Genomic DNA, 114721 nt, shown 5'->3' on the forward strand with positions numbered 1-114721 from the left:
CCGACGTTGGACTTCTTCTTGGCCGGCGGCAGGCTCGGGTCGCCGTACGGCTGGCCGCCCTGGGCCGGGAAGGCACCCGGCTGCTGCGGCGGCGGGTAGCCCCCGGGCTGCTGCTGCGGCGGGGGATAGCCGCCGGGCTGCTGCGGTGCCGGGTAACCGCCCGGCTGCTGCGGCGGCGGGTACGAGCCGTAGGGCGCGCCGCTTCCCGGCTGCGGAGGGTAGGGATCGGACGGCGGCTGCGACATGAGGTCAGCTCCAGATCGTCAGGTGAGGACGCGTGATATTAGCCAGCCCACCCGACACGCGCTGCCCCGTCCGCACCGGGCACGACCGGTCGGTCCGGGATGGACGGTCACGGTGGCCGGTACCGCCCGGACGGGGCGTCCGACCACCGTGACCTGCGCTTTCCGCTTCAGGAGCGCTTCTCGACCTGACCCCGGATGGTGGCGAACTCGGCCTTGGCCTTGGCCGCCGAAGAGAAGAACATCACGATCAGGCCGACGCTGCCCTCGTCGGCCCAGGTGCACACCCCGAGCGCGATGCCGGAGCTCTTGCCGGCACCGCACTTGGCCACACCGCCGAGCGGGCCGGGGTTGACCGTGGACATCTTCTTGACCGCCAGCGACGAGGACAGCCCGGCGACGGCGTCGTCCAGCTCCTTCTCGGGGAAGAGCACCGGGCCGGAGGCGCCGGCCACCATGACCAGGTTGCGCTTGCCGGCGCTGCCGTAGAAGGCGCCCACCGCGCCGGTCTCGTTGCGTACCCCGGACTTCATGTCCCGGACCATCTCGTCGGCGATCCGGCGCAGCTGCGGCTCGGTGTTCCTCGGCCGGCCGGCCAGCGTCTTCGGCGTGACCAGCCGGATGTCCGGGGCCGGCTCGACCTCCTCCTCCGACGGGCTCGGCTCGGGGGCCGCCGTGGTCGGGGCGGCGGAGACGCCGGGGCTGGAGCTGGCCTTCGGGTCCGGGTCGTCGTCGGAGAGCGCGACGTAGGCCAGGCCCCCGCCGCCCGCGCAGAGCACCAGCAACCCGGCGAGGACCAGCGACAGGATCAGGCCGAGCCGGGACTTCTTCGCCGGCGGCGGCGCCGGCGGCAGGCCGTACGCCGGGGCGCCGGCGAAGCCGTCCGGCTGCACGCCCGGGTACCCGCCCGGCTGCGCCGGCGGGTGGACCCCCGCCTGCCCCGACTGGTACGCCGGGTACGGCTGGGTGGGCTGCGGGTCGGCCGGCCGGCCGTACGGCTGGGTGGCGTCGGGCTGGCCGCCCTGCTGCGGCACGTGCGGCCAGGCCTGGGTCGGCCCGGTGCCCGAGGGCGGTGGTGGCTGGTGCGGAGGCGGGTACGAGCCGGGCTCCGGCTGCGTGGACCAGGGGTCGACCGGCGGTGTGGACATGCATCAGCTCCAGGCGAGGGTGAGAACGCGTGATGTTAGCGAGTCGTGGACCGGCCGCGCTGCCCCGTCCGAGTCTGACCGGGCGGGGCAAGTGGCGTCCGGGCGGGCCCGCGCCGGTGCCCCAGACGCGATCGCGGTGGCCGGCGACGCCCTGTGACGGGCGTGCCGACCACCGCGATCGCGGTGCAGCGGGAGGGGTCAGCCGCGCAGGCTGGCGACCCCGCGCGGCAGGAACCGCTTGCCGGTGACCTTCTCGGAGGTGCCGGTCCGGTCCAGGTACGGCGTGACGCCACCCAGGTGGAACGGCCAGCCGGCGCCGAGGATCATGCACAGGTCGATGTCCTGTGCCTCGGCGACGACGCCCTCGTCGAGCATCAGCCGGATCTCCTGCGCCAGCGCGTCCAGCGCGTTCTGGCGCACCTGCTCGGCGGTCAGCGGCTGGTCGCCGACCACGAGCAGCTTGGCGACCTCGTCGTTGATCTGGTCGTCGACCACGATCGGCTGGCCGGAGTCGGCGATCCGCTTGAGGTTCTCGCTGACGCCGAACCGGTCCGGGAAGGCGGCGTGCAGGGTGCCGCCCACGTGGTACGCCACGGCCGGCCCGACGAGCTGGAGCAGGGCGAGCGGGCGCATCGGCAGACCCAGCGGGTCCAGCGCGCTGTTCGCCACGTCCAGCGGGGTGCCCGCGTCGACGGCGGCGAAGACCGTGCCGAGGAAGCGGGTGAGCAGCCGGTTGACCACGAACGCCGGGGCGTCGGAGACCAGCACGGAGGACTTCCGGAGCTGCTTGCCGACCGCGAACGCGGTGGCCAGCGTGGCGTCGTCGGTGCGCTCGCCGCGGACGATCTCCAGCAGCGGCAGCACCGCGACGGGGTTGAAGAAGTGGAAGCCGACGACCCGCTCGGGGTGCTCCAGCTCCTCGGCCATTGCGGTGATCGACAGCGACGAGGTGTTGGTGGCGAGCACCGCCTCCGGCTTGACGATCTTCTCCAGCTCGGCCCAGACCTGCTTCTTGACGTTCAGGTCCTCGAAGACCGCCTCGATGACGAAGTCGGCGTCGGCGAAGACGCCCTTGTCGACCGAGCCGCTGACCAGGCCGTACAGCTTGGCGGCGGTGCCCTTGTCCATCCGGCCCTTGCTGACGGCCTTCTCGATCTGGGTGTGCACGTAGCCGACGCCCTTGTCCACCCGGGCCTGGTCCAGGTCGGTCATGACGACCGGGACCTGGAGGCGACGGGCGAAGAGCAGGGCGAGCTGGCTGGCCATCAGGCCGGCGCCGACGATGCCCACCTTGGTGACCGGCCGGGCCAGGCCCTTGTCCGGCGCGCCGGCCGGCCGCTTGGCCCGCCGCTGCACCAGGTCGAAGGCGTACAGGCCGCTGCGCAGCTCCTCGGAGAAGACCAGGTCCGCCAGGGCCTCGTCCTCGGCGGCGGTGCCGGTGGCGAAGTCGGCGTCCTTCGCCGTCTCCAGCAGGTCCAGCGCCTTGTACGCGGCCGGGACCGCGCCGTGCAGCCGCTGGTCCAGGGTCTGCCGGGCGAAGTAGAGCACGCCCGCCCACATGTCCTTGTCGACCTCGGGCCGGGTCACGGTGACCTCGCCCCGCACGACGCCGGCGGCCCACTCCAGGGACCGCTCCAGGAAGTCGGCCGGCTCCAGCAGCACGTCCGCGATGCCCATCTCGGCAGCCTGCTTCGGCTTGAGCATCTTGTTCTGCATCAGCGGGTTCTGGATGATCACCTGGGTCGCCGCCGGGATGCCGATCAGGTTCGGCAGCAGCTGGGTGCCGCCCCAGCCGGGCACCAGGCCGAGCGAGACCTCGGGCAGCGCCAGCGCCGCCGCGCCGCCGGAGAGGGTCCGGTAGTGGCAGTGCAGGGCCAGCTCCAGGCCGCCGCCCATCGCCGCGCCGTTGACGAAGGCGAAGGTCGGGATCGGGCTGTCCTTGAGCCGGGCGAAGACCCGGTGGCCGAGCCGGCCGATCTCCAGCGCCTGCTCGCGGTCGGCCAGCGCCGGCAGGCCGACGATGTCGGCGCCGACGCAGAAGATGTACGGCTTGCCGGTGACCGCGATGAACGCCGGGTCGGCGGCCAGCGCGGCGGTGATCGCCTCGTCCAGGCTGGTCAGACCGGCCGGGCCGAAGGTGTTCGGCTTGGTGTGGTCGAAGCCGTTGTCGAGAGTGATCAGGGCGGCCGGCTTGTCCAGCCCCGGTACCCGTACCGCGCGCAGCAGCGCCTTGGTGACGACCTCGTTCGGTGCGGCGAGCGCGCTCACTTGTTGCCCTCCCAGTGCGGGTTCTCCCAGATCACGGTGCCGCCCATGCCGATGCCGATGCACATGGCGGTGAGGCCGTAGCGGACCTCGGGGTGCTCGGCGAACTGGCGGGCCAGCTGGGTCATCAGCCGTACGCCCGAGGACGCGAGCGGGTGGCCGATGGCGATCGCCCCGCCCCACGGGTTGACCCGCGGGTCGTCGTCGGCGATGCCGAAGTGGTCGAGGAAGGCGAGCACCTGCACGGCGAACGCCTCGTTCAGCTCGAACAGGCCGATGTCGTCGATGGTGAGGCCGGCGATGCGCAGCGCCTTCTCCGTCGAGGGGATCGGGCCGACGCCCATCACCTCGGGCTCGACGCCCACGAAGCCGTACGACACCAGGCGCATGGCGATCGGCAGGCCCAGCTCGCGGGCGGTGGCCTCGTCGGCGAGCAGGCTGGCGGTGGCGCCGTCGTTCAGGCCGGCCGCGTTGCCCGCGGTGACCTTGCCGTGCGGGCGGAACGGGGTCTTCAGGGTGGCGAGCTTTTCCAGCGAGGTCTCCCGCGGAGCCTCGTCGGTGGTGGCCAGGCCCCAGCCGCCGTCGGCGTCGCGGATCGCGACCGGCACCAGGTCGTCCTGGAGCTTGCCGTTGGCGTACGCCTTGGCGGTCTTCTGCTGCGAGGCGAGCCCGAACGCGTCGGTGCGCTCCTTGGTGATGTGCGGGACCCGGTCGTGCAGGTTCTCCGCGGTGGCGCCCATGACCAGCGCGGACGGGTCGACCAGCTTCTCCGCGATGATCCGCGGGTTGGGGTCGACGCCCTCGCCCATCGGGTGCCGGCCCATGTGCTCGACGCCGCCGGCGATGGCGATGTCGTACGCGCCCATGGCGATGCCGCCGGCGACGGCGGTGACGGCGGTCATCGCGCCGGCGCACATCCGGTCGATGGCGAAGCCGGGCACGGTCTTGGGCAGCCCGGCCAGCAGGGCGGCGGTGCGGCCGATGGTCAGGCCCTGGTCGCCGATCTGGGTCGTGGCGGCGATGGCGACTTCCTCGACCCGCTCCGGCGGCAGCTGCGGGTTCCGGCGCAGCAGCTCACGGATGCAGCGGATCACCAGGTCGTCGGCGCGGGTGTTGGCGTACATGCCACCCGCCTTGCCGAACGGGGTACGGACGCCGTCGACGAAGACGACATCCCGAACTTCACGGGGCACTTGGAGCCTCCTTTTCGACCATGATTCGGCTCCGCGCCGAGTGGCGGGGCTGGACCGAACGAAGGTCGCCGGCACGGGCGTGTTCCCCCGGATGCTACTCGCCAGTAACCAACCCCGACAGCACCCCCCGTGTGGCCCACCCCACACCCGGCCGACCCCGCCCGACTGCCGTCGATCATGAAGTTATCGCCCCTGCACTCGGCGTGTCGGGGCGATAACTTCATGATCAACGAAGCGGAGCGGTGGGTCAGGAGGTGGGGAGGGCCTCGGTGAGGGCGGGGACCAAGAGGGTGAGCTGCCACTCGCGGGCGCCGTAGCCGCGCAGGGTCTCGGCGACGGTGGCCTCGGTGATCTCGTCCGGGGGCAGCCAGGCCAGGCGGCGTACGGAGTCGGGGGCGATCAGGTTCTCCGCGGGCAGGTTGTGCTCCGCGGCCACCCGGACGACCACCTCGCGGCAGCGGGCCAGCCGGCCGGCGGCCACCGGGTCCCGCTCCGCCCAGCGGTGCGGCGGCGGCGGACCCTCGACCGTCGGGGTGACCGGCAGCGCGTCGTCCGGCAGCTGCCGGGCGTCGTCCAACGCCGCCAGCCAGGTGCGGGCCAGCCGGCGCACCGAACGGCCGCCGAACCCGGGCAGGGTCAGCAGCGTCTTCTCGTCCTTCGGGTCCAGCTCGGCGGCGGCGACGATCGCCGAGTCCGGCAGCACCCGCCCCGGGGCGGCGTCCCGCCGGGCGGCGATCTGGTCCCGGGCGTACCACAGGGAGCGGACCCGGGCCTGGGCGCGCGCTCCCCGTACCCGGTGGATGCCGGAGGTGCGCCGCCACGGCTCGGCGCGGACCCGGGGCGGGCGGGCGCCGTTGCGGATCAGCGCGGCGAACTCCTCCGCCGCCCACTCCGACTTGCCCTGCCGGGTCAGCTCCTCGTCGAGGGCGTCGCGCAGGTCGACCAGCATCTCGACGTCCAGGGCGGCGTAGGTCAGCCAGGACTCGGGCAGCGGCCGGCTGGACCAGTCGGCCGCCGAGTGGTGCTTCTCCAGCGTGTAGCCGAGCAGCTGCTCGGTGAGGGCGGCCAGGCCGACCCGCTCGAAGTTGGCCAGCCGGGCGGCCAGCTCGGTGTCGAAGAGCCGGCGCGGGCGCAGCCCCACCTCGGCGAGGCAGGCCAGGTCCTGGCTGGCGGCGTGCAGCACCCACTCCGCCCCGCCGATCGCCTCGTCGAGCGCGGTCAGGTCGGGCAGCGGCAGCGGGTCGATCAACGCCGTCCCGGCGCCCTCCCGGCGCAGCTGCACCAGGTAGGCGCGCTGGCTGTAGCGGTAGCCGGAGGCGCGTTCGGCGTCCAGGGCCACCGGGCCGTCGCCCGCGGCGAAGCGGGCCACGATCTCGTCGAGTTCGCTCGGGGTGGCCACCGGCTGGGGCGTGCCGTCGCGGGGAGCGGTCAGCGGAACGGGGCCGCCGTCGGGCTGGTCGGTCCCCACGTCCTCCGGCTCCGGCGCGGCCGAGGGCTGGTCGTCTCCCGTACGGCTTTCGGCGGCCCGACGGCGCAGGGGTGGTTCGTCGGTCACCTGACAACCCTAGTGCGCCGCGCGATCCGGTGTGTGCAGCCGGTCCGGCGTGTGTCGGTGAAGCGGCCGGCAGGTGTCACGGCGCAGTCGGACAACGGGGGAGAGAGAGCCCGTTCGCGCAGGTACGTCCGGCGAGCGGCGCGCCGGAGGCGACGAGTGACGCCGCCGCGCTGCGCGCCCCGGTTCAGGCCGCGCCGGCCGAGCGGCGCTCGGAGAGCGCGGTCACCCCGGGCGGCGGCAGCCCCGCCGTCGAGGCGAGCAGCGCGCACCACGCCTCCAGGTGCGGGGCCAGGTCGTCGCCGAGCGGCGTCCAGGAGGCGCGGATCTCGACGTCGCCGGCGGCGGGCGGGCCGGCCAGCTCGCCGAACCGGGTCGACATGGTCTGGGTGACGGTGCCGCCGGCCGCCCGGTAGCGCGCGTCGTGCGCCTCCAGGGCGTCGACCAGCCAGGTCCAGCCCACCCCGGGCAGCAGCGGATCGGCGGCCAGGTCGACCTCCAGCTCCGCGGTGACGTAGGTGACCAGCCGCAGGGTGCCCTGCCACGCCTCGTGGCCGGCCGGGTCGTGCAGCAGGATCAGCCGCCCGGTGGCCACCTCGTCCTCCTCGCGCAGCACGGCGGCGGAGAGCGCGAAGGCGTACGGGGCGAGCCGCTGGGGAGCGCCGACCTCCTCCAGCGCGATCTCCGCCCGAGGTGTCACCGACCGCAGTCCGGCGACCGCGCGGGCGAAGGTCTCCGGGAGCGCGATCGGGGGGGCCATGACCGGCAGCCTATGCCGCGCTCCGCCCGCCCGCGCGGACGGCGCGCCGAACGCCGGGGCCGCGGTGGAGGGCCGCAGCCGTGCGGCGCGGCGGACCGGCGGCACGATTCCGCCCGTCCGCACCAGGGCCGGACGGCCCGGTGGGCGCGGGTCACAAAAGCCGGCGCTGCCCGCTGGGGCCCTCCCTGCGCGTGGCACGATTGCCGCGATGACCACCGACACCACGGGCACTGCCGCCCGAGACGGAGAACCCCGCCCCGGCGGACCGGCCGACTCGCCCTTCGTCCGGGCCTGCCGCCGCGAGCCCGTCCCGCACACCCCGGTCTGGTTCATGCGCCAGGCCGGCCGGTCGCTGCCGGAGTACCGGGAGATCCGGGCCAACGTGGGGATGCTGGAGTCCTGCCGCCGCCCGGACCTGGTCGCCGAGATCACCCTCCAGCCGGTGCGCCGGCACGGGGTCGACGCGGCGATCCTGTTCAGCGACATCGTGGTGCCGGTCGCCGCGGCCGGGGTCGACCTGGACATCGTTCCGGGCACCGGGCCGGTGGTGGCCGAGCCGGTACGCACCGCCGAGGACGTCGAGCGGATCCGCCCGATCGGCCGCGACGACGTGTCCTACGTGGACGAGGCGGTCCGGCTGCTCGTGGCCGAGCTGGGCGCCACCCCGCTGATCGGGTTCGCCGGCGCGCCGTTCACCCTCGCCAGCTACCTGGTCGAGGGCGGCCCGTCGCGGACCCACGCGAAGACCAAGGCCCTGATGTACGGCCAGCCGGAGCTCTGGCACGCGCTCTGCGCCCGCCTCGCCGAGGTGACCCTCTCCTTCCTGCGGGTGCAGATCGAGGCCGGGGTCTCCGCGGTGCAGCTCTTCGACTCCTGGGCCGGCGCGCTCTCCGAGGCCGACTACCGCCGCTACGTGCTGCCGCACTCGGCGACCGTGCTCTCCGGGCTGGCCGACGCCGGCGTGCCCCGGATCCACTTCGGGGTGGGCACCGCCGAACTGCTCGGCGCGATGGGCGAGGCCGGCGCCGACGTGGTCGGCGTGGACTGGCGTACCCCGCTGGACGTCGCCACCCGCCGGATCGGCCCGGACCGGGCGGTGCAGGGCAACCTCGACCCCACCGTGCTGCTCGCCCCCTGGTCGGTGGTGGAGACCGAGGTCCGGCGGATCGTGGCGCAGGGCCGCGCGGCCCCCGGCCACGTGTTCAACCTCGGCCACGGCGTCCTGCCGGAGACCGACCCCGAGGTGCTGACCCGGGTGGTCACGCTGGTGCACGAGGTGTCCGCGCGCCGGGCCGAGCAGGGCTGAGGCGTCGTGTCGCGGCCGTGGCGGGTGGCGGTGGTCGGCGGCGGGATCGCCGGGCTGGCCGCCGCCGTCCGGTTGCGCGACCGCGCCCCCGCCGGCACCGAGATCACCGTGTACGAGCAGTCCGGCGCGCTCGGCGGCAAGCTGCGCACCGGTGAACTGGCCGGGCAGCCCGTCGAGTTCGGCGCCGAGTCGTTCCTGATGCGCGACCCGGCCGGCGGGGAGTCCGCCGCCGTCACGCTGATCCGCCGGCTCGGCCTGGCCGAGAAGATCGTCCACCCGACCGTCGGGCAGGCCGCGCTCGCCGTCGACGGCGGGCTGCGCCCGGTGCCGGGCGGCACGCTGGTGGGCGTACCCGGGGATCTGGAGCGGGTGGCGACGGTCGCCCGGCCGGCGGCGGACGCCGACCGCGACGGCGGCCGGCCGCTGCTCGGGCCGGACGAGGACGTCGCGGTCGGGACGCTGGTCCGGGCCCGCCTCGGGGACCAGGTGGTGGACCGGCTGGTCGACCCGATGCTCGGCGGCGTCTACGCCGGCCGGGCCGACAACCTGTCGCTGGTCACCACGATGCCGGCGCTGGCCCGCGCGGCCCGCGTCGAGCACACCCTCACCGGGGCGGTCCGCGCCGCCCAGGCCGCCGCGCCGCGCGCCCCGGGCGCGCCGGTCTTCGGCACCCTGGCCGGCGGGCTCTCCACGCTGGTCGAGGCCGCGGCGACGGCCAGCGGCGCGACCATCCGACTCCATGCCGCGGTCCGCGAGCTGGCGCCCACCGCGGAGGGCTGGCGGCTGACCGTCGGCCCGACCCGCGACCCGGAGCTGGTCGAGGCGGACGCGGTGGTGCTCGCCCTGCCGGCCCGGCCCGCCGCCCGGCTGCTCGCCCCGGTCACCCCCGAGGTGGCCACGACGATCGGCGGGCTCGACTACGCCAGCGTCGCGCTGGTCACCCTGGCCCTGCCCCACCCGGAGCTGCCGGCGCTCTCCGGCTTCCTGGTGCCGGCCACCGAGGGCCTGCTGATCAAGGCGTCCACGTTCTTCACCACCAAGTGGGGGCACCTGGCCCGGCCGGACGGAATCGCCCTGGTCCGCGCCTCCGTCGGCCGGTACGGCGACGAGACGTCCCTGCACCTGGCGGACCCCGACCTGGTGGCCACCGTGCACCGGGAGCTGTCCGGCGTGCTCGGGGTGGCGCTGCCCGCGCCGCTCGCCAGCCACGTACAGCGCTGGGGCGGGGCGCTGCCGCAGTACGCCCCGGGTCACGGCGACCGGGTCGCCGCCGCCCGGACGGCGCTGCGCGCGGCCCACCCGACGCTGGTCCTGGCCGGCGCCGGCCTCGACGGGGTCGGCATTCCGGTCTGCGTCCGCTCCGGCGAGACGGCGGCCGGAGAGATCATCGAAGCACTGGGAGGATCGGGTTCATGACCGAGCAGACCAACGCGGCGCGGCTCAGGGAGCTCAACGCGAGCATCCGCTACACCATGTGGTCGGTGTTCCGGGCCACCAGCCCGCTGCCGTCTCTGCGGGAGAACGTCACCGGCGAGGTCGAGGCGCTCTTCGAGGAGCTGGCCGGCAAGGACGTCGTGGTCCGCGGCGTGTACGACGTGGCCGGCCTGCGCGCCGACGCCGACCTGATGATCTGGTGGCACTCCTCCTCCAGCGACGCCCTGCAGGACGCCTACCTGCGGTTCCGCCGGACCACCCTGGGTCGGGCGCTCACCCCGGTCTGGTCGCAGATGGCCCTGCACCGGCCGGCGGAGTTCAACAAGAGCCACATCCCGGCGTTCCTCGCCAACGAGGAGCCCCGCCCCTACCTCTGCGTCTACCCGTTCGTCCGCTCGTACGAGTGGTACCTGCTGCCCGACGCCGAGCGGCGCGAGATGCTGGCCGAGCACGGCAAGATGGCGCGCGGCTACCCGGACGTCCGGGCCAACACGGTCGCCTCGTTCGCCCTCGGCGACTACGAGTGGATGCTCGCCTTCGAGGCCGACGAGCTGCACCGGATCGTCGACCTGATGCGCGACCTGCGCGGCTCCGGCGCCCGTCGGCACGTCCGCGAGGAGGTCCCGTTCTACACCGGTCGGCGCCGCTCGGTCGCCGACATCGTCAACTGCCTGGTGTGACGGGCTCGCCGGGATTGCGTACCCCCGGTAACGTGTCAGATCCATCACGGTAACTGTCGCTGCCGTGCGGATCCGTCTGGAGGCCCGGTGTCGCAGCTCGTCGAGTTCCCGCTGGACGGCGGTGGCGCGGTCCGGGTCGAGATCGCCGACGAGGAGGGCGTGGTCCCGGTCGGCCGGGCCGGCGAGGTGGTGGCGCGGGCGCACCAGACGCTGGAGTCCGCCCTGACCCAGCTGCGGCCGGTGACCGACGCCGTGCTGCGCAACCTGCGCGACGCCGCCGAGCCGCCGGACCGGGTCTGCGTGGAGTTCGGCGTGAAGCTGGCGGCCAAGGGTGGGCTCGTCGTGGCCAGCGGCACCTCGGAAGCCAACCTCAAGGTGCAGCTCGAATGGAACCGCGCCGACCCCGCCGCCTGAGCCGGCGGCGCCGGACCACCGCGTGATGCCCGGCGCGACGGGGCGTCCACCGCAGCGGCCCGCGCGCCCCGTGCCCGGCGAGGCGACGCTGGCGGTGGCGGCCGTGCACGACCGGGCCGGGAACGTCGTCGGCGCGGCCTTCCTGATCGACTCCGCCCGCCTGCTGACCTGCGCCCACGTCGTGCAGGCGGCACTGGGCCCGGAGGCGGTGGCGCCCGGGCCGGCCGACGCCGTCGTGGTGTCGGTGAGCTTCCCCCTCGTGGCGCCGGGGCGCCGCCTCGCCGCGCTGGTCCTGCCGCAGCACTGGCAGCCGGGGCGGCCGGACGGCTCGGGCGACTACGCCGTCCTTCAGCTCGTCGCGCCGGCGCCGGTCGGGGCCCGGCCGGTCCGGCTGGCCCGCCCCGGCCAGGCCGGCACCCGGGACCGGGTCTGCCGGGTCTTCGGCTTCCCCCGCGCGCTGCCCGAGGGCCGCTGGTTCGAGGGGTGGGTGGTCGGGCCGATCGGCGGCGGCTGGATCCAGCTCGCCAACCGCAGCGACTCCGGCTACCAGATCGAGCCCGGATTCTCCGGCGCGCCGGTGTGGGACAGCCGGCTGCGCTGCGTCATCGGCATGATCGTCGCGGTCGACCAGGTGGTCCGGCCGCAGCCGGCCCGCCCGGCCGCATTCATGATCCCGATCCGCCGGCTGCCGGTGGCCGACCAGTACGGCCGGCCCCGGGTGCTGCCCCGCTGGCGGCAGCCGTTCAGCCGGTGGCGCACCGGCCCCGCGCCGGCCGCCGCCCGGTGGTCGACTCGGGTCCGGGCCCGGGTGGCGGCGCTCCTGGTGGCGCTGCTGGCGGTCGGCCTCGTCGCCGTGCCCGAGCCGCTGGGCGGCTGCGCCGGGCCGGTCGAGCTGCGGGTCGCCGCCGCCCCGGACGACCTGGTGACCTACCAGGCGGTGGCCGCCGCGTACGAGTCGTGGACCGCGGCCCGTGCCGGCGGCTGCCGGACGACGAACGTCTTCGTCTACCCCGCCGCGCCGCGCGAGGTGGCCCAGGGTCTCCAGCTCGGCTGGTCGGAGTCCGCCGGCCGGCCGGCGACCGAGGGGGACCCGGGCACGCCCGGCTGGTACCCGGCCGACGTCGGCCCGCGCCCGGACGTGTGGTTGTCGGGCGCCGAGATGCCGTCGCAGCAGGTGCTGAACCTGACCACCGTCCGGGACTACCTGACGGTGGCCCGCTCGCCGCTGGTGCTGGCGGTGCCGCGCGCCCTCGTCGACCCCGCCCGCGACGACGCCGACCGGCAGCGTTCGCTGTCCTGGCCCGAGCTGTTCGCCAAGGCCAGCCGGGGCCCGGGGGAGGCCCCGACGGTCACCGCCTCGGGCCGGCGGGTGACCGGCACCGGGTGGCAGGTCGTCCGCCCCGATCCGGCGGTGTCCCCCGAGGCCCGGATGGTCGACGTGGCGTTGTACGACGGTGCACCCGACACGGCGTGGATCCGCCAGCAGGTGGAGCAGCGCCTGGAGGCCGCCCAGGACGAGCGCGGCTTCCCGCTGGGCAGCCTCGCCGCCGTGCTGTGCCGGCAGCGGCAGCTCGCCGCCGACCCGGCCGCCCCGGCGCCGCCCGCGATGGTCACCACCGAGCAGGCGCTGGTCCAGTTCAACCTCGGTGAGCGGCTCGGCGACGGCTGCGTCGAGCGTGGCCGTCCCGCGCCGGGCCGGGCGCTGGTGGCCTTCTATCCGGAGCTGACCCCGGGGGTGGACCACCGCCTGGTCCTGCTGCGCTGGCCGGACTTCGTGCAGAGCCCCGCCGCCCGGGCGGCCGCGGACGACCTGCGCCGCTGGTTGACCGGGCCGGGGCGGGACGAGCTGCTGGCCCGGGGCTTCCGGGTGCCCGGCCGGGACGGGACCGGCCCGGCGCTGACCGAGGAGAACGGCGTGCTGCCGGGCTGGCTGCTGGACAACCCGCAGTGGGAACTCGTCGACGGCTCCGACGCGCTCGCCCTGAACACCGCCGACCAGCGCTACCGGGAGGCCCGGCGGCCGGCCCGGGTGCTGCTGGCGCTGGACACGTCCGGCTCGATGCTGGCGCAGGCGGGCCGGGGCACCCGGTTCGACGTGGCGGTGGACGGCATCGCCGCCTCGCTGCGCCGCCTCGGCGGCCGGGACGAGGTCGGGGTGTGGGCGTTCTCCACCGCCTACCGCGGTAACGCCGGGCGGCTGCGGGAGGTCGGGCGGGCCGACCGGACGCGGGACGAGGCGCTGGTCGCCCGCCTGCGGCGGACCGTGCCGGCGGGGGACACGCCGCTGTACCGGACCATCGACGCCGCGATCGGCGAGGTGCGCCGGCGGGGCGGCGGGGACGACCACCTGCGGGCCGTCGTGGTCCTCACCGACGGGCGGGACACCGCCAGCGGCGGCCTGGTGCCCCGGGTCGAGGGCGACCCCCCGGTACGCCTCTACGTGATCGCCGTCGGCGAGGCGAGCTGCGACGACCGGGTGCGGACCCGCACCCTGCGGCAGACCGCCCGGGCCAGCGGCGGGCAGTGCCTGCAGGCCGAGGCGAGCACCGTGGACCGGGCGCTGACCGGGCTGTTCCGTCAACTCTGGGAGAAGGGGGCCGGCCAGTGACCGACCGGAAGCCGCACGGTGCGGCCGGGGCTCCTCGTCGCCGGCGCCGGGTGCCGGCGTCGTTCCTGCTCGGGGTGGCCGTCGGCACGGTGGTCGGTGTCGTCGCCACGCTGGGCTGGCACGTCGCCACCCGGGAGGAGCCGCTGGAGCGCGGCGAGCTGGTGATCCTCAGCGGCAAGGACACCAGCTCCGGCGGGCAGCGGGAGGAACTGGTCAAGCTCTGGAACGTGCTGCACCCGCAGAGCCCGGCCCGGATCCGGGAGGCGCCGGTCACCACCGACCAGCAGCACAGCGAGATGGTGGGGATCGCCCAGGCGCAGGCGGCGGGCGGCGGCGACGACCCGGACGACGCCGTGGACATCTACAACCTCGACGTCACCTTCACCGCGGAGTTCGCCGCCGCCGGTCACCTGCGCCCGATCGACGAGGCGCGGCTGGCCCCCGGGCACCTCGACGCGTTCGTGCCGGAGGTGCTGGACAGCTGCCGCTACCGGGGCTCGCTCTGGGCGCTGCCCTTCAACACCGACGCCGGCCTGCTCTTCTACCGGTCGGACCTGGTCACCGGCGGGACGCCGGCCGCCCCGGGCGAAGCGCCCCGCTTCGACTGGGACGCCATCATCGACCGGAGCGCGGCGCTGACCGGCGCGGGCGGCGCGACACAACGGCCCGCCGCCGGGTACGTCGGGCAGTTCGGCCCGTACGAGGGGCTGACCGTCAACGGGATGGAACTGCTCTGGGCCGGCGGCGTCGACCGGCTCGTCGACGAGACCGAGAACCGGGTGGTCTTCCAGCGGGAGCGATGGGAGCGCCGGCTGCGCGACGTCGCCGCGGCCCGGCGCGACGGCCTGCTGGTGGGCGACGCTTTCACCGTCCCCGGCGACGAGGCGCGCAGCCTGCGGGACTTCCAGGAGGGCCGGGCGCTGTTCATGCGCAACTGGCCGGTCAACTACCGGTCGCTGGCCGACACCGACGCGCCGGGGCTCCGGGTGCCGTTCGAGGTGGCCCGCCTCCCCGGCCCGTCGGCGCTGGGCGGCCAGAACCTCGCCATCGCCAAGCAGAGCCGGCAGCCGCGCGCCGCTCAGGCGCTGATCGAGTTCCTGACCCGGGAGGAGGCCCAGCGCACCCTGTTCACGGTGGGCGGCTTCGCCCCGACCCGTACGGACGTCTACGCCGACGCGGCGCTGCGGCAGCGGTTCCCGTATCTCGCGCTGCTCGGCGAGGTGGTCCGGGAGGCCCGGGTACGGCCCCGGGTGCCGCACTACTTCCAGTTCAGCCGGGTGTTCCGGGAGGGCGTCCGGACCGCCCTGGAGGGGGACGGCACGCTGCCGGAGGACTTCGAGGCCCGGCTCAACCGGGCGCTGCGGGGTGGCTGACGCCGGCCGGGTTCCCCGGCGCTCGCCGTCGACGCGGTCGGGGACGGCCGTGACCCGGCTGGCTGCCGGGTCACGGCCGTTGGCGGATCAGAGCGTCGCGGTGCAGGTCGGGGTCGGGTTCGCCCCGCTGCCGGAGCCGAGGAAGCCGAAGGACGTCTTCGCCCCGGCGGTCAGTGACCCGTTGTAGCTGACGTTCCGGGCGGTGACGGCGGGCCCGCTGCTCGTCACCGTCGCGTTCCACGCCTGGCTGACCTGCTGGCCGCCCGCGAACGTCCAGGTCACGGTCCAGCCCTTGACCGCGGTGGCGCCGGCGGTCACCTCCACCTCACCCTGGAAGCCGCCGGACCACTGCGCGGTGACCCGGTAGGTGGCGGTGCAGGCCCCGGCCGGCGGCGGCGTCGTCGGTGGCGGGGTGGTGGGCGGCGGGGTGGTGGGCGGCGGCGTGGTGGTGGGCGGCGGCGTGGTGGTGGGCGGCGTGCCGGGCCCGCCGCCGAAGTCGACGTCGCTGCACAGGTAGTACGACTGGTCCAGGTGGCTGGCCTGCCAGATCGTGTAGACGATGTGCCGGCCGGTGCGCCCCGGCGCGTTCGCCGGCACCTGGATCGACACCCCCTGGGCCTCCGGGGTCCACTGGGCCGCCGGGGTGTTGCCGATCTGGCCGACCAGTTCCAGGTCGCTCCAGGCCAGCGGCTTGGTCAGGGCGTTGAAGCCCTGCTTCGTCACGTACACCCGGATGTAGTCGGCGCCGTGGCTGGCCTGGTCGTACAGCTTGATCCTGAAGTTGGTCGTGGTCGGCACGGTCTTCCAGGCGCCGACCGTGTCGAGCGCGTTGTAGCGGCCGCTGGCGGTGTGCCCGGCGCTGCACAACTGGCCGTCCGGGATGGCGCCCTGGTGGTTGCCGGCGACGCCCTCGCGGAACAGGCCGTTCCAGTTCCACATGGCGTTCGGGTCGGCCTGCCAGGCCTGCCAGCACATCGGGTCCTCGGTGGCCATCTTCGGGTTCTGGAAGTCGCTGCCCCAGCGTTGCCAGCAGCCGTAGTTGCGCGACGCCGGGTCCACCACCGATCCGTGGGCGGAGGCGGACCGGGCCAGGGCGGTGGTGAGCAGCAGCGCGACGATCGCGCCGACGGTGAGCAGCGCCGCCACCAGTGGGGTGGGGCGTCTGCGCAGCAGGACGGACATGGAGCCTCCGGGGTCTGGAGTGTCGGTCGACGACGCCCGGACGGCCGGGAGTTGCCCCCTCCCGAACCCCTGCGTGGCTCCCGCGACGGCTCTGCCCCGCAGGCTCCCACGGGAAAACGCTATCCGTCAATGTCTCCCGGGTGGCCGGGTCAGCTCTGGCGGCGCATCGGGACGTGCGGGATGCCGTCCTCGACGTACTCCGGGCCGGTCACCGCGAACCCGTGCCGGGCGTAGAAGTCGACCAGGTAGGACTGCGCCTCCAGCACGCACGGCCGGTCGCCGACCAGCCGCAGCGCCTCGGCCATCAGCCGGCCGGCGTGCCCGCCGCCGCGCGCCGCCGGCGCCACCACCACCCGGCCGATCCGCGCCGAGCCGTCCGGGTCGGCCAGGATCCGCAGGTACGCCAGCACGGCGCCGTCGCGCTCCAGCCAGAGGTGCCGGGTGCCGGGCTCGACGTCCCGGCCGTCCAGCTCCGGGTACGGGCAGTGCTGCTCGACCACGAACACGTCGATGCGCAGCCGGAGCAGGTCGTGGAAGGTGCGGGCGTCCAGGTCGGCGAAGGCGGCGACCCGGACCTGGATGGTCTGCGGCGGCATCCCGCGATGGTAGGCCGCGCGGTGGCGCGTACCCCGGAGAGCCCCGGCCCGGTGCGGGGCCGGGGCGCGCGGTCAGGCCGGGCGGGCGCCGACCGCGTCGCGGATCTCGGCGCCCTGGGCCTCCTCGGCGCGGGCGCAGTGCGCGCAGCAGAAGAACCGGCCGCCGACCTCCACGCCGTGGCCGAGGATCTTGACGTCGCAGTGCTCGCAGATCGGCGCCAGCTTCTGCGCCGCGCACTCGAAGCAGTCGAAGGTGTGCGTGTCACCGCTGACCGTGCGCACCTCGAACGCCATCCAGTACTCGTTGCCGCAGACCTCACAGGTAGCCACGATCGAAAACCCCCCGAATTAGGACATGTGACATCAGGGTGCGCCAGGGCGGGGCCGTTGGGGGCGAAATGCCGCGAGTGGATCCGGCCGGACGGCGTTTCGCCCCCGGCGTGTCGCGCGTTGGGCCTGGTGAACCGCCTCGACCCCGGAGGATCACGTGATCAAACGCAACAAGCTCTTCGGCAACCAGACCCGGGTCACCTTCTGCCTGCCCCGGGACACCCCGCCCGGCCCGGTCAGCGTCGTCGGCTGCTTCAACGGCTGGGAGCCGGGCCGGCACGAGCTGGTCGCCCGCCGCGACGGCACCCGGACGGTGACCGTGAAGCTCGGCCCCGGCGAGTACCGCTTCCGGTACCTCGCCAGCGGGGGCGTCTGGCTGGACGACGACTCCGCCGACCGGGTCGACGAGAAGGGCAGCCTGCTGCTGCTCTGAGCGGAGGCTGGAGGCTCACAACCGTCGATGGTTTTATCGACAGGAGTCTTTACTGTTAACAAGGTTTAAATTATGTTGGTGGCACCTTCAGCAGGCCGAAGCCGAGGAGTTGTCATCATGCGTCGAAGAGTCACCGTCCCGGTCCTGGCGGCGGGCGCCGTCGTGTCCTCGCTCGCCGTCGCCGCCCCCGCCCAAGCGCACGGCTACGTCTCCGGACCGCCCAGCCGCCAGGCGCTCTGCGCGCAGAACCGGGTGCCCGACTGCGGTCAGATCAAGTACGAGCCGCAGAGCGTGGAGGGCCCGAAGGGGCTGCGCAACTGCCACGCCAACATCGCCCACTTCGCCGTCCTGAACGACGACAGCCGGGGTTGGCCGGCCACCTCGGTCGGCAGCTCGGTCACGTTCACCTGGACCAACACCGCCCGGCACGCCACCAGCAACTGGGAGTACTTCATCGGCGGCACCCGGGTGGGCGTCTTCAGCGGGGGCGGCCAGCAGCCCGGTGCCACCGTGTCGCACACCGTGAACCTCGGCGGCTTCTCCGGCCGGCAGAAGATCCTCGCGGTGTGGAACATCGCGGACACCGCCAACGCGTTCTACTCCTGCGTGGACGTGCAGATCGGTGGCGGCGGCGGTCCGGGCCCCAGCCCGACGCCGACCCCCACCAGCTCGCCCACCCCGACGCCGCCGGCTCCTACCACGCCGCCCGCCCCGAGCGGCAGCTGGACCGCAGGTCGCGCCTACCAGGTGGGTGACCAGGTCACCTACAACGGGCTGAGCTACCGGTGCCGGCAGGCGCACACCGCGATCCCGGGCTGGGAGCCGCCGAACGTGCCGGCGCTGTGGTCGCAGGTCTGACCGGACGGGTACGGCCCGTGCCGGTGCGGGCCGCATCCGCCCCTCGGCGCGACCGGGCCAGGGGTGGCGTGGCGCGGGCGGTGGTGCTCGTCGCGCTCGCCGCCCTGCTGCCGGCCGCCGGCTGCGCCGACGCCCCGACCCCGCGGGCGACCCGCCCCGCGACCGCGAGCCCGACGGACACCGCGCTCGGCACCCTCGACGTGATCTACCTGACCATGATGGTGGCCCACACCGAGCAGACGATGGAGATCGTCCGGCTGGGGCGCGACCGGGTGACCGACCCCGAGCTGCGCACCCTGGTCGCCGCCATCGAGGTGACCGAGGCCGACGAGCTGACCACCATGCGCGCCTGGCTGCGCGACGCCGGTCCGGCCGCGACCGCCGGGCGGCACGACCACAGCGGGCACCTGGCCGCCCCGGGGGACCTCGCCCGCCTGCGGAACGCCCCAGCCGGGCAGGCGGACGCCGTGTTGCGCCGACTGCTCGGCAGCCACCAGCAGGAGGCGGCCGACCTGGCCCGGGCGCACGTGGCCACCGCGACCAGCCCCCGGGTACGCGAGCTGGCCGGGCGGGTCGAGCAGTCCCGTACCGCCGAGGTGCGGCTGCTGACGGGACCGGCCGGCCGGTAGCCACGCCACCCACACGACCGCGGTCACGCGGCCGGCTGATCGACTCCATGTCGCCGGAACGGCGGTATGAGCGCGACCGGGACACCGCCACATCGCCGACACGGAGTCGATCAGCCGGCCCGGGCGGCCGACACGGTTTCGCCGGTGCCCGGCGGGTCAGGCCTCGGTGCGCGGTTCCAGCCGGATCGACAGCGAGTTGACGCAGTGCCGGGTGTCCTTCGGGGTGAAGCCCTCGCCGTGGAAGACGTGCCCGAGGTGGCTGTCGCAGCGCGCGCAGCGGATCTCGGTGCGGCTCATGCCCAGGGTGCGGTCCTCGATCTCCTTGACCCGGCCGGGGATGGCATCGTCGAAGCTCGGCCAGCCGCAGTGCGAGTCGAACTTGGTGTCACTGGAGAAGAGTTCCAGGCCACAGGCCCGGCAGTGGTAGACGCCGGGGGTCTTGGTGTCGACGTACTCGCCCGTCCACGGTGGCTCGGTGCCGGCCTCGCGCAGCACCCGGAACTCCTGCGGGCTCAACCGGACCCGCCACTCTTCCTCGGTGCGGGGCAGCTCGTTCTTGTCAAGACTCACCCGCCAACGGTACGTCGGATGTCGGGGGCGTCGCATATGGTCGCGGAATGGGCGGCTCCTCGAAGGCGACGGTGACCGAGATCGAGGTCGCCGGGCACACCGTCCGGCTGAGCAGCCCCGACCGGGTGATCTTCCCCGGCCGCGGCTTCACCAAGGCGGACGTCTTCCACTACTACCTGGCGGTCGGCGACGGGATCATGCGCGCCCTGCGGGACCGCCCCACCACGCTCCAGCGCTTCCCCGAGGGCATCGAGGGGGAGATGTTCTTCCAGAAGCGGGTGCCGACCCGGGGCGTCCCGCCGTGGGTGCGCACGGCGAAGATCAGCTTCCCCAGTGGGCGCAGCGCCGACGAGCTCTGCCCGGCCGACCTCGCCCACGTGGCCTGGGCCGCCCAGATGGGCACCATCGTCTTCCACCCCTGGCCGGTGCGGGCAGCCGACGTCGACCGCCCCGACGAGCTGCGCGTCGACCTCGACCCGCAGCCCGGCACCGACTTCGCCGACGCGGCGACCGCGGCCGGCGAGCTGCGCGTGCTCCTGGCCGAGCTGGGTGCGACCGGCTGGCCGAAGACCTCGGGCGGCCGGGGCGTGCACGTCTACCTGCGGATCGAGCCCCGCTGGACGTTCACCGAGGTGCGCCGGGCCACCATCGCGCTCGGCCGCGAGCTGGAGCGCCGCCGTCCCGACCTGGTCACCACCGCGTGGTGGAAGGAGGAGCGGGGCCGGCGGGTGTTCGTCGACTACAACCAGATGGCCCGGGACCGCACCATCGCCTGCGCCTACTCGCTGCGCGCCAACGCCCGCGCCACCGTCTCCACCCCGGTCACCTGGAACGAGCTGCCCGACGTCGAACCGGATGACTTCGACCTACGCAGCGTGCCGGCCCGGCTCACCGAGCGGGGCGACCCGCACGCTGGCATCGACGACGCCCCGTTCGACATCACCCCGCTGCTGGAGTGGGCCGAGCGGGACGCGTCCGCCGGCCAGGGCGACATGCCGTACCCGCCGGACCACCCGAAAATGCCGGGGGAGCCGAAGCGGGTGCAGCCGAGCCGGGCGAAGCGCGAAGCCGGCGAGCCCGCCTGACCGGCCGCCGGCCCGGGCCTCCACTAGGTCCGCCGCCGGGCCGTCCACGCCAAAAATCGGTCGAACAGGTCCGCCGGGGACGGGGCCGGGCTCGGGTTGAGGTTGATCAGGTCGGCGGTGGCGTCGAAGAGGCAGCCCGCCATGTAGACGGAGAGCGCCACCGGGTCCCGGCGGTACTCCATGCCCAGCAGCAGCCGTGCCGGCGGGCACGGCCAGGCGGCGGCACACACCCGACACAGCCACAGCGGTCGCATCGGCACGTGCGGGCGGACCGCCCGCCGCTGACGATCGGGTACGGGCGAGACGTTCGGTGCAGGCATACCCCTAACGGTGACCGGGGAGTTGACCCGAGTCAAGTAGCCGGGTCAACTGTCTAGCGTCCGCCGTATGGAGCTGGTAGGAGCGCACGAGATCCGCGTGATGCTGGGCAACATCAGTAAGCAGCGCGTCTACGTGATCACCAGTCACCGGAACTTCCCCGAGCCGGTTGCCGACCTGATGCAGGGCAAGGTCTGGCGGAAGTCCGACGTCGAGCAGTGGATCAAGCAACACCGGCCGGACCTGGCCGCCGACTGAGCGCCCGCCGACAACTCGTCAGCGGCGGGGATCGACGTCCGGCACACTGGCCGGCATGACCTCCACCTCGGGCGTGATCCGGCGACTGGTCGGCGTCTACCACGCCGACGGCGGACTGCGCGGCGAACTGGCGTACCTGGTCGGCAAGGTCCGGGGGACCGCCTCGTGCGCGCTGTGTGACGTCACCCACCACGGTCTGGGCCGCAAGCGGGAGTGGCGCGACCTCCAGCCCGAGCTGGGTGTGCCGATGGAACTGGTGCACCTCAACGAGCGCAGCCCGGCGGTCCGGGCGGCCAGCGAGGACCGTACCCCCTGTGTGCTGGCGGTGACCGACGGCGGCCTGGTGGTGCTGCTCGGCCCGGACGAGCTGGCCGCCCTCAACGGCAGCGTGGCCCGCTTCGCCGAGGCGCTGCGCGCGGCCGCTACGCTGGCCGGTCTGCGTTGGGACGACGTCGGATAACGATCATGTAAAGGGCGCGAACCTTTTCCGGCCCGTACCCGCTCTACCTGGTCACCGGCCCAGCGAGGGCCCCGGGGGAGGCGTACGGATGAAGCTGGTGTGGAGGCGGGCCTACGAAGCGCGGGGCCTGCTGGCGGCGGCGGCGGTCGCCGCGGTGGTCGCCGTCGCGCTGGTCACCGGGTTGTCCGACTACAACCAGCGGGCCATCGACGCCGGGCAGCGGGCGATGCTGGCGGCGGCGCCCGCCGCCGAGCGCAGCCTGCTGATCAGCGGGTCCGGTGGCCGGGACGCGGCCGAGGCCGCCGTCCGGGACCGGGCCGTCCGGGACAGCGTCGCCGGCGGGTTGGGCGGGGCGAGGGTCGTCGTCTCCGCTGCCCGCCACGGCACCGGCCGGGAACTGACCGGCGACCTCGGCGCCGCCCGCACCGACGACGACCCGGTCTTCGCCGACCTGGCCACCCTCGACGACCTCGCCGCGCACGCCGAGCTGGTCGGCGGATCCTGGCCCGCCGCCGGGGCGAACCCCACCCAGGTCACCGTCCCCGAACGGGTCGCCGGCGCGCTGCGGCTCACCCCCGGCACCCGGGTGCCGATGACCGACCGCAGCTCCGGACGGGCCACCGACGTGGTGGTCGCCGGGATCTTCCGGCCCCGCGACCCGGCCGCGGCGTACTGGCAGCTCGCCCCCGGTGTGAGCGGCGGCGGTGACACCGGCGACTCGTACGGCCCGTTCGCCCTCGACCCGGCCGACTTCGCCCGCACCTTCCCCGGCTCCACCTCGATCTCCTGGGTGGTCGAGCCGGACCTGCGCAGCGTCGCGTCGAGCCGGCTGCCGGAGGTCAAGGAGGCCGTCGCGACCGCCGCCGTCGAGGTGCCCGAGAAGGCCGGTCTCGGCTCGTCCGCGCAGAGCGTCACCGGCCTGGACCGGCTGATCGACCGGCTCGGCCGGGCCGACCTGGTGGGCCGTTCGGCGCTGCTCACCCCGCTGCTGCTGATCGTGGTGCTCGGCGGTTACGCGTTGGTGCTGGTCGCCGCGCTGCTGAACGAGGACCGCCGGGCGCAGACCGCGCTGCTGCGCGCCCGGGGAGCGGCCCGTAACCAGCTCGCCGGCCTCGCCGTACGGGAGGCGACGCTGGTGGTGCTGCCGGCCGCGCTGCTCGCGCCGCCGCTAGCCGGCGTGGCGCTGCGCGGGATCAGCGGCGGCGAGGGCCCGGCCAACCTCCGGCTGGACGCCGGCGGTGCCGGGGCGGTCTGGGCGGTCGCCCTCGCCGCGGCGGTGGGCTGTCTGCTCGCCATGGTGCTGCCGGCCCTGCGTCGCGCCGGCAGCTACGTCGCCGACATGGCCGCCCGGTCCCGCCCGACCCGGGCCGCCACCGTGCAGCGGGCCGGGGTGGACCTGGCCCTGGTGCTGCTCGCCCTGCTCGCCTGGACGCAGCTCCGGCAGTACTCCTCGCCGCTGGCCGGCGCGGGCGGCCGGCTCGGCATCGACCCGCTGCTCGCCGTCGCGCCCACCCTCGGCGTCCTGGCCGGGGCGGTGCTCGCCCTGCGGCTGCTGCCCCCGGCCACCCGGTTCGCGGAACGGTTCGTCGACCGGCGACCGTGGACGGCCACCATGTTCGGCATGTGGCAGGCGGGCCGCCGTCCGCACGCCGGGCCGGTGCTGCTGCTCACGCTCGCCGTCGGCGGCAGCACCCTGGCCTGGTCGCTGGTCAGCACCTGGGAGCGGTCGCACACCGACCAGGCCGACCACACCGTCGGGGCCGACCTGCGGGTCGTCGAGCGTGGCGGCGCCGCGCCGATGGACCGGTCCGCCGGGCTGGCCGCCGTGCCGGGGGCCGAGCAGGTGCTGCCGGCCTGGCGGGACGAGGTGCGCCTGGGCCGCGGCGACCTGCCGACCACCGTGCTCGCCCTGGACGCGGCCGCCGCCCCGGACGTGGCACTGATCGCCGACCGGCTCGCCGACCAGCCCCCGAACGAGCTGCTCGGCCGGTTGGCCCGGGACCGCGGCGCGCCGGCCGGTGTCCCGCTGCCCGCCGGCGCCCGGCAGCTCACCGGCACCCTCCGCACCCCGGTCCGCGAGCCGGTGACCGGCCAGCGGATCCAGGTGTCGGTGCTGCTCACCCGGGCCGACGGGCTGGCCCTGCAGCTGCCGCTGGCCACCACCGACTCCCTGGTCGACCGGCCGGTGCCGTTCGCGGTCGACCTGCCCGCCGGCGCCGCCTGGCGGCTGGCCGGTTTCCAGGCCGAGGCCGGCGACGCGGCGGCCCGCGGTTACGGCCTGCGGATCGACGGGCTGCGGGTGACCGATGGGGCGGGCACCGCCCAGCCGGTCGCGCTGACCGGCGAGTGGTCGATGGTCGACGCGGTCGGCGAGGCGCCGGTGCCGACGAGCGCCGTCACCCCCGGCGGGGTGGACGCCGACTACGACATCGCGCTGACCGAGGGCGGCCGCTTCGCCCGGCAGCCGACGGTCCGCTTCGCCGTCGTACCGGCGGGGCCGAACACGCCGGTGCCGGCGCTGGTCACCCCGCAGGTGCTGGCCGCGCTGAACGTCCGGCCCGGTGACGTCGTCCCGCTCGCCCTCTCCGGGGCGTCCGTGCCGGTGCGGGTGGTCGGCGAACTGGACGCGGTGCCGGGCGTCGTCGAGGCCGGCGCGATGCTGATCGACCTGCCCGCCGCCACGGACTGGCTGGTCCGGCAGCGGGCCACGGTCCGGCCGGTGCCGGAGTGGTGGCTGCGCACCGACGCCGGTGAGCACGCCGCCGCGGCGGCGGCGATCCGGGAGCTGCCCGGCGTGACCGTCCTCGACCGGCGGGCGGCGGCCGAGGAAGCCGCCCGCGACCCGTACTGGCGGGGCGCGCGGACCGGGCTGCTCGCCGCGGCCCTCGGGTCGATGCTGCTCGCCCTGGTCGGCCTCGCCGTGGACGTGTGGGCCACCGCCCGGCACCGGCTCGCCGAGTTCGCCGTCCTGCACACCCTCGGCGCCGGACCGCCCCTGCTGGCCCGCGCGATGCTGGCCGAACAGACCTTCCTGGCCGGCATCGGGGTCGCCGTCGGCCTGCTGGTGGGCGCGGGGGTGGGCGCCACCATGGCCCCACTGGTGATCCTCACCCCGAGCGCCGGCCGGCCCGTGCCGGAGGCGGCCTTCACCCTGCCCTGGACGCCGATCGGCCTGACCGCGCTCGGGCTGCTGCTGGCCGCGCTCGCGTGCAGCGCCGTCCTGGCCACCGGCATTCGGCAACGTGTCGCGGCGGCCCAGCTGCGGATCGGGGGAGAACGATGAGCGTGCTGGCCGTGCTGCGCAGGGTGCGCGCGTACGGGGGGCACTTCCTGCTCCTCGCGGTGCTCACACTGGTCACCGCGCTGCTGGTCACCGGGCTGCCGCGGGTGGCGGACCGGCTGTCCGGCCAGGGGCTGCGCGAGCAGCTGGCCGACCTGCCGGGTCTCCGCCGCGACGTGCTCTACCAACGGCCGGCGGAGCCGCAGACCGGCACGAGCAGGGTGGCCGCCACCCACCGGGCCAACCTGGACTCGCTGCTGGCGGGGATGCCCGCGCCGGTACGCGAGGTGGTGGGCGAGCGCTGGTACGTCGCCGACACCGAGTTCGGTCGGCTGAAGGGACCGGAGCTCACGGCCGACAAGGGGCTGTTCGACCTGAGCCTGCGCACCATGACCGGGCTGCGGGAGTCGGCCACCCTGGTCGACGGCCGCTGGCCGGGGGAGGGGGCGGACCGGGCCGCGCCGGTCGAGACCGTGCTCGCCGAACCGGTCGCCCGGCAACTCGGCCTGCGCGCCGGCAGCCGGCTGCGCCTGGCGCTGCTCGATTCCGACGGTCGGGAGTTCTCCGCCACCACCGTCGCGGTGGTCGGCCTGTTCCGCCCGGTCGACGCCGGCGGCGGTGCGTGGGACGCGCTCCCCTCGGCGCTGCGGCTCACCCCGCCGGTCGGCGACGGCCAGCCCTTCCAGATGGTGGGGCTGACCGACGACGCCGGCTTCGACGACCGGGCGGCGGCCGGCTGGGCGGTCAGCTTCGGCTGGCGCTACCGGGTCGACCCCGGGCGACTCACCCCGGGTCGCCTCGACGCGGTGCTCGACGGCATCGCCCAACTGGACCGGGAGCGCCCCGCCGGGCTGCTGCTCGCCCAGGGCGTCGACATTCCGCTGCGGCAGTACGCGGATTCGCTCGCCGCCGCCCGTACGCTGCTGACCATCATCGCCGCCGGGGTGCTCGCCACCCTCGCCGGCCTGACCGTGCTCGCGGCCCGGCTGGCGGTGCGCCGCCGCCGCGACGAGTACGTGCTGCTGCGGGCCCGGGGCGGTTCGAGAACCGCCGTGGTGCGGCGCGGCCTGGCCGAGTCGGTGCTGGTGGTGCCGGCCGCCGCGGTGGCCGGCTGGTTGCTCGGCGGTCTGCTCCCCGCCGACCCGTTGGGCGCCGGCACACCCGACGCGGCGAGCCGGCTGACCGTGCTGGCGGCGGTGCTGGCCACCCTGGCGTTGCCGGTGGCGGTGCTGACCGGCCAGCGCGACGGCGGGGGCCGGCGGGACCTGCTGCGCGCCCGGGGCGGCGCGGGCCGGCTCACCGTTGAGGTCACCTTCATCGGCCTGGCCGCGCTCGCCGCGTTCCTGCTGCGCCGAAGGGGACTCGCCCTCGGCGACGAGGTGGACCCGCTGCTGGTGTCGGTGCCGGTGCTGCTCGCGGTCGCCGCCGCGCTGCTGGCGCTGCGCGCGTACCCGTGGCCGTTGCGGCTGTTCAGCCGGCTGGCCGCCCGGGCGCGCGGCGCGGTCGCCTTCCTCGGCACCGCCCGCGCCGGTCGGGTCGGAGTGGCCGCGCCGCTGGTGGTGGTCGTGCTGGCGATCGCCACGGCGGCTTTCTGCGGGGTGGTCGCCGTCGGTATCGAGGACGGGCGGGACCGGGCGGCGACCCGGACGGTGCCGGCCGACGCGCTGGTCAGCGGCGACCGGTTCGCCCCGGACACGGCGACCGAGCTGGCCGGGCTGCCCGGGATCAGGGCGGTCACCCCCGTGCTGGCCACCCCCGGACAGCGGCTCTACGCCGACGCCGACGGCAGCCCCGGCGGGGCCGGCGAGGCGTACGTGCTGCTGGTGGAGCCCGCCGGTTTCGCGGAGGTGGCCCGGCGCTCCGGGCTCGACCCGGCGGTGCCCGCCGCGCTGCGGGCCGGCGGGGACGCCGCGACGGCGCTGCCCGCGCTGGTGTCGCCGGACTTCGCCGCCGCCCTCGCCGACGCGGGGCTCGCCGACGGCGCGGGCCGCCGGCCCGGCTGGGTGGACGTGCAGGGCAACCGGCTGCCGTTCCGGATCGCCGGCACGGCGGAGGAGTTCCCGCTGATTCCGGGCGGGACGGGACGGTTCCTGGTGCTGCCCTGGCCGGGGTTGCCCGCCAACGCCCCGCACCCGCTCGCGCCGACCGGGTTCCTGCTCGCCGCGGGGGACGCCCCGGTCGACCCGGCGGCGCTGGGGCGGGTCGCCGAGGAGGGGCAGACCCGCTACCAGACCAGCGGTGCGGTGACCGGCGGGAAGCGACCGCTGCCCCCGCAGGTGACGACCTGGGCGGCCGAGCGGGAGCGGCTGGGCGGCAGCGGGGTCAACGGGCTGCTCGTCTTCGGCTTCGCCACCGGCGCGGCCGGCGGCGGCGTCCTGGGCCTGCTCGCGCTGGCGTTCGCGGTGCTCGCGGGCGCCCGCGGCCGGGCGCAGGTGCTGTCCCGGCTGCGCACGATGGGGCTGTCCCGCCGGCAGTGGCGGGGCCTGCTGCTGGTGGAGCTCGCCCCGCTGGTGGTGGTCTCGGTGTTGACCGGCGCCGTGGTGGGCGCCCTGCTGCCGCTGCTGCTGAACCCGGTGCTGGGGCTGTCCGCGTTCACCGGCGGGGCGCCGGTGACGGTGCGTTTCGAACCCGGCCTGGTGGTCGGGGTGCTCGGGCTGGCCCTGCTGGCGCTGGCCTTCGCCGTCGCGGTCGAGGCCGTGAACAACCGTCGGATGCGCCTCGGCGAGGTGCTCCGGCTCGGAGAGGAGAGCTGAGATGACGGCTACCGCCGAGACGTCCGCCGTACCGGATCTCGCCGCGTTGCAGCGGCGGGCCGCGCAGCGCGCGGCCGAGCGGGCCGGCGGGCAGGACCGCCTGCGCGGGCACATCGTCTGCGACGGCCTGGTCCGCATCTTCAAGACCGAGGGGGTGGAGGTGGTCGCCCTGCAGGGGCTCGACCTGGTCATCGACCGGGGCGAGCTGGTGGCGATCGTCGGCGCGTCCGGCTCCGGTAAGTCGACGCTGCTCAACATCCTGTCCGGGCTGGACACCCCGACCGCCGGGATCGCCCGGGTCGCCGACTACGACCTGCTCGCCCTCTCCAACCGGCGCCGGTTGAGCTACCGGCGGGACGTGGTCGGCTTCGTCTGGCAGCAGACCGGCCGGAACCTGCTGCCGTACCTGACCGCGCGGGAGAACGTCGAGCTGCCGATGAAGCTGGCCGGCCGGCCCGGCGGCGGGCGGGCCCGGCGGCGGCGGGCCGAGGAGCTGCTGGACCTGGTCGGGGTGGGCTACTGCGCCGACCGGCGTCCCGGCCAGCTCAGCGGCGGCGAGCAGCAGCGCTGCGCGGTGGCGGTGGCGGTGGCGAACGACCCGGAGGTGCTCTTCGCCGACGAGCCGACCGGTGAACTGGACGAGGCCACCGGTGCGGAGGTCTTCGCCGCGCTGCGCACCATCAACGCCGAGTTGGGCGTGACGATCGTGGTGGTCACCCACGACCAGGCCGTGGCCACCCAGGTCCGCCGGACCGTCGCGATCCGCGACGGCCGGACCGCCTCGGAGGTACGCCGGACGGCGCGGATCGGCGCCGACGGCAGCACCGAGCTGGTCAGCGAGGAGTACGCCGTGCTCGACCGGGCCGGCCGGATGCAGCTGCCGGCGTCCTTCGTCGACGCGCTGGCGCTGCGCGACCGGGTCCGCCTCAACCTCGAACCGGACCACGTCGAGGTCCGCCCCGGCGACCGCACGCCGGATGTGAACGGGAGTGACGCATGAGCGAGCAGGTTTCCGCCGGCCGGGCCGGTGCCGCGGCCGTCGTCGACGAGGTGGTCCGGGTGGAGGGGGTGAGCCGGACCTTCGGCCGGGGTGAGCACGCCGTGCACGCGGTGCGCGACGTCTCCTTCTCGGCCGGCCGGGGTGAGCTGGTGGCCGTCCGGGGTCGCTCGGGCGCCGGCAAGACCACCCTGCTGAACCTGGTCGGCGGGCTGGACCGGCCGGACAGTGGCCGGGTACGGGTGGCCGGGCACGACGTGACCGCCGCCGGTGAGGCCGAGCTGCTGCGGCTGCGCCGGGGCACGGTGGGCTTCGTGTTCCAGACCTTCGGGCTGGTGCCGATCCTCTCCGCCGCGGAGAACGTCGGCGTGCCGCTGCGGCTGGCCCGGGTGCCGGCCGCGGAACGGGAGGAGCGGGTGGCCGTGCTGCTGGAGCTGGTCGGGCTGGGCGGGCACGCCGCGCAGCGGCCGTACGAGCTCTCCGGCGGGCAGCAGCAGCGGGTGGCGGTGGCCCGGGCCCTGGCCAACGAGCCGGCCCTGCTGATCGCCGACGAGCCGACCGGCCAGCTCGACTCGGAGACGGGGCGCTCGATCATGGACCTGCTGCGCGCGGTGGTGCACGCCCGGGGCATGACGGCCCTGGTCGCCACGCACGACCCGGCCCTGATCGAGCTGGCCGACCGCACCCTCACCCTGCGCGACGGCCACCTCGTCGACACCTGACCCCCACCGCGCCTCCGCACCCCGCCGGGCCGGCGCGCCCCACCGCGCCTCCGCGCCCCGCTCGGCTGGCGCGCCCCACCGGACCCGCGCCCCGCTGGGCCGGCCGCCCACCGCCCGGCCGTGCTCCGGCTCGGTGTGCGCCGGCCGCTGTGGAGGGTGGGACGACCAGCACCCCGTCGGCGGACGCTATCGACCTGATGACGTAAACGAATCACCCGCCGGACGAGCGTCCGCAGGCCTCACCGGCCCGCACTCACCCCGGTGATCAAGAAGTTTGCGTCGACGTAAGGGCGGATTCTGACGCAAACCTCTTGATCACCGAGGCGGGGGAGCGGGGGTCAGAGGGGGAGTTTCATGCCTTCGTGGCTGGCGATGAAGCCCAGGCTGCGGTAGAAGCGGTGGGCGTCGGCGCGGGTCTTGTCGGTGGTGAGCTGGACCAGGGCGCAGCCCCGCTGCCGGGCCTGGTCGACGGCCCACTCCATCATCCGCCGGCCCAACCCCCGCCCGCGCAGGTCGGAGCGGACCCGTACCGACTCGATCAGGGAGCGCTCGGCGCCGTGTCGGCCCAGCCCCGGGATGTACGTGATCTGCATGCAGCCGACCAGCTCGCCCGCCTCGTCGGCGACGATCAGGTGGTTGCGCGGGTCCGCGGTGATGTCGGCGAAGGCCCGCTCGTACGCCTCGTCGACCTCGGTGAAGTCCCGCGCCTTGCCGAGCACGTCGTCGGCGAGCAGGGCGATGACGGCGGGCAGGTCCGCCCGGACCGCCTCCCGGAAGATCACATCGGTCATGGCCGCAGCCTGCCACAGCGACACTCGACGATGTGCGGGCGTGGGTTGCCCGGAGCGGGCAGCATGGTGCGGCATGGAGCCCCTGCTGCTGCCCTTCCGGTGGATCTACCGGGGACTGGTCTGGTTCGCGAACTCGCCGCGCACCCTGATCATCTCGTACCTGCTGATGATCGTGGTGGCCGGCGTCATCTACGGCCAGGTGGAGGACGCCAGCGCTGCCGACGCGGTCTGGTGGGCGGTGGTCACCGCCTCCACCGTCGGGTACGGCGACATCTCGCCGACCACCTGGGCGGGGCGCTTCCTCGCCGCGCTGCTCATCTCGACGATGGTGCTGCTGGTCATCCCGCTGATCACCGCGCACTTCGCCAGCCGGCTCATCGTCGACGACGACGCCTTCGAGCACGACGAGCAGGAGGAGCTGAAGCACGACGTCCGCCGGATGCGGGCGCTGCTGGAGGAGCTGGCCGCGCGGCACGACATCGACCTGCCCGAGCCGGAGCGGCGTCAGCCGCTCAACGCGCCGGACAGCGGAGTCCCTCTCTGGGAACGGTCAAAGAAATCAGGTAAGCGTCCACCGCGTTCGTGACGCAGGTCGTCTGCGGGTAGGCGGTGTGCCCCTCACCCTCCCAGGTCAGCACCCGCCCCACGCCCAGCATCGAGGCCAGCCGCGGAGTCTGCTCGTACGGGGTGGCCGGGTCGCCGGTGGTGCCGACCACCAGGATCGGCGGCGCGCCGACGGCCTTGCCGGTCGGGTACGGATCCCGCTGCCCCGGCCACTGGGCGCAGCCCAGCATTCCGACCGCCAGGGCCGGCCCGAACAGCGGGTACTTCTGCCGCCACTGCGACTGCAACTGCCGGATCTGCGCCAGGCTCGGCTTCTCCGTCTCGTCCGCGCAGTTGATGGTCAGGTTGGCGTCGAAGAGGTTCGAGTAGTGCCCGTCCTCCTCCCGGCCGGCGTACTGGTCGGCGAGCCGGAACACGTCGGCCGGATCGCCGCCCTCCAGCTTGTCGATCGCCCGGCCCAGCTCCTCCCAGCCCGACTCGGTGTAGAGCGAGGAGATGACCGCGTAGAAGACCCAGCCCGAGGTGGCCTCGCGGCCGCCGGCGCCGCGCACCGGCGAGACCTTCGCCTTGTCGATCGCGGCGGTCACCGCCGCCCGGGCGTCCGGGGCGATCGGGCAGCGGCCGGCGTTGGCCGCGCACCAGCGGGTGAAGTTGCCGAACGCCCGCTCGAACCCCTTGGCCTGGCTCTCCGAGCCGGCCATCAGCTTCTGCTGCGGGTCGACCGCGCCGTCGAGCACCAGCGCGCGCACCCGCTGCGGGTAGAGCTGGGCGTACGTGGCGCCGAGCAGGGTGCCGTACGAGTAGCCCAGGTAGGTCAGCTTCTCGTCGCCGACCGCCGCGCGTACCGCGTCCACGTCCCGGGCGGCCTGCTCGGTGCCGTAGAGCGGCAACTGGTCGCCGTACTTGTCGCCGCAGCCGGTGCCGATCTTCCGGTTCAGCGCGACGTAGTCGTCGAACAGCTCCTGGCTGGCCGGGTCGGGGTCGAAGCCGAAGCTGGTGTCCAGGTCGGCGTCGGAGATGCACTTGACCGGGCTGGACCGGGCCACCCCGCGCGGGTCGAACCCGACGATGTCGAACCGGTCGGTGATCGAGGCGGGCAGCCCGCCGAACGCCTCCCCGAAGGAGAGGTAGACGGCGGTGTCCACGCCGGACCCGCCCGGCCCGCCCGGGTTGATCACGAGGGAACCGATCCGGTTCCGCTGCTTCGACGAGCGGGCCCGCAGCAGCGAGATCTCGAAGGTCTCCCCGCCGCCCGGGCCGGCGGTCGCGCCGCCGCCGGTGCCCCAGTTGCGCGGTACGGCGATCTTCGCGCACTCGTACCGCATCCCCGGCGCGCCGCGTCCCACCAGGTCCTCCGCGACGTCCGGGCAGTCCCGCCAGGTCGGGGTGCTGCCCGGTGCCGCGGCCCCGCCCTGCGTCTCGGTGCGCGGCGCGAGGGCGGGCAGCGTGCACCCGGCGGCGAGCAGCGCCGCCGCAGTGAGCCCGGCGAGGGTGAGCCGGACCCGGCGGACGAGGTGGGGAGTGCGGATCACCAGCGAGCCTCCATGATCGTGTCGACGGCCAGGCTACGCGGGGCCGACGGCGGCCGGCTCCACGGTGGCCGTCGGGTCGCCGCGCAGGACCTGGTCCACGTCGAAGCGGACCGGCCGGTCGAGCTGCTCGTAGCGGCAGGACCGGGGGTCGCGGTCGGGTCGCCAGCGGACGAACCGGGCGGTGTGCCGGAACCGGTCGCCCTCCATCGCGTCGTAGCCCACCTCGACCACCAGCTCGGGGCGCAGCGGCTCCCATTCGAGGTTCTTGGTGCCGGTCCAGCGGCTCACCCCGCCCGGGATGCGCTGGCCACGCTCGTGGTCGCCGTGCACCCACGGGTGCTCGTCGCCGATGTCCCGGTAGGGGGCCAGCTCCTCCAGCAGCTCCGCGCGCCGGGCCATGGTGAACGAGGCGCTCACCCCGACATGGTGCAGCACCCCGGCGTCGTCGTAGAGGCCGAGCAGGAGCGACCCGACCACCGGGCCGGACTTGTGCCAGCGGAAGCCGGCCACCACCACGTCGGCCGTCCGGGCGTGCTTGACCTTGAACATCGACCGCTTGCCCGGCTCGTACGGCAGCTCCGCCGGCTTGACGATCAACCCGTCCAGCCCGGCGCCCTCGAAGACGTCGAACCAGCGGCGGGCCGTCTCCGGGTCGGTGGTCACCTGGGTGACGTGCACCGGCGGGCGGACGCCGGCCAGCGCCTGCTCCAGCCGGGCCCGGCGGGTCGGGTACGGCTCGTCGAGCAGCAGCTCGTCGCCGAGGGCGAGCAGGTCGAAGGCGACGAAGTCGGCCGGGGTCGTCTCGGCCAGCAGCTTCACCCGGGAGGCGGCCGGGTGGATGCGCTGGGCGAGCAGCTCGAAGTCGAGCCGGGGCTGGCCGCCCGGGCCGTCCCGGCGGATCACGATCAGCTCACCGTCGACGGCGCACCGCTCGGGCAGCTGCCGGCGGGCCTGTTCGACCACCTCGGGGAAGTATCGCGTCATCAGCTTGCCGCCCCGGCTGGCCAGCTCGACCTCGTCGCCGTCGCGGAACACGATGCACCGGAAACCGTCCCACTTCGGCTCGTACGTCAGACCGGGCTCGGTAGGCAGTTTCGCCACGCTCTTGGCCAGCATCGGTTCCACCGGCGGATTGATCGGCAGGTCCACGGCGACCAGTCAATCAGACGGTGCCGACAGTCGTGAGGCAGATCACCGGCGGTGGCGGTGCGGCGTGTCCGGAGTCCGTCCCGTCCGTCCCTCCCGTACGAATCACGTTTGCGCAGCTCAGAGCTACCGTCGCCGGGTGGAGTGGGTGTGCTGCTGCTGCGGGCGGTGGCGGGTCAGCGTGGAGCTGATCCGGGGCCGGCAGCGCTATCGGCTGGTCCGCCGCTACCCGGCCGAGTTCGGCGGCGGCAAGGACGTGCTCGGCGAGGTCGGCACCGTGACCGAGCTGGAGGAACTGCTGCGCCGGCGTACCCCGCTCGACCTGGCCGACCTCCGCGAAGCCGCCTGACCCCCGGCGGCCGACCCTAGGCTGGACGAATGTCCGAGCTGACGTACCAGGAGGTCGGGGCGACCCGGCACGGGCGGCTGCCGGCCGGCTGGAACCACGTGCGCCACCGGTACCGGCTGCCCGAGGAGTGCTACGCCGTCGCCGCCGAGGCGGTGCTGACCTGGCGGCTGCACCGCACAGCCGGCTTCCGGATGCGCACCGACGCGCCGCGCGCCACCCCGGGCGTCCGGGTCACCACCGGCCTGGGGGTGGGGCCGCTGCGGGTCTGGGGCCCGTGCGAGGTGGTCTGGGTCTGCGACGACGAGCGCAGCGCCGGATTCGGCTACGGCACCCTGTCCGGGCACCCGGCGCGCGGCGAGGAGGCCTTCCTGGTCACCCGCGACGACGCCGGCGCGGTCTGGTTCGAGGTGACCGCGTTCAGCCGGCCGGACCGCTGGTTCATGCGCGCCGCCGGGCCCGCCGGCCGCGTCGTCCAGCACGGGTACGCGCACTGGCTCGCCCGCACCCTGCGCCGCCTCTGCGCCCGGCGCTGACGCCGGCCGCCACGGCCGGGCGGGCGAACGCTCAAGGGCCGGCGACGGCCCGGCGGAGTCAGAAGCGGGCGAAGGAGCGGATCGGCGCGCGCGGCCCGAACTTCGGCGCCTGGATCCCGGCTGCCTCCAGCAGCCCGCAGACCCGCCCCCGGTGCCCCCGGAACGGCTCCAGCAGGGCCAGCATGCGGGCGTCGTCGCCGCGCGCCTCACCGGCCAGCGCCCAGGCGACCGTGTTCGGCACGTGGTAGTCGCCGACGCTGACCGCGTCCGGGTCGCCGTACGCGATCCGGACCACCTCGGCGGCGGTCCACGGGCCGATGCCCGCGATCGCGGTCAGCCGCCGGGTGGCCTCGGTGCTGTCCGCGCAGCGTTCCAGCCGGTCGGCGACGGCGGCGGCCCGGCGCAGCGTGTCGGCCCGGCGCTGCTCCACCCCGAACGGGTGGAAGACCCAGTACGGCGCGGCGGCCACCACCTCCGGCCCGGGCGGCAGCAGCAGCGGCTGCATCGGCCCCGGCGCCGGCTCGCCGAAGTGCCGAACGGTCGCCGCGTACGCCCGGTACGCCTCCTTGCCGGTCACCTTCTGCTCGAAGATCGCCCGCAGCAGCCGGGGGAAGACCTGGCCGGTGGCGGGCATCCGCCGCCCCCGGTGCTGGGCGGCCAGCCGGGCCACCAGCGGGTGCGCGGCGGCCAGTTCGGCGAACCCGGTGAGGTCGTCGCGCAGCCCGGCGATCGCGTCGGCGCGCTCGACCACCCAGTCGGCCCCGGGGCCGTACCCCTCGGCCAGCAGATCCCCGCCGCCGGAGCGCAGCGCGAGGGTGGCCGGCCCGGCCGGAGTGCGGGTGGCGTACCAGAAGGTGCCGGCGGCGATCCGCGCGCACGGGTCGTACGGGCTGAAGGTGAGCGACCGGACGGAGGCGGCCAGCCGGTAGTCGGCGGGCGGGCGCAGCGCCCGGCGCGCGGCGGGCTCGGTCCAGGTCACCAGCCCACTCTGCCACCTCGGGTCGTCGGCAGGCGGAAGAGGTACGGGCCGACGGTCCGGCGGGAGAGCTCAGCGGACAGTTTCCGCCTGCCCGTCCCGGTGCGGATCCACCACCTGAACGGCCAGGATTTTTCCGGCAAGTGCTACAAATCCATATATCTCCAACATGCGAGCATGTCGTTCGGCCCCCCTCCGCCGATTCGTTGGTTTCTCGCCGGTGAACTCGCTGCTAACGTGCCATCTGCGCTGGCCGGAGACCCGCCTCGGGAGACGGCCGCCGGTACGGATCGCGAGGGTCACACCTGACCGGGAGACGGCTCACCGCCCATCCCCGTCCGACCGTCCGGCAGCGCAACGGGGGCTCTGCAGGGAGGCATGCGGTGATGACTGCTCGTGCGGTTGTTCGGCCGGGGCAGGTCGTGCGCGGCGTTTCGTCCCGCCACCACCAGCACTGACGATGGTCACCGACGAGGTGGCCGTCCGATCGGAACGGCCAGCAGCATGATCGCCCTGCGCGTCTACCGCCTCCTGCCGCCCGCCGCTCGGCGCCGGCTGCTCGACCTGCTTCCCGCCAACCGGCGGCTCCGCCTCGTGCGCACCTTCACCCGCCCGCGCGGCGGTGACACGGTGCACCCGGTCGGCGCTCGGGTGACCGTCGCCGACGGCGGCGTCCGCACCGAAGCGGAGGTGGTCGCCGCGGCGACACCGCTGGAGATGTGGCACCGCAACCTGGTGGCCGTCACGTCCACGCTGGAGTCGGCCGGGATCGAATACCACTGCCTGCGCAACGACGACTACCTGCGTAGCTCCGTGGCCATCCTGGTCAGCCAGCGGGACGCCGTGCGTCGCCTGGTCCGGTCCGCACCGGAGTTGTCGGGCGCGCACGTGCGCACTGTCGAGGTGCAGCCCGGGCGGAACCAGCCGGACCTCGCCCCGGCCGAGGTGATCCAGGTGTGGTTCCCGGTGACCGACGCCCGGGCTGGCGTGGTCCTGGGGGCCCAGTTCGCCTGCGAGATCGAGTTCTGGACCCGGGTGGGTGACGTCGTCCGGGCACCCCGGCACAACGCGGTGATCGACGAGGCGCCGGCCCGGGCCGAGCCGGTACGCGTGGCCGCGGCTCTGCTCAGCCACTTCGTTCCTGAGGCGGACGACAACACCTACGGCACCCGCCGCGATCTCACCGTCCGCGCCCCGGACCGGGTGGGCTTCCCGATCGACGCCGTCTACACCTGGGTGGACGGCTCGGATCCGGACTGGCTCAAGCGCAAGATGGCCGCGCTCAGTGCTCCCGACGCGCCGCGGCACGCGGTGGCGGCGAACTCGTCGCGCTACCACAACCGGGACGAACTGCGGTATTCCATGCGGTCGCTGCACGCCTTCGCGCCCTGGCTGCGACGGATCTTCCTGGTCACCGACAGCCAGCTGCCGAGCTGGCTCGACCCGACCCACCCGATGATCACCGTCGTCACGCACGCCGAACTCTTCGCCGATCTCGGCGGCCGGTCGTCGTTCAACTCGCACGCCATCGAGTCTCGGCTGCACCGCGTCGAGGGCCTGGCGGAACACTTCCTCTACCTCAACGACGACGTCTTCCTCGGCCGGCCGCTGCTGCCGACCCACTTCTTCCACGCCAACGGGATCGCGAAGTTCTTCCTCTCCCCGGCGCAGTTCGGGCTGGGCGACGCGAGGGCCGCCGACCTGCCGGTGAACGCGGCCGGCAAGAACAATCGCCGGCACATCCAGCGGCTCTTCGGCGTCACCATCACGCAGAAGATGAAGCACACTCCGTTCGCCCTGCGGCGCAGCATCATGCACCAGATCGAGCAGATGCTGCACGCGGACGTGACCGAGACGGCCCGGCACCAGTTCCGCCACCACGGCGACCTGTCGATTCCGTCCTCCCTGCACCAGTACTGGGCGTACCTGACCGCGCAGGCGGTGCCGGGCGACATCGAGTACGAGTACGCGGACCTCGGTCACCCCTCGACCCCCGCCCGCCTCGCCGAGCTGCTGAACCGTCGGCACCGTGACGTGTTCTGCCTCAACGACACCGACTCGGATTCGGAGGCCTTCGCCGAGCAGGAGCGGATGCTGGTCGACTTCCTGTCCCGCTACCTGCCGTTCCCCGCCCCGTTCGAGCTGCCCGACGACGTGGTCGCCGAGCGGCGGAAGCTGGGCGCCAGCGCGCTGTGGCGGCAGTCGCGCGGCGCGGATCGGTACGGCCGGCAGGTGGATGCCCCGACCACGCCCGCCCTCGGCCGGCAGGTGGACGCCCATGCCGCGCGCCCGCTGCGGGTCGGTCCGCGACTGGACGCGCCCACGCTGCCCTCGATGCGCATCGCCGCCACCCGCGAGGCGCAGGAGGACATTGCGTCGCCCGGCTGGTGGGGGACGTACCCCGCCGAGCGGCCGGATTCCTGAACCTGATTCCCGTCGCACACGCTTCGACCAGCTTGTCAAACATCTCTAAGAACCCCAGTGGAGCCCAGTGTGGTAGGCCCTGCCCCCCAGGTCACGATCATCGTCCCGGTCTACAACGTCGAGGACTACCTGCCCGAGACGCTCGAATCGATCGCGGCGCAGACCGTGTTCGAGCGGTGCAGCGTAATCCTGGTCGACGACGGCAGCACCGACGCCTCCGTGCTGCTGGCGAAGCAGTTCGCTGCGGAGCACCCGAACGTGACCGCGATCCAGCAGGAGAACAGCGGGCCGGGCGCGGCCCGGAACCTGGCGCTGGACATGGCGGACACGCCGTACGTCGCGTTCGTCGACTCCGACGACATCCTGCCGCCGCGTGCCATCGAGGTGCTGCTCAACGCGATCGTGGCGCACAAGGCGAGCATGGCCGTCGGCGACATGGACACGTTCCCCAAGCCCACCCCCTTCCTCTGGAAGAAGCCCTTCGGCAAGGGCGACCGCCTGCTGGAGACGGTGGTCGACGCGCCCGACCTGATCTTCGACGCCGGCCCGTGCCACAAGCTCTACGACCTTGCCCAGCTCCGGGCGCACGGCCTGCGGTTCCGTGAGGGGGTCCACTTCGAGGACGCCTTCCTGGCCATCCCCATGCTGCTCAAGGCGGAGCGCATCGCACTGGTCGACGAGGTGGTCTACAAGTACCGCAAGCGGGCGGTCAGCAGCTCCATCATGGACAACCTGTTCGTCCGGGAACAGAACTTCTGGGACCACCTGGAACTCTGCGAGACCCTCGCGGAGCTTCGTTCCGAGCTGGACGTGTTCCGCCGCGAGGTGCTCGAACGCTTCCTCGTTCGCAGCTACCAGGGCTTCGCCATGCGCGCGCACGACCTCTTCGAGGACGCCGACCTGTGGAAGATCTTCGACCGGTGCAGTCGGATCTACCACGACATCGACCCGTCCTTCATCGCGCGTTGGACGCTGGACACCCGGCACCGGGTGGCGTACCTGGCCTTCAAGTCGTACGACTTCGAGCTGTTCGCCCGGCCCTGGGAGCGGTTGCGAGGTGTCGTCGCATGCGGCGGTGACCTGCACCTCGACTACCCGGTCACACCGGCGTTGCTGCCGCTGACCAAGGTGACCGCCGTGGGGGCGCGGCTGGAGCAGGTGCTTCTCTCGCCCTCGGGGGACACGCTCAAGGTGTCCGGGCACATGGTGATCAACGGGCTGCCGATGCGGGCCCCGATGGCCACGCCGCTCGGGCTGCGGGTGCGGGGCAGCAACCTCACCGCGCCGGTCACCGTCGAGAGGCGGGCCGACCTCAAGGCGGGTGACGACAACCGGGAGTGGAGCGGCTTCACGGCCGAGCTCCCGGTGGACAAGCTCCGCAGGGGGCAGCACAACCTCCGGCTGGTGTTCCTGACCGAGACCGGCCAGGCCTCCCGGCAGTGCCTGATCTCCGCCGCCTTCCTGCGGGACGCCACGACGAAGGTGGCAGGCGACACCCGGATCCTGCCCACCTTCACCGGACGGGAGAACGCGGCGCTGCTGGTGCAGCGGGGGGCCGGGACCGCGGGGCGGCGGCGGTGGCAGCGACTCATGGTGCGCAAGGACCTGCGGCACATCGCCTCGCGGGCCCCCTTCTGGAAGCAGCGCCTGCTCCGCCTGCTCACGGCTCCGCTGATGAGCCGGCGCGACGTATGGCTGATCGGCGAGCGCAGGGACACGGCGCAGGACAACTCCTCGCACCTGTTCCGGCACCTCCGCGAGGTGGAGCGCAGGCGGAACGTCTACTACCTGCTGGCGAAGGAGAGCGCTGACCGTCAGCGGCTGCGCGGGCTCGGCAACGTCGTCACCCACGGCTCCTTCCGGCACAAGTTCCTGATGCTGCACGCCACCAAGCTGATCAACTCGTATGACATCGACGCCTACATGTTGCCGGAGCGGTGGGAGCGGTCGCCGTTCCTGAAGCACCTGAACTGGCGGATCGCCTCGTCCCGGGTCTTCCTCCAGCACGGCGTGACCGAGAAGGACGTGAGCGCCGGCCTGCACCGGGGCAGGGGTTCGTTCGACCTCTTCGTGGCCTCGGCGCACCGGGAGGCCGAGTACGTGGCGAAGGAACTCGACTACGGGGACATGGTGAAGACCACGGGCATGCCCCGGTTCGACGCGCTGGTGCCGGACCGGGGCAGGCGGAGGATCCTGTTCATGCCCACCTGGCGCACGTACCTGGTGACCCCGTCGTACAACAGCTCCGCCCGACCTCGGGTCGCCTTCGACGGATCGGCCTACCAGGTCTTCATCGCCGAGCTGTTCGGCAGCGAGCGGCTGCGGCAGGCGCTGCGCCGGCACGGCTACGTGCTGGAGTTCCTCCCGCACTACGAGATGCGCTCGCTGCTGACCGATGTCGTCCCGGCCGACGACTGCTTCGCCATGGCGGACCAGACGACCCGCACGGTGCAGGACGCGCTGCGCCAGTGCGACCTGTTCATCACGGACTACTCATCCACCGCCTTCGACGTCGCCTACCTCGGCACCCCGCTGATCTACGCGCAGTTCGACGAGGAGGAGTTCTTCACCGTCGGCGGTTACAAGAAGGGCTACTTCGAGGCCCGGGAGGACGGGTTCGGCCCGGTCTGCGAGACCGCGGAGGAGACCGTGGACGCGATCGTCAGCTATCTGGAGAACGGGTGCGTCCGCGAGGAGGAGTACTCGCGCCGGGCGGCCGATTTCTTCGCTGTCCAGGATCGGAACAACTGCCAGCGCGTCGCCGACGCCATCGCCGCGCTGCCCGGGCCCCAGCAGTGATCCGGCGACACGTCCCCGTACGGCGGTCGGCGGCCGGGGCGGGCGGACTAGGAGGACAGCCGTGACCGAGCCCGGGCCGAGGCCGTCCGAGACCCCGCCGGCGCTCGCGGAGCCGTCGGGGCTCGTCGACGTGTACCGCCGGGTCCTGAGCCCGCAGACGCGCCGCGCCATCGCGACCAAGGTGAGTCCGCAGGCCCGGCACCAGTTGAAGCAGTGGGTCGCCCGGGCGTCGGGCAAGGGCGCGGCCCCCGGACGCCGGGGCGAGCGGATCGCGAGGCGGCAGCCGCAGTTGCTGGCCGAAGGCGACCGGGTGGTCGTCACCGCCGACCGCGCACCCCGCATCGCCCAGGTCGACGCCGCCCTCACCCCGCTGCGCGCCCGGGAGGGGAACCTCACCGCGGTCACGGCGGCACTCCACGAGGCCGGCGTGGACCACTTCCGAGTGCGCGGCAGAGCGGACGTCGCATCGGTGGTCGGCGTCGACGACGCGGACCGGGAACGGGTGTACGCCGCACTCGCCGCCGCCTGCACCCGGGTTCCCGGCTATGTGACCGTGCCGCGGACCCACGCGGAGCGACCTCCGGCGGCCGGCTTCGAGCCGCGTACCTGGGAACGCCTGGCAGACGCTCCGGTCGTCCGGCTCACCTGGTACCGCACCGACCCCCGGCACCGGCTCGTGCTCGGCCAGGCGTACGGGTGCGAGGTCGAGTTCTGGACCAGGCAGGGCGACGAGCTCGTCGCTCCCCGCCCGAACCCGGTGGCCGAGCGGGTCCAGGTGTCGGCGCCGCCGGTGCTGACCTCGGAGTCGCTCTTCACCGGCCTGGTGCCGCCGACCGTCCCGACGACGGCGCGAACCCGGCACGAGTTCGCCGGCCGGCAGCCCGAAGACGTCGCCTTTCCGGTCGACGTCGTCTACACCTGGGTGGACGGTGCGGACCCGGAGTGGCTGCGCCGCCGCGCCGCGATCGCCGGCGTCCCGTACCACGCCGAGGCGGCGAGCGCGGCTCGCTTCCTCAGCCGCGACGAACTGCGCTACTCGCTGCGGTCGCTGCACCAGTTCGCGCCCTGGGTACGCCAGGTCTACCTGGTGACCGACGACCAGGTGCCGGAGTGGTTGGACCGGTCGGCGCCGGGGATCCGGGTGGTCAGCCACCGGGAGATCTTCGCCGACCCGTCCGTGCTACCGACCTACAACTCGCACGCCATCGAGAGCCAACTGCACCACATCGACGGGCTCTCCGAGCACTTCCTCTACCTGAACGACGACGTCTTCTTCGGCAGCGAGGTGCTGCCCCGCGACTTCTTCCTGGCCAACGGCATCTCCCGGTTCTTCCCGTCGCCGGCCCTGGTGCCGCCGGGCGCCCCGACCGCGGAGGACATTCCCTCCTCGGCGGCGGGCAAGAACAACCGGGCCCTGATCGCCGAGCGCTTCGGCACCGTGCTCACCCGGAAGATGAAGCACATGCCCCACGCGCTGCGACGCAGCGTGCTGTACGAGATCGAGGAGACCTTCCCGGCCGCGCACCGGGTCACCGCCGGCAACCGTTTCCGCAGCATGGCGGACATCTCGATCGCCTCGTCGCTGCACCACTACTACGCGTTCCACACCGGCCGGGGGGTGCCGGGGGAGCTGCGCTACACCATCGCCGAGTTGTCCGACCCCGACACGCCCGCGCGGCTGGCACATCTGCTCGCCCGCCGGGACCGCCACGTCTTCTGCCTGAACGACGCCTTCTCCACCGAGGAGGACCTGGCCGCGCAGGTGGCCATGCTGGTGCCCTTCCTGGACACGTACTTCCCGGTGCCCAGCCCGTGGGAGAACCGCTGACCGGTACGACATCGTGGCGCCGGCCCCGGCGGACCGGCGCCACGACTCCGGACGCGCGACGCTGCCGGTGCGCCGGCGTCCCGTACCTGTGACGATGGCCGGCCGCGCCCTCCCCGGCTGCGACCGGCCACCGTGTCCACGAGTGGCGGCGAGAGATCAGTACGAGTAGCCGGAGCCGCCCGCGTCCGCGCCGCCCGAGTCACCGGCCGCCGGCGGGGCGACCGCCTTCGGGGTGCCGGTCGGCAGGCAGGTCAGGTTCTTCTTGCCGTTCGGGTCCACCACGAACCAGGTGCCGCCGACGCCCTGGCCCTTCCACTGGCCCGGCTTCTTGTCACCGATGTAGCGGTAGACCGGCCAGCCGCCGATGGTGATCTGCCGGGTGCCGTCCTGGCGGGTGACGGTGCCGACCTTGTCGTCGGAGACGCCTTCCAGCTGCGGGTTGCCGTCGGTCAGCGCGGGCGGCCACACCTGGGCGCACTTGTCCACGCAGTTCGACGACGGCGGATCGTCGGAGTCCTTGTCGAAGCGGTAGAGGATCCAGCCGTCCTGGTCGGTGACCACGTTGCCCATCCGGGCGACCTTCTTGCCGACCAGCTCGTCGGTCAGGCGCACGTCGGCGGGGGGCGGCGCCTGCTCGGCGGCGGGCGCTTCGGCGGAGGCGGAGGCCTCCGGTTCGACCGCCGCGGTGGGCTCGGCCGCGGCGACGGCGACCGGCTCGGCAGCGCTGGAGTTCGCCCCGTCGTAACCCGCGGGAGCGCAGGCCGTAAGTGCGACCATCGCGCTCGCGACGATGACGGTTCGCTTCATCTGTGCCACGTGCCCTCCTCATTCTTGGCAGTTCACCGAGTAGTACGGAGGGTCCACTGTCAAGGTTGAACGATTGACAGTGGGCAATTTCACTCAAGCCCGTTGAACCGTTCCGGGCCCGCGTACGTGTGCAGGCACGTCGGCGTCGCCGCGGCAAAGCCGAAACGGCGCCGGCCCACGCGGGCCGGCGCCGTTCGGGAGTTCGCCGGTCAGGGAACGACGGTCACCAGCGGGCTGGCCACCCCGTTCGCGTCGACCGACTGCACCTGGACCTTGGCGATGTCGCCGGGCGGCGCCGAGGTGGACGCCTCCAGCTGGAGGTCCTGCGGGTTGAGGTTGGTGCCGTAGCCGGTGCCCGGCACCGACCAGGTGGAGACCACCTCGGTGGTGGAGTTCTTGCGGACCACCACCAGCCGGCAGGTGCGCGGACCGGGCAGCCGGGTCAGGTTGAACCCGATCCAGGTGCCGTACTCCTTGCGGGCCAGCCACATGGTGGCCTTGACCCCGGAGCTGTCGTCGGTGGCGTCGTGCTGCTCGCCCTCGATCTCGTTGCCGCCGACCGCCGGCCCGGAGCGGGTCGGCTGCGGGCTCGCCGGCCCGTCCACCGTCGCGGTCACCGTCGGCTCGGCGATCACCTGGTCGCCGCCGCCGTTGCCGTCGAGGACGGCCACCCCCAGGCCGCTCAGCGCGCCGACCGCCACCACCGCGGCGGCGGTGGCGAAGACCCGCCGGAACTGGGCGCGCCGCCGGTGGGTGCGGACCGCGACGAGGGTACGGTCCAGCAGCGCCGGGTCGGTGGCGGTGTGCTCCATCGCCATCATCGTCTCGCCGTCGATGTCGGAGAGCAGCCCCACCACCGGGACCATCGTCTCCAGCTCCGCGGCGCAGGCCCAGCACGTGGCGAGGTGCTCCTCGAACCGTTCGGTGTCCTGCTCGTCCAGCACGCCGAGCGCGTACGCGGCAACGTCCATGTGGTCTGCCCGGCTCATTCCGTCACCCCCCTCTCCTGCAGAGCCGTGCGCAGCGCGCGCAGCGCGTAGTAGACCCGCGACTTGGCGGTGCCGAGCGGAAGGCCCAGCTCCTCGGCCGCCTCCGGCACCGTGCGGCCCCGGAAGTACGTGGCCACCAGGATCTCCCGGTGCGACTGACTCAGCGTACGCAGCGCGTCGGCCACGGTCATGGTGCGCAGCACCCGGTCGGTGCTGTCCGCCTCGGCGAACGCGGTCAGGTCCCGGTCGTACGTCTCCGCCGGCCGGGCCTGCTCACTGCGGTGCTCGTCGATGGCGATCCTCCGGGCCACGGTCACCAGCCAGGGCCGAAGCGAACCCTGGCCCTGCACGCCGAGGCGGTGCGCGTTGCGCCAGGCCCGCAGCAGGGTCTCCTGCACGATGTCCTCGGCGCGCTGCCGGTCACCGCCGGTCAGCCGCATCACGAACATCAGCAGCGGCCCGGCGTGCTCGGCGTAGAGCAGGCGGACGAGCTGGTCGGAATGGCTGGCCTCGGGGGACGCCGCCTGGTGGCGTCCGGGCGCCGGTCGCGGCGTCACCGGGCCATTCTGGCGATCGGTGGGGCCCGCGTCGACCCCCCGGCCCGACCTCGAGGCACGGGACTGGGGCTGGGCCCGGGCGAACATCCACCCTGGCCTGGCCATCTCGCCGTGCAAGCCGGCCGCGACCGCGTGCATGCAGACCTCCTGGTGTCCCATCGACATCAGCCGGCCCACGGGGAGGGCCGCCCCGTGATACGTGCGGGTCGGCCCGGCGGATCAACGACGTACCGAAAAAATTCCTGGCGGCGGCGGGGTGGAGTCGGTCGCGTCGGCGTCGCGCACCACCGGCGCGCCCCCGGCGAACCGGTCGAGTTCCGCGCCGGCCACCACCCGCCCGGGGAACCAGTCCCCGGCGGCGCGCCGGGTCAGCTCCGGCACCGGCGGCTCGACCCGGCCCGCGACCAGCACCAGGTTGCCGTAGCGGCGCCCGCGCAGCACCGCCGCGTCGCCGACCAGGCAGGCCCGGGGCAGCACCGTGCGGACCGTGGCCACCTGGGCCCGGGCGTGCCGCAGTGGTGGACCGTCGGCGAGATTGGCCAGGTACCAGCCGGACGGGGCCAGCACCCGGGCCACCTCGGCGGCGTACTCGACCGAGGTGAGGTGCGCCGGGGTACGCGCGCCGGCGAAGACGTCGGCGACCACCACGTCGTACGCAGCGTCCCGGGTGGACGCGAGGGTCGCGCGGGCGTCGGCGATGCGCACCTTCAGCCGGGGGTCGGCGGGCCAGGGCAGCGCCCGCCGCACCAGCTCGACGAGCGCGCCGTCCACCTCGGACACCCGCTGGGTGGAGCCGGGGCGGGTGGCCTGCAGGTAGCGGGGCAGGGTCAGCGCGCCGCCGCCCAGGTGCAGCACCCGCAGCGGCGCGCCGGCCGGGGCGAGCAGGTCGAGCGCCGCGCCGATCCGGCGGACGTACTCGAACTCCAGGTGGGTCGGGTCGGCCAGGTCCACGTGCGACTGCGGGGCGCCGTCGAGCAGCAAGGTCCACGAGCGGGGGCGGTCCGGGTCCGGCACCAGCTCGGCCTCGCCGGTGTCGACCGGCGCGACGACCCGGTCGTCGCCACGGCGGCGACCCATCAGCGGCCCGCCACGCCGGCCCGGGTGGCCATGGTCAGCGCCCGGTGCAGCAGCCGGGCGTCGCCGAGCAGCCCGCGCAGCCGCCGCTCCAGCCCGGCGATCGGCACCAGGTTCTGCGGGGCGCGCGGATCCTTGTACGGCGAGGAGGCGAACCGGGGCAGCGTCACCAGCGACAGGTCGGCCAGCGCAATCGCCTCCTCCGGTGGCAGCTCCGCCGAGCACTCCATCCGCACGATGCCGGCCCACGGCGCGCCGAGCGCCACCGGCAGCCGCAGGTACCAGGACCAGCCGCCCCAGGCGGTGCCGAGGCGGAACACCGGGGACCGCTCACCCGGCGCGAGCCCGGTGACCACCGCGGTGAGCCGGGCGTCGAGGTACTGGCTGTGCTGCGTCTTGATGTAGCCCAGGGTGCGCGGCAGCTGCCGCCGGCTGCGCAGCGGCCCGTCCACCACCAGCAGGTCGCCGTCCACCCGCGCGGCGTCGGAGACCGCCACCTCGAGCGCGGTCAGCGGCGCCTGCACCGCCGCGGGGAGCTTGCTCAGCTCGCCCGTGCCGCCCACCCGGTGCACCGGGTAGCGGACCCGCCCGCAGACCACCTCCTGCGCCGACGGGCTGGCGGTGAACAGCCCGCGCCCGACCTGCGCGCCGGCCAGCTCCGCCGCGCCCCGCTCCAGGTCGCAGCGGACCACCCCGGCCGCGTACGAGGCGGCGATGCCGGGGAACGAGGCGCCGTCGTCCTCGGCCGTCCAGACGCTGGCGTCGATCCGGCGTACCCCGTCGACGAGCAGCACCACGTCCGGCGCGCGCAGGCCCGGGCGGGGGCCGATCGCCCGCCAGTCCACGGCCGGCAGCTCGATGTCCGCCTCGACCTGGGCGCTGCTCGGCGCCGCCGGCCCACCCACCGAGGCCTCGAAGGAGGCCCCGTACGACGGATCCCAGGCGTCGACGAAGAGCCGCGGCCCGGTCACGCTCACAGGCCGGTCCGTTCGACGCGGGCCGTGCGGGCGTCCTTGCGGACCTCGTAGCGCACCGGGATCCGCTCGGCCAGCGCCGGCACGTGAGTGACCACGCCGACCATCCGGTCGCCCCGGGCGGCCAGGCTCTCCAGGGTGGCGGCCACCGTGTCCAGGGTCGCCGCGTCCAGGGTGCCGAAGCCCTCGTCCAGCACGATCGACTCCAGGCTGGCCGCGGTGGTGGACATCCCGGCGAGCTGCTCGGACAGCGCCAGCGCCAGGGCCAGCGACGCCTGGAACGTCTCCCCGCCGGAGAGGGTGCGCACGCCCCGGCGCAGCCCCGCGTCGTGGTGGTCGACCACGGCGAACTCGCCCTTGTCGTGGACCAGGTCGTACTGGCCGTTGGAGAGGTCGCGCAGGATCCGGGAGGCGCCGTCGACCAGCAGGTCGAGCGCCTCGGCGAGCAGCCACCGCTCGAAGTTGTTGGCCCGCAGGTGACCGGCGAGCGCCCGCGCGACCCGGGCCTGCCGCTCGTGCTCGTCCCGCTGCCGGCGCAGCTCACCGGCCTGCTCGCGGCGCTCCTCGATCCGGCGCCGGTCCGCCTCGGCCCGCTCGGCGGCGACCGCGACCGCGTGGACCGGGTCGTCGGCGGGCGGCAGCCCGGCGGCCGACAGCAGCGTGGCCAGCCGTTCCTCCACCGCCTCGGCGGCCGCCTGCGCCCCGGTCACCGCCTCGGCCAGCCCGACCCGTTCCGCCCGCCGCCGCTGCGCCTGCCCGGCCGCCCAGTCGACCAGGGTGGCCCAGGCGGCGGCCACGTCGTCCCGGTCGGTGGCCGGCGGACCGAAGCGGGCCAGCCCGTCCCGGGCGGCGTCGAAGCCGCGCCAGGCGGCGCGCAGCCGCTCCTGCGCCGCGTCCAGCGCGCCGCGGGCCCGCCGGGCGGCGTCCCGGCCGGCGCGTACCGCCCCCGCCGCCTCGTCGAGGGCCCGGCGCAGCCGGGCGTGCTCGTCCAGCGCCGCGCGCAGCGCCGTCGGCGTCGCCGCGTCGGCGAGCTGGGCGTCCAGTTCGGACAGTCGGGCCGCGAGCTGGTCGTGTCGGGCGCGGGCGTGCACCAGCACCCGCTCCAGGTCGCGGGCCGCCGCGTCGCGCTCCTGCACCAGCGCCTGGGCCGTCTTGCTGGCCGCCCGCGCCGCCTTGCCGGCGGCGGTGGCCGCGGCCACCGCCGAGCCGGCCGGCACCGCCGGCACCCGGGCCACGGTCTGCTCGCACACCGGGCAGGTGCCGCCGTCGGCCAGGTGCGCCCGCAGGGCGACCGCCTGGTCGGTGGCCTTGGCCTCCTCGTGGGCGCGGAACGCCGCCTCCAGCTCGGCCTCGGCCCGGGCCGACGCGTCCCGCGCCGCCGTCAGGGCCGCCACCGCCGCGTCGTGCTCCCGCTGCGCCTCGGCGACCGCCGCGCGGACCGTCTCGGCCTCGCCGGTCAGCCGTTCCCGATCGGTGTACGCCCGCAGCAGCAGCCGCAGCGTGCTCTCGTCGCCCGCCCCGGCCAGCTCGCCGCGCAGCTTCTCCTCGCGCTCCTCGGCCAGCGTCACCGCGGCCGCCGCCTCGTCGGCCGCCGCCCGGGCGGTGGTCACGGCCCGGGCCACCTCGGCCACCCCGTCCGGCGCCCGCACCCCGGTCAGCCCGGCCAGATCCGCGTCGAGGTCGGCCAGCGCCGCCGTCGCCGCCCGGGCCGCCGCCCGCGCGCTCTCCCGCTCGGGTACGGCCGACCCGACCGCCTGAGACAGCTCGCGCATCCGGTCGACCTGCGCGGTCGCGGCGGCCAGCGCCGCGTCGTCGACGTCGGTCAGCCCGGCGAGCACCTTGTCCACCGCGGCCAACCCCGCCTCGGCCTGGCCGGCCCGTTCGGTGGCGCGCTTCTGCACCTCCTCGTAGACGCCGAGGCCGAGCAGGTTGACCAGGATCTGCTGCCGGGTGGCGGGCTTGGCGTGCAGGAAGTCGGCGAACTGCCCCTGCGGCAGCAGCACGCAGGAGGTGAACTGCTCGTACGGCAGCCCGACCGCCTCCAGCACCGCCTGCTCCATCTCGGCCGGCGTCCCGGCGACCACCTCGCCCAGGTCCTCCGGGCTCAGCCCGGTGTCCAGCTTGGTGACGTCGAAGCCGGCCGGCATGAGCTGCAACCCGGCGTTGGCCGTCTTGACGTTGCCCCGGCCGTCCCGGCGGACCACCCGGGTGGCCACGTAGCGGGAACCGGCGGACTCGAAGACCAGCCGGACGCGCGCCTCGGTGGCCGACGGGGCGAGCGCGTTCGCCAGGCCCCGCGTGCCGCCCCAGCGGGGCACCGTGCCGTAGAGGGCGAAGCAGATCGCGTCGAGCACCGTCGACTTGCCCGAGCCGGTCGGACCGACCAGCGCGAAGAAGTCGGCGTCGGTGAAGTCGACCGTGGTCTCGTCCCGGAAGACGGTGAAGCCCGCCATGTCCAGCCGCATCGGACGCATCAGCGGTCGACCTCCTCGAAGAGCTCGTCGAAGAGCTCCCGCACGCCGTCGTCGTCGTGGCCCCGGCTGTCCAGGTAGTCGGCGAACAGCTCCCGGGGGGAGCGGCCGGCCCGCTGGGCGACCCGGGTGCCGCTGCCCGGGGCCGGGACCAGCTCCGGGTCGATCCGGATCTCCAGCGCCCGGGGGAGCAGCTCCTGCACCTCCTCGCGCAGGCCGGCCCGCGGCTGCTCGCGGACGAACACCCGCAGCCAGCCCTCGGGCGGGGTCAGCTCGGCCAGTTGGGCGAGGGTGCCCCGCACCGTGCGCAGCGGCACCGCCGCCGGCACCGGCACCTCGCGGACCTGCGCGGCGGTCTGCGCGGTGACCTCCACCAGCGTCACCGAGGCGACGTTCTCCTGCTCGCCGAAGTCGACCGCCAGCGGGCTGCCGCTGTAGCGGATCGGGCAGGGCCCGATCACCCGCTGCGAGCGGTGCAGGTGGCCCAGCGCCACGTAGTGGGCGTTGCCGGGGAAGACCGTCGCCGGCACGGCGTAGCCGAGCACGGTGTGCGCGTCCCGCTCGCCGCCGCCGGTGGTCGCGCCGACCACGGTGACGTGGGCGGTGACCAGGTGCACCCGGTCGGGCTCGGTGAAGCCCTCGGTGAGCCGGGTGAGGACCCGGCCCAGGTGGTCGGCGTACGTCTGGGTGGCCTCGGCGGCGGTCAGCTCGTACATCTCCACCGCGCGGACGGCGTACCGCTGGGAGAGGAACGGCAGCGCGGCGAGCTGCCAGCGTTCGCCGTCACGGGTCGTGCCCTCGATGACGTGCTCGGCCGGGTTCTCCCGGACGCCGCCGCGCAGCGTGATGCCGGCCGCCTCGGCCCACGGGCGCAGCGCGTCCAGGGCCTGGCCGTTGTCGTGGTTGCCGCCGATCGCCACCACGTCGGCGCCGGTGCGCCGTAGCGCGGTCAGCGCCCGGGTGACCAGCCGGGTCGCCTCCGGGCTGGGAGCGGCGGTGTCGTAGAGGTCGCCGGCGACGATCACCAGGTCGGGCCGCTCGTCGCGGGCGATCTCGATGACCCCGGCCAGCACCTGCTTGTGCTCGTCGGCGCGGGACTGCCCCTTGAGCACCTTGCCGACGTGCCAGTCCGAGGTGTGCAGGATCTTCATGGGTGCGCGCTCCCTAGAACGGGATGTCGTCGTCGCCGGCGCCCGAGCCGACCACCGCGAACGGGTCGGCCGACTGGGTGATCGAGCGCAGCGTCTGCGAGGGGGGCCGGCCCGCCTCGGAGACCCGGGTCGCCCAGGCCGGGAAGGGGAACTCCAGGCAGAGCGGGACCGGGATGTCGGGCTGGTTGACGAACATGGTGCCCGGCTTGGCCAGCAGCGCCCGCTGGCGCTGGGCCGGCGGGAGGAAGCCGTACTCGGGGCGGGACGCCTCGGCCGGGTCGAGCCGGCCGACCACCCGGATCGCCGAGTTGGTGACGATCCGCCGCTCCACCTCGCTCGCCGTCTGCTGCGCGCCGATCAGGATCACCCCGAGCGAGCGGCCCCGCTCGGCGATGTCGAGCAGCACCTCCTTGATCGGGGAGGAGCCCTCGCGCGGGGCGTACTTGTTGAGCTCGTCGAGGACGACGAAGAGCAGCGGCTTGGCGGTGCCGGACTTCTCCTTGCGCTCGAACTCGCTCTTGAGCGTCACACCGACCACGAAGCGCTGCGCGCGGTCCGGCAGGTTGTGCAGGTCGACCACGGTGACCTGGGCGCTCTCGGCGGTGTTGATGCTGTGCGGGCGGCGGGTGGCCAGGTCGCCCCGGATCAGCCGGCCCAGGTCCTTCTTGCTGCCGATCAGCCGGCGGGCGAAGGCGTTGACCGTGCCGAGGCCGACCGCGCTGCCCGCCCAGTCGCTGCGGGTCTCGTCGTCGTTGAGCTGCTCGACGATGTGGTCGACCAGGTCGGCGTACGAGCCCAGCCGGACCCCGTCGAGGCTCACCCCGCCGTCGGCGGGCTGGGCGTACCGGGCGAGGTGGGCGGCGACCGAGTGGACCACCATCGTGTACTGCTGGCGCTCGTCGTCGGCGTCGGCGAAGACGTACGGCAGGAGCCGGTCGGCGCAGAACTCGCTCAGCGTCCAGTAGAAGCTGTCCACGCCGGTGAGCCGGCTGCTCACGTCCGGCGTGCCGGAGGAGTCGCCGACCCGGGGCGGGGCGTAGACCCGCACGTCGGGGAAGGCGCCGGCGTCCAGCCCGAGCTTCGCGTACGCGGCCCGGGTCGGGTCGTCGAGCCGGGCGTTGGGGTGGTCGAGGAAGAGCAGGTCCTCGCCCTTGACGTTGAAGATCAGCGCCTTGGCGTTGACCGCGTCGCCGCCGAGCACCCCGGAGCGGAAGACCGAGTAGAGCAGGAAGGTGGCGAAGCTGGTCTTGGTGGCCACGCCGGAGATGCCGGAGATGGAGACGTGCGCGCCCCGGCTGCCGTCGAGGAAGTCGGCGTTGAGGTAGACCGGGACGCCGTCGCGGCCCATGCCCATCGGGATGCGCCGCTCCATCCGGTCGAAGTGCAGCGCCCGCGCCCGGGCGTCGCCCTCGGCCCGGTAGACCGCCGCGCCCGGCGCGGGCGGCACGTAGAACTCCGGGTCGACCCGGGTCGTGGTGATCTCGGCGGCCTCCTGCACCTGGGCGGGGAGGGTGCCGTCGGCGATGGCGAACACGTCCGAGTCGAACTGGGCGCCCTCGTGCCGAGCCCGGACCTGGGTGACCACCCCGGCGATGGTGACCGGCTCCCGGTCGGGCAGCTCACGCCGGGTGACGACCACGTCGTCGAGCTGGAGGTAGCTGTCCGGTGAGACGGCGGTCCAGAACTGCAGCGGGGTGGCGTCGGCGGTGCCGAGCACCCGGCCGACCGGCTGGCCCGGGCCGTCGAGCAGGTCGTCGGTCATCGGGGGACTCCGGTCAGCTGCTCGTCTGGGTCAGGGCGCACGCCCTGCATCCTGCCCGAGGAGTACGACAAGGTGCCACGCGACGCGGCGGACGCCACGCGTCGTCGTCGCGGGTCGTCGCGCTGCGGGACGGCGTGACCACGGCGCGTCCCCCTCGTCCGCGCGATTCCGCCACCGAGGGGCGTGATCCGCGAGAGCATCGGAGGGCCGCGAGAGCGAGGAGCGCCGTGGGGACGACACGAAGCCGACTGGTCGGGCTGCTCGGCCTCGCCGCGCTGCCCCCGGTGCTGGAGGAGGCGCTGCTGGTCGGCGTCGGCCTGCACGCCGCCCGGGGCCTGGCCCCGCAGGCCACCGCCGTGTGGCCGTACGACTCGTACCACGACCTGCGCTGGCTGCTGGTCTACCACAACTCCTGGGAGATGTTCCTGCTCGGCCTGCTGCTGCTGACCGTGCTCCGGGGCGTGCTCTCCGCCGGGCTGACCGCGTTGGCCTGGCCGGCCGGGGTGCCGCGGCCCTCCTGGGGCTGGCTGGTCCGGCGCAACCTGGAGGTCGCGCTGGTCGCCGCGGCGGTCATCTCGCCGTGGGCCGCGCTCTCCGTCGCTTTCTCGGCGGTGGCGCTGTCGTGGTATCTGTTCGCCTCGCTCGGCCCGATGCTGGTGCTCGCCCCCTTCCTGCTCCGAGCCGGGGTGGTGAGCCGGTGGTGGAAGGGGCTGCCGACGATCGAGCTGTTCGGCTGGGCATCGCTGAACTTCGTGGTGCTGACCCTGGCCGGCGCGGTGATCTCCAGCACCACCGGCTGGTGGGCGGTCGTGATGGCCGGTCTGGCCGGCGTGGCGAACGGGTTGCTCTGGCAACGCACCGTGGCCGCCGCGGCGGCGCCGGTCCGGCGTTGGGGGCGGGTGCCGGTCGGCCCGATCGCGATCGCGCTCACCCTGGCCGGCGCCATCTGGGCGCAGGCGCTGATCGGGTTCGCGTTGGGCGGGGGGCAGGGGCAGTGGCGGCCACCGGTGCTCACCGAGCGGTTGCCCGACCGGGTGCCCCACGCGGTGATCGTCCTGGGCGGGCACAACTCCAGCTGGGACGGGACTCCCGCCGCCGACCCCCGGGTCGAGCGCTTCTCCTACCGTGGCCTGGACGCGCAGGGCCGGCCCCTGCCGTACCCACCCGAGGCGACCCACCGGTCACTGGACTCCAGCAGCGCCCTGCTCGCCGACCAGGTCGAGTCGGTGCACCGGCGCACCGGACGCCCGGTGGCCCTGTTGGGGCAGAGCGAGGGTTCCATGGTGGCCCGCACCTACCTGGAGCGGCTGCCGCGCGGCCCGGTGACCACGGTGGTGATGTTCAGTCCGCTGGTGCAGGCCGGCCGGACCTACTACCCGCCGCCCGGGCACGCCGGCTGGGGAGTGGCGGCCGGTTGGGAGCTGCGGGCCATGTTCTGGCTGGCGAACCTGCCCCTGGCCGTGAAGGACGATCCCGACAGTTCGTTCGTACGGTCGGTGCTGAGCAACGCGCCGTTCTATCGCAACCGCACTCTCTGCCCGGTCGCCGGGGTCCGGATGATCGCCTTCCTGCCGACGGTCAGCGCCGCCGAGGCGCCGCCCGGGGAGTACAGCCGCGTCCCGGTCTACCAGCAGCCCGCGCTGCACGGCGGCCTGGTCGGCGACCGGGCGGTGGAGGACCAGGTGGTCGCCTTCCTTGCCGGGGAACCGGTGGAGATGCCCCGGCCGGAGTACGGCCTGCTGCAACGGCTGGGCGCCGCCTGGCAGGCCCCGCCGCTGGCCCTGATGCTCAACCCGATCTGGTCGGCGACCAGGGAGGGGGATCCGGCGATGACGGGCCGGATCTGCGAGGCCCGCTGAACCCGCCCGTGGCCCGGACCATGCGGCGGTGTCGCAGCAGCAGCCGCATGACCGCGGCGTCGAGCCCCACCACCAGCAGCGCCCGGACCGGCCCGTACGGGAACAGCAGTAGATCGATGGCGGCGCCCAGAACGGCACAGCCGAGGGCGACCGAGGTCGTGCCCCGGCGTCCGGTGGCCGCCGCCAGACCGGCGAGCGTGACCGCCGCGCCGATCGCGACGTGCAGCCAGGCCCAGCCGGTGATGTCGACGAGGTACATGCCCCGGCCGGTCTGCACGACGAACGCGTCGACGGTCGTGTTGGCCCACGCGGACAGCAGGTCCACCAGGCCGCTGGTGGTCAGCAGGGTGCCGGCCAGCAGCGGTGGGCCGGGTCGCTGCGCCCCGGTGGTGTCGACCGGCTGCGGAAACCCCATCTGCCCAGGTTAGGGCCGGCACGTGGGTTCTCCGCCGCGAACAGCAGGGACCCGCGCCCGTCGTCGTGGCCGGGGCGGACTGTCCGCGTACCCCCGCCGGTGGCGGCCGGTGCACGACCGGTGGTCGGCGGACCCGGCGGTGCACCCGGCGGCTCAGGGCGACCGTTAGGCGGGCGGGGCGGCCCCGGCGGGCGGCGACCCGGCGGCGTCCCGGGCGTGGCGCAGCATCAGCACGCCGTCGTCGGCGGCGAGCACGTGCCGCAGCGGCAGCTCCCGGGGCGCGCCCGGGTCGCCGGCGGTGATCCGGCCGGGGCCCGCCCCGGCGAGCACCGGGGCGACGGTCAGGCAGAGCTCGTCGACCAGGTCGGCGGCGGTGAGCGCGCCGAACAGGTGCGGGCCGCCCTCGCAGAGCACCTGGTCCAGCCCCCGCCGGCGCAGCTCGGCCAGGCCGGCGGCGAGGTCCACCCGCTCGCCGCCGCAGCGGACCAGCTCGGCGACGTCGGTCAGCCCCGGGGGCGGCGCGGCGCCGGCGTGGGTCAGCACGACGGGTCGCACCGGCGCGTCGGCGAACGCGGCCTGCGCCGGGTCGAGGTCCAGCGACCCGGAGACGACCACCAGGGTGGGGTACTCGGGCAGCCCCCGCTCGCGTCGCCAGGCCCGGCGCGGCTCGCTCAGCCGCACCGCGCGGTAGCCCTCGTGCCGCAGCGTGCCGGCGGCCACCAGCAGCCCGTCGCAGAGCATCCGGAGCAGCCCGAAGACCCGCTTGTCCGGCCCGCCGGAGAGCCCGGCGGAGTAGCCGTCCAGGGTGACCGCGCCGTCGAGGCTGGCCACGAAGTTGACCCGCAGGTGCGGGCGGTCGGCGCGACCGTAGAGCGCGGTCAGCTCGGCGTCGTCCAGGGGCGGGGTGGCCGGCGTCGGCCAGATCCGGCGGATCGGGATTCCGACGGTCATTCGCCGGCCGGACCGGTGACCGGAGGGATGGGTCCGGGGGTACGGTGCTGGCAGTCGCACCACTTCCGGCCGGGACAGTCGTCGTGCCGCCGCTCCCGGCAGGCTCGGCAGATCATGTCGGCAGCCTATGCGGTGGGAGGAGGGGGCAGCATGCCACGTCAGATCTTCCAGCTGAAGATGTCCCTCGCCGGGGTCCGCCCGCCGGTCTGGCGGCGGGTGCTGGTGCCCGGCGGCTACACCCTCGACCGGCTGCACCGGGTGGTGCAGCACGCCATGGGCTGGCGCGACTGCCACCTGCACTCGTTCGAAATCGACGGGCTGCAGTACGGCGAGCCGGATCCGGACGGCGAGCTGTCGCTCCGCGACGAGCTGGACGTCCGGCTCGACGCGGTCCTCGGCAAGGGCAGCAGGTTCCGCTACACCTACGACTTCGGCGACTGGTGGGAGCACGACCTGGTGGTGGAGGACGCCTTCACCGCCGACCCGGAGGAGCGGTACCCGTCCTGCCTGGACGGCGAGCGCGCCTGCCCGCCGGAGGACGTCGGCGGCCCCTCCGGCTACCTGCTCCTGCTCGCCGCGCTCGCCGACCCGCGGCACCGGGAGCACGCGGCGATGCGGGAGTGGGCGGGCGGCGGCTTCGATCCCGCCCGGTTCGACCCGGGGCGGGCCAGCACGCTGCTGCGTCACCTCTGCTGATCGCCACCGTCCGCTGAGGACCGGTCGAGGGCATCGGCCGTAACGATCTGGGAACGCTCCCATCGGTCTATTGACACCCCTGACACCTCCCGGCAATCTCATGGGAGCGTTCCCAGGGCGTGGCGCGGATCACCACGCACACCGCCCGGGCCGACCCGGTCCGCCGGCCGGCGGGAGCGCGCAGATCACCCCCCACCACACCCAAACCCAGCCTCACCACTGAAAGAGGGGTCAGGATGAGCGTCACCACGCGGCGTACCCGCCTCGCGGCCGCCGCCCTGGCCGCGGTCACCGCACTCGGCGGTCTCGCGGCCTGCGGCAAGGACGACGACGACGCCACGGCGTCCGGCGGGAAGCCCGCCAAGCTGGTCGTGGACACCTTCGGCGAATTCGGCTACGACGAGATCGTCAAGCAGTACGAGAAGGACACCGGCATCAAGGTCGAGCTGCGCAAGACCGCGCAGCTCAACGAGTACCGGCCGAAGATCGTCCGGGCGCTGGCCACCGGCAAGGGCGCGGCCGACGTGGTCGCCCTGGAGGAGGGCATCCTCAACGAGTTCAAGGCGAACCCGGCGAACTGGGCCGACCTCGGCAAGCTGGTCAGCAAGGACCACAGCAGCGAGTACCTGCCCTGGAAGTGGGAGCTGGGCAAGGCGCCGGACGGCCGGCTGATCGGCCTGCCCACCGACGTCGGCTCGCTGGCGGTCTGCTACCGCCGCGACCTCTTCCAGGCCGCCAAGCTGCCGACCGAGCGGGACCAGGTCGCGGCGCTCTGGCCGGACTGGAACGCCTTCATCGAGACCGGCAAGAAGTACCGGGCCGCCACCGGCAAGGGCATGCTCGACTCGGTGACCACCGCCTCCAGCGCGGTGATGTTCCAGCAGGGCGGCGACCTGTTCTACGACAAGGACGACAACGTCGTCGCCGACACCAGCGCCTCGGTGAAGAGCGCCTGGGACACCGCGATCGCGATGGCCGACGCCAACATCACCGCCGAGACGGCCACCTGGTCGCCCGAGTGGTCGGCCGGCTTCAAGCAGGGCACCTTCGCCGCGACCTTCTGCCCGTCCTGGATGCTCGGCATCGTCGCGGACAACTCCGGCCCGGAGAACAAGGGCAAGTGGGACGTGGCGCCGGTCCCCGGCGGCGCGGGCAACTGGGGCGGCTCCTGGCTCGCCGTGCCGACCCAGAGCAAGCACCCCAAGGAGGCGGCGAAGCTCGCCGAGTACCTGACCAACGCGCAGAGCCAGGTGGCGGCGTTCAAGCTCAAGGGCCCGCTGCCGACCAACCTCGAGGCGCTGAAGAACCCGGAGTTCCTCGCCTACACCAACGAGTACTTCAACAACGCCCCGACCGGCAAGATCTTCGGTGACAGCGTCTCCAAGATCCAGCCGCTGCACCTCGGTCCGAAGCACCAGGCCGTGAAGGAGAACGCCTTCGAGCCGGCGCTGCGGTCGTACGAGAACGGGCAGTCGACCAAGGACAAGGCCTGGGAGCAGTACGTCAAGGACGCCAAGACCCAGGGCGCCTTCTGAGCACTGACCCACCACGGCGGGTGGCGTCCGGGTCTCCCGGGCGCCACCGGCCGCGTCCCGTTGCACGTACCGCCCGCCTCACCGGCCCCGCCGGCGCCGGGAAAGGATCCCGCATGAGCCTGTCGGCCACGACCGCGCCGCCGTCACCCACGGCGTCGCCACCCCCACCCACCCGGCGCCGCAGCCGGGCGCTGTCGCTCAACCGCCTCGACCTCAAGCTCTCCCCGTACCTCTACGTCGCCCCGTTCTTCGTCATCTTCGGCATCTTCGGGTTCTACCCGATGCTGCGCACCGCGTGGATGTCGCTGCACGACTGGAACCTGATCGGCGACCACAGCTTCATCGGGGTGGACAACTACACCCGGCTGTTCACCGACGAGTACTTCTGGAACGCCACGGTCAACACCTTCGGCATCTTCCTGCTCTCCACGATCCCGCAGCTGCTGCTCGCGCTCTTCCTGGCGACCCTGCTCAACCGCACGATCCTGCGCGCCCGGACGTTCTTCCGGATGGCCATCTTCATGCCGAACGTGGTCTCGGTCGCCGCCGTGGCGATCGTCTTCGGCATGCTCTTCCAGCGCGACTTCGGCCTGATCAACTGGCTGCTCGGCCTGGTCGGGATCGACGCGGTCGACTGGGACGCGCAGCGGTGGAGCTCCTGGACCGCCATCGCCTCGATGGTCAACTGGCGGTGGACCGGCTACAACACGCTCATCTTGCTGGCCGGCATGCAGGCCATCCCCAAGGACCTCTACGAGGCGGCGGCCATCGACGGCGCCAACCAGTGGAAGCAGTTCTGGCGGATCACCCTGCCGATGCTCACGCCGACCTTCGTCTTCGTGGTCACCCTCTCCACCATCGGCGGGCTCCAGCTCTTCACCGAGCCGCTCGTCTTCGCCAACGGCAACATCATCGGCGGCGACCAGCGCGAGTTCCAGACCCTGGCCATGTACATGTACGAACTGGGTATCGAGAACCTGAACACCGCCGGGTACGGCGCCGCCGTGGCCTGGGCGATGTTCGTGATGATCGCCCTGGTCTCGCTGGTCAACTTCCTGCTCGTCCGCCGTACGGTCAAGTGAGGAGCGACCGAGTGAACTCCGCGTCCCAGCGCCTCTGGCGCACCAGCCCGCTGATGTACGTCGCCCTCGTGCTGGCGGTGCTCTTCTCGATCTACCCCTTCTACTACATGGTCGTCATCGCCACCCGCAGCCTGGACTCGATCAACGACGTGCCGCCGCCGGTCACCCCGGGCGGCGCGTTCGGCGACAACTTCGACCGGGTGCTCGACAACGACGCCGCGAACTTCCTCACCGGCCTGCTCAACTCGGTGATCGTGTCCGGCGTGGTGACCGTCTCGGTGGTGATCACCGGGTCGCTGGCCGGCTTCGCCTTCGCCAAGCTGCGCTTCCGGGGCCGCAACATCCTGCTGCTGTCGATCATCGTGACCATGATGATCCCGACCCAACTGGGCCTCATCCCGCTCTGGGGCATGATCCAGGACCTCGGCTGGTACGACACCCTCTACGCGGTGACCGTGCCCTTCCTGGTCAGCGCCTTCGGCGTGTTCATGATGCGGCAGTACGCCACCCAGGCCATCTCCGACGAGCTGATCGAGGCCGGCCGGGTCGACGGGGCCAGCACCTTCCGGATCTTCTGGAACATCGTGCTGCCCGCGCTGCGCCCGGCCGCGGCCGTGCTCGGCCTGCTCACCTTCATGGAGACCTGGAACTCCTACCTGTGGCCGTACGCCGTGCTCACCCCGGAGAATCCGACCCTGCAGGTGTCCCTGGCGTTCCTCTCGTACGCCTACTACACCGACTACTCGCAGGTGTTCGCCGCGACCGCCATCGGTACCGTGCCGTTGGTGCTCGTGTTCGCCCTGTTCGGCCGCCAGATCATTGGCGGGATCATGGAAGGTGCCGTCAAGTCGTGAGCAACCCAGACCACCCGCCCGCAGTCGGCGTACTCGACCAGGGGCCGGAACTGATCTTCCCGCCCGGCTTCCTGTGGGGCGCGGCGACCGCCGCGTACCAGATCGAGGGGGCGGCCACCGAGGGTGGCCGGACCCCGTCGATCTGGGACACGTTCAGCCACACCGAGGGGCGGGTGCTCGCCGGGCACACCGGGGACGTGGCCTGCGACCACTACCACCGGATGCCGTCGGACGTCCGGCTGATGGCCGACCTGGGCCTGAAGTCGTACCGGTTCTCGGTGTCCTGGCCGCGGGTGCAGCCGGGCGGCTCGGGCCCGGCCAACGCCGAGGGCCTGGACTTCTACCGGCGGCTCGTCGACGAGCTGCTGGGGCACGGCATCGAGCCCTGGCTGACCCTCTACCACTGGGACCTGCCCCAGCCGCTGGAGGACGCCGGCGGCTGGCCGGCCCGGGACACCGCCGGCCGGTTCGCCGACTACGCCGAACTCGTCGCGGACGCCCTCGGCGACCGGGTGACGTACTGGACGACGCTGAACGAGCCCTGGTGCTCGGCGTTTCTCGGCTACGGCTCAGGGGTGCACGCGCCCGGCCGCTCCGACGGCGCGGACGCCGTCCGTGCCGGGCACCACCTGATGCTCGGCCACGGGCAGGCGGTGCAGGCGCTGCGGGCGTCCCGGCCGCAGGCCCAGCTCGGCATCACCGTCAACCTCTACCCGGTCACCCCGGCCAGCGACGCGCCCGCCGACGTCGACGCGGCCCGGCGGATCGACGCGCTGGCCAACCGGTTCTTCCTCGACCCGGTGCTGCGCGGGTCGTACCCGACCGACCTCACCGCCGACCTGCGCGAGGTCACCGACTTCGGGCACGTGCGCGACGGCGACCTGGCGGTCATCTCCACCCCGCTGGACCTGGTCGGCGTCAACTACTACAGCCGGCACGTGGTCGCCGCCCCGGTCGAAGGCGCCGAGCCGGAGCCGTACTGGCGGGCGCCGTCGTGCTGGCCGGGCAGCGAGGACGTCCGGTTCGTCACCCGGGGCGTGCCGGTCACCGACATGAACTGGGAGATCGACGCCCCCGGCCTGACCGAGACGCTGCGCCGGGTCCACGAGGAGTACACCGACCTGCCGCTCTACGTCACCGAGAACGGCTCCGCCTTCGTCGACGCGGTGGTCGACGGGCAGGTCGACGACGTCGACCGGCTGGCGTACTTCGACGCCCACCTGCGGGCCGCGCACGAGGCGATCAGCGCCGGGGTGCCCCTGCGCGGCTACTTCGCCTGGTCGCTGATGGATAATTTCGAATGGGCCTGGGGCTACACCAAGCGGTTCGGGATGGTCTGGGTCGACTACGACAGCCAGGCCCGTATCCCCAAGTCCAGCGCCAGGTGGTACGCCGAGGTGATCCGACGTAACGGTCTGGCCGCACAATAGGCGAAGGCCAGCCAGTTCTCGGGCGGCTCCGCGCCCACCCGCTCCCCACGGGTGGCGCGGATCCGCCCGACGTCGGAGGAGCAGACGATGACAACGCAGCGCACCCGGTCGCTCGGGCGCCCGACCCTCGACGCGGTCGCCGCCCGCGCGGGCGTCGGGCGCGGCACGGTCTCCCGGGTCGTCAACGGCTCGCCGCAGGTCAGTCCGGAGGCTCGGGCCGCGGTGCAACAGGCCATCGCGGAGCTGGGGTACGTGCCGAACCGGGCCGCCCGGGCGCTGGTCACCCAGCGGACCGACTCGGTGGCCCTGGTGGTCTCCGAGTCCGGCGACCGGGTCTTCACCGAGCCGTTCTTCGCCGGCATCGTCCGGGGCGTCAGCTCCGGGCTGCTGGAGACGCCGTTGCAGCTCTGGCTGGCCATGGTGCAGTCCCCGATCGAGCGGGAACGGGTCGAGCACCACCTGACCAACCAGCACGTGGACGGGGTGCTGCTGCTGTCGCTGCACGACTCCGACCCGCTGCCCACGCTGCTGGAGGAGCGTGACCTGCCGACGGTGCTCGGCGGCCGGCCGGCGCGGATGCTCCAGCCCGGGGCGCGGCCGTCCTGGTTCGTCGACGTGGACAACGTCGGCGGCGCCCGGCAGGCGGTGGAGCACCTGGCCCAGCGGGGCCGGCGCCGGATCGCCACCATCGCCGGCCCGCAGGACATGGGTGCCGGCCTGGCCCGGCTCGCCGGCTACCGGGACGCCGTCCGGGCCGCCGGGGCCGAGGTCGACCCCCGCATGATCGCGTACGGCGACTTCAGCGAGGGCAGCGGCGCGGCCAGCATGCGCCGGCTGTTGGAGGCCTGCCCCGACCTGGACGCGGTCTTCGTCGCCTCCGACCTGATGGCGTTCGGCGCGCTGCGTACCCTGCGCGAGGCGGGGCGTCGGGTGCCCGAGGACGTCGCCGTCATCGGCTTCGACGACGCCCCGATCGCCCGGCAGGCCGACCCGCCGCTGACCACCGTCTTCCAGCCGGTCGAGGAGATGGGTCGCCAGATGGCGCGGCTGCTGGTCGCCCGCATCCGGGGCGACGAGATCCCCGCCCCCCACATCCTCCTCGACACCCAACTCATCCACCGCGCCTCCGCCTGACCACCCCGGCGGCTGCGCCCCCACCGCCGGGCGCTGCGCCCCCCAAGATCCGCGCACTTTCCGAGAAAGCGTGGCTATTCGGCCGTGAACAGCCACGCTTTCTCTGCAAGTGCAGGCGTGGGGTGCGGGGGGTCAGGCGGGGGCGCGGTCGCAGGCGGAGCGGGCCGGCCTGGGCCGGCTCCGGCGGCTCGGTGGGGCGGGGGGCGAACCCGCCGTCCGTCACCTCTCTCGGGCTGCGCGCAGGCCGTGTGCGACCAGCGGGGCGACCATGTCGCCGATGCGGTCGAAGCCGGGGCCGAGCGTCTGCCCGAGGGTGTGCCGGTAGTGGATGCCCTCGCAGATCACCGCGAGCTTGAAGCAGCCGAGCGCGACGTGCCAGTGCAGCGGCCCGACGTCGACGTCGCTGCGGCCGGCGTACCGCTCGATCAGCTCGGCGCCGGTGGGGAAGCCGGCGCGCGGGCCGAGGCCGTCGGCGACCGGGTTGCCGGCGGCGAGGTCGCTGTCGCCCAGCACGTCCCAGTAGGTCAGCAGCAGGCCGAGATCGGCCAGCGGGTCGCCGAGGGTGGCCATCTCCCAGTCGAGCACGGCGCGCACCGACACCGGGTCGACGGTGGCGAGGAGGTTGTCCAGCCGGTAGTCGCCGTGCACGATCCGCCCGGCGTTGGCGCCCTCCGGAACGGTGCCGCCGAGCAGGTCGCGCAGCTCGTCGATGCCGGGCAGCGGACGGCTGCGGGACCGGTCGAGCTGGCCCGCCCAGCGCCGTACCTGCCGGCCGAGGTAGCCCTCGGGACGGCCGAAGTCGGCCAGCCCGACCGTGGCCGGGTCGACGGTGTGCAGGGCGGCGAGGGTGTCCATCATCGCCAGGGCCAGGTCGCGCCGCTGCTCGGGGGAGAGCGGGTCGGTCTGGGCGCGGCTGCGGAACACCTCGCCGCGGACCCGTTCCATCAGGTAGAACGGCGCGCCGAGCACGTCGGTGTCGGCGCAGTGCAGCAGCGCCGCCGGGACCGGCACGTCGGTGGGCGCGAGGGCGGAGATCACCCGGAACTCGCGGGCCATGTCGTGCGCGGTGGCCAGCACGTGCCCCAGCGGGGGGCGGCGCAGCACCAGCTCCTGCTCGCCGACGCGCAGCAGGTAGGTCAGGTTCGACTTGCCCCCGGCGATCAGGGTGGCCGACAGCGGCGCGTCGGCCAGCTCGGGTCGGTGGGTGGCCAGGTAGCCGGCGAGCCGGTCGAGGTCCAGCCCCCGGGGGGACCCGTTCCGCCCGGCGGCGGTGGGCGCGGTGTCGGGGGCGGCCGGAGAACTTCCCGGCCGGAGCGCGTCGACGGCCGGATCGGTCATCCGAATAGTTGATGGCAGCTCAGCTTTCTTGTCAAGCCGGGGATTTCCGCCTGGGACATGCCGCTGCAACAGGGGCGAAATGGTCAACCGGCAGGCTGGTGCCCAGCCTGCCGGCCGCCACGGTCGGCCCGCCGAGCGGAGGGACAGACATGTTGCTGAGAGTTCGGGTGACCCTGCCGGACCGTCCCGGCACGCTCGGCCAGGTGGCCCGGACGCTCGGCGTCTCCGGCGCCGACATCGTCCAGGTGGTCGTCCTGGAACGGCTCGGCGGGCGGGCGGTGGACGACTTCACCGTGGTCTGGCCGGGCGCCGCCCGGGTGGAGCGGTTGCTGGCGGGTCTGGCCGCCATTCCCGGGGTACGGGTGGACGGGGTCTGGCGGGCGATCGGCGCGCCGACCACCACCGGCCAGGACGCCGAACTGCTGGCCCAGATCGCCGCGAACCCCGCCGACGGGGTGGCCACCCTGGTCGACGCGGTGCCCGGGCTGCTCGCCGCCGACTGGGCGGTGGCCGCGGTCGTCCCGATGGACTGGGCCTCGCGGGCCGGCAGAGGGACGGCGACGGTGGGGCACGCGAGTTGGCGGGCGCCCCAGCCGCCGCTGCTGCCCGAGGTGACCCCGCTGCGGGCGCGGGCGCTGACCGGCGCCGACGGCAGCCACTACGCGATCGCGCCGTTCGGCCGCAACGGCCTGGTGCTGGTGGTCGCGCGCGAGCACACCGAGCCGCTCACCGCGGCCGCCTTCCACTCCACCGAGGTGGACCGACTGGCCCTGCTGGTTCGGGCCAGCGCGGTGATCCTCGGCGACCGGCTCGACCTGGTCGGGGCGCCCTCGGTGACCAGCGTCACCTGATCACGGGCAACGGTTCCCGGGGTGTCACCGCCGGGCAACGGCGTGGCAACAGCCACCCGGCAGTGTCATAGGGGGGAAGGGAGCAGACATGGCGCTATGGCGGATTCGAGCCACCGTGGACGACCGGCCGGGCTACCTGTCGGTGCTCACGGCGAGTCTCGCGTTGCGGGGGGTCAACATCCTCACCGTGCAGGTGCACACCACCGAGGCCGGGGCGGTCGACGACTTCCTCGTCGACGCGCCGGACGCGGTGGGCGAGGCGGAGTTGGTGGCCGCCGTGGAACGGGGTCGAGGACGGGACTGCTGGGTGGCGCGCAGTGAGGCGCGGGGCCTGGTGGACCAGCCGACCCGGGTGCTCGGGCTGGCCACCCGGCTGGTCCGGGACCCGGACGCGACCGGGGAGATGCTGCGTGCGCTGCTCGGCGCGGACGAGGTGACCTGGCGACCGGCGCCGGCCGTCCCGCACGGCGGTGTCGGCGCGGCGAGCATGCTGGTGGCCGACCCGTGCGGCGGGTCGTACGAGCTGCGCCGGCGGGCGCCCAGCTTCACGCCGGCGGAGTACGCCCGGGCGCAGGCGCTGGTCGAGCTGGCGGCCACCGCGGCCCGCCGGGAGGCCGACCGGGTGACCCTGGTGCTGCCCGACGGCGGGGAGCTGGTGGTCCGCCCGGCCACCGTCGACGACCTGGCCGGAGTGGTGCACCTGCACGAGGCGTGCTCGGCGCGCAGCCGCCAGCGTCGCTATCTCGGCGGGGGCGCGTTGCCGTCGCCGAGCCGGATGCGCCGGCTGCTGGAGCCGAGGCGGGGGACCACCCTGGTGGCGACGACCGGCTCCGGTGCGGGGGAGTCCGTGGTGGCGATGGCCAACCTGCTCGGTGAGGGCGACGAGGCCGAGGCGGCCCTGCTGGTGCGTGACGACTGGCAGCACCGTGGCCTCGGGTCGGCGCTGCTGCGCCGGCTGCTCGGGCAGGCCGGCCGGTCCGGGTACGCGGCTGTGGTGCTGCACGTCCAGGCGGAGAACACCCCGATGCTGCGCACCGTGCGCCGGCTCGGGCGGCCGACGCCGATCGAGCGGGACGGCGCGCTGTTGACCTTGACGGTGCCGCTGGCCGCCCGCCCCGCGGGGCCGGCGCGGCGTGCCCTGCCCCGGCAGGCGGACGCGACCAGCCGGGGCGACCGGGCGGGCTGAGACAACGGTCGTGGCCGTGCCGGCTCGGTACCAGCGGCGGCGCGGGGCGACCTCACCGGCGCCGGGTGGCGTACCACGTCGCCCGGCGCCACTGGGCCGACCTCCGGTGCGGAGGACGGTGAATCGGCAGGGCCCCCGGTGCGGGGGCCCTGCCCATGTCCGGCGTCGGCGGCGGCCCCGACCACGGCGACGCAGGAACGCCGTCACGGCGGGCCGCAACGAACATCGCCACGGCGAGTCGCACGAACATTGCCAGGGCGAGCCGCACGAACATCGCCAGGGCGAGTCGCACGGAACACCGCCACGGCGAGCTGCACGGAACGCCGCCACGGCGAGCCGCAGCGGAACACCTCCGGGTCAGCCGAAGAAGAATCCCGCCCGGCGGTGACCCGAGACGCAGAACCGGTTCCCCTCGGTGTCGGCGAGCACGACGTAGGGCAGCTGGCCCGGTTCCGGCTCGGCCGGGTAGTGCGGCCAGTCGACCCGTTGCGCGCCGAGCGTCACCAGCCGCGCCACCTCGTCGTCGAGGTCGCGATCCCCCGCGTCCAGGTCGAGGTGGACGCGGGGGAACTCGGCCGCCGGGCTGTCGCTGACGTCCATCGCGATCGCCGCGCCAGGGGTCCCGGGTGGCGGCTCGACCACGATCCAGTCGTCGCCGCCGTAACGCGGCGGCCGACGCACGTAGCCCAGGGCCGCGGCCCAGAACCGGCCGGCGCGGCGGTCGTCGGTCACGCCCAGCGAGATCTGCTCGATCCGTGCCATCGACCGAGGCTAGCGCCGCCTCAGGTGGCCGGGTAGCTGCTGTAGTCCGGGAAGTTGCCGTAGAGCCGGCCGTCGCCGCCCTGGGTGACCGCCTGCACCAGCAGGTCGCCGCCGACGAAGGCGCCCTTCCAGGAGGCGCCCCGACCGCCGAACGGCTCCTCCCGGTCGCCCCGGGAACGCGGCTTGTTGATGCCGACCTTGAACGCCTGGAGGTCCACCGCGAGCTTGCCGGCCAGCTCCTCGTCGTCGCAGGCCAGCGAGGCCACCAGCGCGCCGTTGGAGGCGTTCATGGCGGCCAGCAGCTCGTCGGTGGTGTCCACCACGACGATGGTGTCGACCGGGCCGAAGGGCTCGGCGTGCATCAGCCGGGACCGGCCGGGCGGGGCGAGCAGCACCGCCGGTGCCACGTACGCCGAGGTGTCCTGCCCGTCGAGGAAGGGCGCGCCGTCGAGCTTGCCGCGGTGCAGCGGCACGGCGCCGCCGCGTACCGCCTCGTCGACCTTGCGGCGCAGCTCGTCGGCCTTGGCGCCGCTGATCAGCGGGCCGAAGTCCAGCTCGGGCAGCGGGTCGCCGGCCTGCCAGGTCTCGTCCACCGCGAGCGGGTGTCCGAACCGGACGGAGCGCACCACCGGCAGGTACATGTCGAGGAACTCGTCGACCAGGTCACGCTGGACCACGAACCGCGGGTACGCGGTGCAGCGCTGCTTGCCGTACTCGAAGCCCTTCTTCAGGTGCGCGGCGAGCAGGTCCCACTGGGAGAAGTTCCAGACACCCCAGGCGTTGAGGCCCTCCTGCTCGATGAAGTGCCGCTTGTCGGTGTCGAGCAGCGCGGCGGCCACCTTGCCGCCGTTGGACCGCCCGCCGACGAACGCGACAGCGCCGATCTCGGGCGCCCGGACGAGCACCTCGGAGAGTTCCTCGCCACTGCCGGAGAGCAGGGTGGCGGGGAGCCCGGCGCGGCGCATCAGGGCGTGCGCCACGGTCAGGCAGACCGCGCCGCCCTGCGACGGGGTCTTGGCGATGACCGCGTTGCCGGCGAGCAGCTGCACCAGCTCGGCATGGACAAGCACGCTCATGGGGTAGTTCCACGAAGCAATGTTGCTGACCGGGCCGGGCAGCGCCTCGCGGCCGCCGGCCAGCATCCGGTCGATCTCCTCGACGTACCAGCGGACGCCGTCCAGCGCCCGGTCGACGTCGGCGCAGGCGAGCCGCCAGGGCTTGCCGATCTCCCAGACCAGCAGCATGGCCAGCAGGTCACGGTGCGCGGTGAGGGCGTCCAGCGCCTCGCCGACCCGCGCCTTGCGCTCGGCGAGCGGGGTCGCCGCCCAGTCGCGGTGCGCGGTGGCGGCGTGGGCGACCGCGGCGCGCGCGGTGTCGGCGTCCAACCGGGGCAGGTTGACCAGCACGGTGTTGTCGACCGGCGTGCGCACCGCGCTCGGCGTGCCGACCGCCTGCCACTGCCCGGAGACCAGGTTGTGCAGGGTGGTGACGCCGTCGACCTCGGGCCCGAAGGCCTCCGGTGCGGCGGCCACCGCGCGGGCGAGCGTGTCGGACCAGGCGGTACCGTCGGCGAGTCGTAGAGCCATCGCATTCTCCTCAGGGTCGACCGGGGGAGCGGCGGCGTCGACGGCACCGCTGGTGTCGCGTACTGTCCCGCGCCGGAAAGCGGCGCGGCAACAGTACGTTCGTATGCCGGAACGCGAGCCCGCGCCGGACCGGTCCTGACACGACCGTCCGGCCCGCGCAGCCGGGCCTTGACCTGCGCGTACGCGGACAACGCATTCACATGTCTCGATGATGTGATGAATCTCCGGGCGACATCGGCCGGGTTACCCGTCAGTACGCACGGACGCCCCGGACGGATCAACGCCCGACCGAACCGGTGTGCAAACGGCGACCGGCCGCCGGACGAGAAGTCCGGCGGCCGGTCGGGCGCTGAGTCGGATCAGCTGGTGAAGGTGATGTTGTCGCGCCGGCGGCGCAGCATCAGCAGCACGCCGCCACCGATCAGGATGAGCCCGCCCAGCGCGATGCTGCCGGTGGCCACGCCGGTCATCGGCAGGCTGCCCCCGTCGCTGCCGCCGTTGCCGCCCGTGCCCTCCGACGGAGAGCCGGAGGTCGACGGCGAGCCCGACTCCGACGGCGAGCCCGACTCCGTCGGGGTGACCGAGCTGCTCGGGGAGGTCGACTCCGACGGCGAGCCCGACGGCTCCGGCGACTCGGAGGTCGTCGGCGAGGGGCTCGGCGACTGCGTCGGGGCGGTGCCGGCGCAGGCGTGGCTCAGGTTGAACTTGTCGGCCTCGCCGCTGATCGTGGCGGTGCCGTCAACCAGCGTCCACCCGGCCGGGGTGAAGAGGTAGGCGTGGATCATCCGGTCGGTGTTCCCGGCCGGGTAGAGGTGGTCCGGGTAGGCGTCGGTGCTGTCGGGCACCTTCACCGTCACCGTGTTGGTGCCGTCGCTGAAGGTCAGGGTCAGCGTCTCGAAGCCGCCGGACTCGGCGCCGCCGGGGAGCACGAAGTGCCAGCCGTCCTGGCCGGGCGTGCGGCCGAGGAAGCGCTCGTCTTCGCACTCCTGCTTGGCGTCGGCCGCCGTCGAGCCCTTGTGGGCGGGGTTGAGTGGGGCCGTGCTGCTCGCCCAGGCCGGGGTGGCGAAGGCGAGGCAGGCCGTGGCGGCAGTCGCGGTGAGAGCCGCGCGCGCCACGTACCGACGCTGGGGCATGAGTATTCCTCCGGGATCGGTAGAGGGGACGGCACATGATCCCATGCACGGCATCGAAGTGCGACATCGGGCGAACGGCCTGAGCTGGGACGACGTGGCGGATCGGATCCGTGAATCCGGTCAAATGGCGGGCCGTTCGCGGCGTGTCGATGTAACGCAAACGGGACTGTGGACGCTCCGCCGGCCACCGTCCGGCCTTCACAAAGGCCTGATCGGCAGTTTACATTGTCGCTCATCCATGGGAGCGCTCCCGTGCTCTCGATGGCCACCCCACCACCACAGCCGCCGGCGGCGCCCACGTCCCCCCCGGCACCCCGTCCGTCGGGTGTGCGCCGCCGGTGGCGCCACCCGACAGGAGTACCGCCATGCAGCACCCGTACCGGCCCCGCCGGCCGGTCCGCGGCCGGCTCCGCCGCCTGCTCGCCGTCGGCGCCGCGCTGACCACCGGGCTGGCCTTGGCCGTCGGCGCACCGGCACCCGCCCCGTCCGCCGCCGCACCGCTCGGCCCGGACGCCACGCCCGCCTCCGACGACCGCGCGGTCCCCGCCGGCTCGGACGTGCGGACGGGGAGTCTCGCCGCCGCGCCCGCCTTCAACTATTCAGAGGCGTTGCAGAAGTCGCTGTTCTTCTACGAGGCGCAGCAGTCTGGGAAGAAGCCGTCCTGGAACCGGGTCTCCTGGCGGGGTGACTCCGCCCTCACCGACGGCGCCGACGTCGGCCTGGACCTCACCGGCGGCTGGTACGACGCGGGCGACCACGTGAAGTTCGGCTTCCCGATGGCGTTCAGCGCCACCATGCTCGCCTGGGGCGCGGTCGAGTACCGCGACGGCTACGTCGCCTCCGGTCAGCTCCCACACCTGCTCAACAACCTGCGTTTCGTCAACGATTGGTTCGTCAGGGCGCATCCCGCGCCGAACGTCCTCTACGGACAGGTCGGCAAGGGCGACGACGACCACAAGTGGTGGGGCCCGGCCGAGGTCATGCCGATGGCGCGGCCCGCGTACAAGATCGATGCGAGCTGTGGCGGCGCGGACCTGGCGGGGGAGACGGCGGCCGCGATGGCCGCGTCGTCGATGGTGTTCCGGCCCACCGACGCCGCCTACGCCGACAAGCTGCTCGGCCACGCGAAGCAGCTCTACACGTTCGCCGACACGGTGCGGAAGAGCTACCACGAGTGCATCACCGACGCGACCAGCTTCTACCGCTCCTGGAGCGGTTGGCAGGACGAGCTGGTGTGGGCCGCGATCTGGCTGCACCGGGCCACCGGCGACCCCGCCTACCTGGCCAAGGCCGAGAGCGAGTACGACCGGCTCGGCACCGAGAACCAGAGCACCACCCGCTCCTACAAGTGGACCATCGCCTGGGACAACAAGCAGTTCGGCGCGTACGTGCTGCTGGCCAACCTGACCGGCAAGCAGAAGTACGTCGACGACGCCAACCGCTGGCTGGACTACTGGACGGTCGGCGTGAACGGCCAGCGGGTGCCCTACTCGCCGGGCGGGATGGCGGTGCTCGACTCCTGGGGCGCGCTGCGCTACGCCGCCAACACCGCGTTCGCCGCGCTGGTCTACAGCGACCGGACCACCGACGCGACCCGCAAGGCGCGTTACCACGACTTCGCCGTCCGGCAGATCAACTACGCGCTGGGCGACAACCCGCGCAGCTCCAGCTACGTGATCGGGTTCGGCGCCAACCCGCCGAAGAACCCGCACCACCGCACCGCGCACGGCTCCTGGTGGGACAGCCAGACCGTGCCGGTGGAGACCCGGCACACCCTGTACGGCGCGCTGGTCGGCGGCCCGTCGTCGGCCAACGACGCCTACACCGACAATCGGTCGGACTACGTGATGAACGAGGTCGCCACCGACTACAACGCCGGCTTCACCTCCGCGCTGGCCCGGCTGGCCAAGGAGTACGGCGGCAGCCCGCTCGCCGGCTTCCCGATCGCCGAACAACCCGACCTGGACGAGCTGACCGTGGAGACCACGGTGATGCAGGCCGAGCCGCGCGCCACCGGGCTGAAGGCGATCGTCTACAACAGGTCGGCGTTCCCGGCCCGCGCGCTGACCACCGCGAAGTTCCGCTACTACTTCCGCCCCGACGGCACCGGCGGAGTGCAGGTCACCCCCGGCTACACCCAGGGCTGCCCGGCACCGGCCACCGCGCGGCAGTTCTCCGGCGACATCTGGTACGTCGAGGTCGACTGCACCGGGTACACCATCGCCCCGGCCGGGCAGTCGCAGCACCGGATGGAGGTCCAGTTCAAGATCGGCGTACCGGAGGGCGGCACCTGGGACCCGACGAACGACCCGTCGTACCAGCCGACCGCCGGGCCGAACCGGAAGGTGCCGCTCTACTCCGCCGGCACCCGGGTCTGGGGCGAGGAACCCGGACCGGCCACCCCGGACACGACCGCCCCGACCACCCCCGGCACCCCGGTCGCCTCGGCGGTCACCTCGACCGGCCTCACCCTCACCTGGCCCGCCGCCACCGACAGCGGCGGCAGCGGCCTGGCCGGCTACGAGATCACCCAGGCGCAGGTGGGCAGCGACGCCCTGGTCCTGCTCACCTCGACCGGCAACACCCTGGCCGTGACCGGACTGCTGCCCCAGCGGACGTACCAGTTCTCGGTGCGGGCCCGCGACGGCGCCGGCAACCGCTCGCCCGCCTCGCCGGCGGTCTCGGTGACCACCCCGGCCGCGCCCGCGCCGGACACCACCGCGCCGACCGCGCCCGGCACCCCGACCGCCGCCGCGGTCACCGCCACCGGGCTGACCCTCTCCTGGGGGCCGGCCACCGACAACGTCGGGGTCACCGGGTACCGGGTGTACCGGGAGGCCGGCGCGACGGACGCGCTGGTCGGCTCGCCCACCGGCGCCACGCTCGCGCTCACCGGGCTGACCGCCTCGACCGCGTACACCTTCTACGTCGTCGCGGTGGACGCGGCCGGCAACGTCTCCGCGGCGTCCGCGCCGGTCACCGTGACGACCGCGGACCCGCCCGCCGCCGGGGCCTGCACGGTCGGGTACGTCACCAGCGACTGGAGCACCGGCTTCACCGCGAACATCACCATCACCAACACCGGTACGAGCACCCTGACCGGCTGGACGCTCGGGTTCAGCTTCCCGTCCAGCGGGCAGCAGGTCGGCCAGGGCTGGTCGGCGACGTACCGCCAGACCGGCACGGCGGTGACCGCGACCAACCTCTCCTACAACGGCACGCTGGCGCCGGGGGCGTCGACCAGCTTCGGCTTCAACGGGACCCACACCGGCAGCAACCCCAAACCCACCACCTTCACCCTCAACGGCGTCCCCTGCGCGACCGCCTGACGGCTGCCGCACGTCGAGATCTTGGACAGTTGCCGTTCAAGGGCCAGACGGCAACTGTCCAAGATCTCCAGCGGTAGGCGGCTCCGGGTGAACCGGTCCGGCGGGCGGGAGGGGCTGGCTAGGCTCGACGGCGTGCGGGCCGCGGAACGCAGTGACACCGTGCTCTTCGTCGTCTACGACGGGGTACGGCTGCTCGACGTCACCGGGCCGCTGGAGGTCTTCACCGTCGCCAACGAGCACGGCGGGACGTACCGGCCGGTGGTCGCTTCTCCCGACGGCCGGGACGTGGTGAGCAGCGCCGGGCTCCGGCTCGGCGCCGACGTGGCGCTGCCGGAGGTGACCGGGCCGATCGGCACGCTGGTGGTGCCCGGCGCGCCGGACTGGCAGGCCACCGCCGCCGACCGTCCGCTGCTCGACCAGGTCCGCCGGCTGGCGGCCGGCTCGTCGCGCACCGCGTCGGTCTGCGCGGGGGCGTTCACCCTGGCCGCCGCCGGGCTCCTCGACGGCCGCCGGGTGACCACCCACTGGGACCTGGCCGACCAGCTCGCCGCGCACTTCCCGGCGGTCACCGTCGACGCCGACCCGATCTTCATCGCCGACGGGCGGGTGATCACCTCGGCCGGTATCACGGCCGGCATCGACCTGACCCTCGCCCTGGTCGAGGCGGACCTCGGCCCGGAGACGGCCCGCATGGTCGCTCGGCAGCTCGTCGTCTTCATGCAGCGTCCCGGCGGGCAGTCCCAGTTCAGCGTCCGGGCCGCCACCCCGAGCACCCGGCACGACGTGCTGCGGCGGGTGCTGGACACCATCGCCGCCGACCCGGCGCAGCCGTACGACCTGCCGGGGCTGGCGGCCCTGGCCGGGGTCAGCCCGCGTCACCTGGGCCGGTTGTTCCGCACCGAGCTGGGCACCACGCCGGCCGGGTACCTCGACCGGGTCCGGGTGGAGGCGGCCCAGGGGCTGCTGGAGCGCGGTGACGACACCCTCGACGTGGTGGCCCGCCGGGTCGGCTTCGGCTCGCCGGAAACCATGCGCCGGACGTTCCTGCGGGAGCTGGGCATCACCCCCGGCGCCTACCGGTCCCGCTTCCGCACCACCGGGATCGACGAGCGCCAGTCCCCGCCCGCCACCGACGGCCGGGCCGCCCCCGGCGACGTCGCGCCGGGGGCGGCCCCCGCCTGATCGGCCCGGTCAGCGGCGGGCGGCCGGCGTCAGCTCCACAGTCTCCGGCGCGGCAGCCGGGGCGGGGTCGCGCTGGCGCAACGCGACCAGCCCGGCGGCGGCGAGCAGCCCCACCGACAGCCAGAGCCCGACCTCCACCCCGCCGGAGTCGGCGAGCAGGCCCGAGAGCAGCGGGCCGACCGCCTGGCCCACCGAGAAGGCCACCGTCAGCAGGGCGATGCCGGCGGTCCAGCTGCTCGCCGGCAGGGCCCGGCGGGCGAGCACTGTGGCCGCCGTCGGACCGGCCATGAAGGAGCTGCCGAAGACCACCGCCGACACCACCGCCGCGGGCAGCCCGGCCGGCAGCAGCAGCACCGGCAGCACGCCGAGCAGCACCAGCAGGGAGACCAGCGCCGGCGCCCGGCCGCCCGCCAGCCGGCCTACCACCCGCCCCCACACGGTGAGGGTGGCGACCGCCGAGGCGAGACCCAGCACCACGAAGAACGTGGCGACGCCGGGGGTGCCGAGGCCCCGGTCGCGCAGCAGCGCGATCACGAAGGTCAGGTAACTGACGTAGCCGGCGCCGAAGAGCACGTACCAGCCGAACGTCGGGGCGAGCCGGGCCAGGTCCGCGCGGGGCAGCCCGGCGCGGGTGACCCCGGCCACCGGCGCGACCCGCCGCACCGCGACCAGCGCCGGGCCGACCGCCAGCACCGCGACCACGCCCAGCAGCAGCCAGCCGGAGCGCCAGCCGGCGTCCCCGGCCACGGTGAGCGCCGCCGGCACCAGCAGCCCCGAGAGCGCCACGCCCACCCCCACCCCGGCCATGTAGATCGCGACCAGCAGCGCGCCCCGGCGCTGTCCGTCGCCGGTGGCGACCCGGGCGGCCAGCGCCGAGCCGAGGACGAAGGCGACCGCGGTGGTCACCCCGCCGACGAACCGCAGCAGGTTCAACACCGGGTAGTCGGCGGTGGTCGCGGTGAGCAGCAGGGCCAGCGCGCCGACCGCCAGGGTGCCGACGAAGGCGGCGCGGTCACCGAACCGGCGGGCCCAGAACACCGCCGTGCCGGCGCCGATCACGTAACCCGCGGCGTTCGCCGTGTTCAGGCCGCCGGCCTGGGCGTACGTCCAGTGCAGGTCGTCGCGCATGGCCGGCAGCAGCAGCGCGTACGCGAAGCGGGTGAAGCCGAGCGCGACGACCGGCCCAGCGGCCAGGCCGAGCGCGATCAGCGGTTCCCGCCAGCGCGGGGATCGGGACATGGTTCCTCCTTGGTCGGCGGGCTCGTCGACCCGCTGATCAGGTGGAACCGGGTGGGGTGGGTGGGTGATGGCCGGCGTTGCGGACAGCCGACCCTCGGATCGGGACATGCCCGGTCCCGGCCCGGATGACCGGAAGGTGGCTCAGTCGGCCAGTTCGTCGGCGAGCAGCTCCATCAGCAGCGCGTCGTGCCAGGTGCCGTCCTCGCCGCGCTCGTAGCGGCGCATGATGCCGACCGGCCGGAAACCGACCTTCGCGTACGCCCGGATCGCGGCGGTGTTCGCCGCCGCCGGGTCGATGGTGAGCCGGTGGTGGCCGTGCGCGGCGACCAGGTGCCGGGCCAGGGTGCGGATCGCGTCGCCGCCCAGCCCCGAGCCGTGCACCGCCGGGTCCAGGTAGATGTCCAGCGCGGCGTGCCGGTAGTCCGGGTCCGGCTCGGCGTAGTACTGGACCAGGCCGACCACCCGCCCGTCGTGCTCGACGGCGTACGCGATCAGGTCGTCGTCGGCCAGCTCGGCGCGGACCGCCGCGGCCAGGTCGTCGCCGCCGCGCCACCACCGGCGCACCTCGGCGGTGGCGCGGATCGCCGCGAGGGCGGGCACGTCCGCGTCCGTCACCGGTCGCAGGATCACGCTCCGCCCCCGCAGCATCGCCTCAGCCCCGGATCTCGCCGTGCTCGACGCAGGTCGCCGACCAGCCGACCGGCAGCACCTGCACCTTCATCCGGCGGCGGCAGCGCGCGCAGTAGCGCGGCGGCTCAAGCGCCCGGGCCGCCGCGCACGCCGCGTGCGGACCGGCCGTGGCGTCCTCGCCGCAGCGGTCGCACCAGGTCACCGCCGGCTCCACAACGTCGGTCACGGTCGGCCTCACAGCGTGGCGGAGAGCGCCTTGACGGGCATCTTCAGGTCGTCGAGCAGCTGCAGGTCGGCGGTCGCCGGCCGGCCCAGGGTGGTCAGGTAGTTGCCGACGATCACCGCGTTGATGCCGCCCAGCAGGCCGTCCCGGGTGCCCAGGTCACCGAGGGTGATCTCGCGGCCGCCCGCGTACCGGAGGATGGTGCGCGGCATGGCCAGCCGGAACGCGGCGATGGCCCGCAGTGCGTCCTTGCCCTCCACCACCGGCCGGTCACCGAGCGGGGTGCCCGGGCGGGGGTTGAGGAAGTTCAGCGGCACCTCGTGCGGGTCCAGCTGGGCGAGCTGCGCGGCGAACTCGGCGCGCTGCTCCACCGTCTCGCCCAGGCCGAGGATGCCGCCGCAGCAGACCTCCATGCCGGACTCGCGGACCATCCGCAGCGTCTCCCAGCGCTCCTCCCAGGAGTGCGTGGTGACCACGTTCGGGAAGTAGGAGCGGCAGGTCTCCAGGTTGTGGTTGTAGCGGTGCACGCCCATGTCGACCAGCTCGTCGACCTGCTCCTGGCTGAGCATGCCGAGCGACGCGGCGACCTGGATGTCGACCTCGGCCTTGATGGCGGCGACACCCTCGCGCATCTGCTTCATCAGCCGGGCGTCCGGGCCGCGCACGGCGGCCACGATGCAGAACTCCGTCGCCCCGGTCGCCGCGGTCTGCTTCGCCGCCTCGACCAGCGAGGGGATGTCCAGCCAGACCGACCGGACCGGCGAGGTGAACAGTCCGGACTGCGAGCAGAAGTGGCAGTCCTCCGGGCAGCCGCCGGTCTTCAGCGACACGATGCCCTCGACCTCGACCTCCGGGCCGCACCAGCGCATCCGCACGTCGTGGGCGAGCTGGAGGGCGGCGGGCAGGTGCTCGTCGGGCAGGTTCAGCACGGCGAGGACTCCGGCCTCGTCGAGGCCGACGCCGTTCTCCAGCACCTGAGTACGGGCCTGGTCGAGGATCTCTGGCATGGCTCGTACCCTACAAGGCCGCCCCGGGGCGGAGAAACGGCCGAGGTCGCACGCTCGCTGAGCGTCACCGGCACCCCGGTGCGGCGGGCCCGCGCCACGCCGGTGCCGGCCGGGCGGGTGGTAATTTCGCCCGGCGGCACGTTGCTCGCCGACGACCTCCTCCGCGCCGGGTGCCGGGGGAGACGGCCTGCGCGGCGGAGGGAGACGGTGACGGTGGCGGACTGGCTGGCGGCCCTGGAGCGCCGCGCCGTGCTGCGGGCCAAGGCGGGGCTCACCCGCACGTTGCGCCCGCGCGCCGCCGACGACGCCGTGGTCGACCTCGCCGGCAACGACTACCTCGGCCTGGCCACCCACCCCGAGGTCACCGCCGCCGCCGCGCGGGCGCTGTCCGCGTACGGGCTGGGCGCCACCGGGTCGCGGCTGGTGCGCGGCTCCACCGACGCCCACCACGCGCTGGAGGACACCCTCGCCGAGTGGCTCGGCGCCGACCGGGCGCTGGTCTTCTCCTCCGGCTACCTGGCCAATCTCGGCGCGGTCCGGGCCCTGGTGCAGCCCCGTACGCTGCTCGTCTCCGACGCCCACAACCACGCCTCGCTGATCGACGGCTGCCGGATCTCCGGCGCCGAGACGGTGGTGACCCCGCACGCCGACGTCGACGCGGTGGCCGCCGCGCTCGCCGCCGCCCCCGGCCGCCCGGCCGTCTTGGTGACCGAGTCGGTCTTCTCCGTCGACGGCGACCTCGCCCCGCTGGCCCGGCTGCACGCCGTCGCCCGGGCGCACGGCGCGCTGCTGCTGGTCGACGACGCGCACGCGCTCGGCGTCACCGGCCCGGGCGGCGCGGGCGGGGTGGCCGCCGCCGGCCTGGCCGGCCAGCCGGACGTGGTGGTCACCGCCACCCTGTCCAAGGCGCTCGGCGGGTCGGGCGGGGTGGTCGCCGGCCCGGCCGAGTTCGTCCGGCATCTGGTCGAGACCGGGCGCACGTTCATCTTCGACACCGCGCTGCCCCCGGCGGTGGCGGCCGGCGTGCGGGCCGCCGTGACGCTGGCCCGCGCCGGTGACGACCTGCGGGCGGAGCTGGCCGACCGGGCCGCGCTGGCGGTCCGCCGGCTCGGCGCGGCGGGGCTGACCGTCTCCGCCCCCGACGCGGCCGTGGTGTCGGTGACCGCCCCCGGCCCGGAGGCCGCCACCACGTGGGCCGCCGACTGCCGTGACCGTGGCGTCGCGGTCGGCTGCTTCCGACCGCCCTCCACCCCGGACAGCCGCTCCCGGCTGCGGCTCACCATCTCCGCCGGGGTACCGCGGGCGGAGTTCGAACGGGCCCTGGAGGTCATCGTGGAGTGTGCCCCATGACCGAACCGTGGAAGGGTGCGGTGCTGGTGACCGGCACCGACACCGAGGTGGGCAAGACGGTGGTGACCGCCGCGGTCGCGGCCGCCGCGCAGGCCGCCGGCCTGCGGGTCGCCGTGGTCAAGCCTGGCCAGACGGGTACGGCCACCGGCGAGCCCGGCGACATCGACTCGGTGACCCGGCTGGCCGCCCCGCTGACCGGGCGGACCCTGGCCAGCTACCCGGACCCGCTCGCCCCGCTCGCCGCGGCCCGGGTCGCCGAGCTGGAGCCGCTGGAGCTGTACACCGCCGTCGACGCCATCCGCGAGGAGGTCGACAAGCACGACCTGGTGCTCATCGAGGGCGCCGGCGGGCTGCTCGTACCGATGGGGCTGCGCCCCTCCGGGGAGCCGTGGACGGTCGCGGACCTCGCCGTCTCCCTCGACGCCCCCGCCGTGGTGGTGGCCCGCGCCGGCCTCGGCACGCTCAACCACACCGCGCTGACCCTGGAGGCGCTGGAGCGGCGGGCCGTCCCGGCCGGCGTGGTGATCGGCGCCTGGCCGGCCGAGCCGCAGCTGGTGCACTGGGCCAACCTCACCGACCTGGTGCCCAACCTGCTCGGCGCGCTGCCGGCCGGCGCCGGGGCGATGGACCCGGGCGTGTTCCGTCGCTCCGCCCCCGGCTGGCTCACCCCCGCCCTCTACGGGGTGCTGGACGACTGGCGCGCCTGGGCCGAGGACAGCTGACCACCTGACCTTCGTCGGTGCCCGGGCCCGCCGGGCGTCGGTAGCCTGGCCGACGTGCGCGAACGCGAGATCTGGCGCCGGGTGGCCGGCGACGTGGCGCTCTGGGCCGGGCTCGCCGCCCCGGTGGCGTACGCCCGGCTGACCCCGCCCCACGAGCGGTACGTCGTACCCCTGCTGGTCGGCTCGGTGCTGCTGCTGGCCGCGGCGGTGGTGGTGGGCCGGCGGCTGCCGGCGGTGGCCGTGCTGCTGGTGCTGCTCGGCTCGGTGGTCGACGGCAACTTCGTCTTCGCCCTGCTGGTGTTCAGCTACCTGGCCGGGCGGCGCGGGGAACGGGCCGCCCCCGCCGGGGTGCTCTTCGCGGTGGTGGCGGCCGGTGGCACGGTGCTGCACCTGGTGCTGCTGGACACCGGCATGGCGACCTGGTTCCTGCTCAGCTGCGTGCTGCTGGGCGCCGGGGTGTTCCCCTGGCTGGTGGGCCGCTACCGGCGGCAGCAGCAGGCGCTGGTGCTGGCCGGCTGGGACCACGCCGAGGCGGTGCAACGCGAGCAGCGGGGCGCCGCCGAGCGGATCCGGCTGCGGGAACGGGCCCGGATCGCCCAGGAGATGCACGACTCCCTCGGCCACGAGCTGAGCCTGATCGCGCTGCGCGCCGCCGCCCTGGAGGTCGCCGGTGACCTGGACCCGCGGCACCGGGCGGCGGCCGGCGAGCTGCGGGCCAGCGTGGCGGGGGCCACCGAGCGGCTGCACCGGATCATCGGGGTGCTCCGCGAGGCGGACGTGCCGGCCAGCACCCGCCCCGCCGGGGAGAGCGTCGCCGACCTGGTCGACGGCGCCCGCGAGGCGGGGATGGCGGTGCGCCTGGATCACTCGCCGGACGCCGCCGACCTGCCGGAGCTGACCGCGCACGCCGCGCACCGGGTGGTCCGTGAGGCGCTGACCAACGCCGCCCGGTACGCCCCCGGCGCCCCGGTCACCGTCACCCTCACCGGCCTCGGCGACCGGGTCGAGGTGCGGGTGGTCAACGCGCCGCCGCCGGCCGGCCCGCTGCCGGGGCCGGCGTCGCACGGCTCCGGCCTGCTGGCGCTCCGCGAACGGGTACGGCTGGCCGGCGGCGTCCTCGACGCCGGCCCGACGGACGACGGAGGCTTCGCCGTGGTGGCCCGGCTGCCGGTGGTCGACGCCGCCCCGCGCCCCGATCCCGGCGACGGGGGACGGGCCGGGGAGCCCGGGCGGCTGCGCGACGCCCGGCGCGGGGTGCGGCGCAGCCTGCTCGCCGCGCTCGCCGCGCCGCCGGCCGTCGCGCTGCTGCTGTCGCTGGTCTACTACCCGGTCGTCACCACCGGCGCGGTGCTGGACGGCCCGGCGTTCGACCGGATGCGGATCGGCACGCCCCGCTCCGAGCTGTCCGGGCTGCCCCGCCGCCAGGTCGAGCCGCCGCCCGACGCGCCGGCCGCGACCGCCGGCGTGACCTGCGAGTACTACACCGACGGCAACTTCCCGCTCGCCCAGCCGACCTGGCGGCTCTGCTTCGCCGACGGCCGCCTGACCAGCAAGGGACGGACCACGACGTGACCGCTGACGACGTGCCGGTGACGGTGCTGCTCGCCGACGACGAGGCGATGGTCCGGGCCGGGGTGCGGGCCATCCTCGCCGCCGACCCCGGCATCGAGGTGGTCGCCGAGGCCGGCGACGGCCGGGCCGCGGTGGAGCTGACCCGGGCGCACCGGCCCCGGGTCGCGCTGCTGGACATCCGGATGCCGAAGCTGGACGGGCTCGCCGCCGCCGCCGAGATCCGCCGGCTGGTGCCGGCGACGGCCACCGTCATGCTCACCACGTTCGGCGAGGACGAGTACGTGGCCCGGGCGCTCGGTCACGGCGCCAGCGGCTTCCTGCTCAAGGCCGGTGACCCCCGCGAGCTGCTCGCCGGGGTGCGGGCCGTCGCCGAGGGCGGGGCGTACCTGTCGCCGCCGGTGGCCCGCCGGGTGATCGAACTCAACGGCGACCGGATGGCCCGGGTGCCGGCGGCCCGGGACCGTACGGCCGGGCTGACCGACCGGGAGCGGGAGGTGCTCGGCCTGGTCGGGGCGGGGCTGTCCAACGCGGAGATCGCCCGCCGGCTCTTCCTCACCGAGGGCACCGTGAAGGGCTACCTGACCAGCATCTTCACCCGGCTGGACGTGCGCAACCGGGTGCAGGCGGCGATCATCGCGTACGAGGCGGGGCTGGCCGGCTGACGGCCCGCCCCGCCCCGTGCCGCTCAGGCGTCCCGGCGGCGCAGCGCGGCCCGGCCGACCGCCAGCGCCGCGCCGGCCCAGCCGGCCAGCAGCACCAGACCCACCACCGGCGGGTACGGGTCGGTGTCCCCGGCCAGGAAGTGCCCGCCGGCCACCCCCGGGAACGCGTCGGAGATCCGGGTGAGCACGGTGATGTCCGGCTCCCGCAACGACAGCGGCACGATCATCAGGACGGCGAAGAGCACGGTGAGGGTGAGCACCGCGCTGCGCAGCGCCGCCCCCAGACCGAGGGCGAGCACCCCCACCAGCGCCAGGTACGTCGCCGTCGCCAGTACGTCGCCGAGCGTCCCGGCCAGCGGCGCCCGCCCCCACTCGCCGAGCAGGGGCCGGGCCGCGAGCACCCCGACCAGGCCGAGCAGCAGCCCGAAGGCGAACGTCACCGCGCCGGCGACCACCGCCTTGGCCAGCAGCATCCGGCCCCGCGACGGGGTGCCCTGGAGGGTGGTGCGGATGGTGCCGGTGGCGTACTCGCTGGTGATGGCGAGCAGGCCGAGGGCCAGCACCGCGTACTGGGTGAGTTCCAGCGCGCCGACCAGCACGCTGCCGACGGTGACCACGCCCCGGTCGTCGGCCGGGTCGTCGTTGGTGTTGGCGTTGGCCGCGTAGATCGCCAGTTGGGCCGAGGTGGCGGCCATCAGCAGCACCCCGGCCAGCAGGGTCCACCAGGTGGCCCGCACCGACCAGAGCCGGGTCCACTCGGCGGCCACCGCGCCGGCGAGACCACCGCCCCGGGCGGCCGGGCGGGCGGGGGAGAGGGCGGTCACCGGGCACCTCCCGCGGCGTACTCGACCGCGTCGCCGGTCAGCCGCATGAACGCCTGTTCCAGCGTGACGGCCACCGGGCTCAGCTCGTGCAGCGGCACCCCCAGCTCGTACGCCAGGTCGCCGACCCGGTCGGCGGTGGCCCCGGTGACGGCCAGGCCGCGCGGGCCCTCGGCTGTGACCGCGTACCCCTCGGCGGTGAGCCGGCCGGCCAGCGCGGCCAGGCCCTCCGGGTGTGGCCCGCGGACCCGCACGGCGGCGGTGGCGCCCGTGGCGAGCACCTCCGCGACGGGTGCGTCGGCGATCAGCCGGCCCTTGCCGATCACCACCAGGTGGGCGGCGGTCTGCTCCATCTCGCTCATCAGGTGGCTGGAGAGCAGCACGGTCCGTCCCTCGGCGGCGAGGTCGGCGGTGAGCTGCCTGATCCAGCGCACCCCGTCCGGGTCGAGGCCGTTGACCGGTTCGTCGAACATCAGCACCGGCGGGTCGCCGAGCAGCGCGGCGGCGATGCCGAGCCGCTGCGCCATGCCGAGCGACAGGGTCCGGCCCGGCTTGGCGGCGGCCCGGTCGTCCAGGCCGGCCACGGTGAGCACCTCGTCGACCCGCCGGGCCGGGATGCCGTTGCTGCGGGCCATCGCCAGCAGGTGCGCCCGGCCCGCCCGTGCCGGGTGGATCGCCCGGGCGTCGAGCAGCGCCCCCACCTCCCGCAGCGGATGCCGCAGCTCCCGGTACGCCCGCCCGGCGACCAGGGCCCGGCCGGCGGTGGGCCGGTCCAGGCCGAGCACCATCCGCATGGTGGTGGACTTGCCCGCGCCGTTGGGGCCGAGGAACCCGGTGACCCGCCCGGGTGCGATGTCGACGGTCAGGTCGTCGACGGCCGTGACCGCCCCGAACCGTTTCGTCAACCCACGTAGTGTGATCATGCGTTGACGGTAGGAACCGACGGGCCGGCGCCGCCCCTACCGATCGGCGTCCGCCGGACCCGACCTTCGTCAGGTACTCCGGCGTTCGCGCCGTGTGCTGCCCGCTCGGTCCGGTCGCCGGCGCCGGGCGGTCCGCCGTCCCGGCCCGCCGTGCGCCCGCCCGGTGGTGTCGCGGTCGCGGGGCGCTCCGCCGTCACGTCGGCCGTGCGTCGGTGGTGTCGCCGTCCCGGCCCGCCGTGCGCCCGTCCGGTGGTGTCGCCGCCGCGGGGCGGTCCGCCGTCACGTCGGCCGTGGTGCTCAGGCGCTGCCGAGCTGATGTCACGAACGACTCATGGGTCGGGGCGGGGCAGCCTGAATCGTTTGCGACATCAGGTCGATAGGACGCGGGGGAGGTGGTGTCGGGCCGAGCCACGAGCGCGACACCGGACCTCGGGCCGCCCGGCTCGCCGACGGAGGCGACCCGGCGAGCCGGCCGCGATACCAGCCGCGAGGGACGACGTGGTGCGGGCCTGGCCACGAGCGCGGCACCGGACCCCGGGCCGCCCGGCTGGCCGGCGGAGGCGACCCGGCGAGCCGGCCGCGATACCAGCCGCGAGGGACGACGTGGTGCGGGCCTGGCCACGAGCGCGGCACCGGACCCGGGTCGCCCGGCTGGCCGGCGGAGGCGACCCCTGCGAGCCGGCCGCGACACCAGCCCCAAGGGGCGTGGGAGGTGGTGTCGGGCCAGGCCACGAGCGCGGCAACCGAGTCGACCGCTGGGGCCGGCACGGCCATCCCGTCAGCCGGCGCGTTGCCCCGCGAGCGGGCGTGGAGGTCAGGGCCGGCGGACCACGAACGCGTCCGGCATCCGGAAGGTCAGGTTGTCCGGGCACCAGGGCGGGCGGACGACGGTCACCCCGTCGAGCAGCGGGGCCGCCTCGGCGACCACCACCGCCGCCTCCATCCGGGCCAGCTGCGCGCCGACGCAGCGGTGCGCACCCGCCCCGAAGGCCAGGTGCCGGCGCGACCCGCGCTGCCCGGGCCGGAACGCCTCGGGCGCGGCCACCACCTCCGGGTCGCGTCCGGCGCGGGCCAGCCAGAGCACCACGCTGGTGCCCGCCGCCACCGTCGTCCCGCCCAGCGTGGTGTCCACCGCCGCCACCCGCCGCCAGGTCACGATCGGCGGTTCCAGTCGCAGCCCCTCCTCCACCACGTCGGCGACCGCGACCGTGCCGGCGCGCAGCCCGGCGCGTACCTCGGGCTCGGCGGTGAGCCGGTGCAGCAGCAGGGTGAGGAACTGCGAGGTGGTCTCCTGGCCGGCCACCAGCAGGAAGAACAGCGCGCCGACCACCACGTCGGGGGAGTGCCCGTCGGCGCGCAGCGCGGCGGCCAGTCCGCCGCCGGTGGCGGCGAAGTCCCGCAGCACGGTGTGGAACCGGCCCACCTCGGCGGCGAGGGCGAGCTGCCGGTCGGCGTCCAGCGGCGCCCAGAACAGCTCCAGCGCGGCCCGGGCGAAGTCCTTCACCGCGCCGACCGGGGCGTCCGGCAGCTCGACGAGCCGGGCCAGCACCAGCAGCGGCAGGTCGGCGGCGAGTTCGGCGTACAGGTCGACCGGTTGGCCCGCGTCGAGCGCGGCGGCCAGCCCGGTCACCCGCCGGCGGACCAGCCCGGTCAGCCAGGGCTGCTGCGCGGCCACCCGGGTCGGGTGCAGCGCCTCCGCCACGATTCCCCGGATCGCCGGGTGGCTGGGGGTGGAGTTGTTCGCCAGCGTCGGCGGCAACCGGAACCGGTGTCCGGCGAGCACCCGCAGCGCGGCCACCGGGACCGGGGTCACCGCGTCCAGGGCGTTGTCCGGCCGCCAGGTGTCCGGGTCGGCGAGGACCTGTCGCACCAGCGCGTGCCGGGTGACCACCAGGTGGTCCACGCCGACGTGGTCGGCGACGGTGGCCACGTCCGGCCACCGCTCGTCGACGGACTCCCCCCAGCCCCGGAACAGCACGCCGACACGCTAGCGGGCGGCCCCCGGCGGGGCCGGGTCCAGCTCCCAGACGGTGGTGCGCTTCACCCGTACGCTCTCCAGCGCCTCCGGCACCGGCACGTCGTAGGCGGCCAGCTCGCGGAACCGCTCGCGGGGCAGGAAGGCCCGCCCCGGGTCGCCGACCAGCACGCGGGCGCCGGAGCGGGCGGCCCGCAGCAGGAAGCGCAGCACCCGCCGGGCCATCGCCTCGCTGTAGAAGACGTCCCCGGCGAGCACCACCTCGGCGTCTCCGGCGTCGGCGTCGAGGATGTCGCCGAACTCGGCGTCGACGCGTACCCCGTTGGCCTCGGCGTTGAGCGCGACGGCGGCCACCGCCCGCTCGTCGACCTCGACGGCGCGGACGGTGCTCGCGCCGGCCCGGGCGGCGGCGATGGCGACCAGGCCGGAGCCCGACGCCAGGTCCAGCACGCGGCGGCCGGCCACCAGCTCCGGATGGTCGGTGACGTAGCGGGCCAGCGCCTGCCCGCCGGCCCAGGCGAAGGCCCAGAACGGCGGCGGCTGGGAGCTGCGGAACTCGCCCTCGGTCAGCTCCCAGAGCCCGATCGGCTCGTCGGCCTGGTGCAGCCGCACCTCCGGGACGAAGGCCACCGGGGTGAGGCGGGCGTGCAGCCGGACGAAGGCCGCGGAGAGATCGGACACCCGGGAATTGTCTCCCGGGACGGTTCCCGGGCGTGTCGTGGGTCGGGCGTGACCGGTTCACCACCCAGCGTGATAACCCGACCTGTACTTCACGGTTCGTGCGAACACGCCCGTCTACCGGCTACCCGACCCCCCTCATAGCGTTGCCAGGTGGATGCGACCGACGGGAGGGCGAGGCGGTGGTGACGGTGTGGCGGAACGCGCTGCGGGCCGGGGTGGTGCTGGCCTGCCTGTCCGTGGTGGGCCTGGCCGCGCCCGTGCCGGCCTCGGCGGCGGACGGCTTCGCCACCGAGCTGAGCGGCCTGCCGGACGAGTTCAGCGCCGGCGACCAGGTGAGCACCCTCTCCGCGGTGGTCTCGCGCAACGACGGCGGCCGGTGCGTGAAGGTCCGCTGGTCGATGGTGCTCAGCGTGCGGGGCCTGCGGCTGGACCAGGTGAAGGTGGACCGGGTGGAGGACTCGGGCAGCTTCCCGTTGCAGATCCAGACCGAGGGGGACATCGCCCGGCTCACCGACCGTCAGCTCGACCCGGGCACGCTCTGCCCGGACCGGACGGTCACCGCCCGCTACCGGGTGGCCTTCGCCGAGGACATCGACCGGGGACGGGTCACTCTGGCTGCCGAGGCGTACGACGCCAACCTGCGGCTGCTCGCCCGGCAGAGCGTCACCCGCAACGTGGTCGGCCTGCTCGCCAGCGAGGCGTCCGCCACGCCGGAGCCGAGCGGCTCGGCTGTGGCCGTCGACCCGACCGAGCCTGTCGACGCGTCGGCCGAACCGACCGAGGAGGCGGTGGCGCAGGTGCCGCCGGCGGCCGGGCGTCCGGTGGCCGGTGCCACGGGCGGATTCGGCCTGGTGCAGGCCGCCTTCCTCCTCGGCGGGCTGCTGCTCTTCCTCGGCGCCGGGCTGCTGCTCAAGTTGCGGCAGCTGAACCGCGCGTCACGCGGCGGCGAAGCGGACCTCGGCGGGCCGGCGTACGAACGGGCCCGCCGGACCGGGCGCTGGGGGGCGGCGCGCCGCTGATCGGGGGCCGCCGGGGCCGGGCGGCGACGCCACCCGACCCCGGCGGGGTTCACTTCGAGAACACCTGGAACTCGGCGATCCGGACCTGGTCGCGCGCCGGGCTGGCGGTCGCGCAGTCGGTGGTGGTGGCCGGGTCGTCGTCCTGCTCACCGGCGTACGCCGGGCCACCGGTGCACTGGCTGGCCAGCACCTCCAGCCGCACGTGGGTGGCGAGCGTGGTCGGCACCGGGAACGACCGCAGGTTGATGTCCCGCGTGTACGCCCGGTACTTCCCACCCGGGAACGCGTCGCCGGCGCTGGTGTAGATCCGCTCCCAGCGCGCCGGATCGGCGCAGTCGGTGGTGGTCGCGTTGCAGGTGAGCACGGCGAAGGACCGCAGCGCGGTCAACGCGTTCTGCCCGCCCGCGTCGGGGTCCCCGCTGATCGCCGGGCGCAGCATGGCGCTGACGTTGACCCGCTTGACCACCTGCGGGGCGCCACCGGGCAGCGCCACCGTGACGCCCCGGCCGGCCACCCCGGTCAGCGACGCCCAGTTGGTGCTCTCGGTGTCGTCGCCGATCCGCTCCAGGTTCACCCCGTCACCGGTGATGACCGCGCCCGAGGTGGTGGACGCCAGGTTGCGGCTCAGCCGCAGGTCGACGTACCCCTCCTGGCCGGCGCGGGCGACGACGCTGAGCCGCTGGTGCCCGAAGCCGGGCGCCACCGCCAGCAGCTGGTGCGTACCGGCGACCGCCTCGAAGGTGTCCGGCAGGGCGGTGGCCGGGTCGGTGTCGGCGATCGGGGTGGCCCGGGCCTCGTAGTCGCCCACGTACAGCCGGATCGGCGCCTCGGCGCTGTCCCCCTTCGGCCGCAGGGTGAGCGTGGCGTTGTCGCCGTACGGGCTGGCGAAGCTCGGCGTCGGGTCGGTGTCGGTGGCGCCGTTGGTGGCGGCGTCCCGGCCCATCCCGGAGCGGGCGAACTCGGCCCAGATCAGCTCCTGGTTGGCCCCGCCGAAGCGGAGCCGGTCGGCGGTGAGCAGGTTGTCCCGCATGTCGAGCATGCTGACCTGGCTGGCCGCCTGGAGCAGGAACGAGTCGAAGACCAGCTGCGCCCAGCGCCGGTTGCCCGGGCAGCTGTCCGCGGCGACCTTCCCCTGCGCGCAGTCGAGCTGCCGCTGCGGGGTGCCCGACCCGTACCGCTTCACCAGCGCGGAGCGGATCCGGAAGTTGGTGGCGCTCCAGATCTCCCCGTCCGCGTGCACGGCCGGGCCGGCGGTGTTGTAGCCGACGTCGGAGTAGTTGAGCGGGCTGCGGCTGAAGTCGTGGTTGCGGATGCCGCTGATCAGGTTGCCGGTGACGTACCCGCCGGTGACGAAGGGCGTCTGGCCGGGGGCGCGCAGGCCGTGCTCGTAGAGGTACTCGGCGGCGAGCAGGTCGCTCCACGACTCACCCATCGCGCCGCCCTGGTGGCCGCCGATGCCGCTGTCCGGACCGGCGATCATGCGGTTGGTGATGGCGTGGGTGTACTCGTGCCCGATCACCGTCATGTCGTAGTCGCCGTCCACGCACGGCGGGTACGGCCCGCCGGCCTGCGGCTGCCACAGGTACATGTTGGTGGTGGGCGGCAGGCCGTCGCGCGGCGTGCCCTGGTTGGCGTTGTTCCGGTTGCCGGAGAGCGCGCCCTGCTGGGCGCGGCCCTGCTCGGCGTCGCCGCCGAGGCCGGCCCCGCTCACGTTGACCGCCTGCAGGTTCCAGGTGGCCTCGGTGAAGCCGAGGTGCCAGGCCCAGTCGTGCATCCGGTTGTGCATGGCGAAGAGGTTGGCGATGGCGGCGTCGGCGTCGTTGCGCTGCGCGGAGGTGAACACCGCCGGGTTGCAGCGGGCCTGGTGCCACTGGTCGGTGAACGGGTACTCGTAGCGGCGCTCCGGGCTGGCGGTGGCCGGCAGCAGCGGGCTGCCCGCGCCCCAGGAGACCACCGTGTTGGCGGAGTTGCCGCGCGAGGTGCCGGTCGGCGTGCCGGTGACTTTGTCGACGTCCCAGGCGTTGCCGGTGGCCGGGTCGCGGAACGCGGCGGCGCAGCCCGGAGCGGGGTCGGCGCACCAGCGCACCCGGGGGTCCTGCCCGGGGGCGAGGTCCTGCGGCGGGGTGGCCGGGTAGACCGCCCAGCTCGGGTTGTCCGAGTCGAAGTCGACGAGGTCCTCGCGGACGAGCACCCCACCGGTGATGCCGTCGACGTAGGTGGTGAAGGCGGCCGGGTGGTCGCTGTCCGCGCCGATCAGGGTCACCTCGTACGCGGCCCGGGTGCCGTCGAGCGGGGTGGGCACCGCGACCGGGCGGACGTGGTGGCTGGCCACCCGGGCGGCGTCCAGGCCGGCGTCGGCGAGCGCGGCCGCGTACGCCTGCTCGCCGGTGAGGGTGGCGGGGGCGGGCGCGGCGGCGTCCCGGGCGAGCGAGGAGCTGACCGAGATGACGGCACCGTCGGCGACCGCCACGGTGACCAGCCCGTCGTGACCGGCGGGCAGGTCGCCGAAGCGCTGCCGCAGGGTGACCACCGCGCCGTCGCCGATCGGCCGGACCAGCAGCCGGTCCATCGCGGCGACCGAGGCGGCGTCGAGGCCGAACAGGTCCCGGTTGTCGGTGAGGTAGCGCCGGGCGGCCGCCTCCGGATCGGCGGGCAGGCCGGTGGCGAGCGGCGTCCGGGTCGGGCCGAGCGCGTGCGGGGTGCCGAGCCGGTTCCACCGCACGTCGGCGTCGACCCGTCGGGCGAGGCCGCGCTGCCGGGCGTCGGGCGCGGCCGTACCGGTGCGGTTGTCGAGGTCGGCGGCCTGGTGGCTGTCGTCGGCGAACGAGCCGGAGCGGCCCGGTGTCGCGGTCGCGGCGTCGCCCGGCGCGGCGGCGGTGGCGGCGCCGGGCAGCAGGGCGGCGACCACGGCGGCGGTCGCCAGTACGGGGACGAGCCGGCGTCGGCGCCGGCTCGTCGGAAGTGTCCACTCCGGTCTGGGCACGGGACCTCCTCGTGGGAGCGGGGGCCGACGCTGCGCCGGCCCGGTGCAGGCGCTGTTACGCATGCGCATCTGTGAATACCAGGCAGATCGGGCGAGGGCAAGGTCATCCGTGACGGTCGGTGCGGTGGCGATCACCGTGGTCGCTTTACAAAAACTTGCCTCTTGTAAAAAAGAGTGGCCGGTGCCACAGTCAGGACAGCCCGCGAGATCGGAGGTCGGCGATGGCCATCAGCCCCGACGCGACGGTTCCTCCCGTCGCCTGGCGCGACACCCGCAAGCCGCTCTGGCCGCTGGCCCTGCTCGTCCCGGTGCTGCCCTTCCTGGGCTGGCTGGGGTGGCGGGACGGCGGCGGCGCCTGGGCCTGGTGGCTCACCCCGGTGGTGGTCTTCGGGCTCATCCCGGTGGTGGACCTGCTGATCGGCGACGACCGGCGCAACCCGCCCGACGAGGCGGTGCCCCGGCTGTCCGCCGACGGCTACTACCGCTGGCTCACCTACCTCTACCTGCCCACCCAGTACGCCGCCCTGGTGCTCTGCTGCGCGGTCTGGGCGCGCGGCGACCTGTCCTGGCTGGCGGCGGCCGGTCTGGTCGCCACCGTCGGGGTGGTCAACGGCATCGCCATCAACACCGCCCACGAGCTGGGCCACAAGCGGGAGACCGCGGAGCGCTGGCTCTCCAAGGTCGCTCTCGCGCCGACCGGCTACGGGCACTTCTACGTGGAGCACAACCGGGGCCACCACACCCGGGTGGCCACCCCGGAGGACCCGGCCAGCTCACGGCTGGGGGAGAGCTTCTGGGCGTTCTGGCCGCGTACCGTCTGGGGCAGCCTGCGGTCGGCCTGGCGGCTGGAGACCAGCCGGTTCCGGCTCCGGGGCCGCAGCCCGTGGACGTGGCGCAACGACATCCTCAACGCCTGGGCGGTGACGCTGGCGCTCTACGCCGTCCTGATGCTCGCCTTCGGACCCGGCGTACTGGTGTTCCTGCTGCTGCAGGCGGTGGTCGGCTTCAGCCTGCTCGAGGTGGTCAACTACCTGGAGCACTACGGGCTGGCCCGGCAGCGCACCGCCGCCGGCCGCTACGAGAAGGTCGACCCCCGGCACAGCTGGAACAGCGACCGCACGGTCACCAACGTCTTCCTCTTCCAGCTCCAGCGGCACAGCGACCACCACGCCAACCCGCTGCGCCGCTACCAGACGCTGCGCAGCTTCGACACCTCGCCGCAGCTGCCGGCCGGCTACGCCACCATGGTGGTCGCCGCACTGGTACCCCCGCTCTGGCGGCGGGTGATGGACCACCGGGTGATCGCCCACTACGGCGGCGACCTCGACCTGGCCAACGTCCACCCGCCGGCCCGGCGCCGGCTGCGGGAGCGCCAGCGCCGTCGCCCCGCGGCCCCCGGACAGGGGTACGCCGGCTGACCCCGTTGACCGCGTCGGTCGGACGCCGGACCCCCCTCGGGCGTCCGGCCGGCGCACCCCTCGACCCGCCGGTTCCGGTCCGACACCTGCGCCAACTCCTGACCGGCAACGCGGTCCGGTCGTCCGCCGGCCTCGGTCGTCGTGGTCAGGCCGGCGGGGTCCAGTCCGGGTCGCGGCCGAAGGCGGCGATCAGCCGGTCCTGCGCGTCGGCGCCGACCCGCACGTCGAGCCCGGGCCGGACCAGGTCGCCGCTGCGGTAGTCGGCGACCCGGGCCTCGAACCACCGGGTGCAGGCGGCGACCACGTCGGCGTCCAGGCGCGGGTCCGCCCCGATCGCCACCGCCAGGTCCCAGCCGTGTACGAGGTGCTCGGCGACGAGCTGGTTCAGGTACTCACCCGCCGGCGTCTCCCCGGCCGTGAGATGCACAGTGGTGTCGAGCGCACCCGGATGACTGGCCGCCACCTCGGCCTGGGACGCCACCTGCCGGACCGCCCCGATCGGGTCGTCGCCGAGCTGGTCACCGTCGAACCGGCCGCCGATCTCCTCGACGGTCCGGCCGGCGAGCAGCGGCGCGGTCCACCGGTCCTCGGTGACCACGTGGTTGACCAGCGCGCGGACGTCCCAGTCGGGGCAGGGCGTCGGGTCCGACCACTGCCCGGGCGCGACCTGCTCGACCCGGTCGACGAACTCGGCCAGGCTCCGTCGGTACGTCTCCACCAGGTCCATGCCGCCGATTGTCGCGGCTGCCCGTGCCGGTCCGGGCGGTTTTCCCCGGTCATCCGGCCCTCGTGCGGCCGGTGCCGGAACGCCGCCTCGGTGCCTGCGCCCGCCGGACTGGTGCCCGCTCCCCCCCGGTTCGCTGCCCCCGCCGGCGGGTCGGCCCGGGCGGGCGCAGCGGTCAGTCGAGCTGGGCGGGGTCGAGGCCCAGCTCCCGGGCGGTGATCAGCCGGATCCAGTCGGCGAACTGCCGCCGGGAGATCACCCGCTCGTGCACCGCGAGCTGGACGGCCAGCCCGTCCATCACCGCGTTGATCCGCCAGGCGGCGGCCATCGGGTCGGCGCAGACGAAGGTGCCGTCGGTCACCCCGTCGGCGATCACCGCGGCGAGGTCCTGCCGCCACCGCAGGTCGAGCCGGCGGGAGACCCTCTCCACCTCCGGGGTGCGCAGCGACTCGGCCCAGCCGTCGATCCACATGGACCAGGAGATCGACCGCCCGGGCGGGGTGTAGAGGCGCAGCAGCTTGCGCAGCTTGGTCAGCGGTGGGGCGGAGGAGCGGACCACCACGTCCAGCCGGGCCAGATCCTGCTCCACCGCGTACGCGAAGGCCTGCGCCAGCAGGCGTTCCTTGGTGGCGAAGTGGTAGAAGACGAGCGCCTGGCTGACCCCGGCGGCCTGTGCCACGTCGGCCGTCCGGGTGTTGGCGAGTCCCCGCTCGACGATCACGTCGCAGGCTGTACGCAGCAGGGAATCCAGGCGGACATCGGCGGCACGTCTCGTCACGCGGTTACGGTAGCCCATCGATATGAGCACAGCGCGTTACCGAGCCGGTCGGTCGGGCGTGCCACAGTCGGAAGCCGGACAGCTCTTCTTCGGCGCGTCGCGTCGCCCCGACCTGGCCCTTCGGCTGACCTCCCGCAAGCCCTTCGACCACCCCACCCAGTCTCCTAGGAAGCTCTGGAGGGAGTGCCCGCCCTCTCGCCCGGAATCGGCCAGGGACGCGCCGAGGGCACCCCCGAGTTGGCAACTCTTCCGCGCCTCGACTAAAGTTCTCATCCGTCACCGGGAACGCCGGAGACAAGCGGACGTAGCGCAGCTGGTAGCGCATCACCTTGCCAAGGTGAGGGTCGCGGGTTCGAATCCCGTCGTCCGCTCGGAGCTGCCGCCACGCATGACGGGGGCAACCTCGGTGGGGTGGCCGAGAGGCGAGGCAACGGCCTGCAAAGCCGTGTACGCGGGTTCAAATCCCGTCCCCACCTCGGTATGAGCACGGGCGATTGGCGCAGTGGGAGCGCGCTTCCTTGACACGGAAGAGGTCACTGGTTCAAACCCAGTATCGCCCACAGAATGATCAGGCTGGTCACCGGAACCTTCGGTGGCCAGCCTTTTCGCTTCCTCGCCCTTCCCTGGGCTCTGCATGCGAAGGCGCCGGCCACCCGTGGGTGACCGGCGCCCCGTCGTACGCCCGCGACCGATCAGCCCCGTCGGCCGGGTAGTGATGCGCCCTACAGCGGCGGAGCGATGTCCCGGCGCTCCTCCACCCGCCGGTACTCGACCGGCTCGGTGGTGGTGACCACCTGGCGGCGGCGACCCCAGACCAGCGCGGTCATGATGAGACCGAGCAGGCCGGCCGCCATCAGGATCCAGCCGATCACGTCCAGGTTGACGCCGCCGACGCTCGCGTCCAGGGCGAAGGTCAGGATCGCGCCGGCGGCGAGCAGGAAAATACTCGTTCCGATACCCACGACAGCCTCCTTCAGGGGATGCGGTGTGCTGTCGAGGTGAATCAGTACCCCGAGGGTGACCAGCGCAATCACCGGCGGTGGAGAGGGCGGGGTGGGGCGGCGGAGCCGGCGATCTTGCCGTCGGGTAGAGTTCAACCCGTCGCCGGGGAGACCGGGCGGCACGCGGACGTAGCGCAGCTGGTAGCGCATCACCTTGCCAAGGTGAGGGTCGCGGGTTCGAATCCCGTCGTCCGCTCTCGACCACGGGCGATTGGCGCAGTGGGAGCGCGCTTCCTTGACACGGAAGAGGTCACTGGTTCAAACCCAGTATCGCCCACCAGGCATTTGCTCGACGTACGGAGCCCCGGCTGATGAGCCGGGGCTTCTGTCGTTCTTCCCCTTTGCGGTTGCCGCTCCGCGTCCGTCTCTCTCGCTGTCGGTGCGTGGGTTGCGCTGGTCGGTGCTGGGGGTGTGGCCCGCCGTGCCCGGCTCCGGGCGGTCAGGCTTGATCCCTGCGCCGGTCACGGCGGGCCACACCCCCGTCGCGGGCGACCTCCGCGCGGCCCTCGCCGCCCCCGAACCCGCACACCCCTCGACCACCCACCGCCTACCGCCCCGCGCTTCCCCGACCGATGCGTTGATCATGAGGTTGGCAGTGCTGAAGGAGATCAACTCCGCTGCCAACTCCATGGTCAACGGGGTTGTGGGACGACGGGTGGGTCTGGACATGCCGCTGGCCGGCACCCCGCTCGGGGGTGCCGGCCAGCGTGTCGTTCAGGTGGGTCAGCTGTTCCAGTGCTTGGCGACCAGGTCGGCGGCCTGCTTCTCCCACTGGGCGTAGTGGTCCGGGTAGGCCGAGACCTGCACGGTCTGGGCGGCCTTGGTCAGCGGCATGTCCTTCCAACCGTCGACCTGCTTCAGACCCTTCAGGAACGCCATCGTGGAGTACTCCGGGTCGGTGATCTGCTCGACCGTGCCCCAACCGCTGGAGGGGCGCTGCTGGAACAGGCCCTGCGAGTCGTGGTCGTTGCGGGCACCCAGGTGACCCAGGTTCTCCAGCTTCGACTCCTGCAGGCTCGTCGCGATGGCCACCACGGCGGCCCGCTCGTCCATGCCCGACTTCTTCGTCGCCGCGATGATCGCCTTCACGTTCTTCGTCTGCTCGTCGCCCAGGTCGATGTGCGACTGCTTGCCCTGCACACCGTGCGGGATCAGCTTGCCCTTGTCGGCCTGCACCACGGCAACGGCCTTGGCGTCCACCGCCGGAGCGGCGTGGGCCTCGGTGACCGGGCCGGCGAAGACGCCACCGGCGAAGGCCAGACCAGCAATACCCAGAACGCTCTTACGCAGAATGGTCGTGTTCATCAGAGTGGCTCCATTCGGGGGTTGGCGACGTGTCCAAGGGGGGTCGGACACGCGCAAGCACCACGACGGCGCTCAAAGAACTCAGGGGAAAGTCTCTGCCCGGCAGGCTTCGCGAGCGGGGGCTCACGGCGCCGGGTCCATGTGTAACGACCGGCGGCCCACCATCATTCCGGGGGCCCATCCCCGGGCTGCCCACGCGGGCCAGCGGGGGTGCTGCGGTCGTGCAGGTGATGTAACGACCCCGGGCCCGCCATCATTCCGGGCCGGGGCACCCCGGGCGACCCAAGCGTTCGGGCCAGGCCAGCGGGATGCTGCTGCGATCGTCCAGATGATGTAACGACCCCGGCCCGGCCACCATTCCGCCGCCAGGGTGCCCCCGGTCACGGGACGCCCGACCGCTCGCCGGCCCAGACCCGGACATGCAGGCACGCCCAGCGGACGCGGTAACCGGACATCCGGCACGCCAAGGCCGATCCGGAGCGGCTTGTCCGGGCACGCTGATCCGGGCGGAACCGGTCCCGGTAGGCCAGGACCGGGCCGCTGTTGCATCCAGACACGGCGAACGACATCGCGCGTCCCCAGAGCCGGCCCGGCGGACCTCAGCGATCCACACGCCGACCCCGTCGCGCGGCCGAGCCGGGCGGCGACCGTCGACGGGGTCGATCGCCCATCGGGTCGGCGGCGGGCGGGGCGGGATTCTGCCGTTGGCAGATCCGCTGGTGGTGAACGGGGGGTCCGTCGGGGGCCGGGACCGGACAGGCTGGGACGCATGAGACTGCTGGTGCTGGGTGGAACAGGGTTCGTCGGCGGCGCGACCGTGGCCGAGGCGGTACGCAGAGGCTGGTCGGTGACCGTCTTCAACCGGGGGGTGCACGGGGCGGTGCCGCCGGGCGTACACCGGTTGCGGGGTGACCGGACGGCGCCGGGCGGCCTGGCGGCGCTCGCGGGCGGGGAGTGGGACCTGGTGGTGGACACCTGGGACGGCGCGCCGCAGGCGGTGGGGGACGCGGCCCGGGCGCTGGTCGGGTCGGTGCCGCACTACGTCTACGTCTCCAGCGGTTCGGTCTACGCCCACCCGCTGCCGGCGGGCGCCGGGGAGGAGGCGCCGGTGGTGGAGGCCGCGCCGGACGCGGGCGACGGGGACTACGCGCCCAACAAGGCGGGCGGGGAGCGGGCCGTACGGGAGGTGTTCGGGGACGCGGCGTTACTCGTCCGGGCCGGGCTGATCCTCGGGCCGGGGGAGGACATCGGCCGGCTGCCCTGGTGGTTGGAGCGGGTCGCCCGGGGCGGGGACGTGCTGGCGCCGGGGCCGGAGGACCTGCCGATCCAGTACGTGGACGTGCGGGACCTGGCGGCCTGGATGCTGGACCGGGGCGCGGAGCGCGTCGGCGGGGCGTACAACGTGATCAGCCGCAGCGGGCACGCGACGATGGGGGAGCTGTTGGCGGCGGTCGTCGCGGCGACCGGGTCGGACGCGCGGCTGTGCTGGACGGATCCGGAGCGGATCCTGGCGGCCGGGGTGGTGCCCTGGAACGACCTGCCGGTCTGGGTGCCGCGCGGTCACGAGTTCCGCTGGTTGCAGGAGCGGGGCGTGGAGAAGGCGTACGCGTCGGGGCTGACCTGCCGGCCGGTGGCCGAGACGGTCGCCGACACCTGGCGGTGGCTGCGGGAGGTGGGGTCGGTGCCGGCGCGGGCCGGGCGGCCGGCGCGCTCGGCGGTGGGGTTGGACCCGGAGCGGGAGGCGGCCCTGCTCGGCAGCCCTCGCCCCGCCTGACACCGACGCACCCCGGGTAGGACCGACCACGCTGCCGGCCCCGGCGACGGGGGCGGGGCCGGCAGCCGACCGGCGGCACGGGCGGAGGGGGTACGGCTCAGGCCGACACCACGGGCAGGTCGAGCACGTCGTCGACGCTGCGCCGGGGGGTGGCCGCCCCGGGCTGGCCGTAGCCGATGCGCATCACCATCTGGGGGGTGCCGAACCGGCCCAGCGACAGCCGCAGCGCCTCGCGCGCCCCCTGCACCTCGATCGGCTGGGACAGCAGGGAGACGCTCAGCCCGGCGTCGGTCGCGGTGAGCAGCACCCGTTGCAGGGCCTGCCCGGCCAGGATCTGGTCGGCGGGCGTGTTGCCCGCAGAGCCGAGGACGGCGACCAGTGGCTCCGGCTCGAAGTCCCGGCCGGGGGCCCGGTTGCGGCCGCCGAAGCCGCGCATCGGCAGCAGGTCCTGCGGTTCGCTCTGCGGGCCGCCGGCGGCGGCGGGCACCCCGTCGGGGGCGGGCTCGCGGCGGATCCACTCCGTCCGCTCCCGCCGGTAGTCGGGGTCGCGTTCCAGCACCCGGTGGGCGCTGCGGGCGACCTCGGCGAAGGCGTTGACCGCGCTGGTGCCGATGACCAGTTCCAGCCAGCACTGCTCGGCGCGGGCCGCCTCGCCGAGGCGCCACCGGGCGTCGGCCGGCACCGGGTCGGGCCAGAACGGCGCGCGGTTGCTGAACCGGCGCGGGATCGCCGCGTGCAGGCTGCGGTCGGCGGGGGTGGCGGGCCGGGGCGCGTCCGGGACCAGCCGGGCCAGCACGTCCGGTTCGGTCGGGTACGGCCGCAGCCGCACCGTGGCCGGGGTGCCGGCGACGGCGAGGGCGAGCCGCAGGTTGAACAGGGCCGCTCCGCAGGAGATGCGGGCACCCCAGCCGCTCGGGTCGGTGGCGGGCAGCCGGCGGGTCGGGTCGACCGACAGTTCGATGCCGCCGTCGCGCAGCCGGAACCGCCAGGGCTGGGTGTTGTGCAGGGAAGGTGCCCGGACGGCGTCCGCGGCGGCCGCCCGCAGCTGCGCGACCGTGAAGCCGGTGTCCATGGTGATGCTCCTTCCGTGGCAGGTGGGGCGGCCCCCGCTGGTTCCCCTCCACCGTGCGTCACCGGCCCGGAAGCCGGGCAGGGCCGGATGTCCCGTCCGCCCGGGTCCCCCTTCCCGCCGTGCCACGGCAGGTAGGGGACCTTCGGCCCGTGCGGGGCGCGGCCGGGGCGGGTAGAAACGAGGGATGATCCGGGTGTTCCTCCTCGACGACCACGAGGTCGTCCGTCGTGGCCTTGCCGACCTGCTGCAGAGCAGCGGCGACATCGAAGTGGTCGGCGAGTCCGGCTCCGCGCAGGAGGCGGCCCGCCGCATCCCGGCCCTCCGGCCGGACGTGGCGATCCTCGACGCCCGGCTGCCCGACGGCAACGGCATCGACGTGTGCCGGGACATCCGGGCCGTGGACTCCTCGATCAAGGGTCTGATCCTCACCTCGTACGAGGACGACGAGGCCCTCTTCGCCGCGATCATGGCGGGGGCGGCCGGCTACGTGCTCAAGCAGATCCGCGGCACCGACCTGGTGGACGCGGTGCACCGGGTGGCGGCCGGCCAGTCCCTGCTCGACCCGGCGATCACCACCCGGGTGCTGGAGCGCATCCGCAGCGGCGTCGAGCAGCCCCGCGAGCTCAAGACGCTCACCGAGCAGGAGCGCCGCATCCTGGAGTACGTGGCCGAGGGGCTGACCAACCGGGAGATCGCCGGCAAGATGTTCCTGGCCGAGAAGACCGTCAAGAACTACGTCTCCAGCGTGCTGGCGAAGCTCGGTCTGGAGCGGCGGACCCAGGCGGCGGTGCTCGCCACCCGCCTGCTCGGCAAGACCCACTGAGCGCGCGCCGGGACGTGCCCCGGAATGCCCGCCACGTCGGGAAGGCACCGGGCGGACGGCCGGACCTGGGTCAGTCGCGCAGCGGGACGCACCAGAACAGCTCGGTGCCGTGCGGCTGCGCCGGGCGTACCTGGAACTCGCCGCCGTGCCGCTCGGCGCGCTCGCGCAGGTTGACCAGCCCGCCGCGGGCGGCGGCGGGGTCGCAGCCGACGCCGTCGTCGGTGACGGTGAGCGCGACCCGCTCGGCGTCGACCCGGATGGCGACGGCGACCCGGCTGGCCTCGGCGTGCCGGACGGCGTTGGACAGCGCCTCGCGGAGCACGGCCGTGAGGTCGGGGCGGACCGGTTCCGGCACGGCGCTGTCGATCGGCCCGTCCAGCTCCACGTCGGGGCGGAAGCCGAGCGACTCGGTGGCCAGGTCGATGGCCTCGCGGATCTCGGTGCGCAGCGCCGCGCTCATCGGGGTGCGCAGCTCGAAGATGGTCCGCCGGATGTCCCGGATGGTGGCGTCGAGGTCGTCGACGGCCGCGTTGATCCGCTTGGCGACCTCGGGCCGGGCGTTCATCGGGGCGGCGCTCTGCAGTTGCAGGCCGGTGGCGAAGAGCCGTTGGATCACCACGTCGTGCAGGTCGCGGGCGATCCGTTCGCGGTCCTCCAGGACCACCAGCAGCTCCCGTTCCTCCTGGCCGCGGGCCCGCTCCATGGCGAGCGCGGCCTGGCCGGCGAAGCTGCTCAGCAGCCGCACGTCGTCGTCGACGGTGCGCGCGGAGTCCGGTCGGTGCGCGATCACCAGCACGCCGTGCAGGGTGTCCGCCGCGGCGAGCGGGGACACCACGGCGGGGCCGGCGACCACCGGCGTCGGCCAGGGGGCGGCCTGGGCGAGGTTGTCGACCAGTTCGTGCCGGTGCGCGGTGACCGGGCCGGCGAAGCTGGTCTCGGCGGCCGGCAGCACCGCGCCGACCAGTTGCCGGTCGGCGCCGTCGGCCGAGTCGACCACCTCGACGGTGAACTGGCCGGCGTCCTCGTCGTAGAGCAGCACCAGGGCCAGCTCCGCCTCGGCGACCTCCCGGGCCCGCCGGGCAACCAGGGCCAGCGCGTCGGTGCGGCGGACCTCGCCGAGCAGCACCGAGGTGATCTCGGCGGTGGCGGCCAGCCAGCGTTCCCGCCGGTGGGCCAGCGCGTAGAGGCGGGCGTTCTCGATCGCGACGCCGGCCGCGGCCGCGAGCGCGACCACGATCTCCTCGTCGTCCTCGGTGAACTCCGCGGCGCCCTGCTTCTCGGCCAGGTAGAGGTTGCCGAAGACCTGGTCGCGGATGCGGACCGGCACGCCGAGGAAGCTGTGCATCGGCGGGTGGTGCGGCGGGAAGCCGTACGACTTCGGGTGCCGGGTGATGTCGGGCATCCGCACCGGGCGCGGTTCGTCGATGAGCAGACCGAGCACGCCCCGCCCGTGCGGCAGGTCGCCGATCTTGGCGTGCAGCTCGTCGCTGATGCCGTGGATGATGAAGTCGTGCAGCAGCCGGTCCGGCCCGATCACGCCGAGCGCGCCGTAGCGGGCGCCGACCAGCTCGCAGGCTGACCGCACGATCCGTTGCAGGGTGCTGCGCAGGTCGAGGTCGGAGCCGATGCCCACCACCGCGTCCAGCAGGGCGCGCAGCCGCTCCCGGCTGGTGACCACCTCGCCGACCCGGTCGAGCATCTCCTGGAGCAACTCGTCGAGGCGCACCCGGGACAGCGGGCTCAGCCCCAGCGAGGGGGCGAGCGGCTCGTTGCGGGGCGTCGGTGTGCTGGCAGCCACGCAGGCGATGCTATCGCCCGCGTGGCCGCGGGCACGAGATCGTCAGGAGCGCTGGTCGCGGACCGCCGAGGTGTCCACCACCTGCGCGACGTCGAGCCGCGGCGTGTGCGGCGGGCCGGCGTGCGTCGGGTCCGCGAGCCCCAGCCGCATCGAGAGGTACGGGAAGCCCAGGTCCGAGAGGATGTGGCGGAGTGCCTGCCGGGTGCCGTCGACCTCCACCACGCCGCTGAGGGGCACCAGGGACACCCCGAGCCGGGTCGCGGTGAGCCAGGCGGCGGAGAGCGCCTCACCAGCGCGCAGCCAGCTGTCCGGTTCGTCCTCGGAGCCCCAAAGGATCGCGTAGACGGCCGCTCGGTCGTGCCCGGGGCCGACCGGCAGGGTGCCCGGGCGGCCGAAGCTACGGCCCGGGACGGTGGTCTGCGGGGCCTGTTCGGGCAGCACCTCCGGCGGCAGCCCGGTGCCGGTCCCGGCCCGGCTCGTCCAGTACGCCAGCTCCTGCAGCAGCTCCGGGTTGCCCGCCTCGACCGCGGCGGCCTGCTGGGCGGCGCTGGCGAGCTGGATCTTCTGGGTGTCGTCGAGAATCTGGAGGTTCACGCCCTCGCGGTTGGCCGCCCGGTCGATCTCGTCGAGCGCGGCGTCGGGGATCGGCTCGTCGCTGACCGGCCGCCGGTCGGTGTGGCGTACCTGCATGCACTGCACCAGGCGCATGGCGTCCGGGTCCGCCCCGGTGTGCGTGAAGCCCGTCAGCCGGGCCAGCAGGTCCGGTCGGGTCGGGTCGGGCATGCGCTCCACCAGCGCCGTCCAGCCCTCGGCGGCCAGCGCCACCCGGGCGTGGTGCAGCGCGGCGCCACAGCTGATCGCCAGCAGCCGGCCCTCCGGGTCCATGGCGCTGAGCTGGCGGTCCCGGACCACCCGCAGCTCGAGTGCGTCGGGCAGGACCTTCCAGCGCCACGGCTGAGTGTTGTGCACCGAGGGGGCGTGGCCAGCCATCCCGGCGGCCTCCGCGAGCCCGGTGGTCAGCGGGCGGTCCGTAGCCGGCGTCTCGTGGCTCATCGTCACGACCTTTCCGTTTCTCCCCATCGTGCCCGACCCCGACGGTCCCGGGGCGGGGATGCGGCTCCCATCCTTCTTGATTTGCCCGGCGGGACGCACGGTACGCAGGTCCCGTCGCGTGAGCCTTTCGGCCCGCCCGATTCCTCCGGATCCGCCGTACCCGCCGGCCGTCGCTGCGACGATCCGCAGGTGCGGCGGGAGCAGCGGGAGTGCGTTCCGGAGCGGCCGGTCGGCCGGCATCGGGTCGACTGGCGGGAGTGGGCGCCGCTGACCCTGCTGACCCTGGCGGTGCTGCTCGGGGCGGCGCTGAGGCTCGCCGGCCGGCGCGGTGCCGGCGACCTGGTCTGGGCGGCGGTGACCCTGGTCGCGCTGCTCCCGGCGGCCTGGGCGGTGCTGCGGCAGCTCTTGCGCCGGCAGTTCGGGGTGGACGTCATCGCGGTGCTGGCGTTGGCCGGGGCGCTCGTCGTGCGCGAGTACCTGGCCGGCGCGGTGATCGCGGTGATGGTGGCGACCGGCCGGGCGCTGGAGACGTACGCCCAGCGGCGGGCCACCCGCGACCTGCGGGCGCTGCTCGAACGCGCGCCCCGGCAGGCCCGCCGGCGGACGGCGGACGGCCGGATCGAGGTGGTCCCGCTGGACCGGGTCGCGGCCGGCGACCGACTGCTGGTCGGCCCCGGTGACGTGGTGCCGGTGGACGGGACGCTCGACGCCGCCGCGACCCTCGACGAGTCGGCGGTGACCGGCGAGTCGCAGCTGGTCGACCGGGGCATCGGTGAGCAGGTGGCCAGCGGTGTGGTGAACGCCGGCGCGGCGGTCGGGCTGAGGGCCACCCGCAGCGCCGCGGAGAGCACGTACGCGGGGATCGTCCGGCTGGCCGAGGAGGCGACCGCCCGCAAGGCGCCGATGGTCCGGCTCGCCGACCGCTACGCGGCGGCGTTCGTGCCGTTCACCCTGCTGCTGGCGGGGCTGGCCTGGCTGCTGTCCGGGCAGTTCGTCCGGGCGGTGGCGGTGCTGGTGGTGGCCACCCCGTGCCCGCTGCTGCTGGCCACCCCGATCGCGATCGTGTCGGGGCTGTCCCGGGTGGCCCGGCGCGGGGTGCTGGTCCGCGACGGTGGCTCGCTGGAGCTGCTGGGCCGGGCCCGGACCCTGCTGGTCGACAAGACCGGGACGCTCACCGCCGGAAAGCCGCGGGCGGCCGAGACGGTGGTGGCCCCGGGCGGGGACCGGGACGAGGTGTTGCGGCTGGCCGCGTCGGTCGAGCAGCTCTCCCCGCACGTGCTGGCCGTCGCGCTGGTCCGCCAGGCCCGCGAGCGTGGGCTGGCGCTGGCCGAGCCGTCGGACGTCACCGAGGAGCCCGGGCGGGGGGCCGCCGGGCGGGTCGACGGCCGCCGGGTGCGGGTCGGTCAGCTCGCCGGGGATCCGCCGGAGTGGGCGCGGCTGGCCCGGGAACGCGCCGAACTCGCCGGCTGGTCCACGGTCTGGGTGAGCGACGAGCACGGTCCGCTCGGCGCGGTCCTGCTGGAGGACCCGGTACGCCCGGACGCCCGCCGCACCGTCCGGCGGCTGCGCGAGGCGGGGCTGACCCGGCTGGTGATGCTCACCGGCGACCGTCCCCGCACCGCCGACCAGGTGGCCCGGGCGGTCGGGGTGGACGAGGCGCTGGCGCAGTGCTCGCCGCAGGAGAAGGTGGCCCGGGTTAAGGCCGAGTCGGCCCGGGCGGTGACCGTGATGGTCGGCGACGGCGTCAACGACGCCCCGGCGCTCGCCGCGGCGCACGTCGGCGTGGCGATGGGTGCCACCGGCGCCACCGCCTCGGCGGACGTCGCCGACGCGGTGCTCACCGTGGACCGGCTGGACCGGCTCGCCGACGCCGTGGAGATCGCCCGGTACGCCCGCCGGATCGCGGTGCAGAGCGCCACTGTCGGGATGGGGCTGGCAGTGCTGGCGATGCTGTTCGCCGCGGCCGGCCGGCTACCCCCGGTCGGCGGGGCCTTCCTCCAGGAGGGCATTGACGTGCTGGTCATCCTCAACGCGCTGCGCGCCCTCGGTGGCGGGCTGCGCCGCCGGGACGTCCCGCCGGCCACCCGGGAGCTGCTCGACCGGTACGCCGGCGAGCACGCCCGGGTCCGCGACGTGCTGGGCCGCCTGCGGGACACCGCCGACCTGGTCGCCACCCGGCCGGAGGCGCCGGAGTGCCTGCCGGCGCTGCGGGAGACGCACCGCCGGCTGACCGACGAGGTGCTGCCGCACGAGAGCGCCGAGGAACAGCAGCTCTATCCGGCGCTGGCCGGCCCGTTGGGCAGCGCGGAGGCGACCTCGACGATGAGCCGGGGGCACGTGGAGATCCGGCGGTTGGTCGACCGCATCGCCGCGCACCTGGCCCAGGCCGCCGACGGGCCACTGCGCCCCGATCAGGTACCGGACCTGCTGGCCAACCTCTACGGCCTGGACGCCGTGCTACGGCTGCACCTGGCTCAGGAGGAGGAGGACTACTTCTCGCTCAACCCGGCGGACCCGGCCGGCGGGCCCGGCACCGATGGCCGGGCCGGCGGGGAGAGCGCCCGTGACAGGGCCGCCGGCGGCCGGGCCGACGAAAAGGGCGCCCGCGGTGGGCCGGGCGGCGCGGACGCGCACGGCGCCGCCGACGACGGCCGGTGACCCCGGGCTGCTGTCCGGGTCATGGCCACCCGTCACCAGCGGATGACCGACCCGCGGATGCGGCATGTCGCGGTGTCTCGTGAGCGGGAGACCGCGACATGCCGCAAACGGCGTCCACGACGCTGCGCCGGCACCGGTGCCGTCAGCGTTCGCGGGCCACCACGACCGGGCAGGACGAGTGCTGGAGCAGTTGCTGGCTGACCGAGCCGAGCAGCATCCCGCGCAGCCCGCCCAGGCCCCGGCTGCCCACCACCACGAGCTGGGCGCCCCGGCTGGCCTCGACCAGGGCGGCGGCCGGGTTGCCGGGCGCCACCTCGATGTCGACGTCGACGTTGGGGAAGGTGTCCCGCCACGGGGCGAGGGACTCCTCGACCGCGGCCCGTTCCCCGGCGACGGTGGCCTGCTCGTCGTGGTCCGAGGGCCGCCGCCGCCCGGCCGGCGGTGCGACGACCCGCACCACCCGCAGCGGCACCCGGCGCTGCGCGGCGCTCTCAACCGCGAAGCCGAGCGCCACCCGGGAGGACTCGGAGCCGTCGACGCCGACCACCACCGGTCCCGCCCCGGTGGCCTGCCCGGCGCGGACCACCACCACCGGGCAGTGGGCGTGGGCGGTCACCGCGACGGCGGTCGAGCCGGCGAGCAGGCCGGCGAAGCCGCCGTGCCCGCGACTGCCCAGCACCAGCAGCCCGGCGTCGGCGGAGCGCTCCTGCAACACCAGGGCGGGCGGCCCGTCGTACACCTCGCCGTGCACGGTCACGCCCGGCCGTTGGGCCACGGCGTCGGCCACAGCCTTGTGGACCAGTTCCTCGACCTGCCGTCGGGCGGTCTCGTCGGGCCAGATCCCCGGGGCCACCCCGGGGCCGATCCAGCCGGCCACGGTCAGCCACTCGAAGACGTACGCCAGGCGGACCGGCCGGCCGCCGCCGCGCTGCGCCTCGTCCAACGCCCAGTCCAGCGCCAGGGTGGCGTCGGTGGAGCCGTCGTAGCCGACCAGGATCTCGTCGCCGATCATCGCGCTCACCTTCTGCTGCCGGCCGGCCGGTTCACTGCCCGCCGCGCAGGCCGGGATCGGTCTCGCGGATCCAGCGCCACTCGGCGACCCGGGGGTCGTCCTCGCCGTACCGGCGGGTGTAGTCCCGGCAGGCCTGCCGGGCGTCGACCATCTCCTGGCGCAGGTGGGCGGCGCGCGAGGCGAGCCCGGGCACCCGGTCGATCACGTCGATGACGAGGTGGAAGCGGTCCAGGTCGTTGAGCATCACCATGTCGAAGGGCGTGGTGGTGGTGCCCTCCTCCTTGTATCCGCGCACGTGCAGGTTGTCGTGGTTGGTCCGGCGGTAGGTGAGCCGGTGGATCAGCCACGGATAGCCGTGGTACGCGAAGATGATCTGCTTGTCGCGGGTGAAGATGGTATCGAACTCGCTGTCCGGCAGGCCGTGCGGGTGCTCCGACGGCGGCTGGAGCCGCATCAGGTCGACCACGTTGACCACCCGCACCTTCAGCTCGGGCAGGTGCTGGCGCAGCAGGTCCGCCGCGGCGAGGGTCTCCAGGGTGGGCACGTCGCCGGCGCAGGCCAGCACCACGTCCGGCTCGCTGCCCTCGTCGGTGCTGGCCCAGTCCCAGATGCCCAGGCCGCGCCGGCAGTGCTGGATCGCCTCCGGCATGGCCAGCCAGTTCGGCGCCGGCTGCTTCCCGGCGACCACCACGTTGATGTAGTGCCGGCTGCGCAGGCAGTGGTCCATGGTGGAGAGCAGCGTGTTGCCGTCCGGCGGCAGGTAGACCCGCACCACCTCGGCCTTCTTGTTCATCACGTGGTCGATGAAGCCCGGGTCCTGGTGCGAGAAGCCGTTGTGGTCCTGCCGCCACACGTGGCTGGAGAGCAGGTAGTTCAGCGAGGGCAGCGGCTCCCGCCAGGGGATGGCCCGGGTGACCTTGAGCCACTTGGCGTGCTGGTTGACCATCGAGTCGACGATGTGGATGAACGCCTCGTAGCTGGTGAAGATGCCGTGCCGGCCGGTGAGCAGGTAGCCCTCCAGCCAGCCCTGGCACAGGTGCTCGGAGAGCACCTCCATGACCCGGCCGTCGGGGGAGAGGTGGTCGTCGCCGTCGGAGGTGTCGGCGACGAACGTCCGGTCGGTGACCTCGAAGGCGGCGCCGAGCCGGTTGGAGGCGACCTCGTCGGGGCCGAAGAGGCGGAAGGTCTGCGGGTTGGCGGCGATCACGTCGCGCACCCACGGGCCCAGCGCGCCGGTCGCCCCGGCCATCGGCGCACCCGGTTGCTTGACGTCGACCGCGTAGTCCCGGAAGTCCGGCAGCTCCAGGTCGCGCAGCATGCGGCCGCCGTTGGTCACCGGGTTGGCGCTCATCCGCCGGTCGCCCCGGGGCGGCAGGGCGGCCAGTTCGGCGACCGGGCGCCCGGTGGCGTCGAAGAGCTCCTCCGGCCGGTAGCTGCGCAGCCAGCGCTCCAGCTCGGCGAGGTGCGCCGGGTTCGTGCGTACCTCGGAGACGGGCACCTGGTGGGCCCGGTAGGTCCCCTCGACCCGCTTGCCGTCGACCTCGCGGGGCCCGGTCCAGCCCTTCGGCGTACGGAGGATGATCATCGGCCAGCGGGGGCGCTCGACGGCGCCGCCGGAGCGGGCCCGCCGCTGGATCTCGGCGATCTCGTCGACCGCCCGGTCCAGCGTGGCGGCGAGGGCCTGGTGCACGGTGGCCGGGTCGTCGCCGTCGACGACGTACGGCTGGTGGCCGAAGCCGTGCATCAGCTCCAGCAGGTCGTCGGTGGGGATCCGGTCGAGCACCGTCGGGTTGGCGATCTTGTAGCCGTTGAGGTGCAGGATCGGCAGCACCGCCCCGTCGCGGGCCGGGTTCAGGAAGACGTTGGACAGCCAACTGCCGGCCAGCGGCCCGGTCTCCGCCTCCCCGTCGCCGATGACGCAGGCGACCAGCAGGTCCGGGTTGTCGAAGGCGGCGCCGTACGCGTGGCTCAGCGCGTACCCCAGCTCGCCGCCCTCGTGGATCGAGCCCGGCACCTCCGGTGCCACGTGGCTCGGGATGCCGCCGGGGAAGGAGAACTGGCGGAACAGCCGGGCCATGCCCCGCTCGTCCTGGCTCACCGCGTGGTAGAGCTCGCTGTAGGTCCCCTCCAGCCAGGTGTTCGCCACCAGGGCCGGGCCGCCGTGGCCGGGGCCGGTGACGTAGATGGCCGACAGGTCACGGTTGACGATGACCCGGTTGAGGTGGGCGTAGAGCAGGTTGAGACCCGGGCTGGTGCCCCAGTGGCCGAGCAGCCGCGGCTTGACGTGCTCGGGCCGCAACGGCTCGCGGAGCAGCGGGTTGTCGAGCAGGTAGATCTGCCCGACGGTGAGGTAGTTAGCCGCCCGCCAGTAGGCGTCCAGCCGGCGCAGCTCGTCTTCGGTCAGTGGGCTGTGCAGGTCGAGAGCGGTGTCCATGCTGCAATAGCCTCTCGCGCGTCGGGGACTTCTGCAGCCCGAAGGCGGATATCACCCGGGGCCCGTCCAGCTTGACCCGACCGGGTGCGAGTGGATCAGGGCCGTTGGTCCCGGGACCGGGGGGCGTCACGGCCCGTGCGGTGGCGTGGCGGTCAGGCCACGGACCACGATGACCGGCGACGGCGCGTGGTAGAGCAGGGTCTGGCTCACCGCGCCGAGCATGCCGCGCCACGGCTCGTCGCCCCGGGCGCCGACCAGCGCCAGCTGAGCCGACCGCGACTGCTCGACCAGGACGGCGCCCGGGTCGCCGCGGACGGTGTGGCACTCCGCCGCGACGCCGGGGTAGCGCCGCCCGATCTCGGCCACCGCCTCGATGAGCACGTCGTCGCCGTCGTCGGCCCGTCCCGGCTCGATGACCCGCACCGCGAGCAGCCGGGCCTCCCGGCGGGCGGTGCAGTCGAAGGCGAAGTCGAGCGCCGTCCGTGAACTCGCCGATCCGTCCACCCCGACCAGCACCGGCCCGGCGACGGGCGGCTCGCGGCGGACCACCAGCACCGGGCAGCCGGCGCGGGCGGCGAGCTGCACCGCCGGCGCGTCGGCGGGTACGCGCTCCCCGCACGTGGTCATGCCGCCGTCGCCGACGGCCACCAGGAACGCCGACTCGGAGCGGCGGATCAGCGCGTCCAGCGGCGGGCCCTCGACGATCTCGCCGCTGACCGACAGCTCCGGCTCGATCTCGGCGGCGGTCGCGGCGGCCCGGGAGATCAGTTCCTCGGCCTCGGCGCGGGGCTCGGCGACCGAGGCCGCCTCGAACGCCGCCTGCCAGTTGAAGGCGTGCAGCAGGGTGAGGTCGCGGCGGTGCGCGGCGGCCGCCCGGGCGGCCTCCCGGACGACCTCCATGGCCTGCGGCAACACGCTGACGCCGACGACCACCGGCGCGCCGGCGGATGCGGTCATCCGGCTCACCTCCCGGGCGCCCCGCACGGTACGGCCACGCCGACTCCACCGACGCTAGTCGCGCCGCCGCCCGGGCGGGCCGGGATCGGCACACCGGGGCGCCGGGCGTGCGGCGTGCCGCTCGGCACACCGGGCAGGGGCGCGCCGGGACCGATCGGTGGGCCGCCGGGCGGCTCAGCGGAACTGGAGCCGGGCGACCGCGTCGAAGACCCGCGCGCCGAGCAGCCGCCGGGTGTGCACCATCGCCCAGGCGGCGGCGGTGACCAGGTAGCGGGTGCGGGGGCGGCGGCCGGTGACCGCCCGCTCGATCACCCGGGCCACCGTCTCGGGCGTCGCGGCCAGCATCGGGTTGGCGTAGGACTTCGCCATCGCCGCGTCGACCGAGGCGACCATCGTCCGGTACGGCCCGGCCGGGGCGTCGCCCGCGCCGAGCGATTTCGCGGCCACCGCCCCGAACCCGGTCCGGATCAGGCCGGGCTCGACGACCACCACGTCGATGCCGAACGGCCGCACCTCCTGGCGCAGCGCGTCGGAGATCGCCTCCACCGCGTACTTGCTGGCGTGGTAGTAGCCGCCGCCGGGGAAGACCAGCCGGCCGCCCATCGAACTGACGTTGACGATCCGGCCCCGGCCGGCCCGGCGCATGCCGGGCAGCACGAGCTGGGTGAGCCGGCTGAGCCCGAAGACGTTGGTCTCGAACTGGGCCCGGACCCGGTCCAGCGGGGCCTCCTCGATCGGCCCGTACTCGCCGTAGCCGGCGTTGTTGACCAGCACGTCGACCTGGCCGTGCGTGGCCTCGACGGCGGCGACGGCGGCTCGCATGGACTCCTCGTCGGTGACGTCGAGGGGGAGCAGCCGGGCGCCGCTGTCGGCGAGGTCGGCGATCGCCTCGACGTTGCGGGCGGTGGCGTAGACGGTGAACTCCGGGCGGCGGGCGAGCTGGCGGACCGTGGCGCGGCCGATGCCGGAGGAGGTGCCGGTGATCAGGACGGAGGTGGTCATGCGGGGGCTCCCGGGTGGGCGAGGCCGGCGACGAGGAGCGCGACACCCTCGCGCAGCCGTCGCCGGGGCAGGTCGGGGTCGGTGAGGTCGGCCTCCAGGCCGCGGGTGAGCGCGACCAGCACGTCGGCGACGGGGCGGGCGCGCGGCCCGGCGGCGTCGGCGAGCGCGCCGGCGACCACGTCGGTCAGCTCCCGGGTGTACGCCTCGGCGAGGTCGCCGGTGAGCCGGGTGCTGGTGTCGAGGAGTTCGGCGGCGTGCCGGCTCTCCCGGTGCAGCCGGAGGGTGAGTTCGAGCTTGGCGGCGAGCACGTCGTGCAGCCGCTGCCGCAGGTCGGCGTCGGGTGCGGTGGCCGCCCGGCGGGCCTGGGCGAGGGAGTCGGCGAAGAGCCGTTCGGCCAGTCGTCGGTAGGCGTCGTCCTTGTTGCGGACGTACTGGTAGACGGCGGGGCGGGACATCCCGGCGGTGGCCGCGATGTCGTCCATCGTCGTGCGCCGCACGCCGTGCCGGGTGAAGCACTCGTACGCGGCGGCGAGGATCGCCTCCAACCGGTCGTTCGACATGCTGACAATGTTTGCACAGAATGTCAGACCGTCAAGCGTGTTCGCCGTCACCCTCGGCGCCGGGCCGGACCCGGAGCACCACGGCGGTGGCGTTGTCCTCCCCGCCCTCGGCCAGGCTGCTGGTGAGCAGGCTGCGCACGGCCCGCTTCGGGTCGCCGCCGGCGAGGGCCTCCCGCATCCGGTGGTAGTCGACCTGGTCGCTCACCCCGTCGGTGCAGAGCAGCCAGGTGTCGCCGACCCGCAGCGGCACGGCGAGCAGGTCCGCGTCCGGGTTGTCGGGGTGGCCGACGTAGCGCAGCAACTGGTAGCGGGCCCGGGCGGCCTCCGCGGAACCGGCCCGGTACCAGCCGTGCAGCAGTCCCAGCCAGGCGGCCGTGTGGTCGACCGTCATCAGCTCCAGCACGCCGTCGCGCAGCCGGTACGCCCGCGAGTCGCCGAGCTGGACGACCCACACCTGCTCGCCGTCCGGCTCGACCAGCAGGGCGGTCAGCGTGCAGCCGGTCAGCTCGGTCAGCCGCGCGCCGGCCGCGCGGACCAGGGAGCGGGCGTCGGCGACCGCCGCGCGCAGCTCGCGCGCCCCGACGGCGGGCCAGTCCCCGCGGACCGCCTCGACCAGGGTGGTCATCGTCGTGGTGCCGGCCACCCGGGCGCCCTCGCCGGAGCCCATGCCGTCGACGACGGCGACGAAGGGCAGCGTCGGGTCGACGTGCAGCACGTCGAAGTTGGCCGGATAGCGGTGGCCGACCACGCTGCCGCCGGCGACCTCCAGGGCGACCCGCCCGGCGGCGAGACGGCAGGTCAGCGGCTCGGGTCGGTCGGACGGGGCGCGGCGGAACATCAGCGGACCGTAACACCGCCGAAGCCCCTGGTCGGGGCGTCGGCGCTCGTGTCGGGTGGCCGGTCCGCGCGCCGGGTCGGACACCCGCGTTGTCAACGAGGGTTGACAGGGTAGCGCTGTCAACGTAAGTTGACGACATGAGTCAGGCAACGGAACTCGCGGCGGCCGCCGGCAGCACCGACCCCAAGGTCGGGCTCCGGGCGGTGCTCGCCCTGCGCCGGCTCCTCGAACGGCTGGAGGTCGTCCAGGTGGACAACGCCCGTCGACAGGGCTGGTCCTGGCAGGACATCGCCGACGCGCTCGAGGTCAGCCGGCAGGCGGTCCACAAGAAGCACGCCGGGCGACCGGCGGTCCGAGGAACCTGGGAGGCGTGATGTTCGAACGGTTCACCGACCGGGCCCGCGCGGTCGTCCACCGGGCGGTCGACGAGGCGCGGGCCGAGCGGCAGCGGCCGGTCGACACCGAGCACCTGCTGCTCGGCGTCCTCGCCGACGGCGACGCGCTGGCCAGCCGGGTGCTCACCGAGGCGGGGGTGCGCCCGGAGGACCTGCGCGCCGCCATCGCCCGGCACACCGCGCCCGGCGCCAGCGGTCTCGGCGAGGCCGACGCCGCCGCGCTGCGCGAGATCGGCATCGACCTCACCGCCATCGTCGCCCGGATCGAGGAGTCCTTCGGTCCCGACGCGCTGCGCGAGGCCGCGCCCGCGCCGCGCCGCCGCTGGGGCTTCCGGCGGTACGACGACGGGCGCTTCTCCCCCCGCGCCAAGAAGGTGCTGGAGCTCTCCCTGCGCGAGGCGATCCGGCTGCGCCACCGCCACATCGGCACCGAGCACATCCTGCTCGGGCTGCTGCGCGAGGGCGGCGGCCTCGCCGCCGTGGTGCTCACCGAGGCCGGGCTGCACCTCGACGACCTGCGCCGGCGGGTCGAGACGGCGCTGCGCACGGCGGCCTGACCGGTCCCCGGCGCCCCCGCGCTCCCGGTCCGTCGGGTGGATCGTGCAGGCGAAGCCGGAGGCCACCCGCGCCCGGCGGGTGACCGAGATTGCCGAGGGCGCGGCCCGCGGTGAGCGGGCCAACCGGTGGTGGGGCGTTTCAAACCTGATTGCGGCCAGTGCAACGTCGCCCCGCGTCGGCTCGCTGACCGGCCCCGCTTGCTGCACACTTGCGCCGTGGATGGTGGAGAGCAGACGCGCCCGGTGACCGCCGACGACGCCCCGCCGCGCTCGGCGGTGGTGGTCAACCCCTCGAAGGTGACCGATCTGGACCAGTTCCGCCGCACGGTGGACGACGCCCTCGCCGCCGCGGGCTGGCCCGAGCCGACCTGGTACGAGACCACGGTCGAGGACCCGGGCCGGGGCCAGACCGAGGCGGCCGTCGCCGCCGGCGCCCAGGTGGTCTTCGCCTGCGGCGGCGACGGCACCGTGATGGCCTGCGTCAGCGGGCTGGTCGGCACCGACGCCGCGCTGGCCGTGCTGCCCCAGGGCACCGGCAACCTGCTCGCCGCCAACCTCGGGCTCTCCAACGACCTGGCCGCCGGCCTGCAGGTCGCCGTGGAGCGCGGGATGCGCCGGCTGGACGTCGGCGCGGTCGAGGACCGGTACTTCGCCGTGATGGCCGGGATGGGCTTCGACGCCCAGATGCTCCGGGACACCTCCGAGACGACCAAGGCGCGCATCGGCTGGCCCGCGTACGTGATGGGTGCCGCGAAGCACCTGCGGGACCGGCCGATGCGGGTCTCCATCCGCATCGACGACCGGCCGCCGGTGCGCCGCCGGGCCCGCTCCGTGCTGGTCGCCAACGTCGGCCGGCTCCAGGGCGGGGTGCGCCTGCTCACCGACGCCGAGCCCGACGACGGCTGGCTCGACGTGGCCGTGCTCACCCCCCGTACGCTCGGGCACTGGCTGGCCATGGGCTGGGCGCTGGTGCGCCGGCGCGGCAGCGTGCCCCGGATGGAGGTCTTCCGGGCCCGCCGGGTGCAGATCACCAGCAACCGGGCACAGCCCCGGGAGCTCGACGGCGACCTGATCGAGCCCGGCCGCTCGCTGACGGCCGAAGTCAAGCCGCAGTCGCTCTGGCTCTGCGTGCCGCGCCCCGAGCGCCACCCCGACCTGACGAAGGACGCCGAGGCGGCGGCGGAGCGGGGCGAGCGGCTGATCGAGGAGGCGCGCCGTGAGTAGCACCAAGCTCGTCCCCGAGACCCGGCTGATGGCGGAGGACGACCTCTCCGCCGACGACGCCTGGCGCACCCTGCGCCGGCAGGGCGGCTGGTGCCTGCTGCGCGACGCCTTCATCCGGTTCCGCTACGGCGACGGCTTCAGCCACTCCCGGGCGTTCGCCCTGCAGCTCTGCCTCGCCGTGGTGCCGTTCATGATCGCGTTGACCGGTCTGATCAGCGAACTTGGCGTGGAGGAGGGCGGCCAGGTGGTCGCCGACACCGTGCTGGCTCTCACACCCGGGCAGAGCGAGTCGGTGGTCCGCGAGCTGCTCGGCGACGGCGAGCGCACCGAGCGGGCCGGCGAGCTGGCGCTGACCCTCGGCCTGCTCACCGGCCTGGTGGCGCTGACCACGACGATGGCCCAGATCGAACGCGGCGCCAACCGGATCTACGGCGTGGAGCGGGACCGCCCGGCCCTGGCCAAGTACGCCCGGGCCGCCGTCCTCGCGGTGACCGCCGGCGGGCCGGCGCTGGCCGGCTTCCTGATCCTGGTCGGCGGCGGAGCGATCGGCGACTCCGTGCAGCGGCACTACGAGTGGGGCGCGTTCGCCCACGGCTTCTGGGACGTGATCCGCTGGCCGCTGAGCCTCGGGCTGACCGTGCTCGCCGTGGCGGTGCTCTTCCGGCACTCGCCCCGCCGCAACCAGCCCGGCCTGTCCTGGCTCTTCTTCGGCGCCGGCATCGCCACCGCGCTCTGGTGGCTGGCCAGCCTGCTGCTCGCCGGGTACGTCACGTTCAGCGACGGGTTCGGCCAGACCTACGGCGCGCTGACCGGCATGATGGCGCTCCTGCTCTGGGCCAACCTCACCGGCATGGCGCTCTTCGGCGGGCTGGCCTTCGCCGCCCAGCTGGAGGCGATGCGGATCGGGGTGCAGGAGCCGGCCCAGCCGGACCTGTGGGAGCCCGAGGCCGAGCGCGAGGAACTGCACGACACCGGCGAGATGACCTCGCTGTAGACCCCCGTTCCGGCACCCCGGTGTACGCGGAGCGCGGATCGGGTACAGCGCCTCGCCAGGAGCGAGAGGGAGGCTGCCGTGAGCGCGGTCATCGACGTGTTACGACGACCCCTGGGTCATTTCACCGAGCGCACGCTCGCCGGCCTGGCACTCGTGCTCGGCACCGGCGTCGGGTTCGGGCTGCTGCTGGCGCTGGTCCGGGTCCGCTGGACCCCGCTCTACGACGTCGACCACGGCGTGGCGGCCTGGCTCAACGACCTGGTCGCGCCGCACGGGCCGCTGGTGACCGTGCTCAACGCCCTCACCGACCTCGGCGGCCGGGCGGTGATCATCTGGCTGGTCTCGGTCGCCGTGATCGGGTTGCTGATCCGCCGACAGGGCCGGCTCGCGGTGTTCCTGATCGTGACCGGGCTCGGCGCGCTGATCCTCGACCCGGCGCTGAAGACCCTGGTCGACCGGTTGCGCCCCGAGGTGGAGGTGCCGATCGGCACCTACGCCGGGGACAGCTTCCCCAGCGGCCACGCGCTGGGCTCCTTCGTCGCGTACGGGGCGCTGCTGCTGGTGTTCCTGCCGGCCCTGTCACCCCGCTGGCGCAAGCCGGCGATCGCCCTGGTCGCCCTGGTCGTCTTCCTCATCGGCCTGACCCGGATCGCGCTCGGCGTGCATTTCGTCTCCGACGTGCTCGGGGCCTGGCTGCTCGGCGCCGCCTGGCTCGGCGTCACCGCGTACGCCTTCCGGCTGTGGCGGCTGGAGCGGGGCCGGCGGGTGCCGGCGCTGACCGAGGGGCTGGAACCCGAGGCCGCGCACGAGGTCGCTCCCGCCCCCGACGAGGCGCACGTGCTGCCGCATCCCCGGGCCGCCGTCTTCGAGCTGCTGGTCGGCTGGGTGCTGGTGCTCGGCGCGCTCTACGGCTTCGGGATGTTCGTCAGCTATCACGCCGGCGGAACCTTCTTCGCCACCCTGGACACGGAGGTGCCGAGGTGGTTCGCCGAGCACCGCACCCCGGGCCGGGACGACCTCAGCTACTGGTGGAGCAAGGCC

The 114721-nt window shown here is 74.4% G+C and carries 96 protein-coding genes, 5 tRNA genes and 3 pseudogenes (2 of these 104 cut by a window edge); 53 read left to right on the top strand and 51 right to left on the bottom strand.

What is annotated here, in order from left to right; genetic code table 11:
* The 6 genes from FHX75_RS25470 to FHX75_RS25495 all read right to left on the bottom strand — a co-directional run.
* Window positions 1-245 carry the beginning of a hypothetical protein gene (locus FHX75_RS25470; RefSeq protein ID WP_154942883.1) on the bottom strand. Its footprint begins 568 nt before the window's first position, so only the first 245 of its 813 coding nucleotides appear in the window; it begins with the start codon at window positions 243-245; its stop codon lies beyond the left edge, outside the window.
* 167 nt (window positions 246-412) lie between these two features.
* The gene (locus FHX75_RS25475; protein WP_154942884.1) at window positions 413-1390 is read right to left on the bottom strand and encodes a hypothetical protein; all 978 of its coding nucleotides are present in this window, start codon (window positions 1388-1390) and stop codon (window positions 413-415) included.
* A 198-nt stretch (window positions 1391-1588) separates the two neighbouring features.
* On the bottom strand, window positions 1589-3658 hold the full coding sequence (locus FHX75_RS25480; RefSeq protein ID WP_154942885.1) for a 3-hydroxyacyl-CoA dehydrogenase NAD-binding domain-containing protein: 2070 nt from the start codon (window positions 3656-3658) through the stop codon (window positions 1589-1591).
* A complete protein-coding gene (locus FHX75_RS25485) occupies window positions 3655-4848 on the bottom strand; it encodes a thiolase family protein (protein ID WP_154942886.1) in 1194 nt (397 codons plus the stop codon). The genes FHX75_RS25480 and FHX75_RS25485 overlap by 4 nt, the downstream gene beginning before the upstream one ends.
* Window positions 4849-5095: 247 nt before the next feature.
* A complete protein-coding gene (locus tag FHX75_RS25490; RefSeq protein WP_154942887.1) occupies window positions 5096-6403 on the bottom strand; it encodes a ribonuclease D in 1308 nt (435 codons plus the stop codon).
* A 184-nt stretch (window positions 6404-6587) separates the two neighbouring features.
* Entirely contained in the window at window positions 6588-7160 is a 573-nt protein-coding gene (locus FHX75_RS25495) for a DUF3000 domain-containing protein (protein WP_154942888.1), read from the bottom strand.
* A 208-nt stretch (window positions 7161-7368) separates the two neighbouring features.
* Between FHX75_RS25495 and hemE the strand changes: the two genes are divergently transcribed.
* From hemE to FHX75_RS25525, 6 genes are all read left to right on the top strand, one after another.
* Window positions 7369-8466 carry a uroporphyrinogen decarboxylase gene (hemE, locus tag FHX75_RS25500; protein WP_154942889.1) on the top strand — a complete coding sequence of 366 codons (1098 nt, stop codon included), beginning with the start codon at window positions 7369-7371 and terminating at the stop codon, window positions 8464-8466.
* A gap of 6 nt (window positions 8467-8472) precedes the next feature.
* Window positions 8473-9882, top strand: coding sequence for a protoporphyrinogen oxidase (hemG, locus tag FHX75_RS25505; protein WP_154942890.1), 1410 nt, complete (start codon window positions 8473-8475; stop codon window positions 9880-9882).
* Window positions 9879-10580, top strand: a complete 702-nt coding sequence (gene hemQ, locus FHX75_RS25510; protein WP_154942891.1) for a hydrogen peroxide-dependent heme synthase — start codon at window positions 9879-9881, stop codon at window positions 10578-10580. Before hemG ends, hemQ begins: the two co-directional genes overlap by 4 nt.
* 87 nt (window positions 10581-10667) lie before the next feature.
* Window positions 10668-10994, top strand: coding sequence for a CU044_2847 family protein (locus FHX75_RS25515; RefSeq protein WP_211364584.1), 327 nt, complete (start codon window positions 10668-10670; stop codon window positions 10992-10994).
* Window positions 10995-11019: 25 nt separating this feature from the next.
* The gene (locus FHX75_RS25520) at window positions 11020-13602 is read left to right on the top strand and encodes a trypsin-like peptidase domain-containing protein (protein WP_154942892.1); all 2583 of its coding nucleotides are present in this window, start codon (window positions 11020-11022) and stop codon (window positions 13600-13602) included.
* The gene (locus FHX75_RS25525; protein WP_154942893.1) at window positions 13599-14975 is read left to right on the top strand and encodes an extracellular solute-binding protein; all 1377 of its coding nucleotides are present in this window, start codon (window positions 13599-13601) and stop codon (window positions 14973-14975) included. The genes FHX75_RS25520 and FHX75_RS25525 overlap by 4 nt, the downstream gene beginning before the upstream one ends.
* An 87-nt stretch (window positions 14976-15062) precedes the next feature.
* Here FHX75_RS25525 and FHX75_RS25530 read toward each other — a convergent pair whose 3' ends face one another.
* From FHX75_RS25530 to FHX75_RS25540, 3 genes are all read right to left on the bottom strand, one after another.
* The gene (locus tag FHX75_RS25530) at window positions 15063-16157 is read right to left on the bottom strand and encodes a lytic polysaccharide monooxygenase auxiliary activity family 9 protein (protein ID WP_154942894.1); all 1095 of its coding nucleotides are present in this window, start codon (window positions 16155-16157) and stop codon (window positions 15063-15065) included.
* A 149-nt stretch (window positions 16158-16306) separates the two neighbouring features.
* Window positions 16307-16753, bottom strand: coding sequence for a GNAT family N-acetyltransferase (locus FHX75_RS25535; RefSeq protein ID WP_154942895.1), 447 nt, complete (start codon window positions 16751-16753; stop codon window positions 16307-16309).
* A 72-nt stretch (window positions 16754-16825) separates the two neighbouring features.
* Window positions 16826-17083 (bottom strand): Prokaryotic metallothionein, encoded by a 258-nt coding sequence (locus FHX75_RS25540; RefSeq protein WP_154942896.1) that lies wholly within the window; start codon window positions 17081-17083, stop codon window positions 16826-16828.
* A gap of 157 nt (window positions 17084-17240) precedes the next feature.
* On the opposite strand from FHX75_RS25540, the gene FHX75_RS25545 reads away from it, so the two are divergent.
* The 3 genes from FHX75_RS25545 to FHX75_RS25555 all read left to right on the top strand — a co-directional run bounded on the left by FHX75_RS25545 (window position 17241) and on the right by FHX75_RS25555 (window position 19003).
* Complete coding sequence (locus FHX75_RS25545) at window positions 17241-17516, top strand: isoamylase early set domain-containing protein (protein WP_154942897.1); 276 nt, start codon at window positions 17241-17243, stop codon at window positions 17514-17516.
* 117 nt (window positions 17517-17633) lie between these two features.
* Window positions 17634-18374: a lytic polysaccharide monooxygenase gene (locus FHX75_RS25550; protein ID WP_154942898.1), complete on the top strand. Its 741-nt coding sequence runs from the start codon at window positions 17634-17636 to the stop codon at window positions 18372-18374.
* A gap of 23 nt (window positions 18375-18397) precedes the next feature.
* Window positions 18398-19003 carry a DUF305 domain-containing protein gene (locus FHX75_RS25555; RefSeq protein ID WP_246158606.1) on the top strand — a complete coding sequence of 202 codons (606 nt, stop codon included), beginning with the start codon at window positions 18398-18400 and terminating at the stop codon, window positions 19001-19003.
* 156 nt (window positions 19004-19159) lie between these two features.
* Here the strand turns inward: FHX75_RS25555 and msrB are convergent, their stop codons facing one another.
* Entirely contained in the window at window positions 19160-19573 is a 414-nt protein-coding gene (msrB, locus tag FHX75_RS25560) for a peptide-methionine (R)-S-oxide reductase MsrB (protein WP_154942899.1), read from the bottom strand.
* A 47-nt stretch (window positions 19574-19620) separates the two neighbouring features.
* Between msrB and ligD the strand changes: the two genes are divergently transcribed.
* A complete protein-coding gene (gene ligD, locus FHX75_RS25565; RefSeq protein WP_154942900.1) occupies window positions 19621-20658 on the top strand; it encodes a non-homologous end-joining DNA ligase in 1038 nt (345 codons plus the stop codon).
* A gap of 23 nt (window positions 20659-20681) precedes the next feature.
* On the opposite strand, the gene FHX75_RS25570 is transcribed toward ligD, so the two are convergent.
* Entirely contained in the window at window positions 20682-20978 is a 297-nt protein-coding gene (locus FHX75_RS25570; protein ID WP_154942901.1) for a hypothetical protein, read from the bottom strand.
* A gap of 67 nt (window positions 20979-21045) precedes the next feature.
* Between FHX75_RS25570 and FHX75_RS25575 the strand changes: the two genes are divergently transcribed.
* From FHX75_RS25575 to FHX75_RS25600, 6 genes are all read left to right on the top strand, one after another.
* On the top strand, window positions 21046-21234 hold the full coding sequence (locus tag FHX75_RS25575) for a helix-turn-helix transcriptional regulator (protein ID WP_154942902.1): 189 nt from the start codon (window positions 21046-21048) through the stop codon (window positions 21232-21234).
* Window positions 21235-21289: 55 nt separating this feature from the next.
* Window positions 21290-21694, top strand: a complete 405-nt coding sequence (locus FHX75_RS25580) for a hypothetical protein (protein WP_154942903.1) — start codon at window positions 21290-21292, stop codon at window positions 21692-21694.
* Between the two features lie 88 nt (window positions 21695-21782).
* A complete protein-coding gene (locus FHX75_RS25585) occupies window positions 21783-24977 on the top strand; it encodes an ABC transporter permease (protein ID WP_154942904.1) in 3195 nt (1064 codons plus the stop codon).
* Window positions 24974-27727, top strand: coding sequence for an FtsX-like permease family protein (locus FHX75_RS25590; protein ID WP_154942905.1), 2754 nt, complete (start codon window positions 24974-24976; stop codon window positions 27725-27727). The genes FHX75_RS25585 and FHX75_RS25590 overlap by 4 nt, the downstream gene beginning before the upstream one ends.
* A 1-nt stretch (window position 27728) precedes the next feature.
* Window positions 27729-28727: an ABC transporter ATP-binding protein gene (locus tag FHX75_RS25595; protein ID WP_154942906.1), complete on the top strand. Its 999-nt coding sequence runs from the start codon at window positions 27729-27731 to the stop codon at window positions 28725-28727.
* On the top strand, window positions 28724-29446 hold the full coding sequence (locus FHX75_RS25600) for an ABC transporter ATP-binding protein (RefSeq protein WP_154942907.1): 723 nt from the start codon (window positions 28724-28726) through the stop codon (window positions 29444-29446). Before FHX75_RS25595 ends, FHX75_RS25600 begins: the two co-directional genes overlap by 4 nt.
* A gap of 338 nt (window positions 29447-29784) precedes the next feature.
* Here FHX75_RS25600 and FHX75_RS25605 read toward each other — a convergent pair whose 3' ends face one another.
* Window positions 29785-30237, bottom strand: a complete 453-nt coding sequence (locus FHX75_RS25605; protein ID WP_154942908.1) for a GNAT family N-acetyltransferase — start codon at window positions 30235-30237, stop codon at window positions 29785-29787.
* 73 nt (window positions 30238-30310) lie between these two features.
* Between FHX75_RS25605 and FHX75_RS25610 the strand changes: the two genes are divergently transcribed.
* A complete protein-coding gene (locus tag FHX75_RS25610; RefSeq protein ID WP_154942909.1) occupies window positions 30311-30823 on the top strand; it encodes an ion channel in 513 nt (170 codons plus the stop codon).
* Here the strand turns inward: FHX75_RS25610 and FHX75_RS25615 are convergent.
* Both FHX75_RS25615 and FHX75_RS25620 read right to left on the bottom strand, forming a co-directional pair.
* Complete coding sequence (locus tag FHX75_RS25615; RefSeq protein WP_154942910.1) at window positions 30750-32333, bottom strand: alpha/beta hydrolase; 1584 nt, start codon at window positions 32331-32333, stop codon at window positions 30750-30752. The two genes, FHX75_RS25610 and FHX75_RS25615, sit on opposite strands and share 74 nt — an antisense overlap.
* A 33-nt stretch (window positions 32334-32366) precedes the next feature.
* Window positions 32367-33482 carry an ATP-dependent DNA ligase gene (locus FHX75_RS25620; RefSeq protein ID WP_154942911.1) on the bottom strand — a complete coding sequence of 372 codons (1116 nt, stop codon included), beginning with the start codon at window positions 33480-33482 and terminating at the stop codon, window positions 32367-32369.
* Window positions 33483-33618: 136 nt separating this feature from the next.
* Here FHX75_RS25620 and FHX75_RS25625 point away from each other — a divergent pair, with 136 nt between their 5' ends.
* Together FHX75_RS25625 and FHX75_RS25630 are read left to right on the top strand one after the other, a co-directional pair.
* Window positions 33619-33828 carry a hypothetical protein gene (locus FHX75_RS25625; RefSeq protein WP_088963283.1) on the top strand — a complete coding sequence of 70 codons (210 nt, stop codon included), beginning with the start codon at window positions 33619-33621 and terminating at the stop codon, window positions 33826-33828.
* A 29-nt stretch (window positions 33829-33857) separates the two neighbouring features.
* Complete coding sequence (locus FHX75_RS25630) at window positions 33858-34361, top strand: DUF1990 domain-containing protein (protein WP_154942912.1); 504 nt, start codon at window positions 33858-33860, stop codon at window positions 34359-34361.
* Window positions 34362-34419: 58 nt separating this feature from the next.
* On the opposite strand, the gene FHX75_RS25635 is transcribed toward FHX75_RS25630, so the two are convergent.
* Window positions 34420-35340 (bottom strand): DNA-3-methyladenine glycosylase family protein, encoded by a 921-nt coding sequence (locus FHX75_RS25635; RefSeq protein WP_154942913.1) that lies wholly within the window; start codon window positions 35338-35340, stop codon window positions 34420-34422.
* Between the two features lie 501 nt (window positions 35341-35841).
* Here FHX75_RS25635 and FHX75_RS25640 point away from each other — a divergent pair.
* The 3 genes from FHX75_RS25640 to FHX75_RS25650 all read left to right on the top strand — a co-directional run bounded on the left by FHX75_RS25640 (window position 35842) and on the right by FHX75_RS25650 (window position 42388).
* Entirely contained in the window at window positions 35842-37761 is a 1920-nt protein-coding gene (locus FHX75_RS25640) for a stealth family protein (RefSeq protein WP_154942914.1), read from the top strand.
* Between the two features lie 69 nt (window positions 37762-37830).
* Window positions 37831-40560: a bifunctional glycosyltransferase/CDP-glycerol:glycerophosphate glycerophosphotransferase gene (locus FHX75_RS25645; RefSeq protein ID WP_170285457.1), complete on the top strand. Its 2730-nt coding sequence runs from the start codon at window positions 37831-37833 to the stop codon at window positions 40558-40560.
* 61 nt (window positions 40561-40621) lie between these two features.
* Complete coding sequence (locus FHX75_RS25650) at window positions 40622-42388, top strand: stealth family protein (RefSeq protein WP_154942916.1); 1767 nt, start codon at window positions 40622-40624, stop codon at window positions 42386-42388.
* Between the two features lie 156 nt (window positions 42389-42544).
* Here the strand turns inward: FHX75_RS25650 and FHX75_RS25655 are convergent, their stop codons facing one another.
* The 8 genes from FHX75_RS25655 to FHX75_RS25690 all read right to left on the bottom strand — a co-directional run bounded on the left by FHX75_RS25655 (window position 42545) and on the right by FHX75_RS25690 (window position 52173).
* Window positions 42545-43204: a COG4315 family predicted lipoprotein gene (locus FHX75_RS25655; RefSeq protein ID WP_154942917.1), complete on the bottom strand. Its 660-nt coding sequence runs from the start codon at window positions 43202-43204 to the stop codon at window positions 42545-42547.
* Between the two features lie 200 nt (window positions 43205-43404).
* Window positions 43405-44184: an anti-sigma factor family protein gene (locus FHX75_RS25660; protein WP_154942918.1), complete on the bottom strand. Its 780-nt coding sequence runs from the start codon at window positions 44182-44184 to the stop codon at window positions 43405-43407.
* Window positions 44181-44879, bottom strand: a complete 699-nt coding sequence (locus tag FHX75_RS25665) for a sigma-70 family RNA polymerase sigma factor (protein WP_088963279.1) — start codon at window positions 44877-44879, stop codon at window positions 44181-44183. Before FHX75_RS25665 ends, FHX75_RS25660 begins: the two co-directional genes overlap by 4 nt.
* Before the next feature lie 81 nt (window positions 44880-44960).
* Window positions 44961-45818: a spermidine synthase gene (locus FHX75_RS25670; RefSeq protein ID WP_154942919.1), complete on the bottom strand. Its 858-nt coding sequence runs from the start codon at window positions 45816-45818 to the stop codon at window positions 44961-44963.
* Window positions 45818-46786 (bottom strand): hypothetical protein, encoded by a 969-nt coding sequence (locus tag FHX75_RS25675; RefSeq protein WP_154943155.1) that lies wholly within the window; start codon window positions 46784-46786, stop codon window positions 45818-45820. Before FHX75_RS25675 ends, FHX75_RS25670 begins: the two co-directional genes overlap by 1 nt.
* Window positions 46787-46788: 2 nt before the next feature.
* On the bottom strand, window positions 46789-49263 hold the full coding sequence (locus FHX75_RS25680) for an AAA family ATPase (protein WP_154942920.1): 2475 nt from the start codon (window positions 49261-49263) through the stop codon (window positions 46789-46791).
* On the bottom strand, window positions 49263-50411 hold the full coding sequence (locus FHX75_RS25685; RefSeq protein WP_154942921.1) for an exonuclease SbcCD subunit D: 1149 nt from the start codon (window positions 50409-50411) through the stop codon (window positions 49263-49265). The genes FHX75_RS25680 and FHX75_RS25685 overlap by 1 nt, the downstream gene beginning before the upstream one ends.
* A 13-nt stretch (window positions 50412-50424) precedes the next feature.
* Window positions 50425-52173, bottom strand: a complete 1749-nt coding sequence (locus FHX75_RS25690) for an ATP-binding protein (protein ID WP_154942922.1) — start codon at window positions 52171-52173, stop codon at window positions 50425-50427.
* A gap of 227 nt (window positions 52174-52400) precedes the next feature.
* Between FHX75_RS25690 and FHX75_RS25695 the strand changes: the two genes are divergently transcribed.
* Complete coding sequence (locus tag FHX75_RS25695) at window positions 52401-54032, top strand: alpha/beta fold hydrolase (RefSeq protein WP_154942923.1); 1632 nt, start codon at window positions 52401-52403, stop codon at window positions 54030-54032.
* On the opposite strand, the gene FHX75_RS25700 is transcribed toward FHX75_RS25695, so the two are convergent.
* Window positions 53962-54447, bottom strand: coding sequence for a DUF7144 family membrane protein (locus tag FHX75_RS25700; RefSeq protein WP_154942924.1), 486 nt, complete (start codon window positions 54445-54447; stop codon window positions 53962-53964). The two genes, FHX75_RS25695 and FHX75_RS25700, sit on opposite strands and share 71 nt — an antisense overlap.
* A gap of 165 nt (window positions 54448-54612) precedes the next feature.
* The gene (locus tag FHX75_RS25705) at window positions 54613-55398 is read right to left on the bottom strand and encodes a pyrimidine reductase family protein (protein WP_154942925.1); all 786 of its coding nucleotides are present in this window, start codon (window positions 55396-55398) and stop codon (window positions 54613-54615) included.
* A gap of 150 nt (window positions 55399-55548) precedes the next feature.
* Between FHX75_RS25705 and FHX75_RS25710 the strand changes: the two genes are divergently transcribed.
* The 6 genes from FHX75_RS25710 to FHX75_RS25735 all read left to right on the top strand — a co-directional run bounded on the left by FHX75_RS25710 (window position 55549) and on the right by FHX75_RS25735 (window position 62129).
* Window positions 55549-56094 (top strand): plasmid pRiA4b ORF-3 family protein, encoded by a 546-nt coding sequence (locus tag FHX75_RS25710; protein WP_154943156.1) that lies wholly within the window; start codon window positions 55549-55551, stop codon window positions 56092-56094.
* A gap of 236 nt (window positions 56095-56330) precedes the next feature.
* Window positions 56331-57629, top strand: a complete 1299-nt coding sequence (locus tag FHX75_RS25715) for an ABC transporter substrate-binding protein (RefSeq protein WP_154942926.1) — start codon at window positions 56331-56333, stop codon at window positions 57627-57629.
* A 113-nt stretch (window positions 57630-57742) separates the two neighbouring features.
* Window positions 57743-58711 (top strand): carbohydrate ABC transporter permease, encoded by a 969-nt coding sequence (locus FHX75_RS25720; RefSeq protein WP_154942927.1) that lies wholly within the window; start codon window positions 57743-57745, stop codon window positions 58709-58711.
* An 11-nt stretch (window positions 58712-58722) separates the two neighbouring features.
* On the top strand, window positions 58723-59565 hold the full coding sequence (locus FHX75_RS25725) for a carbohydrate ABC transporter permease (protein WP_154942928.1): 843 nt from the start codon (window positions 58723-58725) through the stop codon (window positions 59563-59565).
* The gene (locus tag FHX75_RS25730) at window positions 59562-60995 is read left to right on the top strand and encodes a GH1 family beta-glucosidase (protein WP_154942929.1); all 1434 of its coding nucleotides are present in this window, start codon (window positions 59562-59564) and stop codon (window positions 60993-60995) included. Before FHX75_RS25725 ends, FHX75_RS25730 begins: the two co-directional genes overlap by 4 nt.
* A gap of 87 nt (window positions 60996-61082) precedes the next feature.
* Entirely contained in the window at window positions 61083-62129 is a 1047-nt protein-coding gene (locus FHX75_RS25735) for a LacI family DNA-binding transcriptional regulator (protein ID WP_154942930.1), read from the top strand.
* Between the two features lie 219 nt (window positions 62130-62348).
* On the opposite strand, the gene FHX75_RS25740 is transcribed toward FHX75_RS25735, so the two are convergent.
* Window positions 62349-63467: a phosphotransferase family protein gene (locus FHX75_RS25740; RefSeq protein ID WP_154942931.1), complete on the bottom strand. Its 1119-nt coding sequence runs from the start codon at window positions 63465-63467 to the stop codon at window positions 62349-62351.
* Between the two features lie 149 nt (window positions 63468-63616).
* Between FHX75_RS25740 and FHX75_RS25745 the strand changes: the two genes are divergently transcribed.
* A complete protein-coding gene (locus tag FHX75_RS25745) occupies window positions 63617-64318 on the top strand; it encodes an ACT domain-containing protein (RefSeq protein ID WP_154942932.1) in 702 nt (233 codons plus the stop codon).
* Window positions 64319-64406: 88 nt separating this feature from the next.
* The gene (locus FHX75_RS25750) at window positions 64407-65504 is read left to right on the top strand and encodes a GNAT family N-acetyltransferase (RefSeq protein WP_154942933.1); all 1098 of its coding nucleotides are present in this window, start codon (window positions 64407-64409) and stop codon (window positions 65502-65504) included.
* A gap of 357 nt (window positions 65505-65861) precedes the next feature.
* On the opposite strand, the gene FHX75_RS25755 is transcribed toward FHX75_RS25750, so the two are convergent.
* The 3 genes from FHX75_RS25755 to FHX75_RS25765 form a co-directional block, all read right to left on the bottom strand.
* Window positions 65862-66266, bottom strand: coding sequence for a VOC family protein (locus tag FHX75_RS25755; RefSeq protein WP_154942934.1), 405 nt, complete (start codon window positions 66264-66266; stop codon window positions 65862-65864).
* Between the two features lie 20 nt (window positions 66267-66286).
* A complete protein-coding gene (locus FHX75_RS25760; protein WP_154942935.1) occupies window positions 66287-67852 on the bottom strand; it encodes an aldehyde dehydrogenase family protein in 1566 nt (521 codons plus the stop codon).
* Window positions 67853-68211: 359 nt separating this feature from the next.
* Entirely contained in the window at window positions 68212-68985 is a 774-nt protein-coding gene (locus tag FHX75_RS25765) for an LPXTG cell wall anchor domain-containing protein (RefSeq protein WP_154942936.1), read from the bottom strand.
* A 365-nt stretch (window positions 68986-69350) separates the two neighbouring features.
* Here FHX75_RS25765 and FHX75_RS25770 point away from each other — a divergent pair, with 365 nt between their 5' ends.
* Window positions 69351-72314, top strand: coding sequence for a glycoside hydrolase family 9 protein (locus FHX75_RS25770; protein ID WP_154942937.1), 2964 nt, complete (start codon window positions 69351-69353; stop codon window positions 72312-72314).
* Between the two features lie 132 nt (window positions 72315-72446).
* A complete protein-coding gene (locus FHX75_RS25775) occupies window positions 72447-73496 on the top strand; it encodes a GlxA family transcriptional regulator (RefSeq protein WP_246158609.1) in 1050 nt (349 codons plus the stop codon).
* Between the two features lie 9 nt (window positions 73497-73505).
* On the opposite strand, the gene FHX75_RS25780 is transcribed toward FHX75_RS25775, so the two are convergent.
* From FHX75_RS25780 to bioB, 4 genes are all read right to left on the bottom strand, one after another.
* On the bottom strand, window positions 73506-74735 hold the full coding sequence (locus FHX75_RS25780; protein ID WP_154942938.1) for a YbfB/YjiJ family MFS transporter: 1230 nt from the start codon (window positions 74733-74735) through the stop codon (window positions 73506-73508).
* A gap of 141 nt (window positions 74736-74876) precedes the next feature.
* Window positions 74877-75383 (bottom strand): GNAT family N-acetyltransferase, encoded by a 507-nt coding sequence (locus FHX75_RS25785; protein ID WP_088963257.1) that lies wholly within the window; start codon window positions 75381-75383, stop codon window positions 74877-74879.
* 4 nt (window positions 75384-75387) lie between these two features.
* Window positions 75388-75603 (bottom strand): biotin synthase auxiliary protein BsaP, encoded by a 216-nt coding sequence (bsaP, locus tag FHX75_RS25790; RefSeq protein WP_154942939.1) that lies wholly within the window; start codon window positions 75601-75603, stop codon window positions 75388-75390.
* Window positions 75600-76595, bottom strand: a complete 996-nt coding sequence (bioB, locus tag FHX75_RS25795; protein ID WP_154942940.1) for a biotin synthase BioB — start codon at window positions 76593-76595, stop codon at window positions 75600-75602. Before bioB ends, bsaP begins: the two co-directional genes overlap by 4 nt.
* A 213-nt stretch (window positions 76596-76808) precedes the next feature.
* Here bioB and FHX75_RS25800 point away from each other — a divergent pair, with 213 nt between their 5' ends.
* The 4 genes from FHX75_RS25800 to FHX75_RS25815 are packed head-to-tail and all read left to right on the top strand — an operon-like array spanning window position 76809 to window position 80901.
* Window positions 76809-77945 carry an 8-amino-7-oxononanoate synthase gene (locus FHX75_RS25800; RefSeq protein WP_154943158.1) on the top strand — a complete coding sequence of 379 codons (1137 nt, stop codon included), beginning with the start codon at window positions 76809-76811 and terminating at the stop codon, window positions 77943-77945.
* On the top strand, window positions 77942-78667 hold the full coding sequence (gene bioD / locus FHX75_RS25805; RefSeq protein WP_154942941.1) for a dethiobiotin synthase: 726 nt from the start codon (window positions 77942-77944) through the stop codon (window positions 78665-78667). The genes FHX75_RS25800 and bioD overlap by 4 nt, the downstream gene beginning before the upstream one ends.
* Window positions 78668-78721: 54 nt before the next feature.
* The gene (locus FHX75_RS25810; RefSeq protein ID WP_246158611.1) at window positions 78722-80239 is read left to right on the top strand and encodes a sensor histidine kinase; all 1518 of its coding nucleotides are present in this window, start codon (window positions 78722-78724) and stop codon (window positions 80237-80239) included.
* 11 nt (window positions 80240-80250) lie between these two features.
* Window positions 80251-80901: a response regulator gene (locus tag FHX75_RS25815; protein ID WP_211364605.1), complete on the top strand. Its 651-nt coding sequence runs from the start codon at window positions 80251-80253 to the stop codon at window positions 80899-80901.
* A gap of 23 nt (window positions 80902-80924) precedes the next feature.
* Here the strand turns inward: FHX75_RS25815 and FHX75_RS25820 are convergent, their stop codons facing one another.
* From FHX75_RS25820 to FHX75_RS25835, 4 genes are all read right to left on the bottom strand, one after another.
* Entirely contained in the window at window positions 80925-81725 is an 801-nt protein-coding gene (locus FHX75_RS25820; RefSeq protein WP_246158614.1) for an ABC transporter permease subunit, read from the bottom strand.
* On the bottom strand, window positions 81722-82645 hold the full coding sequence (locus tag FHX75_RS25825) for an ATP-binding cassette domain-containing protein (RefSeq protein WP_154942943.1): 924 nt from the start codon (window positions 82643-82645) through the stop codon (window positions 81722-81724). The genes FHX75_RS25820 and FHX75_RS25825 overlap by 4 nt, the downstream gene beginning before the upstream one ends.
* 814 nt (window positions 82646-83459) lie before the next feature.
* Window positions 83460-84623: a cytochrome P450 gene (locus tag FHX75_RS25830; protein WP_154942944.1), complete on the bottom strand. Its 1164-nt coding sequence runs from the start codon at window positions 84621-84623 to the stop codon at window positions 83460-83462.
* A 9-nt stretch (window positions 84624-84632) separates the two neighbouring features.
* Window positions 84633-85301 (bottom strand): class I SAM-dependent methyltransferase, encoded by a 669-nt coding sequence (locus FHX75_RS25835; protein ID WP_154942945.1) that lies wholly within the window; start codon window positions 85299-85301, stop codon window positions 84633-84635.
* A gap of 182 nt (window positions 85302-85483) precedes the next feature.
* On the opposite strand from FHX75_RS25835, the gene FHX75_RS25840 reads away from it, so the two are divergent.
* A complete protein-coding gene (locus FHX75_RS25840; protein ID WP_246158617.1) occupies window positions 85484-86320 on the top strand; it encodes a hypothetical protein in 837 nt (278 codons plus the stop codon).
* Between the two features lie 49 nt (window positions 86321-86369).
* Here the strand turns inward: FHX75_RS25840 and FHX75_RS25845 are convergent, their stop codons facing one another.
* Window positions 86370-89303: a M36 family metallopeptidase gene (locus FHX75_RS25845; RefSeq protein WP_154942947.1), complete on the bottom strand. Its 2934-nt coding sequence runs from the start codon at window positions 89301-89303 to the stop codon at window positions 86370-86372.
* Window positions 89304-89524: 221 nt separating this feature from the next.
* Here FHX75_RS25845 and FHX75_RS25850 point away from each other — a divergent pair, with 221 nt between their 5' ends.
* A complete protein-coding gene (locus tag FHX75_RS25850; protein ID WP_154942948.1) occupies window positions 89525-90721 on the top strand; it encodes an alkane 1-monooxygenase in 1197 nt (398 codons plus the stop codon).
* A 145-nt stretch (window positions 90722-90866) separates the two neighbouring features.
* Here FHX75_RS25850 and FHX75_RS25855 read toward each other — a convergent pair whose 3' ends face one another.
* Window positions 90867-91448 (bottom strand): TIGR03086 family metal-binding protein, encoded by a 582-nt coding sequence (locus tag FHX75_RS25855; protein WP_154942949.1) that lies wholly within the window; start codon window positions 91446-91448, stop codon window positions 90867-90869.
* A 172-nt stretch (window positions 91449-91620) separates the two neighbouring features.
* Entirely contained in the window at window positions 91621-92223 is a 603-nt protein-coding gene (locus tag FHX75_RS25860) for a TetR/AcrR family transcriptional regulator (RefSeq protein ID WP_154942950.1), read from the bottom strand.
* A gap of 298 nt (window positions 92224-92521) precedes the next feature.
* Here FHX75_RS25860 and FHX75_RS25865 point away from each other — a divergent pair.
* From FHX75_RS25865 to FHX75_RS25875, 3 genes are all read left to right on the top strand, one after another.
* Window positions 92522-92594 (top strand) — tRNA-Gly (locus FHX75_RS25865).
* 34 nt (window positions 92595-92628) lie between these two features.
* A tRNA-Cys gene (locus tag FHX75_RS25870) sits at window positions 92629-92699 on the top strand.
* Window positions 92700-92711: 12 nt separating this feature from the next.
* Window positions 92712-92783: transfer RNA gene (locus FHX75_RS25875), tRNA-Val, on the top strand.
* Window positions 92784-92945: 162 nt separating this feature from the next.
* Here the strand turns inward: FHX75_RS25875 and FHX75_RS25880 are convergent.
* The gene (locus tag FHX75_RS25880; RefSeq protein WP_154942951.1) at window positions 92946-93185 is read right to left on the bottom strand and encodes a DUF6458 family protein; all 240 of its coding nucleotides are present in this window, start codon (window positions 93183-93185) and stop codon (window positions 92946-92948) included.
* A 162-nt stretch (window positions 93186-93347) separates the two neighbouring features.
* Between FHX75_RS25880 and FHX75_RS25885 the strand changes: the two genes are divergently transcribed.
* Window positions 93348-93420, top strand: a tRNA-Gly gene (locus FHX75_RS25885).
* Between the two features lie 9 nt (window positions 93421-93429).
* Window positions 93430-93504 (top strand) — tRNA-Val (locus tag FHX75_RS25890).
* 443 nt (window positions 93505-93947) lie between these two features.
* On the opposite strand, the gene FHX75_RS25895 is transcribed toward FHX75_RS25890, so the two are convergent.
* Window positions 93948-94529, bottom strand: a complete 582-nt coding sequence (locus FHX75_RS25895; protein ID WP_154942952.1) for a hypothetical protein — start codon at window positions 94527-94529, stop codon at window positions 93948-93950.
* A 769-nt stretch (window positions 94530-95298) separates the two neighbouring features.
* Here FHX75_RS25895 and FHX75_RS25900 point away from each other — a divergent pair.
* Window positions 95299-96303: an NAD-dependent epimerase/dehydratase family protein gene (locus FHX75_RS25900; protein WP_154942953.1), complete on the top strand. Its 1005-nt coding sequence runs from the start codon at window positions 95299-95301 to the stop codon at window positions 96301-96303.
* A 97-nt stretch (window positions 96304-96400) separates the two neighbouring features.
* On the opposite strand, the gene FHX75_RS25905 is transcribed toward FHX75_RS25900, so the two are convergent.
* Window positions 96401-97375, bottom strand: a complete 975-nt coding sequence (locus FHX75_RS25905; RefSeq protein WP_154942954.1) for an Acg family FMN-binding oxidoreductase — start codon at window positions 97373-97375, stop codon at window positions 96401-96403.
* Window positions 97376-97559: 184 nt separating this feature from the next.
* On the opposite strand from FHX75_RS25905, the gene FHX75_RS25910 reads away from it, so the two are divergent.
* Window positions 97560-98198 (top strand): response regulator, encoded by a 639-nt coding sequence (locus FHX75_RS25910; RefSeq protein ID WP_154942955.1) that lies wholly within the window; start codon window positions 97560-97562, stop codon window positions 98196-98198.
* A gap of 70 nt (window positions 98199-98268) precedes the next feature.
* Here FHX75_RS25910 and FHX75_RS25915 read toward each other — a convergent pair whose 3' ends face one another.
* Together FHX75_RS25915 and FHX75_RS25920 are read right to left on the bottom strand one after the other, a co-directional pair.
* Complete coding sequence (locus FHX75_RS25915) at window positions 98269-99942, bottom strand: GAF domain-containing sensor histidine kinase (RefSeq protein WP_154943161.1); 1674 nt, start codon at window positions 99940-99942, stop codon at window positions 98269-98271.
* Between the two features lie 96 nt (window positions 99943-100038).
* A complete protein-coding gene (locus FHX75_RS25920) occupies window positions 100039-101049 on the bottom strand; it encodes an Acg family FMN-binding oxidoreductase (RefSeq protein WP_154942956.1) in 1011 nt (336 codons plus the stop codon).
* Window positions 101050-101238: 189 nt separating this feature from the next.
* Here FHX75_RS25920 and FHX75_RS25925 point away from each other — a divergent pair.
* A pseudogene (locus tag FHX75_RS25925) lies at window positions 101239-103584 on the top strand (heavy metal translocating P-type ATPase); the annotation flags it as partial.
* Between the two features lie 265 nt (window positions 103585-103849).
* Here FHX75_RS25925 and FHX75_RS25930 read toward each other — a convergent pair.
* The 6 genes from FHX75_RS25930 to FHX75_RS25955 form a co-directional block, all read right to left on the bottom strand.
* Window positions 103850-104719 (bottom strand): universal stress protein, encoded by an 870-nt coding sequence (locus FHX75_RS25930; protein WP_154942958.1) that lies wholly within the window; start codon window positions 104717-104719, stop codon window positions 103850-103852.
* A 31-nt stretch (window positions 104720-104750) separates the two neighbouring features.
* Entirely contained in the window at window positions 104751-107153 is a 2403-nt protein-coding gene (locus FHX75_RS25935) for a phosphoketolase family protein (RefSeq protein ID WP_154942959.1), read from the bottom strand.
* A 126-nt stretch (window positions 107154-107279) separates the two neighbouring features.
* Window positions 107280-108110: a universal stress protein gene (locus FHX75_RS25940; RefSeq protein ID WP_154942960.1), complete on the bottom strand. Its 831-nt coding sequence runs from the start codon at window positions 108108-108110 to the stop codon at window positions 107280-107282.
* A gap of 174 nt (window positions 108111-108284) precedes the next feature.
* Window positions 108285-109112, bottom strand: a complete 828-nt coding sequence (locus FHX75_RS25945) for an oxidoreductase (protein ID WP_154942961.1) — start codon at window positions 109110-109112, stop codon at window positions 108285-108287.
* Window positions 109109-109672, bottom strand: a complete 564-nt coding sequence (locus FHX75_RS25950; protein ID WP_154942962.1) for a TetR/AcrR family transcriptional regulator — start codon at window positions 109670-109672, stop codon at window positions 109109-109111. The genes FHX75_RS25945 and FHX75_RS25950 overlap by 4 nt, the downstream gene beginning before the upstream one ends.
* 31 nt (window positions 109673-109703) lie before the next feature.
* Window positions 109704-110510, bottom strand: a complete 807-nt coding sequence (locus FHX75_RS25955; protein ID WP_154942963.1) for a PP2C family protein-serine/threonine phosphatase — start codon at window positions 110508-110510, stop codon at window positions 109704-109706.
* Window positions 110511-110647: 137 nt separating this feature from the next.
* Here FHX75_RS25955 and FHX75_RS25960 point away from each other — a divergent pair, with 137 nt between their 5' ends.
* The 6 genes and pseudogenes from FHX75_RS25960 to FHX75_RS25980 form a co-directional block, all read left to right on the top strand.
* Entirely contained in the window at window positions 110648-110884 is a 237-nt protein-coding gene (locus FHX75_RS25960; protein WP_088963234.1) for a helix-turn-helix domain-containing protein, read from the top strand.
* Window positions 110884-111093 (top strand): annotated as a pseudogene (locus tag FHX75_RS32295) (Clp protease N-terminal domain-containing protein); the annotation flags it as partial. The gene FHX75_RS25960 and the pseudogene FHX75_RS32295, both read left to right, overlap by 1 nt.
* 165 nt (window positions 111094-111258) lie before the next feature.
* Window positions 111259-111435 (top strand): annotated as a pseudogene (locus FHX75_RS32300) (Clp protease N-terminal domain-containing protein); the annotation flags it as partial.
* 243 nt (window positions 111436-111678) lie between these two features.
* Window positions 111679-112686 (top strand): diacylglycerol/lipid kinase family protein, encoded by a 1008-nt coding sequence (locus FHX75_RS25970; protein ID WP_154942965.1) that lies wholly within the window; start codon window positions 111679-111681, stop codon window positions 112684-112686.
* The gene (locus FHX75_RS25975; RefSeq protein WP_154942966.1) at window positions 112679-113680 is read left to right on the top strand and encodes a YihY/virulence factor BrkB family protein; all 1002 of its coding nucleotides are present in this window, start codon (window positions 112679-112681) and stop codon (window positions 113678-113680) included. The genes FHX75_RS25970 and FHX75_RS25975 overlap by 8 nt, the downstream gene beginning before the upstream one ends.
* Before the next feature lie 78 nt (window positions 113681-113758).
* A protein-coding gene (locus FHX75_RS25980; protein WP_154942967.1) for a phosphatase PAP2 family protein crosses the window boundary here: on the top strand, window positions 113759-114721 show its 5' portion. It continues 528 nt past the right edge of the window; 963 of the gene's 1491 nt are visible here — the first part of the coding sequence; the start codon lies at window positions 113759-113761; its stop codon lies off the right edge, out of view.

This window comes from Micromonospora palomenae, assembly GCF_007829925.1.
Classification (GTDB): Bacteria; Actinomycetota; Actinomycetes; order Mycobacteriales; family Micromonosporaceae; genus Micromonospora; species Micromonospora purpureochromogenes.

Coding starts and splice junctions, on each gene's coding strand:
- FHX75_RS25475 (WP_154942884.1), bottom strand. CDS start 1,390: ATGTCCACACCGCCGGTCGACCCCTGGTCCACGCAGCCGGAGCCCGGC.
- FHX75_RS25495 (WP_154942888.1), bottom strand. CDS start 7,160: ATGGCCCCCCCGATCGCGCTCCCGGAGACCTTCGCCCGCGCGGTCGCC.
- hemE (WP_154942889.1), top strand. CDS start 7,369: ATGACCACCGACACCACGGGCACTGCCGCCCGAGACGGAGAACCCCGC.
- hemQ (WP_154942891.1), top strand. CDS start 9,879: ATGACCGAGCAGACCAACGCGGCGCGGCTCAGGGAGCTCAACGCGAGC.
- FHX75_RS25520 (WP_154942892.1), top strand. CDS start 11,020: ATGCCCGGCGCGACGGGGCGTCCACCGCAGCGGCCCGCGCGCCCCGTG.
- FHX75_RS25530 (WP_154942894.1), bottom strand. CDS start 16,157: ATGTCCGTCCTGCTGCGCAGACGCCCCACCCCACTGGTGGCGGCGCTG.
- FHX75_RS25535 (WP_154942895.1), bottom strand. CDS start 16,753: ATGCCGCCGCAGACCATCCAGGTCCGGGTCGCCGCCTTCGCCGACCTG.
- FHX75_RS25550 (WP_154942898.1), top strand. CDS start 17,634: ATGCGTCGAAGAGTCACCGTCCCGGTCCTGGCGGCGGGCGCCGTCGTG.
- ligD (WP_154942900.1), top strand. CDS start 19,621: ATGGGCGGCTCCTCGAAGGCGACGGTGACCGAGATCGAGGTCGCCGGG.
- FHX75_RS25570 (WP_154942901.1), bottom strand. CDS start 20,978: ATGCCTGCACCGAACGTCTCGCCCGTACCCGATCGTCAGCGGCGGGCG.
- FHX75_RS25575 (WP_154942902.1), top strand. CDS start 21,046: ATGGAGCTGGTAGGAGCGCACGAGATCCGCGTGATGCTGGGCAACATC.
- FHX75_RS25580 (WP_154942903.1), top strand. CDS start 21,290: ATGACCTCCACCTCGGGCGTGATCCGGCGACTGGTCGGCGTCTACCAC.
- FHX75_RS25585 (WP_154942904.1), top strand. CDS start 21,783: ATGAAGCTGGTGTGGAGGCGGGCCTACGAAGCGCGGGGCCTGCTGGCG.
- FHX75_RS25590 (WP_154942905.1), top strand. CDS start 24,974: ATGAGCGTGCTGGCCGTGCTGCGCAGGGTGCGCGCGTACGGGGGGCAC.
- FHX75_RS25595 (WP_154942906.1), top strand. CDS start 27,729: ATGACGGCTACCGCCGAGACGTCCGCCGTACCGGATCTCGCCGCGTTG.
- FHX75_RS25600 (WP_154942907.1), top strand. CDS start 28,724: ATGAGCGAGCAGGTTTCCGCCGGCCGGGCCGGTGCCGCGGCCGTCGTC.
- FHX75_RS25605 (WP_154942908.1), bottom strand. CDS start 30,237: ATGACCGATGTGATCTTCCGGGAGGCGGTCCGGGCGGACCTGCCCGCC.
- FHX75_RS25610 (WP_154942909.1), top strand. CDS start 30,311: ATGGAGCCCCTGCTGCTGCCCTTCCGGTGGATCTACCGGGGACTGGTC.
- FHX75_RS25630 (WP_154942912.1), top strand. CDS start 33,858: ATGTCCGAGCTGACGTACCAGGAGGTCGGGGCGACCCGGCACGGGCGG.
- FHX75_RS25640 (WP_154942914.1), top strand. CDS start 35,842: ATGATCGCCCTGCGCGTCTACCGCCTCCTGCCGCCCGCCGCTCGGCGC.
- FHX75_RS25660 (WP_154942918.1), bottom strand. CDS start 44,184: ATGAGCCGGGCAGACCACATGGACGTTGCCGCGTACGCGCTCGGCGTG.
- FHX75_RS25665 (WP_088963279.1), bottom strand. CDS start 44,879: ATGCACGCGGTCGCGGCCGGCTTGCACGGCGAGATGGCCAGGCCAGGG.
- FHX75_RS25670 (WP_154942919.1), bottom strand. CDS start 45,818: ATGGGTCGCCGCCGTGGCGACGACCGGGTCGTCGCGCCGGTCGACACC.
- FHX75_RS25680 (WP_154942920.1), bottom strand. CDS start 49,263: ATGCGTCCGATGCGGCTGGACATGGCGGGCTTCACCGTCTTCCGGGAC.
- FHX75_RS25685 (WP_154942921.1), bottom strand. CDS start 50,411: ATGAAGATCCTGCACACCTCGGACTGGCACGTCGGCAAGGTGCTCAAG.
- FHX75_RS25690 (WP_154942922.1), bottom strand. CDS start 52,173: ATGACCGACGACCTGCTCGACGGCCCGGGCCAGCCGGTCGGCCGGGTG.
- FHX75_RS25700 (WP_154942924.1), bottom strand. CDS start 54,447: ATGGGGTTTCCGCAGCCGGTCGACACCACCGGGGCGCAGCGACCCGGC.
- FHX75_RS25705 (WP_154942925.1), bottom strand. CDS start 55,398: ATGACCGTCGGAATCCCGATCCGCCGGATCTGGCCGACGCCGGCCACC.
- FHX75_RS25710 (WP_154943156.1), top strand. CDS start 55,549: ATGCCACGTCAGATCTTCCAGCTGAAGATGTCCCTCGCCGGGGTCCGC.
- FHX75_RS25715 (WP_154942926.1), top strand. CDS start 56,331: ATGAGCGTCACCACGCGGCGTACCCGCCTCGCGGCCGCCGCCCTGGCC.
- FHX75_RS25720 (WP_154942927.1), top strand. CDS start 57,743: ATGAGCCTGTCGGCCACGACCGCGCCGCCGTCACCCACGGCGTCGCCA.
- FHX75_RS25735 (WP_154942930.1), top strand. CDS start 61,083: ATGACAACGCAGCGCACCCGGTCGCTCGGGCGCCCGACCCTCGACGCG.
- FHX75_RS25740 (WP_154942931.1), bottom strand. CDS start 63,467: ATGACCGATCCGGCCGTCGACGCGCTCCGGCCGGGAAGTTCTCCGGCC.
- FHX75_RS25745 (WP_154942932.1), top strand. CDS start 63,617: ATGTTGCTGAGAGTTCGGGTGACCCTGCCGGACCGTCCCGGCACGCTC.
- FHX75_RS25750 (WP_154942933.1), top strand. CDS start 64,407: ATGGCGCTATGGCGGATTCGAGCCACCGTGGACGACCGGCCGGGCTAC.
- FHX75_RS25755 (WP_154942934.1), bottom strand. CDS start 66,266: ATGGCACGGATCGAGCAGATCTCGCTGGGCGTGACCGACGACCGCCGC.
- FHX75_RS25760 (WP_154942935.1), bottom strand. CDS start 67,852: ATGGCTCTACGACTCGCCGACGGTACCGCCTGGTCCGACACGCTCGCC.
- FHX75_RS25765 (WP_154942936.1), bottom strand. CDS start 68,985: ATGCCCCAGCGTCGGTACGTGGCGCGCGCGGCTCTCACCGCGACTGCC.
- FHX75_RS25770 (WP_154942937.1), top strand. CDS start 69,351: ATGCAGCACCCGTACCGGCCCCGCCGGCCGGTCCGCGGCCGGCTCCGC.
- FHX75_RS25780 (WP_154942938.1), bottom strand. CDS start 74,735: ATGTCCCGATCCCCGCGCTGGCGGGAACCGCTGATCGCGCTCGGCCTG.
- FHX75_RS25785 (WP_088963257.1), bottom strand. CDS start 75,383: ATGCTGCGGGGGCGGAGCGTGATCCTGCGACCGGTGACGGACGCGGAC.
- bioB (WP_154942940.1), bottom strand. CDS start 76,595: ATGCCAGAGATCCTCGACCAGGCCCGTACTCAGGTGCTGGAGAACGGC.
- bioD (WP_154942941.1), top strand. CDS start 77,942: ATGACCGAACCGTGGAAGGGTGCGGTGCTGGTGACCGGCACCGACACC.
- FHX75_RS25825 (WP_154942943.1), bottom strand. CDS start 82,645: ATGATCACACTACGTGGGTTGACGAAACGGTTCGGGGCGGTCACGGCC.
- FHX75_RS25850 (WP_154942948.1), top strand. CDS start 89,525: ATGGCCATCAGCCCCGACGCGACGGTTCCTCCCGTCGCCTGGCGCGAC.
- FHX75_RS25855 (WP_154942949.1), bottom strand. CDS start 91,448: ATGGACCTGGTGGAGACGTACCGACGGAGCCTGGCCGAGTTCGTCGAC.
- FHX75_RS25895 (WP_154942952.1), bottom strand. CDS start 94,529: ATGAACACGACCATTCTGCGTAAGAGCGTTCTGGGTATTGCTGGTCTG.
- FHX75_RS25900 (WP_154942953.1), top strand. CDS start 95,299: ATGAGACTGCTGGTGCTGGGTGGAACAGGGTTCGTCGGCGGCGCGACC.
- FHX75_RS25905 (WP_154942954.1), bottom strand. CDS start 97,375: ATGGACACCGGCTTCACGGTCGCGCAGCTGCGGGCGGCCGCCGCGGAC.
- FHX75_RS25910 (WP_154942955.1), top strand. CDS start 97,560: ATGATCCGGGTGTTCCTCCTCGACGACCACGAGGTCGTCCGTCGTGGC.
- FHX75_RS25920 (WP_154942956.1), bottom strand. CDS start 101,049: ATGAGCCACGAGACGCCGGCTACGGACCGCCCGCTGACCACCGGGCTC.
- FHX75_RS25930 (WP_154942958.1), bottom strand. CDS start 104,719: ATGATCGGCGACGAGATCCTGGTCGGCTACGACGGCTCCACCGACGCC.
- FHX75_RS25935 (WP_154942959.1), bottom strand. CDS start 107,153: ATGGACACCGCTCTCGACCTGCACAGCCCACTGACCGAAGACGAGCTG.
- FHX75_RS25940 (WP_154942960.1), bottom strand. CDS start 108,110: ATGACCGCATCCGCCGGCGCGCCGGTGGTCGTCGGCGTCAGCGTGTTG.
- FHX75_RS25945 (WP_154942961.1), bottom strand. CDS start 109,112: ATGACCACCTCCGTCCTGATCACCGGCACCTCCTCCGGCATCGGCCGC.
- FHX75_RS25950 (WP_154942962.1), bottom strand. CDS start 109,672: ATGTCGAACGACCGGTTGGAGGCGATCCTCGCCGCCGCGTACGAGTGC.
- FHX75_RS25955 (WP_154942963.1), bottom strand. CDS start 110,510: ATGTTCCGCCGCGCCCCGTCCGACCGACCCGAGCCGCTGACCTGCCGT.
- FHX75_RS25960 (WP_088963234.1), top strand. CDS start 110,648: ATGAGTCAGGCAACGGAACTCGCGGCGGCCGCCGGCAGCACCGACCCC.